Here is a 115343-nt window from a genome sequence, read left to right as displayed (position 1 = left end):
AGCTGCGGTTGCGCAGCAGCCACCGGGCCGAGCGCTCGGCGAGCTTGCGGGTCTCCAGCAGCAGGGTGAGCTGGCTGTCCACCGAGATGCGGTGGTCCAGCTCCTCCACCACGCTCCAGAACTCCTGGAGGCGCAGCACCTCCTGGGAGACCAGGTAGGCGCGGGCGATGTCCGCGGCGCTGGAGCCCAGCTCCTCGTTGAGGCGGAAGGCGAAGGTCAGCCCGGAGCGGTTGACCATCTGGTTGACGACCTGGTTGACGATGATCTCCCGGCGCAGCGGGTGGGTGGCCACCGCCCGCGCGAACCGCTCCGTGCGCAGCGGCGTCGGGAAGTAGTCGTCCAGGGTGTCGGCCAGGTACGGGTCGTCGGCCAGGTCGGACAGGCCGATCTGGTCCTTGAGGCTGATCTTGGTGTAGGACAGCAGCGTCGCGAACTCCGGGCCGGTCAGGCCCTGGCCCGCCGCGCGCCGCTCCGCGATCGCCTTGTCGGAGGGCAGGTCCTCGAGCTTGCGCTTGAGGACCTTGGTGCGCTCCAGGTGGCGCATGTAGCGGCCGTGGACGTGCAGCATCTGGTGGGCCTGCTTGCGGCCGGCGGCCAGCACCGTGTTCTGCGCGTAGTTGTTGTCCAGGACCAGGTCGGCGACCTCGTCGGTCATGTCGATGAACAGGCTGTCGCGCTCCTCGGCGTCCAGCGAGCCGTCGCGCACCTCCCGGTCGAGCATGATCTTGATGTTCACCTCGTGGTCGGAGGTGTCCACGCCGGCCGAGTTGTCGATGAAGTCGGTGTTGACCCGGCCGCCCTCGCGGGCGAACTCGATGCGGGCGGGCTGGGTCAGGCCCAGGTTCCCGCCCTCGCCGACGACCTTGACCCGCAGCTCGGTGGCGTCCACGCGGAGCTGGTCGTTGGCCTTGTCCCCCACCTCGGCGTGGGTCTGGGTGGAGGCCTTGACGTAGGTGCCGATGCCGCCGTTCCACAGCAGGTCCACCGGGGAGGTGAGGATCCGGCGGATCAGCTCGTCGGGGGTCAGCGCGATGACGTCGTCCTCGATGCCCAGGGCCGCGCGGACCTGCGGGGTGACCGGCACCGACTTGGCCGAGCGCGGGTGCACGCCGCCGCCCTCGCTGATCAGCGCCGGGTCGTAGTCCTCCCAGCTGCTGCGGGGCAGCCGGAAGAGCCGGTCGCGCTCCACCCAGGAGGTGTGCGGGTCGGGGTCGGGGTCCAGGAAGACGTGCCGGTGGTCGAACGCGGCGACCAGACGGATCCGCCGCGACAGCAGCATGCCGTTGCCGAACACGTCGCCGGACATGTCGCCGATGCCGACCACCGTGAAGGGGTCGCTCTGGACGTCGACGCCCATCTCCCGGAAGTGGTACTTGACCGACTCCCAGGCGCCGCGGGCGGTGATGCCCATGGCCTTGTGGTCGTAGCCGACCGAGCCGCCGGAGGCGAAGGCGTCGCCCAGCCAGAAGCCGCGCTCCTTGGAGATGGAGTTGGCGATGTCGGAGAACGTCGCGGTGCCCTTGTCGGCCGCCACCACCAGGTAGGAGTCGTCGCCGTCGTGCAGGACGGTGCGCTCGGGGTGGACGATGGCGCCGTCGACCAGGTTGTCGGTGACGTCGAGCAGGCCGCTGATGAAGTCCTTGTAGCAGGCGACGACCTCGGCCATGACCTGCTCGCGGGTGCCGCCCTCGGGGAGGCGCTTGCAGACGAACCCGCCCTTGGCGCCGCTGGGGACGATGACCGAGTTCTTCACCATCTGCGCCTTGACCAGGCCCAGGACCTCGGTGCGGAAGTCCTCCAGCCGGTCCGACCAGCGCAGGCCGCCGCGGGCGACCTTGCCGAAGCGCAGGTGGACGCCCTCGACGCGCGGCGAGTAGACGTACATCTCGAACCTGGGCCGGGGCTGGGGCAGGTCCGGGATGCTCTGCGGGTCGAGCTTGAGGACCAGGTACGGGTGGCCCTGGTAGTGGTTGGTGCGCAGGGTGGCGTTGATGACGGCCAGGAAGGAGCGCAGGACCCGGTCGTGGTCCAGGCTGGCCACCGACTCCAGCTCGCCCTCGATCTTGCGGACCAGGGCGGCGGCGCGCTCGGCGCGGCCCTCGTCGGGCTGGTCGGGGTCGAAGCGCGCCTGGAACAGGTCCACCAGCAGACCGGTGATCCCGACGTTGGCACCCAGGATGTCGGCCAGGAAGTCGGGGGTGAAGGTGGACCCGGCCTGGCGCAGGTACTTGGCGTAGGCGCGCAGCACGGTGAGCTGGCGCCAGTCCAGACCGGCGCGCACCACCAGGTTGTTGAAGCGGTCGGACTCGCCCAGGCCCTGCCAGGAGGCGTCGAAGGCGCCCTCGAACAGCTCCTTGAGCCGGGCGTCGGGCAGGTCCGCGGCGGTGATGGGGCCCAGGCCGAAGTCGTAGATCCAGACCCGGCCCACGCCCTGGACGGTGATGTCGTAGGGCCACTCGTCGACGACCTCGACGCCCAGGTGCTCCAGGACCGGCATGACCCGGGACAGGGAGATGGGCTCGCCGACGCGGTAGAGGCGGAAGCGCCAGTCGTCGTCGCCGGGGCGCCGGTACAGGCTGGCGGAGAACGCGCCGTGGCGCTCGTCGGGCGCGGTGCGGGCCAGCAGCGCCTCCAGGGCGCCGATGTCGCTCGCGGCGACCTCGGGCTGGTTGTCGACCTTGTACGCCTCGGTGAGGCCGGAGCCGTACCGCTCCTTGTACTCGGTGGCCAGGTCCGGGCCGAAGGCGTCGGTGAGGGCGTCGTCGAAGTCGGTGTCCCAGGAGCGGGCGGCCCGGCGGACCTTCTCCTCCAGGGCGAGCTGGTCGATGTCGGCGAGGGTCTCGCCGTGGCGGGCGCGCGCCACCAGGTAGAGGCGGGCCAGCGGGGCCGCGCCGATCATGACGTTGTGGTCCATGGTCGCGCCGTGGAAGGCGTCGGCGAGGACCTGCTGGATGGCCAGGCGCACGCGGGTGCTGTACTCGTCGCGCGGCATGTACACGAAGCAGGACATGTACCGGCCGCCGTAGGGGTCGCGGCGCATGAACAGCTTGGTGCCGCGCCGGTCGCGCAGGCGCATCACGCCGCGGACGATGCTGTACAGCTCGCCCACCGGGATCTGGAGGAGCTCCTCCCGGGGGAAGGTGTCCAGCAGTTCGATGAGGTCGCGGCCGTCGTAGCTGTCGGCCTCGAAGCCGGCCAGGGAGAGGACCTCGGCCTGTTTGCGGCGCAGGATGGGGATCTGGGCGATGCCCGTGTTGGTGGCCTGGGAGGTGAACAGCCCCAGGAAGCGGCGCTCGCCCACGATGTTGCCCTGGGCGTCGAACTTCTTGACGCCGATGTAGTCCAGGTACTTGGGGCGGTGGACGGTGGAGCGGGAGTTGGCCTTGGTGAGCACCAGGATGTAGGGCTCGCGGGCCTTGCCGCGGATCTCCGGGGGCAGGGCGGCGAAGCTGGTGGAGGCCGGGGAGTCCATGCGCATGATGCCCAGGCCGGTGCCGGGCTCGGGGCGCAGGGCGTCGTCGCCGTTCTCGTCGGTGACCAGCGAGTACTCGCGGTAGCCCATGAAGGTGAAGTGGCGCCCGGCGACCCAGCGCAGGAAGTCGACGCTCTCGCCGACCTCGCGGGCGTCCACGCCCCCGGCGACGAGGCGGTCCGGGTAGGCGGCCAGCTCGTCGGCGATCCGGATGGCCCGGTCGCTCATCTTGGCGGCGTCCTCGTCCACGTAGCGGACGTCGTTGAGGACGGCCTCGAGCCGGTCGGTGATCTCCTTGATCCGCTCGGGGTCGGCCTGCCGGTCGATCTCGATGTGCATCCACGACTCGTCGACGGGCAGCAGGCCGTCGCCGCCGATCTCCGGGTCGAGCTGGCGGAGGTTCCCCTCCAGGTCGCGGCCCACGGTCATCTGGGGGTGGATGATCAGGCGGACGCCGGCGTTGAGCTCGCGCAGGGCCATCGTCACGGAGGAGACGAGGAAGGGCGCGTTGTCGGTCACGGTCTCGACGATGCTGGTCCGCAGGTCCCAGCCGTCGCGCTCCACCGTCGGGGAGTACACGCGGACCTTGGCGCGGCCGGGGCGGCGCTGCGCGGCGAAGGAGCGGTGCGCCTCGGCCATGCCGCAGATCTGCTCGGGGGTGCGGCCGGCGATCTCCTCCGGGTCGATGTGCCGGTAGTAGAGGGGAAGGAAGCGGCGGACGGCCTCGGCCTCGTCGGCGCCGAGCCGCGGCCCGGGGGACCACTTGGCCGCCACTTCGGCGAGCAGCTGCTGGAGGGTGCCGTCGGATTGCCCGGACATGTGTCTATCTCACTCCTTTGTGAGCAACGTCGCACGAGCGCTGTGGGATCACCGGGTCATGTGCCCTGTGAACCGCTGAGCTGATGTGTGATTCTTCGTGAACCCCGGAGGCCGCAAGGGGCTCCGGAGTCCGTGTGGTGCCGTGGGTGTTGCGCCTGGCGCGGGTGGCGTGTGCGGCGCGGGTGGTGTGACCTGTGCGCACAGGTTGGAAGAAAGAGGCGTCAGACCCCATTGTCACCGCCTCGTCCAAGAACACAGGCTACTGGTTTTCGGGCCGGGGGGCAGGAGCAACACCGTTAACCAACGGTTACATACTGTAAGAAGCGGATTGCGACGGTCGGTGGCGATGTACACGGGAGTTCACCTCGTCCCGGTCGGGGACGCACGTGTCGTTATCGAGCCGTTGTCGAATCGGTCAGCTGGTGGACGGCGGCCATCACGGCGCGGGGGTCGGTGAGGTCGGGCAGGATCGCCTGCGCACCCGCCTCGCGCAACCGCCCCTCCGTGGTCGGTCCGTTGAGGACCCCGACCGGGACCGCGCCGCCGATCAGCGCGGCCCGCACGTCCGGGACGTTGTCGGTGATCAGGACGGTCCTGGAGTCCGGGATCATCCCGTCCTCCGCCGCGTGCAGCCGGATGGACTGGATGAGCGTCGACTTGGGGTAGTTGACCGAACCGTAGCCGCCGATGGCCAGGTTCAGGTAGGCGTCCAGGCCGAAGGCCACCAGCTTGGCGGTGGCCACCGTCCGGGGGCTGCCGCTGACCACGGTCTGCACGGTCTCGGGCAGCGAGGCCACGGCCGCCAGCGAGGCCGCGGCCCCGGGCATCACCCTGCCCTTGGCGGCCAGTTCCCCGACACGGAGGTCGAAGGCCTCCTCCAGGGCGGCGAGGAACCGGGAGAGGGTGTCGGCGTCGGGCTCGATGTCGACGTAGTTGCGGGCGCAGAACTCGAAGAACATCTCCGAGTCGGTGCGGCCCGCGGTCGAGGTCAGGTAGACCAGGGGCTCACCGGTGACCTTCTCGAAGGCCTCGGCGTAGGCGGCCCGCATGACCCGGCCGACGTCGAGGAGCGTGAGGTCGATGTTCCATAGCACCAGGCGGCTGATGGCGAACTCCTCGGGTGATGCACGACAGTCGGACCCCCCTATTGTGCCGCACGGGCGTTTCCGGTGGAGAGCCCCGTCCGGGACCGGCCACCCCCTGGCCGCGGCCGGTCGCGGCCCGGGCGCACGGTGCTCCGCTCCCGACCTCGGCTGATTCGGAGGGACTGCGATATTCCCGCACGTTCTCTCCGGGTTCCTCCCGGAACACGCAGCGGTCGGCCCGCGCTGCAACGGTGTGACGAGAGGAGGTCGACCGTGACCATCGCATGGGGCGTCGAGGCCCTGGACCTGACGGCCTACCTGGACCGCGTGGGGGTGCCGGAGCAGCGGCCGGACGGGGAGTACCTGGAGCGGCTGTACGGAGCGCACATCAGGGCCTTCCCCTTCGAGACCGTCGACGCGCTCCTGGGCCGGGCTCCGGCGGTCGACGTGCGGGGCGTGCAGGAGAAGTTCCTGGGCGGGGGGCGGGGAGGGTACTGCTTCGAGCACGGGGTGCTGTTCGCGGCCGCGCTGGAGCGGCTGGGCTTCGAGGTGCACCGGCGGCTGGGCACGGTCGGCCCGGCGGGCGAGAACGCCCGGACGCACCTGCTGGTGGAGGTGGTGCTGGACGGTCGGCGGATACTGACCGACCCGGGGTTCGGGTCGGGCATGCGGCGGCCGATCGAGCTGCGGGACGGGGCTCGGAGCGACGGGGGCGGGATGGCCTTCGGGATCGCCCGGGTCCCCCGCGGGAGGTCGTGGGGGTGGGAGCTGCGCAAGCTGCGCAACGGGGAGTGGGATGCGCTTCATGTGACGCATGAGTCGGAGGTGTACCCGGTGGACCTGGTGGCGGGGAACCACTTCGTGGCGACGCACCCGGACTCGGTGTTCCGGAAGATGCTGGTGGTGACGGGGTTCCTGCCGGACGGGGTCCACGTGAGCCTCACCCAGTCGTCGGTCACCCTCCGCGCCCCGGGCGCCCCCACCCGGCACGAGAAGCCGGCCCCGGCGGACCTCGACCCGTGGCTGGACCGCCTCGGCGTGCACCTGACCGGCGACGACCGCGCCCTGCTGCACGGGCGCCTCGCGGAGCTCTCGGTCTCCGCGTGATCCCGCCCGGCCGGGCCCGCGGGTCCGACCCCGGCCCCTCCCGGGCGGGGCCGGTCCGGCCGCCGGGTGACCCGTGCCCCCGCGGCCCCTCCCGCGCTGCGCGGGCCCGGCCACACGCGACCGCGTACATCCGCCGGGGCACCGTCCCCGCCGCGGGGGCGGGTCCGGGCGATACCCCGGGTTGTGGGCGGGGTGCCGGAAGAAGGGGGCGATCCCGGGTGGTCGGGTCGGGCGGCCCCCCGGCCGCGGCCGGGGGGCCGCCGGCGGCAGGGCGTGTGCGCCGACGGCTCCGGGTCATCGGCCCCGCGCGGTGCACACCGGACGGCGCGGGGCACGGACCGGGGTCCAGCCGTCGTCACCCGCCAGGTAGGCCTCGGCGGTGTGCCCGGCGGCCTCGGTGTCGCCCATCTGCGGCCGGTCCTCGGTGACCAGGGCGCCCGGGCCCCTGTTCGCGTACTCGCGCAGCGCGAACCGGCGCCAGTCGCCACCCGAGGACATCGGGATCCAGCCCTGCTCCTTGAAGTGGCGGCCCATCCAGGAGTCGCGGATCAGTGCCCGGGGCCGGGCGTCCGGGTCGGAGCCGGGTACCCACGGGCGGCCCAGGTGGACCGACGCGGCCGGGGCGTCGCTCGTGAAGCAGCTCTCGGTGAACAGGAAGCCGAACTCCTGCTCCGGCGGCGTGCTCGGCGCGGTCACGTACCCGTTGTCGGTCTCGCTGCCCCGTTCCAGGGACCGGATCTCGCACCCGTGGAAGACGGCCGTGGCCCGGCCGAAGACGAAGTCGACGTCGCCCTCGACGTAGCAGTTCCGGTAGTACTGCCGCGAGACCGTCGCGGTGTCGGGAGAGTTCGCGTACAGCGTGTCCTGGTGGCCCAGGAAGCGCACGTTGTCGAACACCAGCCGGTCGCCGGTGGTGCGCACGGCGACCGCCTGCGTGGAGGTGATGTCCGGGTGCTCCTCGCGCAGGAAGGAGTTCTCGAAGGTCAGGTCGTAGGCGTGCACGTCGTCTCCGGAGATGACGGCACTGGCGCTGCCCGACGTCCCCCATGTGCCGCCGTCCGGTCCGGGCATGCCCGCAGCGCGGCCGTGGGTGATGACGACGTCCTTCGGGTCCCCGGTCGCGCCGACCAGGGTGAGGTTCGGTTTGGAGGAGGGGATGACGACGGGTTCGTCGTAGACGCCCGGGCCGATCCTCAGCGTCACGCGCTCGGTGGAGCGGGAGGGAGCGGCGTCGACCGCGTCCTGCACGCTGCGGTGGTCGCCGGAACCGTCGGCCTCGACGGTGATCACGGTGCCCTTGTCGCTCACGGGGGCCACCTCGGCGGCCGGTGCGGGGGAGGCCGGGAACACGGACAGGGCGCCCGCGAGCGCGAGTGGCAGGGCGGCGCTTCGCAGCGCCGTGGTCGAGGGGGTGCGCAGGGGTGTTCCTTCCAGCGGGGCGGGGGGAGAACGGGGGTGCGGCCCCCGTCGGGGCTAGACGGGGCGCTGGTCGGGCCAGGTCACCTCGGAGTCGGGGACCGCGTCGCCGAGCCTGCGCACCTGGTGCGGCGCGAGCACACGCCGGCGCTTGAGGTCGGCGGCGACCAGGCGGGCCGCCTCGATCGCGCCGTGCGCCTGGAAGTGGGTGTTGTCCTGGAGGCCGTCGGGGTGGTCGGGATGTTCGCCCGGCTCCAGCCACAGGAAGTGGCCCTTGGTGCCCTCGGGTCCCAGCCGGCCCCACAGCTCCAGGCTGAGCGCGGTGAGGTCGACCAGGGGCACGCCCTCGCGCTCGGCGAGGGCCCGCATGGCCGCCGGGTAGTCGCCGTGGGACTCGCGGGGCACGCCGTCGGCGGTGAAGCGGCGCCGCTCGACCGAGGTGACCAGCACCGGGCGGGCGCCGCGGCCCCGGGCGCCGTTGATGTAGACGGTGAGCTGCTCCTGGTAGGTGCTCCAAGGCTCGGTGTGGCGGGCGGGGTCGTCGGACTTGGAGTCGTTGTGCCCGAAGGAGACCAGCAGGTGGTCGCCGGGGCGGATGTCGGCCAGGACGCCGTCCAGCAGGCCCAGGTCGGCGAAGCTCTTGGAGCTGGCCCCCGACAGCGCGCGGTTGTCCACGGTGGCTCCGCCGCCGAGGAAGAGGCCCAGGGCCTGCCCCCAGCCGGCCCGGGGCGCCTCGCGGGCGGCGTAGGTGGAGGCGGTGGAGTCGCCCGTGACGAAGAGGCGCGGAGCCCGGGCGGGGCGGGAGGACTCCGCCAGGGCGGGGGCTCCGGCGAGGAGGGGGGCGCCCAGGAGCGCGGCGGAGACGGTGAGGAAGCTGCGACGGTGCATGGGGCCTCTCTGCGGGAAAGCGCTTTCCCGATCCGTGGACGATGGTTGCAAACGTTTGCATGACTCTCCCGAAACGGGGCCGCGGCGTCAACCCCCCGTCGGCGGCCCCGTACGGGATCCGGGCGGACCCCGGGACGGGCCCGGGTCAGGCGAGGAGGTGGCGGAGTTCCTGGAGGGCGTACCACATGAGCTCGTGGTCGTCGGCGGCGCCGGAGTCCGGGGAGGCGGCCGCGGTGGCGATGTCCGGGGCGGCGGCCTCGTCGTCGATGTGGACGGAGGCCAGGCGCTTGTACGGGATGGACTCGCCGGTGACACGGACGCGGATCACGTCCGGGCTCTCGCGTCCCTCCTCCTCGACGAGGTGGTCGGCGAGGTCCGCGGCGAGGACGACGCGGCGGCGGGGGGCGTCCGGGTCCCGGGCCAGGAGCCGCAGCGACTCCTCGGCGGCCGCGTACATGGCCTCGTACTCCGCCTCCTCGTCGTCCGTGTCCGCCGCGAACGCCACCGGCACCCGCACCCTCCCCTCGTCGAGGACGGTCGCGAGGGCGGGGAGGGTGCTGGGCAGGAAGACGTACATCGCGGCTCTCCGGAAGGTGGGACGGTCACCTTGAAGTGTGCCGCACCCGTCAGGCGGCTTCGCTGTCCGCCATGAGGAACCCGCGCAGTTCCCGCGTGGTCGCGGCCACGTCGGTGTGCAGGATCCCGGTCATCCCCAGTTCCTCGGCCGTGCGGACGTTGTGCTCCAGGTCGTCGATGAACACGCACTCCTCCGGCCGCAGCCCCATCAGCCGGCAGGTGTGCAGGTAGATGCGCGGCTCCGGTTTGCGCATCCCCACCTCGCCGGAGATCACCACCTCGTCGAAGGTGGTGACGAAGTGCTCGCGCGGGTAGCCGTTGCCCCAGGAGTTCGACAGGAGCGCCGTGCTCGCCCCCGAGCGGCGGGCCTCACGGAGCGCCTCGTACATGTCGTGGACCGGGGCGAAGGAGGCGAACATGCGCTCGATGAGCCCGTCGGCGATCACCGGGCCGCCGTGGGTGGAGCGCAGCAGGGCCGCCAGGTCGCGCTCGAACCGCCGTGTGTCGATCTCCCCGCGCTCCAGTGCGTGCACCGGGTTGTCGTCGGCCAGGGTGCCGTCGAAGTAGGGGGTCATGACCTCGTAGTAGTGCTCGACGTCGATCCGGTCGGCGGTCAGCCAGGCCCGGATGCCCTCCGGGAGCGGGGGCGTGAGCACGCCTCCCCAGTCGGAGATGACCCCTCGGCGGATGCCGTCCATCCGATCCCCTCCATCCGTGTCGTGCCCCACCCGGGGATCGGGCGGGCAACGGTTCTTCCCGTTCCCCGCCCGTTTCAACCCTTCGGCCCTAGTAGGTGAGCCCGGTTCCGAAGTCGGCGTCCGTGTCCGGCACGGACACCGGGAGGGTCCCGGTGGGCTGCACCCGGCCGGTGATGACCCGGGCCGCGGCCGCCAGGGAGACGTCGACGGAGGAGTACACGGCGACGAACCCGTCCACGTCCAAAGATGCGGCCAGGGTGTAGGGACCTCCCTGGGACACCGCGACGGTGGGCGCCGTGGAGCGGCCGACCGGGGCGGTGCCGGTGCCGACGACCACGGCGTCGGCGTCGCCGGTGACGACCTCGAGCCCGGCTTCGGTGAGCGCCGCGGCGAGGCGGTCGGCGTTGGTGCCCTCGACGCGCACCCGGCTCCCCGGGGCGAGCGGGAGGACTCCGCCGGTGTTGCGCAGCACGGTGGCGGAGGCGTCCGCCACCCGCTGGGCGGCCTCGGCGTGCTCCGGGTCGGCCAGGACCTCCTCGGCGGCGGCCGGGTCGACCGGGCCCGCCTCCAGGACGCCGCGCTTCTCCTTGAGGGAGAGGATCCGCAGGACCGACTCGTCGATGCGCTCCTCGGTGAGGCGCCCCTCCTCGACGGCCTGCTCGACCGCGGCCACCGCGGCGGCCGGGTCCGGCGGCATCAGGAGCTGGTCGACGCCCGCTTCGAGGGCCAGGACGGCGTTCTCGCCGTCGGAATGGCGCTGGCGGACGCCCTCCATGTTGAGGGCGTCGGTGGTGACCACCCCGTCGTAGCCCAGCTCGTCGCGCAGGATGCCGTCGATGATCGCCGACGAGAGGGTGGCGGGCTCGTCCGGGTCCAGCTGCGGCATGAGCACGTGGGCGGTCATGACCGCGTCCACACCGGCGTCGACCGCGGCGCGGAAGGGGGGCAGGTGCTCCGCCTCCCACCGGTCGCGCGGCAGGTCGATGACGGGGAGCCCCGTGTGGCTGTCCACATCGGTGTCGCCGTGGCCCGGGAAGTGTTTGACGACCGGGACGACGCCCCCCTCGGCGTACGCGTCGGCCTCGGCGACCGCCATCTCGGCGACCAGGTCGGGCTCGGAGCCGAACGAGCGGATACCGATGACCGGGTTGTCCGGGTCGGTGTTGACGTCGGCGTCGGGCGCGTAGTTGAGGTTGATCCCCAGGGCGGCCAGCTCGGTGGCGGTGGTCCCCGCGCGCAGGGCGGCGAGCCCGGTGTCCCGGGTGGCGCCGACCGCCATGGCGTCGGGGAACCGGGTGCCGACCGGCAGCCGCACCACCAGACCCTGCTCCTGGTCGATGCCGACGAACAGGGGCGTGTCGGACAGCTCCTGGACCCCGTTGGAGAACTCGGCGATCTGGGTGGCGTCGCTGAGGTTGGCGTCGAAGTAGATGATCCCGCCGGGGCGGTACTCCTCGATCTGGGCGGCGTTGTCGGCGGCCGTGGTCCCCTGGGCGGTGAGCACCAGGAGCTGGCCGATCTTGGTCCGCAGGTCCATCTCCGCGAGCAGGCGCGGGGCCAGGACCGGCTCGAAGGGCGGCTCGGACGGCGACGGCTCCTCGTGCGGCGAGGTGTCCACCTCCTCCCGGGGTGCCGTGGTGCAGGCCGTGGCGGCCAGGGCGGTCAGGGCGATCCCCGCGCAGGCCAGGGCACGGGTGACGGGGCTTCTCATGGTGGGACTTCATCTCCGGCGAATGAGCTGGTCCGCCGGAGGTTACCTCTTTTTCGGGCCGGTGCGTGCGCACCGGCCCGTCAGGCCCAGGTGAAGAGCACCCCGCCCCCGGCCACACAGCCCTCGACGATGTCGCCCAGGTCCGCCGGGGCCGCCTCCAGGGCGACGACCGGGACGACGGCGGGCAGCCCCCGGGCGGCCACCGATCCCGGCGACCAGCGCACGACGGGGTCGCCCGCCGCGACCTCGGTGCCCTCCTCCGCGAGGAGCGAGAACCCCTCGCCCCTGAGCTTGACCGTGTCGATGCCCAGGTGGACGAGCACGCCCCGGCGGCCGTCCGGGGCCAGGACGACGAAGGCGTGCGGGTGCAGCTTGACGAGGGTGCCGTCGATGGGGGCGACGGCGTCCTGGTCGCCCTCCTGCCCGCCCTCCTGCCCGGGTTCGGGGTGGACGGCGACGCCGGGCCCCACCATCCCCTGGGAGAAGACCGGATCGGGCACGCTCTCCAGGGGGAGGGCGGTTCCGCGGACGGGGGACAGGACGCTCAGGGGTCCGTTGACGTCTGGCATGGAGGCTCTCTTCCCTGTTGGGGGGACTTCATCCGGGCCGACGAAAAACGGGCCTGCGTCCCATCCGTTATCCGTCGATGATGTCCCGGATGTCGTCGGTGAGGGCGTCGGCCTCGGGGCCGACGACCACCTGGACGACGTTGCCGGAGATCAGGACGCCGTGCGCCCCGGTGCTCTTGAGGGCCTGCTCGTCCACCAGCGACGCGTCGGAGACCTCGGTGCGCAGCCGGGTGATGCACGCCTCGATGTCCTCGATGTTGTCCGCGCCTCCCAGGCCGGCCACGATCGCCGCTGCCTTGTCCGCCATGTGTCGTCCTCCGTGCTGTGCGGTGGGGACCGAGACCGTCCCCGTGGGGGGAGCTTAGGCCTCCGGCTCCCGGCGCGCCAGGCACCGGGCGCCGGGGCGCGGCTCAGGCCGTCTGGGTGACCTTGTTGAGGCCGCGGGGAACGTCCGGGTTGTAGCCCAGGCGGCGGGCCAGGCGCTCGGTGAGGAGCTGGGCCGGGACGATGAGGTTCATCGGGGAGACCCACTCGGGCACGTCGGGGACGGGGACGGACAGGTCGCTGGCCGCGGCCAGGGCGCTGCCGCCGCCGAAGCCGAACACCGGGGCGCCGGCCGAGCGGACCCGCTCGGCCAGGGCGACGGTGCCCGGGAGGGTGGGGCCCTCGGGAGCCGCCACCAGCAGGGCCGGGGTGCGCGGGTCGACGACCGCGATCGGGCCGTGCAGCAGGTCTGCGTAGGACAGGCCCATGGCGTGCAGGTAGCAGGCCTCCTTCAGCTTGAGGGCGGCCTCCAGCGCGGTGGAGAAGGCCATGCCGCGCCCGGAGATCACCGCCCCCTGTACGGCGACCATGCGCTCGACGATCTCCTCCAGGGAGTCGGTGGGCGCGGCGAGGGTCTCCTCGATGGCGTCGGGCACCCGGTCCAGGTCCCCCGGGTCCAGGTCGGCGCCCAGGCCCAGGGCCAGTACGGCGAGGGCGGCGAGCTGGGTGTTGTAGGTCTTGGTCGCGGGCACCGCGACCTCGTTCCCGGCCTGCGTGACCAGGGCGACGTCGGCCTCGGCGGCCAGCGGGGAGTCGGCGCCGTTGGTGACTCCGACGGTGCGGGCGCCGCAGTCGGCGGCCCAGCGCATGGTCTCGACGATCTCCTCGGTCTTGCCGGACTGGGAGATGGCCACGGCCAGGACGTCGGACAGGTCGAGCCTGGCCCCGTAGGCGGTGGCGATGGAGGGGGAGCCCAGGGTGGCCAGCCGCCCGGCGTGCGCCTGCAGCAGGTAACCGCCGTACACCGCGGCGTTGTCGGAGGAGCCGCGGGCGATGAAGAGCACGTGCTTGGTGGAGCGCCCCAGGGAGGCGATCTCGGAGCGGAGCGGCAGCAGCCCGGCGAAGGTGCGGCGCAGCGCCTCGGGCTGCTCGGCGATCTCGGAGCGCATCACGCTCGTCGTGGTGGTCATAGGAGGGCCTTCCCCTGCTCGTGCCGGGTGCCCGGCACTCCCGTGAAGTGGTGCGGACCGCCTGCCGTTGGGTGGATTGACACGCGGACAGAGCTATGGTCTAGTCCGGACTATACCAGTGGCTCCGGGATTGTCCCGATGCTCGGGGTACAGGAGTATGTACCCCGTGCTCACGGGGCCGCTGCGCCGCACGAGAACGCCCCGGGAGCACACCGCACAGCACCGCCCCGCCGACCGAGAAGGCCGCCCGCCCATGCCGATCGATCCCAGCAACCCACTGCCGAAGTACGTCCAACTCCGCGACCTGCTCCTGGACTGGATCACCGAGGCCGGACTGGGCGTGGACGACATGATCCCCTCCGAGCGGGAGCTGAGCGCCTCCTACGGTCTTTCCCGTATGACCGTCCGCCAGACCATCGACCTGATGGTGTCGGAGGGACGGCTCTACCGGGTCCCCGGCAAGGGGACCTTCATCGCCCGCCCCAAGATCGAGATGTCCCTGGTCCTCGCCTCCTTCAGCGAGGACATGCGCGCCCGCGGGTACGAGCCCGGGGCGCGCGAGCTCATCCGCCAGGTCATCCCGGCGAGCGGGCACACCGCGCGCATGCTCGACATCGAGCCGGGCACCCTGGTGCACCACATCGAGCGCATGCGCACCGCCGACGACGAACCCATGGCCGTGGAACGCTCCAACATCCCCGCCGCCATGGTCCCCGGACTCGAGGACTTCGACCTCGCCGAACGCTCGCTGTACGAGGTCCTGGAAAACGAGTACGACATCCTGTTGGATTCCGGGGAACAGACCATCGAGGCCGGGATCTGCGACTCGGCCGACTCCCGCCTCCTGGGCCTGCCCGCTGGAAGCCCGGTGCTGGTGATGCAGCGCCGCAGCTTCTCCAAGGGACAGTGCGTGGAACTGGCGCTGTCCACCTACCGCGCCGACCGCTACCAGCTGCACTCGCGGCTGGACCCGCGCCGGCACGGCGACTGACACTCCCCCGCGCCCACCGGGCGCGCGTCCGAGGGAAGGACCCCCCTTGAGTTCGGACAACACACCGGCCACGACAGCCACGGCCGGCAAGCCCAAACGCTCCTCCTCCGCCCTGGCCGTCATGCAGCGCCTGGGGCGCAGCATGATGATGCCCATCGCGGTCCTGCCCGCGGCCGCCATCCTCCTCCGCCTGGGCCAGAACGACCTGCTCGGCGCCGACGGCCTGGCCGGGGTGAACGGCCTGGGGTGGATGCAGGGCGTCGCGGACGTGGTGGGCACCGCGGGCGACTCCCTGTTCCAGGCGATGCCCCTGCTGTTCGCGGTCGGTGTCGCCATCGGCTTCGCCAAGCGCTCCGACGGGTCGACCGCCCTGGCCGCCCTGGTGGGCTACCTCGTGTTCGACCGGGTGTCGAAGCTGCTCTTCCACGACCTGGGCGGAGAGGTCGGCGAACGGGTCACCCTCGACGTGGGCGGCGATCTCATCGTCAACTGGGGCGCGAAGAACCCGAGCGACGTTCTCGGCGGTATCGTCATCGGCCTCATCTCGGCGGTGCTGTGGCAGCGATACCACCGGATCAAGCTCCCGACCTGGCTGGGCTTCTTCGGCGGACGCCGCTTCGTGCCCATCCTCATGGCGGGTGTGGGCCTGCTGGTGGCCGTGGCGTTCGGTCTCGTCTGGCCGGTGATCGGCAGCCTGATCAACTCCCTGGGCGAGTGGATCATCGGGCTGGGCGCGGTCGGGGCCGGTATCTACGGCATGATCAACCGCCTGCTGCTGCCGCTGGGCCTGCACCACATCGTCAACTCGGTGGTGTGGTTCGTGTTCGGCTCGTACACCGACCCGGAGACGGGCGACGTGTACCTGGGCGAGATCAACCGCTACCTGGCCGGGGACCCGACGGCGGGCGGCTTCCTGTCCGGGTTCTTCCCCGTGCTCATGTTCGGCCTGCCCGGCGCGGCGCTGGCGATCTGGCGCTGCGCCCACCCCTCGCAGCGCGCCAACATCGGCGGCCTCATGGTCGCCGCGGCGCTGACCGCCTTCGTCACCGGCATCACCGAGCCGATCGAGTTCGCGTTCATCTTCATCGCGCCGGCCCTGTTCGCGGTGCACATCGTGCTGACGGGTATCTCGATGGCGGTGCTCAACGCCCTGGACACCCAGTTGGGCTTCGGGTTCTCGGCGGGCCTGATCGACCTGCTGCTCAACGCCACGAAGTCCAACACCGAGGGGTTGGGGCTGATCCTCACGCTGGGCGTCGTCTACTTCTTCCTCTACTACTTCGTGTTCACGTTCCTCATCCGGCGCATGAACCTGCCCACCCCGGGGCGCGAACCGGCGGAGGGGGCGCAGGAGGCGGCCCCCGCCGGGGCCGATCCCGGCGGACCGGACCCGAAGGACCCCGGCGGCAGGGACTGACCGCCCGGCCGCTTCCCCGCGGGCCCGCTCCCGGTCGACCGGGGGCGGGCCCGCGCCCGTTCGGGCCGGAGCCCGGGCCGGCGGTACCGCACTCCCCCGCCGGCGCGTCCCCGGCGGGATTCGGGCTCCCGGCCGCGGCTCCTGCGGGCCGCGGCGGAGCGGCCTCCGGAGGGCGGCACGGGACCGCACGGAGGAGACGGGGCACCCCCTGACCGACCGGCCCGGCGGGCGGGGAACACGTGCGGGCGCGCCCCCCGGAGGGAGCGCGCCCGCGGACGTGTCTCAGTGGCGGCTACCGGCCGGCCGGGTCACCGTGGCACTTCTTGAACTTCTTGCCGGAACCGCAGGGGCACGGCGCGTTGCGGGAGACGCCCGCGTACGCGTCGTTCTCCTCGCTGTGGCGCTCGACGGAGCCGTCCTCGCTCGGCGCGGAGTACTGCAGGCGGCCGGGCTGGCCCTCGCCGAAGCCCGGGACCACCACGTCCTCCGCGGCCTCGGCCTCCTCCGCGGGCGCCTCGGCCTGCACGGCCTCCTCGTCCTCGTCCACGGCCGTGGCCACGGCCGTGGCGCCCGAGGAACCGCCCACGGACGCGGCCGTGGTGGCGGCGGCGGCCGCGGTGAGCTTGGGCTCCTCCTTCTTGCGGACCTGCACCTCGAGGTTGAAGAGGTAGCCGACCGACTCCTCCTTGATGGCCTCCAGCATCTGCTGGAACATGTCGTAGCCCTCGCGCTGGAACTCGATCAGCGGGTTGCGCTGGGCCATCGCGCGCAGGCCGATGCCCTCCTGGAGGTAGTCCATCTCGTAGAGGTGCTCGCGCCACTTGCGGTCCATGACCTGGAGGATGATGCGGCGCTCGACCTCGCGCATCGCCTCCTCGCCCAGCTCGGACTCGCGGGTGTCGTAGGCGGCGAGGGCGTCCTCCACCACGCGGTCGGCGATGAGCTGACCGGTGAGGGTGTGCAGTTCGCCGTTCTCCTCGATGAACTCGTCGACCGTGAAGCTGATCGGGTAGACCTGCTTGAACGCACGCCACAGCTTGTCGAGGTCCCAGTCGGCCGGGTCGCCCTCGGAGGTCTCCTCCGCGACGTAGCCGCGCAGCACCTCCTCCAGCATGACCAGCACCTGGTCGCGCAGGTCCTGGCCCTCGAGGACCTTGCGGCGCTCGGCGTAGACGACCTTGCGCTGGCGGTTGAGGACCTCGTCGTACTTGAGGACGTTCTTGCGGATCTCGAAGTTCTGGGTCTCGACCTGGCCCTGCGCGGAGGCGATCGCCTTGCTGACCATGCCGGACTCGATGGGCTGGTCGTCCGGGATGTTCAGCTGGTTCATGAACACCTCCAGACGGCTGCTGTTGAACAGGCGCAGCAGGTCGTCCTGGAGGGACAGGTAGAAGCGGGACATGCCCGGGTCGCCCTGGCGGCCGGAGCGGCCGCGCAGCTGGTTGTCGATGCGCCGGGACTCGTGCCGCTCGGTGCCGAGCACGTACAGGCCGCCGAGCTCGACGACCTTCTCGTGCTCCTCCTCGTACTCGGCCTTCGCCTTCTCCAGCGCCTCCGGCCAGGCCGCCTCGTACTCCTCGGGCGTCTCCAGCGGGCTCAGGCCGCGGGCCTGGAGCTCCTCGTCGGCGAGGAAGTCCGGGTTGCCGCCCAGCATGATGTCGGTACCGCGGCCGGCCATGTTGGTGGCGACGGTGACCGCGCCGAGCTTGCCCGCGCGGGCGATGATCGCGGCCTCACGGGCGTGGTTCTTGGCGTTGAGGACCTCGTGCGGGACGCCCTCGCGCTTGAGCATCCGCGACAGCAGCTCGGACTTCTCGACGCTGGTGGTACCGACCAGGACCGGCCGGCCCTCCTGGTGGCGGTCGGCGATGTCCTCCGCGACCGCCTGGAACTTGGCGTCCTCGTTCTTGTAGACGAGGTCCTTGACGTCCTCACGGATCATCGGCCTGTTGGTGGGGATGGGCACCACGCCGACGCCGTAGGTCTGGTGGAACTCCGCCGCCTCGGTCTCCGCGGTACCCGTCATGCCCGCGAGCTTGTCGTAGAGGCGGAAGTAGTTCTGGAGCGTGATCTTGGCGAGCGTCTGGTTCTCGTCCTTGATCTTGACGCGCTCCTTGGCCTCGATGGCCTGGTGCATGCCCTCGTTGTAGCGGCGGCCGGCCAGCACGCGCCCGGTGAACTCGTCGACGATGAGGACCTCACCGTCCTTGACGATGTACTCCTTGTCGCGGCGGTACAGCTCCTTGGCCTTGAGGGAGTTGTTGAGGAAGCTGATGAGCGGGGTGTTGACGGCCTCGTAGAGGTTGTCGATGCCCAGCCAGTCCTCGACCTTGGCCACACCGGACTCGGTGATGCCGACCGTGCGCTTCTTCTCGTCGACCTCGTAGTCGGTGTCCCGCTTGAGGCGGGGCGCGATCTTGGCGAACTCGCCGTACCAGCGGGAGTTCTGCTCGGAGGGGCCGCTGATGATGAGCGGGGTGCGCGCCTCGTCGATGAGGATGGAGTCGACCTCGTCGACGAGGGCGAAGAAGTGGCCGCGCTGGACGGTGTCCCTGAGGGACAGCGCCATGTTGTCGCGGAGGTAGTCGAAGCCGAACTCGTTGTTCGTGCCGTAGGTGATGTCGGCCTGGTAGGCCTTGCGGCGCTCGGCCGGGGTCATGTTGGGGCTGACCACGCCGACCTCGAGGCCGAGGAAGTGGTAGATGCGGCCCATGTTCTGGGCGTCGCGCTTGGCCAGGTAGTCGTTGGTGGTGACGACGTGGACGCCCTTGCCCGCGAGCGCGTTGAGGTAGACCGCGAGGGTACCGGTCAGGGTCTTGCCCTCACCGGTCTTCATCTCGGCGATGTTGCCGAGGTGGAGCGCGGCACCGCCCATGAGCTGGACGTCGAAGTGGCGCTGGCCCAGGGTCCGCTTGGCCGCCTCGCGGACGGTCGCGAACGCCTCCGGGAGGAGGTCGTCGAGGGACTCGCCCTCCTCGTGGCGGTCCTTGTACTCCTTGGTGAGGTCCCGGAGCTCCTCGTCGGTGAGGTCGACGTACTCGTCCTCGAGCGAGTTGATCTGGTCCTTCAGCTTGTTGAGCCGGCGCAGGATCTTTCCCTCACCCGCGCGCAGGAGCTTGCTGAGTATCCCTGGCACTTCCTATGCGCTCCTCGCAGATCGCGGTTGGCTCCACGGCGTGCGTGGAGATCAGATCTAGGCCCGCTGACCGCTGTCCCGTGGCCGCGGAGGGCGGCGGGGGTCCCTGGGCCCTCGGGCCTACATCCTAGAGGACGTGCACCCTGTACCCGGTCCCTCGGCGGCGGCCGTGGACGGGAGGCCTGTTCCCCCTGGTGAACGATCGAAACCACGGAGAATGTTCCCCACCGCACCTGCGGGGCCCCGGGGCCGGGGCGGGCGGAGCCGGGGATTCTCACCGTTTTCCAACCGTCGCGGCCCGGACCGGGCCGGCGGCCCGCCCGGTCCGGGCCGTTGCGCGTGGCTTCGGGTGTTCCGCGTTCATCCACCGGATACGGGTAGACCCTGCTTAGAGGCCCGGCCGCGTGCCGGAGCGGCCGGGCGACGTCATGCGCGTTCAGGGGGGATCGCCATGCGGACCGGAGGAAGGACCGAGAGGGCACGGACCGGGGAGGGCGGGACCCCCTCCCCCCGCACACCTGTGGAAGTGCTCGACGACCTGATCGAGGGGCGGCGACATCCGCCGTCGCGGGAGTCGAGCCTGGAATGGGAACGGCACGAACCCGACGACGAGCGGCGTTTCGGCCGCATCCGGGGGTTCCAGCGGCAGGGCGGCAGCCTGGCGCCGACCGGGCGGCACCGGGGCCGGGCCACGTCCTGGGTGGTCGTGGGCCTCGCCGTGGCCGGAGCCGTCGTCGGCGGGTTCGCCGTCGCCCAGGGGATGGCGGTGTGGCTGCTGGTGGCCGCCGGTGTGCTGCTGGCGGCGGCGCTGGTCATGGCCCTGGTCACCGACATCTTCGGGGACGTCGTGCTGGACGCCCCGTCGGTGGAGCCCGAGGAGCGGCACGACACCCCGCTGCACCGGATCCGCGAGGAGCAGCGGACGAGTCGGCGGGACCGGCGGCGCCTCCGGAGGGAGCGCCGCGCCACCGCCGTCTGACGCACCGGGGTGCGGCGGGTCGGACGACCCGCCGCACCCCGGACCCCCGGGGGGACGGGGGCCGGGTCAGTCGACGAGTCGGATGACCCCGTAGTTGAAGCCCCTGCGGCGGTAGACGACGCTCGGCGCGTCCTTGACCTCGTCGTGGAACAGGAAGAAGTCGTGGCCGACGAGTTCCATCTCCATCAGCGCCTGGTCGATGCTCATGGGCTTGGCCTGGTGGGACTTCTCCCGGACGATGAGGGGGGCCTCCCCCTGGGTGTCGAGCTCCACGAACTCGTCGGAGAACCAGGCCTGCTCGGCGCCGGAACCGGCGCCCTCCTCGGTGCTGCGCCGGGCGGGGGGAGCCTGCGGGGCCGGCGCCTCCGACGGCAGGTCGCCGGGGAGGTGGGCGGTGGCCGAGGAGACGGAGACGGGGGCCCGGGTGCCCCGGTGCACCTTGCGGCGGTCGGCGGCCTTGCGCAGGCGCGCCTCGATCTTGTCGAGGGCCAGGTCAAGGGCGCCATGCCGGTCGACGGCGGCCGCCTCGCTGCGAACGACGGGGCCGTTGCCGTTGGAGCGGATGGTGAGTTCGACGCGTTCCTTCACGTCGGCGAGCTTGGGATTGCGCTCCGTGGACACCTCCACATCGACGGTCATGCCCTTCTTCTCCCACTTGGAGAGCCTGTCGAGCTTGTTCTCGACGTGCTGTCGGAACTTGTCGCTCACACCGGTGCGTCGACCCTTGACGATGATGTCCATAGGACCCCCTTCATCGCGTGGCCGTCGAGAAGGTGACGGCCAGGCTGGCTTCTGCACCTTCCGTCGTTCGGGGGACGGAAGGGTCTCGCGCTGTCAGCCCCCTTCTGCGGGTGATCCGGCTCTACGCGGATCACAGCTCGGTTGAAAGTGCGTATACCCACCGGGGACACGGTCATCACGCGTCCCATGCACATGATCGGCGGGAGCTCTGAACTGGGAAAAAGGACTTTCGTCGCGCTTTGGGAGATTGATACCCCAAAGGGGGGTCCCCGGGGGCTCGCCCTTGGCGAACCCCCCGATGGGATGCCACCCGTCCGGCCGACCTGGTCTTCGTCCCCACATCCGCCTGCTGAGAGTGTCGCCGCTCTTGTCCGCGACTACTGCTCTTCTCCCTGTCGTGAGGGACATCGGGACCCTCCGCGGGGCAGGGCTTACCTCTAAGGCGCACCGTGATCGGTCGACGAAAAGTCGCCTTACGTGGGCCGTTTCGCCTGCGCCTGGCATCGGCTTGCCGGAGGAGCGCCCCGGTCTTCCCGGGGACACCGAAACTCCGACGCAACCACGGACCCGGACGGGTGCCATACGGTGACCGTAACCTGTCCTGGCGAGGATGTCAGGTGGGGACCCCGTTCCCAAGCCCCGGAAAATCACCGCGAACCCCTGCACACAAGGACTTTTCATGGTTTCGAGGGTGTTCGTAAAACCTTCTCCCGACCTCGGTTCCGGAGGGTGCGGCCTCCGGTCGGCAGGCGTTCGGCGAGCACGACCGCACCCGCCACGCGCAGCCCGGCGGCCCGCAGCGCCCGCGTCGCCTCGGCCAGCGTGGCCCCCGTGGTGACGACGTCGTCGACCACCACGACCCGGCGGCCCGCGGCCCACGCGGGGACCGCGTCCGCGCGGAACGAACCCGCCCGGTTGGCCAGCCGCTCCCGGCGCCCCAGGCCCGCCTGGCGGCGCACCCGGCCCCGGTGGCGCAGCAGCGGCAGCGGCGGCCCGGCCGACCGGTCCCGGCAGGCGGCGGCCGCGACCCGGGCCACCGGCGCACGCGGGTCGTGCGGCGGCCCGCGCCCGGGGACCGGCACCAGCAGGGTGTCGGCGCCGACCAGTCCGCTCGCCGCGCAGACCGCGGCCAGGCGCTCGCCCCACACCCCGGCCAGCGCGTCGTCGCCCTCCTTGTAGGCGAGCAGCACCCGGCGGTGCAGCCCGGCGTAGGGCCCGGCCGCCCAGACCGGCGGGCACCCGGGGCGCGGCGCGCACCGGTGCGGCCGCCGCACCAGCGCGTCGCGGCACGTCCGGCAGAGCGGCCCGGCACCCCCGGCCGGGCCGGAGCATCCGGGGCAGGCCCGCGGGAGCAGCAGGTCCAGCAGCGCGTCCCGGATCCGCACGAGTGCCCTGACAAGGGCCTTCCCGACATCCATACTTCGAGGATCGGCGACCGGGGGCGGCCCCGCCACCCCCTCCCCGAACCTGTGGAAAACCCGGGCTGCGGGTGTCAGGTGCCGAGGATCTCGGTGTTCCGGTCGGCGGTGGGCGACCAGCGGTCGCCCTCCTTGGTCATCACGTACATGGGGCTGCCCTGGTTGCCGATCTGCGCGCCGTCGGGGTCGCGGTAGGTCGCGCGGGCCTTGACCGCGGCGACGTCGGGCCGCAGGAACAGCACGTGCTCGACCTCGTAGAAGACCGCCCCCTCCTGCGCGGAGCCCGGCAGGACCCTACGCGTGAACGCGGCGATCTCGTCCCGGCCGAACAGCCGTTCGCCGTGCCCCGTGGTCCAGATCGCGTCCTCGCGGAACAGGCCGATGAACTCCTCGGGCAGCCTCTCGCGCTGGGAGTGTTCGAGCGCCGCGACCACCGCGCGCAGGCGCTCGGTCTCGGTCTCGCGGGTCATATCGTCCGGCTGTGTCGTGTCCATGACCCGGGCATCGAGCCCCGACCATGGTCGAGGTCGACCCTCGGGGGTCGACCGGCCGCCGGAGTCCGCCCCGGAGGTCGGCCCCCGGCGGCCACCGGATCAGCCCGGGAAGGTCGGCGAGCTGCCCTCCACCACGTTCTGCCAGTTCAGCCGGTCGTTGGAGATCCAGATGTTGCCGTCGTCGGTCCCCGCGACCAGGGGCTGCCCCGGGGCGCCGGAGATGGTGACCAGGCCGGTGACCGAGTTGCCCGCGCTGGAGGGCGGGGTGCCGCCGTCCAGCGCGACGAGGAACACCTGGTCGGTGCCCGCCTCGCGGCGGCCCAGGACCGCCAGCTGGTCGGCCGAGCGCCAGGAGATCTCGGTGACCTCCTCCAGCTCCCCGGCCAGGGGCACGAAGTCCTCCACCGAGACCCGACCGTCCTCGTCGGTGACCACCCGCCCCACCTTGAGGGAGCGCCGTCCGTCCACCTCGGTGACCGCGGCGGCGCGGGTGCCGTCGCGGGACACCCGGAAGCTCACCAGGGACTCGTCGCGCAGGTCGCCGACGTCCACCCGGACCACCTCCTCGGCGTCGCGCAGCACCCACACGTCGGAGGAGCCGGGCTCCGGCGGCGCCGGGTCCGGAAGGGTCTCGGGGTCGGCCGGGGCCGGGGACGGCCCGTCCTGCGGCTCCTCGTCCGGGTCGCCGACCTCCTCCACCACCCACAGGTTCCCGTCGATGTCCCAGGACAGCTCGGTGAAGACGCCGTCGTCGAGGACCTCCACGACCTCGGAGCCCGGAGAGGCGTAGGAGGTCACGACCGTCTCACCGTCCAGCGTGATGCCCGCGACGGTGCTCTCGTCGATGGAGACCGCGAACCGCTCCAGGAGCACGTCGCCCGCGCCGAGCGGCCCCGGGACCCGCTCGGCGTCCCCGAAGGTGTCGGTGTCCCACTCCGAGGCGGACCAGAGCTGCCCCTCGTGGACGTAGTAGGCGCGCACCCCCGAGCGCAGGGCGCCCGGGCCGACCCCGTGCCAGAAGGAGCTGGCGGGCCGGGGCCGGACGGCGCTGTCCCCGTCCGCGGCCGCGAACGCCACCTCCTCGCCGTTCACGACCAGCGTGAACTCCTGCACGTCCGGGATCTGGCGCAGCGTCCAGGCGATCTGGGCGCCGAGCCGGAACTCGTCGATGTCGCCGACACCGTTCAGCTCGACCACGACGCTCTCGGCGTCCGCCGTCACCCGGGCACGGACGTCCTCGGGGAACTCCGAGCGCACGGCGGGGCCCAGCCAGGAGGTCGGGCCCTCGCCCAGCCGCGACAGCAGCCGCTCGGCGAGCCGGTCGGTGCTCACCGGGAGGTAGATCGGGTCGGGGACCAGGGAGGTCCCCTCCGGGTTGAAGTAGTACAGGTTGAACGGCCGGTGGGTGCGCTCCACGTCGAGCTGGCTGAGGATGAGGTCGTCCGGCAGGCTCTGGATCCGCCACTCGCCCTCGGGGTCCCCCTCCTCGCGGGCGAGGGTGAACGTCTCGTCCATCAGCGTCCCCGGGGTGCCGGGGCGGTACTTGCCGTCCTCGTCGATGGTGGCGACCAGGGGGCTGCGCATCCGCACGGTGGCGGTGAGCCCGTCGTCGGACACCTCGGTCTCCAGGTCCACCGTGTCCAGGTCGGTGAAGACCTTGACGGAGCCGTCCGGGGACCACTCCCGGCCGGTGTCGGGCAGCATGTAGATGCGGGCCGGGCCGTGGTCCTCCTCGAAGCTGCCCATGTCCTTGAGGAAGCTGCCGACCAGCCCGTCCGGGTTCATCCCCGGCTGCGGGCCCGCGGGCAGCAGCCGCACGTAGCCGCCGTAGGGGTCGGCGCCGCCGTCGCCGCCCTCGCCCGGGACCACCGGGCCGGTCATCGGCACGCTGGCGCACGAGGTGAGGAACAGGCAGGACAGCGCGGAGGCGCCGAACACCAGGAGGTTTCTGCTCACGGGTTGTCCTCTCCCCCCTCGCGGGGGTAGGCGCGGCCCAGCGAGAACTCCGGGGGCACCAGCGGCAGCGGGGAGCCCCGCAGCTCGGCGCCCGCGTGCCGGGGCAGGGACAGGCGGAACTGGGACCCCTGGCCGGGCATGCCCCACGCCTGGAGCCAGCCGCCGTGCAGGGTGGCGTCCTCCTTGGCGATGGACAGGCCCAGGCCGGTACCCCCCGTGGTGCGCACCCGCGCCGGGTCGGCCCGCCAGAAGCGGTCGAAGCACAGGTGCTCCTCGCCCTCCTTGAGGCCGACACCGTAGTCGCGGACGGCGACGGCGACGGCGTCGCGGTCGCCCGCGGCGGTGACCACCACGTCGCGGCCCTCGCTGTGCTCGATGGCGTTGACCACCAGGTTGCGCAGGATGCGGTTGATCCGCCGGGGGTCGTACTCGGCCACGCACGGGTCCGCGGGCAGCCGCATGACGACCTTGATGCCGCGCTTCTCGGCGATCTGCTCGGCGTCCCCGACCGCCTTCATGACGGCGTCGCGGATGTCGGAGGGCTCGGTGCCCAGGGTGGCGGCGCCCGCGTCGTGCCGGCTGATCTCGAGCAGGTCGGCGAGGAGCTCCTCGAACCTCTCCACCTGGCTCTGGAGCAGCTCGACGGAGCGGCGCATGGCGGGTTCGAGCTCGTCGCGGTCGTCGAAGAGCAGGTCGCCCGCCATCTTGATGGTGGTGAGCGGGGTGCGCAGCTCGTGGGAGACGTCGGAGACGAACTGGCGCTGGAGCTTGGACAGCTCCTCCAGCTCCTGGATCTTCTCCTGGAGGGTCCCGGCCATGTCGTTGAAGGACACGGCGAGGCGGGCCAGGTCGTCCTCGCCCTGGACGGCCATGCGCTCGGACAGGTCGCCCGCGGCCAGCCGCTCGGCGGACTGGGCGGCGGAGCGGACCGGGGAGACGACCTGGCGGGTGACGACGTAGGCGATGAGGCCGAGGAGGACGACCAGCAGCGCGGCGACCAGGACGACGGTGCGCTGGACGAGGTCGAGGATCTCCTGCTCGTGCTGGAGCGGGAAGACGTAGTACAGCTCGTAGGCGTGGGTGAGCTCGGCCCCCACGACCAGGGCGGGCTCCTCGGTGCCCTCGGCCTCGTTCCTGATGCGCGCGTAGGTGTGGTACTGCTGGTCGCCCATCGAGTCGCGGACCTGGTCGATGAGCCGGCCGGGGACGCTCGTGTCGAGCTGCTTGTCCGGGGACTCCTCGCCCACCCAGCCGAGCTCGTCGTCCACGGACGGGAGGATGACGACCCCGTACAGGCCGGTGTCGCCGCTGCGCCCGGCGAGTTCGCTGGCGACGTTGTACATGAGCCGGTCGCGGTCGCCGGTCTCGTTCTCCTGGATCTCGGCGAGGGCGTAGTTGAGCCCGGCCCGGTGGTCGTTGACCGCGGTCGCGATCTTGGCGTCCAGCAGGCCGCTGCGCACCTGGGAGATGAGCACGTAGCCCAGGCCGGTCATCACGACCAGGGACAGCACCAGGGTCGTGGAGATGACGCGCAGGTGCAGGGATCGGCGCCAGTTGGTGTGGACGCCGCGGACCAGCGCGCGGGCGGCCCGCTGGGCGAACAGGTAGGCGCGCGTGAGCCCGGATTCGGGGTCGCGCCGACGCCCTCCGGACTCGGGGGGCCCGGAGGGCGGGGCGGGCCGCTCCTCCTCGGAGTCGGCCCCCCGATGCTCCTCGGATGCGGCTGCGGTCATGTGCGCTTCGCGTGGATCAGGCGGTACCGGCCTTGTAGCCGACGCCGCGGACGGTCACGACGACCTCGGGGTGCTCCGGGTCCTTCTCGATCTTGGCGCGCAGGCGCTGCACGTGGACGTTGACCAGGCGGGTGTCGGCCGCGTGGCGGTAGCCCCAGACCTGCTCGAGCAGGACCTCGCGGGTGAACACCTGGCGCGGCTTGCGGGCCAGGGCGACCAGCAGGTCGAACTCCAGCGGGGTGAGGCTGATCTGCTCGCCGTCGCGGCGCACGGCGTGCCCGGCGACGTCGATGGTGATGTCGCCGATCTGGAGCACCTCGGGCGCGGGCTCCTCGGTGCGGCGCAGGCGCACGCGGATGCGGGCGACGAGCTCCTTGGGCTTGAACGGCTTGACGATGTAGTCGTCGGCGCCCGACTCCAGGCCCAGGACGACGTCGATGGTGTCGCTCTTGGCGGTGAGCATGACGATCGGCACGCCGGACTCGGCGCGGATCTGGCGGCACACGTCGATGCCGTCGGCACCGGGGAGCATCAGGTCGAGGAGGACCAGGTCGGGCTTGGTCTCGCGGAAGGCCTCGAGCGCCTTGTCGCCGTCGTGGACGAACGAGGGCTCGAAGCCCTCGCCGCGCAGGACGATGCCGAGCATCTCGGCGAGGGCGAGGTCGTCATCGACAACCAGTACACGTCCCTTCATCGGTGTGTCCGGCGCCGGGCGTCGGGCCCGCCCTGTGGGGCGGCTTCGCGGCGCCTACTCCTCTCTCCTCAGAAGAACTCGAACGTCGTCGGTGCGATCGGGTGCGCCGTCACTGTCCGACGCGGGAACCACGGGTCGTCCCCCACCTTGCCATCTTCTCGGGCGGTGGGAAGTGCGGTCGATGTCTTTGGGGCCTTCCGGGGCCGTTTTCGGCCACTTCGAGCGTCCGCGCTGGCCGGGGAGGGTGATGGCGCCCTTGATAATGCCCGACCGGTTGGTAACAGAAAGCATACAAAAGGAATGAAGTACATCGGTTGCACGCGAAGGGGCCGGGACCGCGCCCGACTTCGGGGGAACCGGCCGGTAGGTTGTTCTCGGACATGTGGACACGCGACCCGGTCCGCTCGCGCAGCGTAACCGAACCTCACGGAGGGCGGGGCAGATGACCCAGGAGGACGACCACCGGAACCCGCCGGGGGGCACCCCGGAGGAACCCGTCGACGGTGGATCGCCCGCGGCCGGGGCCCAGGAGGGCCCGGGGGCGGCGGAGTCCTGGGCCCCTCCGGAACAGGGGGCCTCCGCCCCGGAGGCGGGGGGCGCGCACGCGCAGCCGGCTCCGCGGCACCCCTCCTTCGCACCGCCCGGGACCGGGGCGCCCGAGGGGTTCGCGGCGCCGGGCTCCGCCGGGCCGGGGACGGGCGGGCAGGACGCCGGGTTCGCCGCACCGGGTTCGGGCGGGCCCGCCGACCAGGCGCCCCCGGCGCCCGGATACGGGCAGCAGGCCGGACACGGGGGGCCGTACGGGTACGGGCAGCAGTACGGCGGGCGGCCCGGCCACGGGCCGACCGGGCCGCAGGCCCCGGGTCACGGACATCCGCAGGCGCCCGCCCAGGGGTTCGCCGCCCCCGGGTACGGACAGCAGCCCGGATACGGACCCCCGCCGGGGCAGGCGCAGTGGGCCGGACCGCAGGGGCCGCAGACCGGGCAGTGGCAGGCGGCCCCCGGGGGGTACCCGCAGGGGGCGGGGTACGGCCACCCGGGGTACGGACAGGTGCCGCAGGCGCCCAAGCCCGGTGTCGTGGCGCTGCGCCCGATGACCCTCGGGGACATCCTCAACGGCGCGTTCACGCTCATCCGCCGCAACCCCAGGACGATGGTCGGCCTGGCGCTGATGATCATGGCCGTCACCGGGGTGATCTCCTCCATCGGCTTCGGCGGCTACGCGTCCACCTACGGGGTGTTCCTCGACCAGCTGATGAACGACCCCATGGCCCTCGACCCGAACGACCCGCTCCCGATCGGCCCGTGGGCCATCGCCGCCATGTACGCGGGCGGCCTGTTGTCCTCCCTCGGGATCGCCATCGTCACCGGGCTCCTCACCGCGACCGTCGGCATGGCGGTACTGGGTCGCAAGCTCTCCCCCTCCGAGGCCTGGGCCTCGGCCAAGGGCCGGATCCGGCCGGTGATCGGCCTGGCCCTGCTGCGACTGCTCATCGACATGGCCATCACCACCGTCGTCGTGGTCATCGGCGTGGCCGCGGTCCTGGTCGGCATGCTCATCATGACCGGGGGCAGCGAGGGGGCGGGCGCCGCCGTCATCATCCTGGGCCTGCTCGCGGCCATCGCGGTCTGGATCGTGCTCCGGGTCTGGATCTTCGTGCGGATCAAGTTCGCGATGCCCGCCGTGGTGCTGGAGCGCATCGGCGTCGGCTCCGCACTGGGCCGCTCCTGGCGGCTGACCCAGGGCAGCTGGTGGCGGATCTTCCTGGTCCTGTTCCTGACCCTTCTCATCAGCTACTTCGTCACCAACATCCTGATCACGCCGTTCACCCTCGGCGGGATGGTGCCCGCGGCACTCGCCCCGGGCGCGCTGTGGGCGGCCGTCCTCGCCGGGGCGCTCATGTTCATCGGCCAGGCGCTGACCTACGCGATCGTCACCCCGTTCGAGGTCGGCGTGACCACCCTCCTCTACGTGGACCTGCGGATGCGGCGCGAGGGCCTGGACCTGAAGCTGCACACCGCAGCCGCGTCCGGCGGCGAGGTCGGCCCGGAGGTCTACCTGCCGGAGCGGCACGCGTGAGGGCGCCGTCCACCGCCGCCCTCGAGGTGACCGGGGCCGAGGGGCGGCGCCGCGCCGTCGAGGAGCTGGGCGACCCGGTGTACGGCGCGCAGGAGCCGTCCCTGCTGGACCGCATCTGGGAGTGGTTCTCCAACCTCCAGGTCCCCGTTCCCGGGGGCGGCGGCGGGTGGGCCACCGTGGTCGTGCTCGTCGTGCTCGCCCTGCTGGTGCTCTGGCTGGTCCTGTGGCTGCGCCCCTCGCGGACCCGCCGTGCCGAGGGCGCCGTCCACGGGGCCGCGCCCCGTTCCGCGGAGGACCACCGCGCGGCCGCGCGGGCCCACGAGGAGGCCGGGGATTACGCGGCCGCCGTCACCGAGCGGATGCGCGCGATCAGCGTCGACCTGGAGGACCGCACGATCATCTCCCCCCGCGCCGGGCGCACCGCCACCGAGCTGGCCGCCGAGGCGGGACGGACGCTGCCCGGCGAGGCCGGGGGGCTGCGCGAGGGCGCCCGCCTGTTCAACGACGTCGTCTACGGCGACCGCGCCGCGACCGCCGACACCGCCCGGGCGCTGCGCGAACTCGACGAGCGGCTGCGCGCGGCCCGACCGGCCCTGGACCCCGAGGAGGCGCGCGGATGACAGTCCACTCCCCCGACGCCCCCGCGGCCGACCCTGCCGCCGCCCCTGCGGCCGGCCCCGCGGCCGGTGAGCCCGCGGAGTCCGCCACCCGCCGCTTCTGGCGTGCGGCACGCTTCCCGGCGGTCCTGGCGGCCGCGCTCATCGTCGTGTCGGTGCTGATGTCGCTGGGGAGCGAGCAGTTCCCCACCGGCCACCTGGAACCCGGCAGCGTCTCCCCGGACGGGACCCGCGCCCTGGTCAACATCCTGGACGAGGACCGCGACGTCGAGGTGGTCCGCACCTCGGGGGACGCCGCCGAGGCGGTCGCAGCCGCGGACGACGCGGTCCTGGTCGTGTTCATGGACCACCGGCTGCTGCCCGAGGAGCTGGACCGGCTGGCCGCCCTGGACGTGGACACCGTGCTGGTGCGCCCCTCGGTGCGGTCGCTGTCGGCGTTCGCCCCGGGCGTGGAGATGACCGGCCGGGAGCTGCCCCGCGACTTCCTGGAACGGCCGCTGGAACCGCACTGCGAACTGCCCGCCGCCGTGGCCGCGGGCCCGTCCTTCGTGCACGGCGAGCTGTACACCGCCGACCCCGGGGTCGAGGCCGTCGGCTGCTACCCGGACGGGTCGGGTGACGCCCTGGTGCAGGTGACCGGGGACGGCACGGCCACCACCGTGCTGGGCAACGGGGACCCGTGGACCAACCGCCTGCTGGACGAGGGCGGGAACGCCGCCCTGGCGCTCAACCTGCTGGACGCCGGAACCGTGGTGTGGCTGCGCCCCGACCCGCCCCAGGAGGAGGGCGGGGCCTCCCTGACGGAACTGCTGCCGGCCGGGGTGCGCTGGTCCCTGCTGCCGCTGGCGGCGGGCATGGTGCTGCTCGTGGTCTGGCAGGGGCGGCGCATGGGCGCGCTGGTGCCCGAGTCGCTGCCGGTGGTGGTGCGCGCCTCGGAGACCACCGAGGGCCGGGCCGCCCTGTACCGCTCCCGCACGGCGCGCGACCGGGTGGTCGGCGCGCTGCGCAGCGGCTTCCTGGAGCGGCACACCGCCCGGCTGGGGCTGGGCCCCGACGCCCCGCGCGACGCGGTGGTCGCCGCGGTCGCCGAGCGCACCGGGGACGATCCGCGGTTCGTGTCCGACCTGCTGTACCCGTCGGAGGCGGACCCGTACACGGCCGACGACGAGGGCCTGCTGCGGCTGGCCGACGAACTGGACGAACGGTCCCGGAGACTGCGGTGACCGGCCGATCGGAGAATGTTGAGAGCGAGAGAGGTGGACGGCACGTGAGCGCCTTCACACACGAGGCACCGCCCTCGGCCGAAGAGGCGCGGCAGGCCCTGGTCGCCCTGCGCCGCGAGGTGGCCAAGGCGGTCGTGGGCCAGGACGAGACGGTGACCGCCCTGGTCGTGGCGCTGCTGTGCCGCGGCCACGTGCTGCTGGAGGGTGTGCCCGGTGTCGCCAAGACGCTGCTGGTGCGCACCGTCTCGGCGGCGCTGTCGCTGGACCACAAGCGGGTGCAGTTCACCCCCGACCTGATGCCCGGCGACGTGACGGGGTCGCTGGTGTACGACCAGCACACCGCCGAGTTCGAGTTCCTCAAGGGGCCGGTGTTCACCAACCTGCTGCTGGCCGACGAGATCAACCGGACCCCGCCCAAGACCCAGGCGTCGCTGCTCGAGGCCATGGAGGAGCGGCAGGTGACGGTGGAGGGCCGCCCGGTGGCGCTGCCCGACCCGTTCCTGGTGGCCGCCACCCAGAACCCGGTGGAGTACGAGGGCACCTACCCGCTGCCGGAGGCGCAGCTGGACCGGTTCCTGCTCAAGGTGACGGTGCCGCTGCCGCCGCGGGCGGCCGAGGTGGAGATGCTGGGCCGCCACGCCGCCGGGTTCGACCCCGGGGACCTGGCGGCGGCCGGGGTGGCCCCGGTGGCGGGCACCGCGGAGCTGCATGCCGCGCGCCGGGCCGTGGAGACCGTGCGGGTCGCCCCGGAGGTGCTCGGCTACATCGTGGACCTGTGCCGGGCCACCCGGCAGTCGCCCTCGCTCCAGCTGGGCGCGTCGCCGCGCGGCGCGACCGCGCTGATGCGCACCGCCCGGGCGTGGGCGTGGCTGTCGGGCCGCGACTACGTCACCCCCGACGACGTGAAGGCCCTGGCCAAGGGCACGCTGCGGCACCGGGTCTCGCTGCGGCCGGAGGCCGAGCTGGAGGGCGCCACCACCGACGGGATCCTGGACGGCGTGCTGGCCTCCGTCCCGGTGCCGCGCTGATGGTGGTCACCGGCCGGGCGGTCCTGCTGGCGGGGCTGGCGGTGGTGGCCGTGGCGTTCTCGGGCTCCCTGGGCCTCTGGGCGGCCGTGGCCTCCGTCGCCGTCCTGGCGGCTGCGGTCTTCGCGGACGTGCTGCTGGCGGCGAGCCCCAGGGGGCTGCGGCTGTCGCGGGCGGGGGACACCTCGCTGCGGCTGGGGGACACCGCGGCCGTCGAGGTCGTCGTCGCCAACCCGACGCGGCGCCGCCTGCGCGGGAGCGTGCGCGACGCCTGGCCGCCGAGCGCGCACGCCGAGCCGCGGACGCGGCCGCTGCGGGTGGACGCGGGTGAGCGGCGCCGGGTGGTCACGACGCTCACCCCGACCCGGCGGGGCGACGCCCGCGCCGCCGGGGTGACCGTGCGCAGCCTGGGACCCCTGGGGCTGGCGGGGCGTCAGCGCACCCTGCCCGCACCGTGGTCGGTACGGGTGCTGCCGCCGTTCCACAGCCGCCGCCACCTGCCCGGGAAGCTGTCGCGGCTGCGGGAGCTGGACGGCCGGCACACGGCGATGGTGCGCGGCCAGGGCAGTGAGTTCGACTCGCTGCGCGACTACGTGCCGGGCGACGACGTGCGGTCCATCGACTGGCGGGCCAGCGCCCGCAGCGACGGGGTCGTGGTGCGGACCTGGCGCCCCGAGCGGGACCGGCGCATCCTCATCGTGCTGGACACCGGGCGCACCTCCGCGGGCCGGGTCGGCGACACCCCCCGGCTGGACCACTCCATGGACGCGGCGCTGCTGCTGGCGGCGCTGGCTGGCAGGGCGGGCGACCGGGTCGACTTCCTGGCCTACGACCGCCGGGTGCGGGCGCAGGTCAGGGCTTCGGGCAGGGGCAGCCAGGTGCACCGGATCGTGGAGGCGATGGCCCCGCTGGAGGCGGAGCTGCTGGAGTCCGACCCGGCGGGCATGGCGAGCGCGATCCTGACCGCCCAGGGCCGGACGCGCTCGCTGGTGGTGCTGCTGACCGACCTCAACGCCGCGGCGCTGGAGGAGGGGCTGCTGCCCCGGGTGTCGGCGCTGACCTCGCGGCACCTGCTGCTGGTCGCGGCGGTGCAGGACCCGGCGGTGACGGCGATGGCGGCGGGGCGCGGCGACTCGGAGGCCCTGTACCGGGCGGGCGCCGCCGAGCGCGCCCTGGGCGAGCGGCGCCGGGTGACGGCCGAGCTGCGCCGGACCGGGGTGGAGGTCGTCGACGCCGAGCCCGAGCACATCGCCCCGGCACTGGCCGACGCCTACATCAACCTCAAGGCGCAGGGCCGCCTGTAGCGGCGGAACGCGGGGGCGGGGTGGCCGGAACCGGCCACCCCGCCCTTTCCCGTGCTCACCCCGCCCGGACGTGCGCGGGCCGCCGTGGACGGCGGGGCGCTCGGGCAGTATGTGGGCATGGACTCTCCCCCCGAACCCCATGCCAACACGGTGAACGGCGATGTGTACGGGCGGCTGCTCCAGGCGCGCGACATCCACAGTGTCACCATCAACGCCGGCGAGCGGCCCGCTCCCCCGCCCGGGGCGGACGTGGTCCTCGACCCGCCGCGCCCCGCGACCGCCGTACGCGGGCGGGAGGGACTGGTCGGGACCCTGCTGGCGGAGATGCGCGCCGGCGCGTCCGTACCGCACGTGCTGACCGGCCCCGGCGGGTTCGGCAAGACCACGGTGGCGGCGGAACTGGCCGGGCGGGCGCGGGCCGAGGGCCGGACGGTGTTCTGGGTGCGGCCCGGCAGTGTCGCGGCGAGCATGATCGAGGTCGCCGTGGAGCTGGGCGGGTCGCGTCGGGAGGCCGAGGAGGTGCGGGCCACGCGGCACCTGGCGATGCGGTGGGTGTGGCGGCACCTGGACGGTGCGCCGCGGCCGTGGCTGCTGGTCATCGACAACGCCGACCGGCCCGAGGAGCTGGACCCCGAGCACCGGCCCGGCGACCAGCTGGGGTGGATGCGGGCGAGCCCGGGCGGTTTCGTGGTGGTGACGACGCGGGTGGACGACCCCGCGCAGTGGGCGCCCGCCCGGATGCACCGGGTGGAGCCGCTGGAGGCGGGGGCCGCGGCGTCGGCGCTGGCCGACCACGCGGCGCTGGAGGAACCGGCGGGAGCGGGAGAGCTGGCGGAGCGGCTGGGCCGGGTGCCGCTGGCGCTGTCACTGGCCGGGCGCATCCTGGCCACCCACCGGCTGCTGTTCCCCGACGCCCGCACCCTGCTGGCGCGGCTGGAGGAGGGCGTGGACAGGCTGGACGAGCTGGCGGCGCCGCTCGTCACCGGCCCCGACGCCGACCGGCGGCTGCTGTCCGGGGTGTGGGACCTGTCGCTGCGCCTGGTGGCGGAGCGGGAGCCGTACGCCGAGCCGCTGTCGCGGGTGCTGGCGGTCCTGGGTCCGGACGCGGTCCCGGTGCCGCTGCGGCGGTTGCCGGTGGAGGTTCTGGCGCGGGGTCCGCTGGAGGGGTTGGACGAGGTCGCTCTGGCCCGGGCGGTCAACGCCCTGGTCGTGCACGGCCTGGTCGCCCTGGGCGGGCACGGAGGGGAGACCGCCCTGCGGATGCACCCGCTGGTGTCGGAGACCATCCGGGCCGGGATCGACGACACGGCCGTCACCGGCGTCGCGGAAGCCCTCCTCCTCCGCCGAGCCGACCACGATCCCCTGATGGAGGCGGGTGCCCACCATGCGCTGGAGCAGGTCTGGGAGCGTCTCCCGGGTGAAACGGACCAGGCCGCTTTCCGCGCGCGTACCCGGAGGTCGCGTGCCCTGATGCTCCTCGGTTTCAGAGAAGAGGCCGTGAACCGCCTCAGAGCCCTGGCCGCTGCGGGCACCGAACGACTGGGGACCTCCCATCCGGAGACCCTGAGCACCAGGCATGCCTTGGGAGACGCCCTGCGGTCCCTGGACCGGTTCGCGGAAGCGGAGGAGGTCTTCCGGACGGTCCACCGGGAGCGGGAATCCGTGCTCGGCCCCGATCATCCTGACACCCTGAGCAGCTTGCACCAGGTCGCCCTCGTCGTCGCGCTGGGGGGCGACCTGGAGGCGGCCGGACGGCTCTTCCACGACGTATGGGAGGCCGCCGGAGACGAAGAAGAACCGACCGCGGTCCAGGCACGGGAGAACCTCGCTTATCTCCGGATGCTGCGGGGAGACCACGAGGCGGCGGCGAAAGGCTTCCGATGGGCTCGCGGCACATGGGAACGGCTTCTGGGCGCAAGGCATCCGAGAACCATCAACGCCGACTACCTGTTGGCCCGCAACGCGGCCGAGCGGGGGGACCACGCCCAGGCCGTCCCGCTGTTCGAAAAGGTCGCGCGCATACGATCGGAGATCCTGGGTGAGAACCATCTCCTGACCGTCGATGCCCGAGATGCGGCGGAGCGATCGCGCGCAGCCGACGGACGGTGACCCGGAAGAACTTTCAGCGGTCCCGGACGACCGACCGTAGCCATCCGGACCACTCCCGGGAGCCGGCCGCGATGACCGTGGAGTCCCGGTAGCGGGTGTCCCTCATCAGAACGGCCATCGGGTCGACGAACGCGACCTCGACACGATTCCCGCCCCCCATCGAACCGGAACTGCTCGCGAACCTGGGAACGGCGTCCATGAGCGCCACTTCGACGCAGTCGTTCCCCATGCTGCTATGGGAGCTCTTACTCCAGGCCCCGGAATTCACGAGGGCGATCTCGACACAGGCATTCGCCATGCTGCTGTAGGAGCTCTTGGACCAGTGGGGGGCGTCGCTCATGCCGCCGACCCTGCCACACGCGGGCCCCGCCCGGTAGGGCTCTCAGGCCACCGGCACCGCCGCGGGCGCGCCCCGCATGTCGCCCGTCTCGCCCGCCAGGTGCGCCCGGCGGCCGACCACGAACACGTACAGCAGGAACAGCACCTCCGCCAGCACCCCGATCCCCAGCGCCACCGGCACCGGGATGTGCCCGGCGACCGTGTTCCCGGTGACCAGGCCCTCGATCAGGCCGGAGACGAACAGCACCACCGCCAGGCCCAGCGCCGCCGCCACCGCCGAGCGCCCCTCCTCGCCGAAGGCGCGCAGCCGGGTCCGGTTCCCCGGGGCGATGAGCGACCAGCCCAGCCGCAGCCCGATGCCGCCCGCCACGAACACGGCGGTCAGCTCCAGCAGGCCGTGCGGCAGGATCAGGCCGAAGAACACGTCGGCCCGGCCGTGGCCGATCATCAGGCCTGCCATCATGCCCACGTTCACCGCGTTCATCAGCATCACGGCCAGGGTCGGCACCCCGAACGCGGCGCCGAACACGATCGCCTGGGCCGCCACCCACGCGTTGTTGGCCCACACCTGGGCGGCGAAGGAACCCCGCGGGTTCTCGACGTAGTAGTTCGCGAACTCGTACTCGACGATCTGGGCGACGGACTCGGGTGTGCCGATCGCGTGCATCACGGCGGGGTCGGCCACGATCCACCAGGCCACGGCGGCGGCGACCGCGACGGTGCCGGCGGTCATGCCCAGCCACCACCAGCGCAGCCGGTACAGGATCGCGGGGAAGACCCGGGTGAAGAACCCGAGGATGTCGCGCCAGGCCGGGTCGTGGGCGCCGGTCACCGCGGAGCGCGCGCGGGCGACCAGGGCGGACAGCCGACCCACCAGGGCGGGGTCCTGGCCCGAGGAGCGCACCACCGACAGGTGGGTGGAGACCCGCTGGTAGAGGTCGACGAGTTCGTCGATCTCGGCACCGTCGAGGGAGCGGCGCCGGCGGACCAGGCGGTCCAGCCGCTCCCATTCCGGGGCGTTCGCCGCGGCGAAAACGTCGATATCCACGCAAGGGACCCTACCGCCTCGCCGCCCGGGGGCGCGGCCGGTGGGAACCGGGTGTCCGCCTGCGGGTAGTGTCGGGGGCGAAGGTTCCGTTCGTCCCCGAGGGAGCAGCACCGGTGTCCTATCCCGGCGGTGGTGAGGTGCGCGGCGACGCGTACGGTACGACGCCCCTGGTCACGGGGGACGCGGTGGTGCTGGACCTGCGCCCCGCCGGATTCGCGACCCGCACGGTGGCCCTGGTCATCGACATCATCGTGCAGGGCGTCCTGCTGGTCCTGCTGGGCCTGCTGGGGGCGTGGATGGGCACCACCATGGACCCCGCGGCGACCGCCGCGGTGGTGCTGGGCGGGACGATCCTGGTCATCGTGGGCTACCCGGCGGCGTTCGAGACCGTCTCGCGCGGCCGGTCGCTGGGCAAGATGGCGCTGGGACTGCGCGTGGTCGGCACCGACGGGACTCCGGAGCGGTTCCGGCAGGCGCTGGCGCGGGCGCTGGCGGCGTTCGTCGAGATCTGGATGACCTCGGGCGTGGTCGCGCTGATCACCTCGATGCTGAGCAGGGACGGGCGCCGGGTGGGCGACTTCCTGGCGGGCACCATGGTCGTGGAGGAGCGCACGGGGCGCCCCCGCCAGGAGTACGTCCCGATGCCGCCGTACCTGGCCGGGTGGGCGGCCGCGGCCGACCTGTCCCGGCTGTCCCCGGAGACGGCCGCCGCGGCCCGCCAGTACGTGCTGCGCTACTACGAGCTCGCCGAGCACACACGCCACGAGATGGGCATCCGCCTGGCCGACGCGGTGATGGCGCAGATCAGCCCGCCCCCGCCGCCGGGGACCAGCCCGCCGGACTTCCTCGCGGCCGTGCTCGCCGAGCGGCGCCGGCGCCAGGAGACCGCCCTCCAGCAGCAGCGGTCCCACCACCGCCCCTCCTCCTGAGGCCCCGGCCCCGGGGTCAGGGGTGCCAGGAGCGGAGGTAGGACTCCTGGTCGGGGGTGAGGGTGTCGATGGCGACGCCCAGCGCGGCGAGTTCGAGGCCCGCCACCTCGGTGTCGATCTCGGCCGGCACGTCCACCACACCCGGGCGGAGCCCGCCGTGGGCGCGGGCCAGCCAGGAGGTGGTGAGGGCCTGGGCGGCGAACGACAGGTCCATGACGGCCGCCGGGTGCCCCTCCGCGGCACCCAGGTTGACCAGGCGCCCCTCGGACAGCAGCAGGACCCGGCGGCCGTCGGCGAACACGTACTCGTCCGCGTGCTCGCGCACGCCCCGGTCCACGGTGACGGCGAGCCGGTCCAGGGCGGCCAGGTCGATCTCCAGGTCGAAGTGGCCGGAGTTGGCCAGGATCGCCCCGTCGCGCATCAGGGCGAGGTGCTCCTCGCGGATCACGTCGCGGTTGCCGGTGGCGGTGATGAACACGTCCCCCAGCGGGGCGGCCTGCGCCATGGTGGCGACCGTGTACCCCTGCATGACGGCGTCCAGGGCCTTGACCGGGTCGACCTCGGTGACGATGACGCGGGAGCCCATGCCGCGGGCCCGCTCGGCCAGGCCACGGCCGCAGTAGCCGAACCCGGCGACGACGACGGTGCGGCCCGCGAGCATGGTGTTGGTGGCCCGCAGGATGCCGTCGACGGTGGACTGGCCGGTGCCGTACCGGTTGTCGAACATGCGCTTGGTGGCGGTGTCGTTGACCGCGACCATGGGCAGCCGCAGCTCGCCCTCGGCGCTCATGCGGCGCAGCCGGATCACGCCCGTGGTGGTCTGCTCGCAGCCGCCCAGGACGCCTTCCAGCAGGTCGGAGCGGGCCGCGTGCAGGGTGTGGACGAGGTCGCAGCCGTCGTCCAGCAGCAGGTGGGGGCGGGTCTCCAGCACCGTGACCAGGTTGCGGTCGTAGGCGGTCGGGTCCATCCCGGCCCAGGCGTGCACGGCCACCCCGTACTCGGAGACCAGTGCGGCCGCGGTGTCGTCCTGGGTGGAGAGCGGGTTGGAGGCGGCCAGGGCCACCTCGGCGCCGCCCGCGCGCAGGACGCGCAGCAGGTTGGCGGTCTCTGCGGTCACGTGCAGGCAGGCGGCGACCCGCAGTCCGGCCAGGGGCCGCTCGGCGGCGAAGCGCTCGTGGACGCTGCGCAGCACCGGCATGGACCGCTCGGCCCAGGCGACCCGGCGCACCCCGGCCGGGGCCAGGGCCAGGTCGGCGACCTCGTGTGGAATCCCGGTCATGGGGACCTGTTCTGTGGATACGGCTCCGGGGCCGGCGCGAGGCGCCGGCCCCGGAGGACTGACATGCCCTGGGGCTCGTGCTCCGACCGCCCTCCTGCTCTGCGGAGGCCGGAGGGGACGGCCCTAGTAGCGGTAGTGGTCCGACTTGTAGGGGCCCTCGACGTCCACGCCGATGTAGGCGGCCTGCTCCTTGCTGAGCGTGGTCAGCTTGACGCCGAGCGCGTCCAGGTGGAGGCGGGCGACCTTCTCGTCCAGGATCTTGGGCAGCGTGTACACGCCGATCGGGTACTCGTCGGGCTTGGTGTACAGCTCGATCTGCGCGATGACCTGGTTGGTGAAGCTGTTGGACATCACGAAACTGGGGTGGCCGGTGGCGTTGCCCAGGTTGAGCAGCCGGCCCTCGGACAGCACCAGGATGGAGTGGCCGTCGGGGAAGGTCCACTCGTGGACCTGCGGCTTGATCTCCTTCTTGGCGATCCCGGGGACCTTCGCCAGGCCCGCCATGTCGATCTCGTTGTCGAAGTGGCCGACGTTGCCGACGATGGCCTGGTGCTTCATCGCCGACATGTGCTCGGTCATGATGACGTTGAAGTTGCCGGTGGTGGTGATGAAGATGTCACCGGTCCCCACCACGTCCTCCAGGGTGGTGACCTGGTAGCCGTCCATGGCGGCCTGGAGGGCGTTGATCGGGTCGATCTCGGTGACGATGACCCGTGCGCCCTGGCCGCGCAGAGCCTCCGCGGCGCCCTTGCCCACATCGCCGTAGCCGCAGACCACGGCGACCTTGCCGCCGATGAGGACGTCGGTGGCGCGCATGATGCCGTCCGGCAGCGAGTGGCGGATGCCGTACTTGTTGTCGAACTTGCTCTTGGTGACCGAGTCGTTGACGTTGATCGCCGGGAACGCCAGGACGCCCTCGCGCTGCATCTCGTACAGGCGCAGGACACCGGTGGTGGTCTCCTCGGTGACGCCCTTGATGCGGCCGGCGATGGTCGTCCACTTGGCCGGGTCCCGCTTCAGGCTCTCCTGGAGCAGCTTCAGGACGACCGCGAACTCCTCGCTGTCGGCGGTGGAGGGGTCGGGGACGGCCCCGGCCTTCTCGTACTGGGCGCCCTTGTGGACGAGCATGGTGGCGTCGCCGCCGTCGTCCAGGATCATGTTGGGGCCCTCACCGCCGGGCCAGGTGAGCGCCTGCTCGGTGCACCACCAGTACTCCTCCAGGGTCTCGCCCTTCCAGGCGAAGACGGGGACGCCCCTGGGGTCGTCCACGGTGCCGTCGGGACCGACGACGACCGCGGCGGCGGCGTGGTCCTGGGTGGAGAAGATGTTGCAGCTGACCCAGCGCACCTCGGCGCCCAGGGCCACCAGGGTCTCGATGAGGACCGCGGTCTGGACGGTCATGTGCAGCGAGCCCATGATGCGGGCGCCCTGGAGCGGCTTGCTGTCACCGTACTCGGCGCGGGTCGCCATGAGTCCGGGCATCTCGTGCTCGGCGAGCCGGATCTCGTCGCGGCCGAACTCGGCCAGGGACAGGTCGGCGACCTTGAAGTCGAAAGCCATGCGTTCCTCACTCGTGATGGTCGTGGCGCACCCGATTCTAGGCCCGCGCGCCCACCCTGGGCACGAATCTGACAACGCGGTGTCAGATGAAGCCCGCGCGGGCGCGGGGCTCGGTTAGGGTCGTCCGCATGGCCCTGGACGACACCCCCGCCGCGTACGCCGGTCCCCTGCCCATCTCGGCGGCGGCCGAGCGGGTGGGCACGACCCCCCGCATGCTCCGGTACCGGGAGGGGCTGGGGCTGCTGCCCCGCACCCAGGAGCAGCCCACGGGGCGGGGCCACCGGCACCGCCGGTTCACCGAGGAGGACCTGCGGACCATCACGACCGGCCTGGAGCTGGAACGCGAGTTCGACATCCCCCCGGCGGCCCTGGCGTTCGCCCTGCGCGTGCTGTCCGAGCCCGAGGTGCTGGCGCGGGTGCGCGCCCACGGGGAGCGGCTGGGCCGCCTGGCCCCGGCGCCGGCCCGGGCCCTGGATTTCGAGAAGCAGAAGGCGATGCGCCTGCTGGGCCGCCGGCCCTGACCGCGCGGTCCGGGACCGGTCCGCACCGCCGGGCGGATCCCCCGCCGCGCAAGGTGCCACAGGTCAGGTTTCACCGGAGCGCCCACGGGCTACGGAGACAGCGTGGATACCCTACGCCTCAGCGCGGACCCGGCCCGGCTCCCCGACCGCGTGCGCGACGAGCTGACCGACGCCGACCGCCTGCGCAGGATCTGGTCCGCGCACCGGCAGGCCCAGCCCCGGGAGGCGCGCGAGGCCGCGCGCGGTTCCCTGATGCGCTCCCGGATCGGGGAGGCCGGGGTGGGCGGGGCCCTCGCCGACCTCCTGGCGGAGACGCTGGCGGACGGGATGGGCGGCCGCCCGCTCACCCCGGGGTACACGGCCGAACTGGCCCGCCTCGTCCACTCCCTGCCCGACGCGGGTCCCTTCCGCGCCCCGGAGCAGCCGCTGGGGCCGGACCACGCGCACCTCGTGGCCGGACCGGCGGCGGCCCCGGGCCACCCCCTGATCCGGGCGGCGCACACCTACTCCGAGGCCCTGGCGGTCCTCACCGAGCTGGACGGGGGGCGGGAGTCGCCGCGGCTGCTGCCCTGGCTGGCCGCCGCCCTGGTGCTGCGCCGGGCGGACTTCCCGCCGCTGCCCCCGCTCCACCCGCCCGCGCACACCGGCCTGCACCCCGACGAGCGCCTGGCCGCCACCGTCTCGGTGCTGGCCCGGGCGGTCACGGCGGCGCTGCGCGACGAGCTGAGCTGGACGCCGCCGGGGGCGCCGCTCCCGGACCGGGAACCGGTGTCGCCGCTGGCGGCGGTGACCCGCCGCCGGGTGATGGACCACCTGCGCTCGCACAAGGAGTCGGTGGGCCTCATCCTGCGCGGTCTGGACCCGGGGGCGCGCACCGTGCTGCGTTCGGGCGGCTCCGACACCGGCGGCGAGGACGCCGCCTCCGAGGCGGGGCGGGCCGTGCTCACCCCGGGCGCCGCCCACTGGTGGACGGTGCTGGAGCTGCTGGTGGAGGATGCGACGGTGTCGCTCATGGTGGTGGTCCAGGAGATCGGCCACCCCCGGACGGGAGTGCTGGCGGTGACCGTGGAGGGGCGGCTGACCACCGCCGACGGGGTGCGCGACCTGCCGCGGGTCTCGGGGGCCGAGGGCGTGACGGTGATGCCCACCGACTGCGTGGACGACCGCTGGCCGCGGATCCGCGACCTGGTGGACGAGGGCGTCTCCCTGGCCCTGGGCGAGCTCACCCGGGTCTGAGCCCGGGGACCGCGGGCTCCTGACCGCGCCGGAGCCTTCGGCGCCGCCGCGGTCAGGAGACGACGATGAGGACCAGCAGCAGGACGAGGATGAGGATCGTCATGAGGACCGCCGGGATCACCCAGCTCTGCTGGAGGATCGAGTCCTCGGCGGGCGGCTGCTGCGCCGGGCCCCCGTAGGTCTGGTTGGGGTTGCCGGTGAGCAGCGGGTTGCCGAACTGCGGCTGCCCCTGCGGGTAGGGGCCGGGCCGCGGGTTGGAGGTGCCGGGGTGGCCGGGCATGCCCATGCCGGGCCGGGGGTTGGACGTGCCGGGGTGCCCGTGCATCCCCATGCCCGCCTGCGGGTAGCCGGGGTGGCCCGGCATCGCCATACCGTGCTGGGGGTTGGACGTGCCCGGGTGCCCGGGGTGGGGGCCGGACGCCCCGGGGTGGCCGGGGCCGAACCCGCTCTGGGGGCCGGTCGGCGGGCGCACCGGCATCCGCCCCTGCGGAATGAGGCCGGTCTGGGCGATCTGCTCGCCCTGCTTGACGACGTCCTCGGTGGAGGGGGCCTCCTCGGCGTCCTCGTGCCCGAGCAGGCGCATGAGGAGCTTCTGCGCGGTGGGCCGCTTGGCCGGGTCCTTGCTCAGGCAGGCCTCGACGATGGGCCGCAGCGACTCGTCGACGCCGTCGATGTCCGGCGGGGCGCTGATGACCCGGTGCACGACCGCGGGGACGGTGTCGGAGCCGAACGGCGCCCGGCCGCTGGAGGCGAACGCGATGACGCAGCCCCAGGCGAAGATGTCGCACTTGTCGGTGATGCCGCGCCCCTCGATCTGCTCGGGCGCCATGTAGGAGGGCGTGCCGACGATCGAGTTGGTCATGGTGGCGGTGCCGTCGTCGACCCGGGCGATGCCGAAGTCGATGACGCGGGGCCCGTCCGGCCCCAGCAGCACGTTGCCGGGCTTGAAGTCGCGGTGGACGATCCCGGCCTTGTGGATGGCGACGAGGGCGGTGGCGGTGGAGACGGCCAGCCGCTGGAGCGCCGAGCCGCGCAGCGGGGCGCCCTTGGCGACCGTTTCCTGGAGGTCGCGGCCGGGCACGAACTCGCTGACCACGAAGGGCGGGTCGCTGTCGAGCCGGGCGTCGATGATCGCGGCGGTGCAGAAGGACGCGACCTTCTGCGCGGCGCGGACCTCCTTCTCGAACCGCTTGCGCAGGTCGCTGTCGCGGGACCACTGGTCGTTGAGGACCTTGACCGCGACCTCCTCGCCCTGGGGGTCCTCGGCCAGGTACACGATGCCCTGGCCCCCCTTGCCCAGGCGTCCGGTCACGCTGTAGTCGCCGAACGCGGAGGGGTCGCTCGGCTGTAGCGGTTCGGGACCGGGCATCGGTGTCCTCCAGGGAGGTCGTGTTGAGCGGGGTGGGCACGAACAGGGTACGGGTTGCGGGGGGTATGGGACGGTGCGCCCGTCACCCCCCGGAGACGAAGTCTCTCACTTCGCCGCACCCGCTATGACTACCGGAACTCCCATAACGTTCCATATGGATCCGACAGGAAAGGCCGGTCCGTCCCCGTTCCCCTCCCCGTCCTCAGCCGATCTTGCGGGCCTCGTCGACCAGCAGGACCGGGATGCCGTCCCGGATCGGGTAGGCCAGGCCGCTCTCGTCGCAGACCAGCTCGTCGGTCTCGGGGTCGTGGCGCAGCGGTGCCTGGCTCTGCGGGCAGGCCAGGATCTCCAGCAGCCAGCCGTCGATCTTCGTGCTCATGGTCCTCGTTCCTCGTCGTACGGGGCGGGGCGGCGGAACGCCCCACCCCTCCATCATGCCCCCTCTCAGGAGCGGACGATGGCCAGTACCTCGTCGCGCAGGGCGTTGACCGCCGCCGCGTCGGGGGCCTCGACGTTGAGCCGCAGCAGCGGCTCGGTGTTGGAGGCCCGCAGGTTGAACCAGGAGCCGCCGGGCAGCGCGACGGTCAGCCCGTCCAGCTCGTCGACCTCGGCGCCCTCGCGCCCGGCGAACGCCTCGCGCACCGCGGCCATCCGCTCGGCGGCGTCGGCGACCTCGGAGTTGATCTCCCCGGAGGCGGCGTAGCGCGAGTACTCGGCGGTGATCTCCGACAGGGGGCGCTCGTCGGTGCCCAGCACGCGCAGGACGTGCATGGCCGCGAGCATGCCGGTGTCGGCCTTCCAGAAGTCGCGGAAGTAGTAGTGGGCGGAGTGCTCCCCGCCGAACACCGCGCCGGTCTCGGCCATGGTGGCCTTGATGTAGGAGTGGCCCACCCGCGTGCGCACCGGCACGCCCCCGTGCTCGCGGACGATCTCGGGGACGGCGTGGGAGGTGATGAGGTTGTGGATGACCGTCGCGCCGGGGTCCCTGGCCAGCTCCTGCACGGCCACCAGGGCGGTGATCGCCGAGGGCGGCACCGCCTCGCCGTTCTCGTCCACGACGAAGCAGCGGTCGGCGTCGCCGTCGAAGGCCAGGCCGAGGTCGGCTCCGGTCTCGCGGACCTTCTTCTGCAGGTCGACGATGTTGGCGGGGTCCAGGGGGTTGGCCGGGTGGTTGGGGAAGGTCCCGTCGAGCTCGAAGTAGAGCGGGACGACCTCCAGCGGCAGCCCCTGCTCCAGGACTGCGGGGACGGTGTGGCCGCCCATGCCGTTGCCCGCGTCCACGACGACCTTGAGCGGGCGGATCCCGGAAAGGTCCACCAGGGTGCGCAGGTGGTCGGCGTACCCGGCCAGCAGGTCCTTCTCGGTGACCGTTCCGGCCGGGCCGTCGTGCGCGGGCACGCCCTCCTCCGCCAGGCGCCGGATCTCCGCCAGGCCGGTCTCGGCGCTGATGGGGGCGGCCCCGGCCCGGCACATCTTGATGCCGTTGTACTGGGCGGGGTTGTGGCTGGCGGTGAACATGGCGCCGGGCAGGTCGAGTGCGCCGGAGCCGTAGTACAGCAGGTCGGTGGAGCCCAGGCCGGCGAAGACCACGTCCACCCCCTGGGAGGTGACGCCGTCGGCGAAGGCTCGGGCGAGATCGGGGGAGGAGGGGCGCATGTCGTGGGCCACCACGACCGCCGGTCCGCCGACGACCCGGGCGAAGGCCGCCCCGATCGCCCGGGAGATCTCCGCGTTCAGGGTGTCGGGGATCACACCGCGTACGTCATATGCCTTGAAGATGCCTGCGAGGTCTGCCACGTCTTCTCCGGCCGGATCGGTCCTGCTCAGGATGGTCATGCCGCGCGGGCGCGGCCCGCGGGCGGTACCAACCTAGCAAGGGGCCCCGCGGACCCCCGGGAAGAGGGCTCGCAGGAGGGCCTCAGGGGCGGGGGTCGGGGCGGGACGGGTCGGAGCGGACGACCCTCAGGTGTCCGCGGCGCATGCCGTCGGCACCTTCGGCGTCGTCGGCCGGGCGGGCGGGCGGGCGCGCCGCCTCACGTACGGCGTCCGCGAGGGCCTCCAGGTCGTCGCTTCCGGGACCTCCGCCCGCCGTCTCGACGGGGAGCCTGACGACCTCCCAGCCGCGCGGCGCCGTCAGTCGGTCGGCGTGCATGGCGCAGAGGTCGTAGCAGTGCGGTTCCACGTAGGCGGCGAGCGGGCCGAGGACGGCCGTCGAGTCGGCGTAGACGTACGTGAGCGTGAAGACGGCGGGCTGCCGGCAGGCGGTTCGGGAGCAGCGTCGAACAGGGCTCACAGCGTTCGACTGTATGCCTTTACTGAGGGACACGCCAGCATCGTTCCACGACCTCGTCCGTTTCGTGGTGTCCAACGCGATACCCGCGCCGGAGCGGGGGTCCCGCCGGGGCGTTCGGGGACGCCGGTCGATCACCGTGCCCGCGGGGCTACGCGACGCGCCCGCGATGGCTTAGTCTCGAAGTGTGCGACGAGTGCGCCCTTCCCATGGCCAACCTGACCGAGTGCGACGCCGGGACCGCCGCGGCCGAGGCATCCGCGGTCCTCTCGTGCCCTCCGACCTGCCGGTGTCCCGCAGCCGCGCGCAGGCGTTCGACGACCTCGTGCTGGACGCGGTCGAACGCCTGGAGCGGTTGTGGGCGCGCGAGCTGGCGAACGTCGACTTCCTCGTGGAGGACGTCCCCCCGGTTCCGCCCCGGGGCCCCATGACCGAGGCGATCCCCTTCTCCCGCCTGGAGACGGACTCCTCGGGCCGGGCCCGCATCGTGGTGTACCGGCGTCCGCTGGAGATCCGGACCAAGGACCCGGAGGAGATGGCACTCCTCGTCCACGAGACCGTGGTCGAGGAGGTCGCCAACCTGCTCGGGGTGGAACCGGAGTCGGTCGACCCCGAGAGCTGACCGGTCCGCCGCCGGGCACGGGAGCCCCGGCCCGTGTCCGCCACAGGCCCGGCGGCAGGCGGCCCGTGCCGACCGCCACCGGGCCCTCACCCCTGGGCTGCGCCGCTCAGGGGACCACGCCCACCATCGTGTCGCGTACGACCGGGAGGGCGACCTCGACCGGTGCCGGGCGTACCGGCAGCACGCTGCGGGCGTCGCCGTCGGTGAGGATCCGAGCGACGTACAGCGGCCCGGAGCCCTCCAGCAGGTCCAGGCGGACCGCGTAACCGCCCCCGGGGTCGGTGCCGTCCGGTGCCGTCCACCCCTCGCCGTCCCCGCCGAACACGGCGGTGGTGCCCGCAGCGACCTCGGCGCGGACCGCGTCCCCCTGGGTGCCGTCGGCCCCGATGGGCGTGGCCATCAGCCGGGCGTCGCCCCCGGGGGCGGTGAGCACGAGCCGGGTCTCGGTGCCCTGCGGGGAGTCGGGCAGCACGGCCCCGGCGTTCAGGGGGGAGGACAGCGGCGGCACGGCCGAGGTGTAGGCGGTCTCCAGGATCTCGTCGGGGTCCTCCCCGGTGAACTCGGCGGCGACGCCGGCGACCACGGGCACGTCGGACTCCACGACCACCGTGCCGGCCCGGCCGCCCAGGACCGTGTCCAGGCTGATCCGGGCGGAGGCCGCCGGGGGGACCTGGAGTTCCAGCGGGTCGTCCCGGGTGCCCCGGGGCGCGGAGGCGTCGTCCTCACCGTCCCCTTCGGGCCCCTCCCCGCCCTCGCCCTCGGGTCCGATGACGTGGACGCTCACCCGCGCGGGCTCGTCGCCTGGGGTCGCGACGACCAGGTGGCGGCGGCCTCCGCCGGGCGGGACCCCGGGAACGACCTGTTCGCGGGCGGGGGCGGCGGTGGGCGGGACCCAGTCGGTGTGGCCCTCGACGTGTTCGGCGAGCAGGGAGGCGGCGACCCGGCCGGTGCTGGTGCGCACCTGCACGCCGACACCGCCGATGCTCTGCGCGAGTTCGGTGATGTCCAGGACGGTGGACCCGCCGGGCGGCAGGGAGATCCCGCGGCTGTCGACGGAGTAGGACGGCCCGCCGCCGGCGTGGATGTCCAGGCTGACGGTGGCCCGGGACGTCTCGGGGTTGGTGAGGTGGACGGTGATCGCCTCCAGGCGGACACCCTCGGAGTCGCCGCCGCCGGGCAGCGCGAACCAGGTGCTCACCGAGGGCTCGGCGCAGCGCACCTCGGTGAGGGCGCCGGAGGCCGCGGTGGTCTGCGCCGCTTCCAGGCCGGAGGCGAGGGAGCCGCGGGCGTGGACGGCGGTGGGCTCGACGGCGGCGGAGGTGTCGACGCCCCACACGTTCCCGGGTTCGGTGAGTTCCTCGCCCAGGAGCAGCTCCGGGTCGGGGCCGCCGGCCCCGGTGGCACCTCCCTGCGCGTCCGGGTCGCCCGGCTCCTCCGGCTCCGGGGCGTCCGCGGCCTCCTCAGGCTCTCCGTCCTCCCCGCCCTCCCCGGTCTCCTCCTCGACGACCGGGACCGGGACGGCCCACAGGCCGCCGGTGTCGTCGCGGCTGACCCTGGGGGCGAACGCGGCGACGGAGCTGTCGGCGTCCTCGTCGTGCGGCGCCGGGCAGACCCGCAGCGCGTGGGAGGGGCGGGCGGTCCCGGGCTGGGTGACGCCCAGCTCGGCGGTCACCGGACCGGTCGCCACGGCGATGCCGAACAGCGCGGCCAGGGCCAGCGCGACCAGCCCGAACAGCGCGAACCGGTTCTCCACGATCAGTCGCACGGCCTACTCCTCCCTCTCGTCGTCCGGGACGGCGGTGTCGGCGCCGCCGGGACCCGCCCGGCGGCGCCCCTTGCGGCGGGTGCCGCGACGGCGGCCGCGCACGGTCGTGATCGACCCGGTGTCGGTGACGGTGAACTCCCCGGTGGCGGGGGCCTCCGCCTCTCCGGCCGGCGGCTCCTCCGCGGCGTCCCCGGACGCGGAGCGCGCCCGGGAACCGCGGCGTCCGCGGCGCGGGACTCGCGGCTTCCCGGGGCGGCGGGGCCGGGGGGCCGGGGTCGACTCGATGAGGCGGACGTCCTCCTCGGTGCGCACGCCCGGGGCGGCCAGGACGGCGACGACGAGCAGCAGCACGCCCTGGGTGACCGTCCAGGCGGTGTGCACGTGGTCGGTGTGCCACACCCGGACCTCGCCGCCCTGGGCCGGCAGCGCCCAGGCCTGGTTCCCCCCCGGGACGTCGACGGGGGTCAGCTCGGTACCGTCGACGTCGGCCCGCCAGCCGTTCCCGGCCGTCTCGGCCAGGGCCAGGCGGCGGCCGGTCCCGCCCTCCTCCACCTGCGCGGTGAAGTCGTGGCCGGGGCCGTCCACCCGAAGCGGCTCCGTCTCCAGCCCGTCCTCGGAGACCACGCGCAGCCGCCCGGTCGGCTCGGCCAGCCGCCACAGGCCGTAGCGGCCCGACAGCGACTCCCGTACCAGCCCGGGGGTGCCGTCCAGCATGTCCACGATGGTGACGTCGGCGACCGTGCCGGCCTCCGGCCTGGGGTAGAGCACGTACTGGATCCCGTGGTCGGCCAGGACGCGCAGCCGGTCGCCGCCCTGGCCGATGGCCAGTTCGGCGACGGCCCGGTCCACGGCGGCCAAGGTCTCGCCGTCGGGGCGGATGCGCTCCTCGCCCAGGCGGGGTTCGCGGCCGCGGACGACGGTGTAGTCCACCCCGCCCTCCGCGCCGGGGGTGACGACGAGGGTGCGCGGCTCGGTGCCGTCGTCGCTCAGGCCGACTCCGCCGCCGACCAGGGTGCCGGGCAGGACCGGGGCGGCGTGCGCGGTGAGGGGGCCGTCCACGCCCCGCCACATCCACAGGCCCGCCCCGGCCAGGGGCGTGGTGACGGCGAGCAGGGCGACGCCGGCGGCGAAGACCCGGCGCAGTCCGCCCAGGGAGACCATGGTGCGGAAGGCGCGGGCGGCGGTGGCCGCCGACAGCAGCACCGCGGTGGCGGCGAAGGTCAGCGCCACCCCCGGCCAGACCGCGGCGGGCGGGCCGCCGAAGTTCGGCTCGATCACCAGGCGGGAGGTGAGGACCGCGACGAGCAGCCCGAACACGGCCAGGGACCAGCCCGCGGCGACCAGGATGCGGTTGCGCAGGAGCAGCAGCGCGCACAGGGCGGCGGTCAGCAGCCCGGCGGTCACCCAGACCGGGGGCGCTCCCGGCCCGCCCGGGGAGAGCATGAGCAGCTGTTCGGGGGTGGCGCCCGGCTCCGACAGTTCGGGGCGGTGCAGCCCGGCCTCCAGCAGCCACTGGGAGGGGTGCAGCAGCAGGTCGAGGGTCCACGGCATGAGCATGACCAGGGGGACGCCCAGGGCGATGCCGATACCGGCGTAGAGGCGGCGGCCCAGGTGGCCGAAGGCGGCCGCCACCAGCAGGCCGGTGACCAGTGCCAACGGCCACACCAGGGGGACGAACGCCGTGGCGGCGGCCAGTGTCAGGCCCAGTCCCCAGGCGGCCCGCCGGGAGTGCTTGGCGGGCATCACCACCACGCGGATGAGCAGCAGGCCCAGCACGGGCATGAGCACGTGGACCACGGCGGTGCCCAGCCGCCCCTGGGCGACCGCCCCGGTGGCCACCGGCAGCAGCGCGTAGGAGGCGGCCATCCACACCCGGGCGGGCCGGTATCCGAGCACCTCGCGGGCGAGCAGGTAGGCGGTGAGCCCGGCCAGGGGCACGGCGCCGAGCAGGAGCAGGGAGACCGCGATCCAGGGCTTGCCGAAGGTGACCGTGGACAGCAGGGCCAGGATCCCGACGTAGGGCGGGACCGCGCCGGCTGAGCCCAGGCCGGTGTCGGGGGCCCCGGAGAGGTAGAGGTCCCACAGGTCGGCGGCGCCGCCCGCGACGGGCGGCAGGGCGCCCCCGGCCAGCAGGGAACCGAAGAGCAGGGAGCGTTCGGCGACGATCGCGACGACCGTCAGACCGATGACGAGCAGCGGCCCCGGGCGCAGCACCACCCGGCGCAGGAAGCCCCCGGTGTCGGTGAGGGGCTCCTCGTCCTCGGGTGCGGGCGCGGTGGTGACGGCCTGGTGGCGGCCCGCGGTGTCGATGACCGGCTCGCCGGAGAGCACACCGGTGAGGAAGTCCGCGAACTGGCGCGCGGCCACGCCGCGCGCCAGGTGGGGCCGGATGGCGCTGTAGGTGCGGCGGCGGTCGCGACGGCGCCGGAAGCGGGCCCGCAGGAGCTTGTCCGGGCGCAGGTAGACCAGGGTGATCGCGGCCGCCTCGTCGAGGGCGTTGGCGGGCTGCTTCATGAACAGGTACATGATCACGCGCAGCAGCGATCCGACGGAGTTGCGCAGCAGGGCCGCGAGCATGCCCCCGAAGGGGAGGTTGGCCAGCAGTACGAACACGGCGTGCCTGCGGTCCACCCGGCGCGGGTGGTTGCGGGTGGCGCCGATGGGCCGCCGGCGGCGGGCGGAGGCCTCGGCGTGGTGGGCAACGGCGTCGGTGACGATGAGGACGTGCAGCCCGGCGCCGCCCACCCGCCAGCAGAAGTCGATGTCGTCGCGGAACAGCGGCAGGGCCCGGTCGAAGCCGCCCAGGCGCTCCCACACGTCGCGGCGGACGAGCATGCCCGCGCTGGACACGGCCAGGACCCGGCGGGTCCCGTCGTGCTGGCCGTGGTCGAACTCGCGCGGTTCCAGCCCGGTCTCCCGGCGGCCGGCGCCGTCGATGGTCACACCGATCTCGATCAGCAGGCGGCGGTCGAACCAGTCCCGGAGCTTGGGCCCCAGGACGGCGGCGCGCGGGTCGCGGTCGGCGGCGGCGAGGAGGTGCGCCAGGGCGTCCCGCTCCGGGGCGAGGTCGTCGTGGATGAGCCAGATCCACTCGGTGGCGTCCTCGTCGAAGCCGCTCACCGGGGAGGTGGAGCGCGGCAGTTCGAGGGCGGCGCGCACGGCGTCGCCGTAACCGGTGTCGGCGGGCATCCCGATGACCGCGTCCGGGGGCAGGTACTCGTGGAGGATGTCCGCGCCGCCGTCCGTGCTCGCGGTGTCGGCGGCCACGGCGCGCTGCACCGGGCGGCTCTGGGCGCGCAGCGCGGCCATGGTCTCCGGCAGCCACCGCGCCCCGTCGTGGGACACGATGACCGCGGTCACGACGTGTCGGGTCGAGTCGAGGTCGAGCACGGCTGTGGTGGCTCTCTCCGAGGGAAGGGGCGGGGCCTCCCGGGCACCGGGGCCGGGCGGGGCTGCGGGCGTGCGGTCACGCCGGGTCCCGACCGCGGGTCGGGGACGGGCACGGGTGCGTGCGGGACATCACCCTACGCCACCCCGCACCATTGCGTACCTATTCACCCCGGACCGTGCGACCGGCGCCTTATCCCCCTATTGGCCATTGAATGGTTGTACGCACCGGACCTCACTTCGGCCCCGACCGGTGTGGGACATGAGAAAAGCGCGCCCGGGCTCGCAGCCCGGACGCGCCCCACGCGCACGCCTCCTACAGAAGCTCCGCCAGGAAATCGAAATCCCCTCCGGCGGCTTTCTTCAGCCTTCGGCGCTCGCGTTCGGAGAGTCCCCCCCAGATACCGAAGCGCTCGTCATGTTCGAGCGCGTATTCCAGGCACTCCGCACGCACCTCGCACGACTGACAGACCTTCTTGGCCTCCCGGGTCGAGCCGCCCTTCTCGGGGAAGAACGCCTCCGGGTCGGTCTGCGCGCACAGTGCGCGTTCCTGCCAGCCCAGATCCTCATCCGAGCCGTGCGCCAGCGGGATGACCTCGCTCATGCGCACCTCCTGTTGCCCCCCATAGATGACCCGACCCTTTTCGTCCCCCGGGCCGGGTGGAATCCCACCTTGAAATTACACGCGGACGCAGTGCTACTCGTCAAGCGCCCTGCGTGGTAATCCACTGAATATCATGTAACGAAGCGTCTTCGCCGCTCGGTTCATGTCCGTTCTGCGGATTACCACGCAATTCACGACGTTCCAAGGAGGCGGGGGGCACGGGGCCCTCGCGGGGGGCTCAGCGCTGACCCTCTCCCCCGTACCAGCCCTGCTGACCCCCGGTTCCACCCTGTCCCTGCTGGTCAGAGCCGTATCCGGGAGTCGAGCCGTACTGGTCTCCGTAGGTGGAGCCGCCCTGGTCGGTCGTCTCCGTACCGTTGTTCTCACCGGAGTTAAAGAATGGTTCAACTCCGCTCTCGGACTGTGCGGGCTGGGCCTGCCCCTGCCCCTGGTACCAGCCGTAGTTGATGGCGTCCTGCGCGGCCTGCTCACCGGAGGCGGCACCCGCCTGGTCGCCCTGCGGCGCGTACTGGGACGGGTCGTAGGACTGGCCGTAGCCCTGCTGGGCCTGGGCGCCGGTGCCGTACTGCTGCGCCTGCCCGTACTGGTTCGGGTCGTAGGCCTGCTGCTGCGCCTGGGCGGGGTCGGTGCCGTACGCGGCCTGCGGCTGCGCCTGGCCCGAGGCGTCGTAGCCCTGCTGCGCCTGCCCGTACTGGTTCGGGTCGTACGCCTGCTGGGCACCCGTGGTGTACTGCTGCGTCTGGCCGTACTGGCCCGGGTCGTACGCCTGCTGCTGCGCCTGCGCGGCGTCGTAGCCCTGCGCCTGGCCCGAGGCGTCGTAGCCCTGCTGCGCCTGCCCGTACTGGTTCGGGTCGTACGCCTGCTGGGCACCCGTGGTGTAGGCGGCCTGCTGGCCCGGAACGGCCTGAGCGGGGTCGGCCGCGGGCTGGCCGCCGGTCACGGACGGGTCCTGGTAGCCCGGCTGGGCGTAGGCCTGCGGCTGCGCACCGGCCTGCGGGTAGCCCCCGTAGACCTGCTGCTGCGGAGTCGCGCGCGGCACCAGGGTCGGGTCGTTGAACACCTTGAGCAGTACGAAGGCGAAGATGCCCAGTACCGCGGCCAGGGAGAGGACCTCGACGAGGTGGGCGAAGCCGACGCTGACCCGGTTCAGCTCACTGCCCAGCATGAAGCCCGCGATCAGGGAGACCAGGGCGAAGACCAGGCCGACGCCGGACAGGATCATCGCGGTCAGCACGACGCCGGAGGCCGAGGAGCGGGCGCGCTCGGAGGTGACGACCAGGAGGACCGCCACCGCGAGCGGGACCACCACCTGCAGGCCGTAGAAGCCGGAGCCCGCATCGACCATGCCGGAGGGGAAGCCGCGGCCCCGGAAACCCGATTCGGAGATGATCCAGATCAGGCCGGAGAGCACCGAGGCGCCCGCCGCACCGATCAGGACCCACGCCACCGGTAGGCGCAGGCGTTCCAGTGTTTCGTTGTTCAAGGGAGATTCCCCTCTGCTGCTTCGTCGCCGCCCTCGTCGGAGGAAGAGTGGCACTGTCGTCGGGCTGTCGGATGGAATCGGCCGATCCCGGCTGCGGAACACGGGGACGCCGGAGGACCGGACCGAAAAAGTGGGACGGCGGCCACGGTACCGAGGTTCGGCCGAACGACGAACCGGCGGTACCGGTACGGTCACGCCCGGATCGCACCCACGGTGGGGCAGACGACCCGTACATGCCCCCAGCCTGCCAGACTTGGACGCATGCGGATAGTCGTACCGGCCGGTGGCATCGGCGGAGCGCGCTTCCTGCGGGGCCTGAAGGCCGCGCTGGGGATCGACTCGCCGGTCCCGGAGGAACAGAGCACGAACACCATCACCGTCATCGGCAACACAGGTGACGACATCACCCTGTTCGGACTGAGGATATGTCCGGATCTGGACACCGTGATGTACACCCTGGGCGGAGGCATCGACGAGGAGCGCGGCTGGGGCCGGGCCGACGAGACCTTCACGGTCAAGGAGGAGCTGGCCGCCTACGGCATGCGCCCCACCTGGTTCGGCCTGGGGGACCGGGACACCGCCACCCACATCGTGCGCGGCCAGATGCTCGCCGCGGGCTACCCCCTGTCGGCGGTCACCGAGGCGCTGTGCGACCGGTGGCGGCCGGGGGTGCGGCTGCTGCCGATGACCGACGACCAGGTCGAGACGCACGTGGTCATCGAGGAGGACGGGCGCAGGCGCGCGATCCACTTCCAGGAGTGGTGGATCAGGTACCGGGCGGCGGTGCCCGCACAGAGCATCGTCAGCGTGGGTGCCGAGGACGCCGAGCCCGCCCCCGGGGTCCTGGAGGCGATCGCCGAGGCCGACCTGGTGGTACTGCCGCCGTCGAACCCCGTGGTGAGCATCGGGTCCGTGCTCGGCGTCCCCGGGATCCGGGAGGCCCTGGCCGCCAAGACCGTGGTGGGGGTCTCCCCCATCATCGGCGGCGCCCCCGTGCGCGGCATGGCCGACGCCTGCCTGGAGGCGATCGGGGTGGAGACGAGCGCCGGGGCGGTGGCCGCCCACCTGGGCGCCGACCTGCTCGACGGGTGGCTGGTGGACGAGGCCGACGCGGGCACCGGGGTCGAGGGGATCGAGGTGCGCTCGCGCCCCCTGTACATGAGCGACCCGCAGGCCACCGAGGCGATCGCACGGGCGGCCCTGGACCTGGGCCGCGAGCTGGCCGACCGCAACGGCGGCGGCGCGTGAGCGCGGGCGCGGGGACCGGGGTGCGGGTGCGGGGCCTGGCCGGCCTGCCCGAGGTGGGCGAGGGCGCCGACCTGGTCGCGCTGATCGCCGACGCGGTGGCGGCCTCCGGTGAGCCGCTGGTCGACGGCGACGTGCTGGTGGTCACCTCCAAGATCGTCGCCAAGGCCGAGGGGCGGCTGCGCCGGATGGACCGGAGGGCCGCCGTCGACGCCGAGACGGTGCGGGTGGTGGCCCGGGCGGGCCGGACCCGGATCGTGCAGACCCGGCACGGGCTGGTGATGGCCGCCGCCGGAGTGGACGCCTCCAACGTCGAGCCCGGGACGGTGCTGCTGCTGCCCGAGGACCCCGACGCCTCCGCCCGGGCCCTGCGCGCCGGGCTGCGGGAGCGGCTGGGCGTGCGGGTGGGTGTGATCGTCTCCGACACCTTCGGCCGGCCCTGGCGGGTCGGACAGACCGACGTGGCCATCGGCGCGGCCGGGGTGGACCCGGTGCAGGACCTCCGGGGCACCACCGACACGTACGGCAACCTCATGGAGGCGACCGTCAACGCTGTCGCCGACGAGATCGCCGCGGCCGGGGAACTGGTCAAGGGGAAGACGAGCGGGGTGCCGGTGGCGGTGGTGAGCGGCCTGTCGGTCGTCACCGACGGGGACGGGCCGGGGGCCGCGGCGCTGGTGCGCCCCGCCGACGCCGACCTGTTCCGGTACGGCTCGCGCGACGTGGTGCCCGCCCGGCGCACGGTGCGCGCGTTCACCGGGGATCCCGTGGACCCCGCGGCCGTGCGCCGCGCGGTGGCGGCGGCGGTGACCGCCCCCGCCCCGCACCACACCACGCCGTGGCGGTTCGTGCTGGTGGAGTCGGCGCGGGTGCGCGAGCTGCTGCTGGACGCGATGCTCCGGGCGTGGGTGGCCGACCTGCGCGGCGACGGGTTCGACGAGGCGGCGATCGCCCGGCGCACCCGGCGCGGCGACGTGCTGCGGCGGGCGCCCTACCTGGTGGTGCCGTTCCTGGTGGCCGACGGGGCGCACGACTACCCCGACGAGCGCCGGGCAGACGCCGAGCGGACCATGTTCCACGTGGCGATGGGCGCCGGGGTGCAGAGCCTGCTGGTGGGTCTGGCCATGGAGGGGCTGGGCTCGGCCTGGGTCTCCTCCACGATGTTCTGCCCCGACGTGGTGCGCGAGGTACTGGAGGTGCCCGCGGACTGGCATCCGATGGGTGCGGTGGCGGTGGGGCACGCGGCCGAGCCGCCGCGGGAGCGGCCGCCGCGCGATCCGGAGGACTTCGTCGAGGTCCGCTGAGGCGCACCCGCGGACCCCGCGCCGCGGCCGCCCCCTTTGGGGCGCGGCCGCGGCGCCTCGCCGTGTCCGGCCGGTGCGGCGCGTCCCGGGGCCCGGCCCGGGCACGGCGGCGCCCTGTACCGCGTACCGGCGGCGGGCGCGTACCGGCGCCGTCCGCGGTGCGGGACCATCGCCCCGGGCGTCCGGGACCGCCGGCGGTGTCCGTGTGCGAGGACTCCGCGTACGGGCGTCCGGGCGGCACGGGCCGCGGCACCGCACGCAGCGTTCTCCCCCGTACCGGACGGGCCGTGCGCCCGCCCCGGCGGCCGGGAGGGCCGTCGTCGGGCGCGCCCGCCGCGCCGGGCCCGTCACCCCGGGGCGGGAATCCCCGGCATCCGCCTGGAGACCGCCCCGGGGTCCCCGAACAGGGATATCGACCCGGGCGCGAACGGAAGCGGGTCGTTGCACGGGGGGTGAATTCCGGGCGTCGGTCCGGCGTGGGTTCCGGTACCCGGTGCCGAAGAAAACTGAAAGCTTTCCTTCCCATTCCATTGACGCACGGGTAAGGCAACTCTAAGGTTTCTTAACAATTCGACCCCCCGACCTTCGTCACCCCGCTCGACGGAAGGAACCCCCCGACCATGAACCGTCACAGAAGCCGTACCCCCCGGGCGAAGGCCCTGCTGGCCGGGGCTTTCGCGGTGCTGGCCACCGCGTTCGCCATCGGCGCGGCCCAGCTCCCCGGGACACCGAACGAGGCACAGACCGTGGCCGCCGAGGAATCCACCGCGCAGCAGGGCGGCCAGTGGCTGACCGGCTACTGGCACAACTTCGACAACGGCTCCACCGTGATGCCCCTGTCGGAGATCCCCTCCGAATACAACCTGGTCGCCGTCGCGTTCGCCGACAACCACCCCAGCCTCGACGGCGGGATCACCTTCAACCTCGCCAGCGGTGAACTGGGCGGCTACACCGACGCGCAGTTCCGCGCCGACATCGCGGCCGTCCAGGCCCAGGGCCGCAAGGTGATCATCTCCGTCGGCGGCGAGCGCGGGAACGTGATCGTCTCCAACCCCACCCAGGCGCGGAACTTCGCCGACACCACGTACGAGCTGATGCGGGACTACGGGTTCGACGGCGTCGACATCGACCTCGAACACGGCATCAACGCCCGGTACATGACCGACGCGCTGCGCGACCTGCACGGCCAGGCCGGCGACGACCTCATCATCGCGATGGCGCCGCAGACGATCGACTTCCAGGCCCCGTCCATGGGGTACTACCAGCTGGCGTCGAACATCTCCGACATCCTCACCATCGTCAACATGCAGTACTACAACTCCGGCACGATGATGGGCTGCGACCAGAAGGTCTACTCCCAGGGCACGCCCGACTTCGTCGCCGCGCTGGCCTGCATCCAGCTGGAGATGGGGCTGGACCCGAGCCAGGTCGGCCTGGGCCTGCCGGCCGTCCCCTCCGCGGCGGGCGGCGGGTACATGGCCCCGAGCCAGATCGTCCGCGCCCTCGACTGCCTGGAGGCCGGTACCAACTGCGGGAGCTTCTCCCCCTCCACCCCGTACGGCCCCATCGGCGGCGTGATGACCTGGTCCATCAACTGGGACGCCACCAACGGCTACGCGTTCGCGAACACCATCTCCGACCGCCTCGACAGCGGCCCCGGCGGCAGCGGCCCCACCGACCCGCCGACCGACCCGCCCACCGGGGGGCCAACCGACCCGCCCGGCGACTGCACCGCCCCCGCCTGGAACCGGAACGACGTCTACACCGGCGGCAACGTGGTCTCCCACGGCGGCTCCGAGTGGCGCGCCCAGTGGTGGACGCAGGGCGAGGAGCCCGGCACCACCGGGGAATGGGGCGTCTGGCGCCTCGTCGGCGCCTGCTGACCCTCCCCTGACCGGGCCGTCCGGCAGCCGCCGGACGGCCCGCCCACCCCTTCTTCTCCCCGCGCTCCCCCGGCACCGCGCCGGCGGGGTCCTCTGCCGTGCCCGCACCCGGGTCCGGCGCATCCCCCGAGATCCCGAGGAAGGTCACCCCCATGCCCGACCCCCGTCCCCGCGGCGGCCCCGCCCGCCGGCTCGGCTCCGCCCTGGCGGCACTGGCCCTGGCGGCCGGGACGCTGTTCACCCCGGCGGCCGCGCACGCCGTACCCGCCGCGCCGGCCGCGCCCGCCGCACCGGTCTCCGCCTCCTCCGACTCGGAGTGCCGGCCCGACGGGCTGTACCCCACCCCCGGCGTGGACGTCCCCTACTGCGACGTCTACGACGCCGACGGCCGCGAGAAGCTCCCCAACGACCTCGACCGGCGGGTCATCGGGTACTTCACCAGCTGGCGCAACGGCTCCAACGGGCAGCCCGAGTACCTGGCCGACGACATCCCCTGGGACCGGATCTCCCACATCAACTACGCCTTCGCGCACGTGGGCCCGGACGACCGCGTGTCCGTGGGCCCGGACACCCCCGACAACCCCGCCACCGGAATGACCTGGGAGGGCCTGGAGAACGACCCCGAGTACGACTACCAGGGGCACTTCAACCAGCTCAACCGGTTCAAGAAGGAGCACCCCGGGGTGAAGACCCTGGTCGCGGTCGGCGGCTGGGCCGAGACCGGCGGGTACTTCGGCGACGGCGGCGAGCGGGTGGCCAGCGGCGGGTTCTACTCGATGACGACGACCTCCACGGGGGTGAACCACGCGGGCATCGAGACGTTCGCGGACTCGGCCGTGGAGTTCGTGCGCGAGTACGGGTTCGACGGGCTCGACATCGACTACGAGTACGCCACCTCCAACCGCGGCGCGGGCAGCCCTGACGACTTCTGGATCTCCGACGCCCGGCGCGGTCTGCTGTGGGAGGGCTACGAGGAGCTGATGCGCGTCCTGCGCGAGAAGCTCGACGAGGCCTCCGCCGAGGACGGAACCTACTACCAGCTGACCGCCGCGGTGCCCGCCTCCGGGTGGCTGCTGCGCGGCCAGGAGGTGCACCAGGTCGTGCAGTACCTCGACTTCGTCAACATGATGACCTACGACCTGCACGGCACCTGGAACCACTTCGTCGGCCACAACGGCGCGCTGTACGACAGCGGCCTGGACCCCGAGCTGAGCGCGGTGTACGGGGCATACAACGGTATCGGCTACCTCAACGCCGACTGGGCCCACCACTACTTCCGGGGCGCGATGCAGGCTGGCCGGATCAACCTGGGGGTGCCGTTCTACACGCGCGGCTGGACGGACGTGCAGGGCGGCACGAACGGGCTGTGGGGGCGGTCGGCGCTGCCGAACCAGACGCAGTGCCCGCCCGGCACCGGTGTCAACACCCCCTGCGGCAACGGGGCCGGCGGCATCGACAACCTGTGGCACGACAGCGACCCGGTGACCGGCGGGGAGATCCCGGCGGGCGCCAACCCGATCTGGCACGTCCTCAACCTGGAGGACGGCGTGGTCGGCGACTACGTGGACGACTACGGGGTGGACGGCTCGCTGGTCGGCACCTACGAGCGGCACTGGGACGACGTCACCAAGAACGAGTGGTGGTGGAACCCGCAGACCCGCACGTTCCTCACCGGTGACGCCGAGCGGACCATCCGGGCCAAGGCCGACTACGTGGCCGACACGGGCCTGGGCGGCATCATGATCTGGGAGATGGCGGGCGACTACTCCTATGACTCCGGCGCCGGCCAGTACGAGATGGGCGACACGCTCATCACGTCGCTGCACGAGACCCTGAGCGAGGCCGGACCGTACGGCGCGGTCAAGGCCGAGACCGAGGCCCCGGCCGAGGTCCTGGACGTGGACGTGGAGTTCCACGACTTCGCGCTGGGCGACAACAACTACCCCATCAACCCCAAGGTCACCATCACCAACAACTCGGCGGCGGCGATCCCCGGCGGGGCCGAGATCACCTTCGACTACGGCACCTCCGCCCCGGGCAACATGGGCGACCAGTCGGGGCTGGGGCTCACCCACCTCCAGATCGGGCACAGCCGGGCGAACAACGTCGGCGGCCTGGACGGGGACTTCCACCGGGCGCGGATCACCGTTCCGGGCTGGCAGTCCATCCCGGCCGGCGGGGGGACGTTCACGTTCAACCTGAACTGGCGGCTGCCCATCGCCCAGCCCTCCAACTGGCGGGTCGAGGTCGGCGGCACCGAGTACGCCATCACCTACGACCACCCGCGTGCGGGCACCGTGGTGGACGGCCCCGGCGACGACGGCGGCGAGGGGCCGGGCGGCGGCGAGCCCGGCGACTGCACCGCCCCGCCGTGGTCCTCCGGCGCCGTCTACACCGGCGGCGACCGGGTGAGCCACAACGGCCGCGAGTACGAGGCCCGCTGGTGGACCCAGAACAACGAGCCGGGCACCGGCGGCGAGTGGGGCGTCTGGCTCGACCGGGGCGCCTGCTGACCCCGGGCCGCGCGCGGGGGCCCGGCCCCCCACCCGCTCCGCGCGGCCCCTGAAGGAGGGGCGGGAGCGCCGATCCCCCGGCTCTCCCGCCCCTTCGCCGTTCCCGGCCCCGGGCTCTCAGACGAGGGGGAGGGAGCGGCGCAGGATGCTCGGGGCGACGCCGTCGCTGGCCTCGGCCACGGCGCGGCGTTCGGCGGGGACCTCGCCGTAGAGGGTGGTGCGCTGGCGCAGCGGGCGGCCGGTGGGTTCGACCAGGGCGCGGATGTCGGTGATGGTCTTGTACGACCCCTGGTCCGAGCCCGCCATCCGGCTGATGGTCTCCTCCATCAGGGTGCCGCCCACGTCGTTCACCCCGCCGCGCAGCAGCAGGCGGCAGGTGTCCTCCGCGAGCTTCACCCAGGAGCACTGGATGTTGTCGATCGCCCCGTGCAGCAGCAGCCGGGCCAGTGCGTGCACCGCCCGGTTCTCGCGGACCGTGGGCCCCGTGCGGGCCAGGCCCGCCAGGTAGATGGGCGCGTTGGTGTGCACGAAGGGCAGCGGCACGAACTCGGTGAACCCCGGCCGCCCGTTGCGCTCCAGCGAGCGCTCCTGGAGCGAGCGCAGCAGCTTGATGTGCGCCACCCAGTGGCGGGGCGAGTCCACGTGCCCGTACATCATCGTCGACGTGGTGGGGATGCCCAGGTCGTGCGCGGTGGTGATGACCTCGATCCACTCGCTCGCCGGGAGTTTGCCCTTGGTGAGGACCCAGCGGATCTCGTCGTCCAGGATCTCCGCGGCGGTGCCCGGGATCGACCCGAGCCCCGCGTCCCGGGCCCGGGTCAGCCACTCGCGGACCGGCAGGTTCGTGCGGGCCGCCCCGTTGACCACCTCCATCGGGCTGAACGCGTGGACGTGCATGCCCGGGACGCGCTCGCGGACGGCGGCGGCGATGTCGAAGTAGGCGGTGCCCGGCAGGTCCGGGTGGATGCCGCCCTGCATGCACACCTCGGTGGCGCCCGCGTTCCACGCCTCCTCCGCGCGGTCGGCGACCTGGTCCAGGGAGAGGGTGTAGGCGTCGGCGTCGGTGCGGCGCTGGGCGAACGCGCAGAACCGGCAGCCGGTGTAGCAGACGTTGGTGAAGTTGATGTTCCGGGTGACCACGAACGTGACGTCGTCGCCGACCGCGTCGCGGCGCACCCCGTCCGCCAGCTCCGCCAGGGCCTCCAGCTCGGGCCCGTCGGCGTGCAGCAGGGCGAGCGCCTGCGCGTCGGTGAGCCCCGCCGGGTCCCTCTCCGCGGCGCGCAGGGCGTCGGCGACCCCCGGGTCGAACCGGCGGGGCACCGCGCCGTCGCGGTCGACCTCGCCGAGGGCCTCCCAGTCGCCGTACACCGAGTCGAAGTCGCCGCGCCGGTCGCCGGTGCGCCCCTCGGTGTCGACGGCGGTGTGCAGGTCGGTGCGCCCGGTGTCGGCCAGCACCGCCTCGGGCTCCTGCCAGGGGCGGCCCACCAGGGGCGCGTCCTCGACGGCCAGCCCGGTGTCCGGGTCGGCGAGGGCCTCCACGTGCGCCCGCAGCCGCGGGTCGAGCCAGGGCTCCCCCGCACGGATGTACTCCGGGTAGACGGTGAGCCGCTCCCTGAGCTCGAACCCCCCGGCGGCGCTGCGGGCGGCCAGGTCGTCGGTCTGCGGCCAGGGCCGCTCCGGGTTGACGTGGTCGGCGGTGAGCGGGGAGACCCCGCCCCAGTCGTCGATGCCCGCGCGGAGCATGAGCGCGTACTCGTCGCGGCCGCCGTCCTCCGCGCCGATGAGGTTGGGCGGGGCCTGGATGTGCGCCTTGGACCCCATGACCAGTCGGGTGACCGCGATGGCCGCGGCCATCGCGTCGATCTCGGCGTCGGCGCGGTGCATCATCGCGGTGTCCGGCTTGGCGCGGAAGTTCTGGATGATCACCTCCTGGATGCCGCCGTGGCGGCGGGCGACGGCGCGCATCGCGAAGATGGACTCGGCCCGGTCGGCGACCGTCTCCCCGATGCCGAGCAGCAGCCCGGTGGTGAACGGGACGCTGGAGCGGCCCGCGTCCTCCAGGGCGCGCAGGCGGACGGCGGGGTCCTTGTCGGGGCTGCCGTAGTGGGGCTGCCCCTTCTCCTCGAACAACCGCCGGGAGGTGGTCTCCAGCATCATGCCCATGGAGGGCGCGACGGGCTTGAGGCGCTGGAAGTCGGCCCAGGTCAGCACACCCGGGTTGAGGTGGGGCAGGAGCCCGGTCTCCTCCAGGATCATGATGGCGGTGGCGCGCACGTAGGACAGGGTGTCGTCGTAGCCGTGGGCGTCGAGCCACTCCGCGGCCTGCCTCCACCGGTCCTCGGGGCGGTCCCCCAGGGTGATGAGGGCCTCCTTGCAGCCCATCGCGGCGCCCCGGCGGGCGATGTCGAGGACCTCGTCCGGGGACATGAACGGGGATTCCAGGCGGCCGGGCACCGTCGCGAAGGTGCAGTAGTGGCAGCGGTCCCGGCACAGCCGGGTGAGGGGGACGAACACCTTGCGGCTGTAGGTCACCACACCGGGCCGGCCGGCCGCCTCCAGGCCGGCGTCGCGCACCCTGGAGGCGTATCCCAGGAGCGTGTCCAGGTCCTCGCCACGGGCGTGCAGAAGGACCTCCGCCTCGGCGGCGTCCAGGGTCTTCCCGTCCCGGGCGCGGGCCAGGGCGCGTCGCATGGCGGACGGGGTGGGGGCGGGTTCGTTCGCACCGGTCATAAGCCGCACCCTACGCCCCGCCGGTTCCGCCCCCGTGAACCGGATGGGCCGAGGGGCGGACCGCGGCCGGCGGGAGGAGGCGCGGTCCGCCGGACACGGCCCGGGGCGTAGGGTCGGCGCAAGGACGGATGAGGAGGGACCGGGTGCTCGCTCGGCTGCGCCGCGACCCCTGGGTGCGGTTCGTGTTGGTGGTGCTGCTGTGCGCGTGCGCCGCGTGGGCTCTGCGCGGGCACTGGGAGCAGGCGCGCGAGGCCGCGCTGTCCCTTCCGCTGTGGACACTGCCGCTGGCGGTGCTGGCCGGGATGGCCGGCCTGACCGCGCAGATGATGGCCTGGCGCGCCCTGCTGTCCGGACTGGGCTCGCCGCTTCCGGTGCCGGTGGCGGCGCGGGTGATGTTCGTGGGCCAGCTCGGCAAGTACCTGCCGGGTTCGGTGTGGGCTTTCGTGGCCCAGGTGGAGCTGGCCCGCGACCGGGAGGTGCCCCGGGTGCGGGGCACGGCGGCGACCCTGCTGGCGGTGGGGGTGACGGTGGCCGCGGGCCTGGCGGTGGCCGCGGTGGCGCTGCCGCTGTCCTCGGCGGGGGCGGCCCGCACCTGGTGGTGGGCCCTGGCGTCGGCGCCGCTGCTGCTGGCCGGGCTGCACCCGCGCGTGGTGAGGTGGGGGATGCGCCTGGCGGCGCGCCCGTTCGCCCGGTTCCGGGAGGTGGCCGAGGCCGGGCCGCCGGACATCGGCGGCCGGGCGATGGCGGCGGCGCTGGGGTGGACCCTGGCTGCGTGGGTGCCGCTGGGCCTGCACCTGTGGGTGCTGGTGTGGGCGGTGGGCGGCGACCCGCGGGGGTCCCTGGCCCCGGCGCTGGGGGCGTACGCGCTGGCGTGGACGCTGGGTCTGCTGGTGGTGTTCGCCCCGGCCGGGCTGGGGGTGCGCGAGGCCGTGCTGGTGGTGGCCCTGGCCCCGGTGGTGGACGCCGGTGCGGCCCTGGTCGCGGCGGTGCTGTCGCGGCTGGTCATGACGGTCGCCGACGTGGCGTGGGCGGGGCTGTCGATCCCGCTGTCCCGGTTCGGGGGCGGGCCGGTGGGGGCGGACGGGCCGCGTCCCGGAGCGGCGTGAACCCCTTTCCCGGGATCGGGCTAACACAGGTAGAAGCACCTTCCTGACGCCCCCACGATTGGACCCCCATGTCCCCTACCGCCTCCAGGGCGCTTCCGCCCGAAGAAGCGGAGAGCGACGCGTCGGTCGTCCGCCGGTCCCTGCACGATCCCACCGGCTTCGGTGAGATCTTCCGCCGGCACGCACCCGCACTGCAGCGCTACGCAGCCCGAAGGCTGGGCCCGGCCGACGCCGACGACGTGGTCGCCGAGACCTTCCACATCGCCTTCCGCAAACGGCACCGCTACGACCCGGCCTACCCCGACGCGCGGCCCTGGCTGTGGCGGATCGCCGCCAACCTCATCCGCAGGTACCACCGCACCGAGACCCGCCACTACCGGGCCCTGGCGCGGACCGGCGTCGACCCGGTCCTGGAGGGGCACGCCGACCGGGTGGGCGAGCGCGTGGACGCCGCCTCGGTCTCGGCGTCCCTGGCGGCCTCCCTGGCGCGGCTGTCCAAGGGCGACCGCGACGTCCTGCTGCTCATCGCCTGGGGCGAGCTGACCTACGAGGAGGTCGCCTCGGTGCTGGGCATCCCCGTGGGCACCGTGCGCTCCCGGCTGCACCGCGCGCGCAGGCGTCTGCGCGCCGACCTGCCCGCGTCCGCCGTCTTCCACGAGGAGGTGACCCGGTGAACGAGCTCGACCACCTGAGGAACCTGAGGTCCGAGATCCCCGAGCGCTCCCCGGAGGAGCTGGCGCTGCTGACCGGCTGGCGGCCGGGCGAGAGGAATGTCCGGCAGGTGCGCCGACCACGCCTGCTGCCGCTGGCGCTGAGCGGGGTCGCGGTCGTCGCGGCGGCCGCCGTGTTCCTGGCACTGGTGGTGTTCCCGGGATCGCTCACGGTCGGCGTGGGCCCGGCCACCGAGCCCTCCGGGGAGGCCACGGAGGCGGAGGCCCCCGCCATGGAGGCGATGGCCCCGATCATCGAGGCGGTCCGGAACCAGCCCGTCGAGGGCGACGTCTGGTACCAGAGCATCACCCCCGGGCTGGCCGTGCCCGTGGGCCCCGAGGGCGACAGGTACGGGGTGTACGACATCCGTCCAGGCGAGCAGTGGAGCTGGATGGGCGAGCTTCCCCTCGAGAGGGGTGGTTCCCCGGACGAGGAGGAGAGCCTGAGCGCCCAACGTCACGGTTTCGGCGACTGGGCCCTCGTGGACGACAGGCACCAGGCCGCCTGGGAGCGCGACGGCTCCCCCGAGTACTGGTCCTCCGAGGAGACCGGCGACCAGCCGATCCCTTTCGCCTCCGCCACGAACGTCGAGGGGGAACTCCTCGGTCCCGGCGGCGCCGGGTGGAGTCTGGGAGGCGGCCAGCAGGAACACCGCGACCTCCAGGAGCTGCCCGCCTCCCCGGAGGAGCTGCGGGAGATGATGCTCGCGTACCGGGACCCGGAGGCGCCTGCGAGCGAGGAGGACCGGCTCTTCCTGGACATCTATCACAACCTGGCCATCCCCACTCCCCCCGAGGTGTCGGCCGGCATGTACACCGTCCTGGCCGGGCTCCCCGGCCTGCGACCGCTCGGAGAGGTGACGGACCGGTCCGACCGGGAGGCCGTGGGCGTGGCCTACGCCCCCGGCGAGCCCACGGACTTCGGCACGGTCGAGTACCGGCTCCTCTTCGATCCGGAGACCGGTCGGCTGCTCTCCCGGGAAGAGGTGGTGATCGAGCCCGCCGAGTCGGTGGCCGACTGGTGCGAGCCCGGAGACGTGGTGGACTACATCCTCTACGAGACCGCCTGGATCGCCGAACCCCCGCTGTAGTGATCCCGCGCCCCGCCGCGGTCCTTCGGAGGGGCCTCCGGAAGGATCGGGGCGGGGTGCCCACGTCCCGGTCCCGGGATGCGCACGGGGACCGCGCACATCCCGGCAGGTGAACCGCACGCCCGGGGCGGCCGTCCCGACAGGGGGGTTCCGCCCCCCGAGAATCCGCCCCCTGAAACAGGAGCCCCCATGCATCCCGTCCGTTCCCTGCTCCCGGCCGCCGCGGCCGTGATCCTCACCCTGACCGCCTGTACCCAGGGCGCCGCGGCGCCCGCCGCCGAGACGCCCGCGGAGGCCGCGGAGGCGGTCGGCCCCGCCATGGAGGTGATGGCCCCGGTCATCGAGGCGGCCGGGATCCAGTTCGTCAAGGGCGACGTCTGGTACCTGCGCACCATCTCGGGAGAGGCCTGGGGGGTGGGTCCGGAGGACGACAGGTACGGGGTGTACAACGCCTACCACGCCGAGGACTGGAGCTGGGTGGGCGAGTACGACACCGGAACGGGCCGGAGCGGGGGCGAGGAGTGGGGGCTGAGCGCCCGGCGGACCAACGCGACGACGTGGAAGCCGGTGAACGAGGACGCCTGGGCCGCGTGGGAGCGTGACGGCTCCCCCGTTCGGTGGGAGTACGGACCCGAGGGGGCGCGCAACGACATCCCCACGCAGGAGGAGGGCTTCGGGGAGATGTCCGGTCCCCATCCCGGGGGCTGGGACTTCGGGCTCGGCACCGTGGACCACCAGGGTCTCCAGGAGGCCTCCCCCGACCCCGGTGATCTGGAGGAGATGCTGTTCCCCGCCTCGGAGCCCATGCCGGACGAACCGGCGGAGCAGGATCCTTCCGGTATCCGGCACCCGTCGACGACGGGAAGCGGACACGAGAGCGAGGAGGCACGGCGGTTCTCCTACGTCAGCCGGTCGCTGCACCTCCCCTTCCCCCCCGAGGTCAGAGCTGGCATGTACACCCTCCTGGCCGGGCTTCCCGGCGTCCGGCCGCTCGATGCGGTGCGGGACGTGTCCGGCCGGGAGGCCGTGGGTGTGGCCTACACCTTCGACCCGACCGACATCGGCACCGTCGAGCACCGGGTCCTCTTCGACCCGAACACCGGCCGGCTTCTCTCCCAGGAGCAGGTGGTGGTCGAGCCCTCCGCGTCGGAGGCCGACTGGTGTCGGCCCGGCGACGTGGTGAAGTACACGCTCTACGAGATCTCCGAGTGGATCGACGGCCCGCCGCTGTAGGCCCCCGCCGGCCGGGATCCGCGGTGGACGGCGCGGGTCCCGGAGGTCAGGCGGAGAGGAGGCGGGTGATGTAGTCGGCCCAGAAGGGGGCGGGGTCGACCGGGCGCACCCCGGCGCGCAGGCGCTCGGGGGTACCCGGGGTGTAGAACTCCCCGAGTGCCCGGGCCAGGTCGGCGACGTCGCCCGGGGCGCACAGCAGCCCGTCCACACCCTCCCGGACGTGGTCCGCCAGGGCCCCGGCGCGGGTGGCGACCACCGGCAGGCCGTGCCGGTGGGCCAGCCACACGTTCTGGCTCGCGGTGGCGGTCCGGTAGGGCAGCACCACCGCGTCGGCGGCCGCGTAGAGGCCCGGCAGCTCCTCGGCGGGCACGTAGCCGTCGCGCAGCCGTACCCGGGCGCCGAGCCCCAGCTCGTCGGCGAGCGCGGCGAGTTCGCCGGTGCCTCCCCAGAACTCCCCGGCGACGGTGAGCGCGACGTCGTCGGGCGCCCCCGCGGCCAGCGCGCGCAGCAGGACGTCCACCCCCTTGTAGGGGCGGACGATGCCCAGGAACAGCAGGTGGCGCCGCTCCCCCGGCGCCGGGGGGACGGCCGGGCCGGTGTCGGGCAGGTGCGGGGGCAGCACGGCCGTGACCGGGGAGTCGGCCCCGGGGCCGCGCAGTCCCCGGGCCAGGCGGGACTGGTCGGCGGAGTGGGCCAGCACCCCGTCCACCCGCCGCAGCAGGCTCCGGACCAGCGACACGTCCACGGCCCGCCGCTCGTGCGGCAGCACGTTGTGGCACAGCGCCACCACCCGGGTGCGGTCGCCGCGCACCGACCGGATCCCGGCCAGGATGCCCAGGTAGGCGGGCACCTGCACGGGAGAGAACAGGGTGAGGACCACCAGGTCGGCCCCCCGGGCCAGCCGCCGCCCGGCCCGCCACCACCCGTCGGGCCGGTACCAGGCCAGCTCGCGGCGGGTGTCCGGGTAGGGCTCCCCCTCGGGTTCGTCGACGGTCTGCGTCCCCGGGTAGAGCGCGGCCGGGTACTGGGCCCGCCACGACTCGACCGCGGTGGGGTGCCCGGCCGCCCGCAGCCGGTGCGCCAGCTCGGTGGTGTGCCGGGCTCCGCCGCCCTTGTAGGGGTGGACCGGGCCGACCAGGGCGACCCGGGCGGCGCTCACGCCCCGTCCCGGGAGCGCACGATGAGGTCCGCCAGCAGGGCGATCGCCGCGATGATCAGCCCCGTCATGAGGATCATGACGGTGTTGTTGGGCATGTACAGCGGGTTGCGCACCTGGTCGAACACGAACTTGGCGGCGCCCAGCCCCAGCAGGGTGAGCGCGGGCGGCATCAGCACCTTGAGCGGGTTGAAGTACATGACCATGCGCAGCACCTGGAGGATGTACCGGTACGCGTCGGTGACGAAGTGGAACTTCGACTTCCCGGCGCGCTTGGCGTACTCGATGGGCACGTACCGCACCGGGTGCTGGTTGGACAGGAACGCCAGGGTGATGGTGGTGACGCAGGAGAACCCGGGCGGCAGCAGCCGCAGGTAGGGGCGGGCGACGTCGCGGCGGAACACCCGCAGTCCGGAGTTGAGGTCGGGGATGCGCGTGTTGGTGAGCTTCTCGGCGATCTTGCGGATGATCCACTTGGCCGGCACCCGCAGCGCCTTGTGGCTGCCCATCTCCTGGTCGCGGGCGCCCACCACCTGGTCGATCCCGGGGTCCTCGTCGAGCATGGCGACCAGCTCGGGGATGCGCTCGTTGGGGTAGCTCATGTCCGCGTCGGTCCACACCACGTACTCGCCGCGGGCGCGCTGGCTGCCGATGCGGCGGACCGTGCCGGAGCCGCCGTTGTGCCCGAACGCGATGATCCGCATGCTCGGGAACAGGGGCGCGACCTCGCGCAGCCGCTCCAGGGTGGCGTCCGTGGAGGCGTCGTCGACGGCGAGCAGCTCGTACCCGTACTCGGAGGCGTCCATGGCCGAGCAGATCCGCTTGACCTCGTCGACGACGTGGTCCTCTTCGTTGTAGCAGGGCAGGACGATGGTGACCCGCACCGGCGGGTCGCCGGCTCCGGGCTCGGACGGGGATCGGGCGTCGTCGTGTGTCTGGTTCATGCGTTCTTCTCAACGGTTGCGGGGGCCTGCGGCGGGCACGGCGGGGCGGGGTTCAGGGACGGGGGACGACCGTGATCCACACGCTCCCGACGAAGCTCCAGTGGCCGGTGGGCGGTTCCATGAGAGTACTCGGATCCATCTGGGCCACCACGTGGAAGGGCCGCTCCGGCTCCACCTCGGGGACGAGGCCGGTCAGTTGCCCCCAGTCCTCGGAGGCGAGCACGGGTGTGCGGCCGCGCTCCAGGATGCCGCCGATGACGCGGTGGACGTTCTCGGGGGTGGCGTCGTCGAGCGCGGCGGTGGGCACCCCGCAGACGTTGCGCAGCAGCGGCATGTAGTTGCCCGCCATGCCGGAGTCGACCACGACCACCGAGGCGTCGTCCGGTAACGCGGCGCACAGTTCCTCGGTGGCCGCCACCGTCCCCACGTCCTGCCGGTACCCCATGATCCCGGCGAAGGAGGTGATGGCGGTGGGGCCGACCATCGCGACGGCCGCCCCCGCGGCGACCACCACCGGCAGCAGGCGGGCGGCCGAGCCGTGCCTCTCCGCCTGGACGGCGATGGCGCAGTAGCGGGTCAGCCAGGCCAGGAACCAGACCGCGAACAGCACGAACGCGGGGATGACCAGGACGATGAGGCGGCGGCTGGCCCAGGGGTGGTCGGGGGTGATGGCGGGGCGCAGCAGGGTGGTGGCCACCGACCACACCAGCAGCATGGCGGGCAGCAGCCACTGGGGGTCGCGCCACGCGGTGAGGCGGCGCAGGACCAGGGCCACGCCCAGGGAGGCGAACAGGACGGTGCCCAGGCCCACGTACCAGCCCACCCAGTACAGGCTCATGTCGTAGTAGGTGCGGCTGCCCTCGACCGGCAGCCCCTCCTGGGACTGGACGTAGGCGACCCAGCCGTCGGTGAAGTCGCTGCCGTGGCCGTAGTCGGGCCACAGCAGCGGCCGGACGGCGAAGCCGACCATCGTGAGCAGGGCCAGGGCGGCGACGGCCCCGGGCAGCCACCGCACCCGGTCGGTGCGCGGCAGGCCGTACCGCCACAGGGCGGCGGTGCCGACCGCCGCCGCGAGGATCACCCCGCCGCTGATCATCAGCAGCGGGTCGAGGGAGTCGGACAGGTACTCCAGGTAGGGCAGGGAGAGCCCGTATCCGGCGTACAGGCCCAGGCCGGTGCCGAGCGCCAGTCCACCGAGCAGGGGCAGGGCCTGGCCGCGGCGGGCGAGCAGGAGCAGGGCGATGAACCCGATGACGGGCAGCAGGTCGCGGATGGCGTCGATGCGTACGACCAGGGCCAGGCCGAGCACCAGCCCCGCGACGGCGGCCAGGGTGTGGGCCCGCGCCCACCGGTCGGTGACGCGGGTGCGCCTGACGAGGGAGTCGTAGGCCAGGACCAGGCCGCCGATGAGGAGGATCTGGGTGAGCGGCTCGCTGTAGGTGAACCGGCTGACCCACTGCTGGGGCAGGCACAGGGCCAGGACCAGGGCGCCGAGCGGGGCCCAGCGGGCGCCGACCAGGCGGGCGGTGAGCCCGGCGAAGGCGAGGACGCCCAGGGCGCCCAGGACGGGGGTGGTGACGAGCATGCCGTCGAGGCCGCCCAGCCAGTACCCGATGGCGGTGACCAGGGGTGCGCCCGCCATGAACTGCGGCCAGATGACGTTCCCGCGCTCGTAGTGCGCCAGGCTCTGGTAGCTCAGCGAGGGGTCGTCCCCGGCGATGAGTTCGCGCTGCTGGGGGATCGGCAGGTGGCCGTTCTCGGCGATCCACACCGTGTACATGGCGTACGAGGCGGGGTCGCGGCGGATCACCAGGGCCTCGGCGTGGTAGGCGATCTGCACGATCGCGAAGGCGGCGGTGACCACCAGGACCAGGACGACGGGCCACCAGGGCACGTCCTCCTCCGGGTCCGGGATGAGCCGCGGCACCAGTGCACCGGCCGCGATCACGGCGGGGACCCCCAGGACCAGGGCGATCCAGGGGGTGAACAGGCCGAGTGCCAGAAGGGGGAAGGCAACCAGGAGCCAGGCCGAGACGGCGATCGCGGGGAGCGCGGTGACACGGGCGAGAAATCGTCCGGGAAGCAAGCGCATGAGGCCACTGTGTCATTTCCCGCCACTTGCGTGCACACCGGTCGGCGGTTCGTTACGGACCCGCCGCATCCCGGTGCCGGCCCCTCCTGACCCGTGGGCACCGCGGGGCCCGGCGGGTTCTAGAGTGAGGGCCATGTCCGAAACTCCCGCGCAGCTGTGGCGCGACCTGGTCGCCGCCGACCCGTCCCGCCCGTTCACGACCTCCTACGACTCCTCCGGCGGCCGGGTGGAGCTGTCCCGGGCCACCTTCGACAACTGGGTGTCCAAGACCGCGAACATGCTCGTGGACGGGTTCGGGACGCAGCCGGGCGACCGTGTGGTGCTGGCCCTGCCGGTGCACTGGCAGACCTTCGTGTGGCTGACCGCCTGCTGGTCGGTGGGCGCGGTCGCCGAGATCGCCGACGGTGCCGAACTGCCCGCGGACGCCCAGGTGGCGGTGGCCGACGCGGACCGCCTGGAGGCGGCCCTGGACAGCGGCGCGGAGGAGGTCGTGGGCACCTCGCTGCACCCGCTGGGGCTGCCGCTGCGGGAGGTCCCGCCGATGGTGCTGGACTACTCGGTGGAGGTGCGCGGGTACGGCGACCGCTTCTCACCGTTCCCGGTGGACCCGTCGGCACCGGCGCTGCGCACGGACGCGGAGCGTTCGGGCGGGGAGCTGGCCGCGGACGCGCGGCGGTGGGCTGAGCACCGGGGGCTGACCGGTGCCGACCGGGTGGCGCTGGTCCTGGAGTCCGACGCGCCGGCGACCCTCCTGGGCCGGGGTGCCGGGCCGCTGCTGGGGCCGGTGGCGGCGGGCGCACCGGTCATCCTGACGCCGCCGAACGCCGCATCCGGTCCGGAGGGCCTGTGGAAGCGGCTGGAGGCGGAGCGGGCCACGGTGTACGCGACCGCCGGCGACGCGGCCCTGTCCGGTGGCGCGGCACTGCGCCGGATCTCCCTGGACGGCTGAGCACCGCGACCGGTTCCGCGGACCGCACGCCGGCGGCCCCTCCGGCACCGGCGTGCGGACCGCGCGCTCCGGGTGGACGGCGCACTCCGGGTAGAAAGGGGGGATGGACGTCCCCCACCTCTCCTTTCTCCTTCCCGCCCTCCTCGCGCTCGCCGTCCTGGCGGGCCTGGCCGCGTGGCTCCGCCCGGTCTCCGGAGCCCCGCTGCGCGACCCCCTCCGGCGCGGGGGCGAACCCGTGCACGGGACCGTCCTGGCCTCGGGGCGCCCGCGCCGGGGCTCCCCGGGCCGGGGCGCGGCGGGGCCGCCCGTCACGGTGCGGGCGGAGTCCCCGGACGGCCGCCGTACCTGGGAGGCCGTCGACGACTCCGGTCTGGGCGGGTACGACCCCGAACCCGGCACCCCGGTGGAGGGCGTGTACGCGCCCGGCGACCCCTCCCGGCTGCGGATACGGCGCGTCGCCCGGTCCGGGGGCGACGGGTTCTTCGAGGTCCGCGGCGGCTCCCGCGTCGGCCCGCTCCGGATCGCCGGGGGTGTTCTGACCGCACTCGTCGTGGCGGCCACCGCGGCCATCGCCGTGTTCGCCGCGGACGGTCCGGTCTCCCCGATCGGCCCGGTGTTCGTGGTGGTACCGGGGTTCATGGTGATCGTGGGCCTGCGCATGACGCTCGGCCTCCTGGCCGGTCCGGCGCCCCTGCTGCCGCGGCTCTACCTCGGCCGACCGCCGGAGGCCGAGGGCACCGTCACCGACACGTGGACGGAACAGCGCCGGTCCGGCTCCTCCAGGCCCTCCCGCACCGTGTACGTCCGCACGGTGCGGTTCACGACCGCCGACGGGCGGCGGGTGCACACCCGCGACCCCCTGGAGCGCTCCTCCCCCGGCCCGGAGGTCGGGGAGCGGGTACGGGTGCGCTACGCGGAGTCCGACCCGACGCTCTTCGTGAGCGGCGCCCCGACACCGCTCGACGTGCTGTTCGGCCCGGGGGTCCCGCTCGTCCTGGGCCCGGCGCTGCTGGTTCTCGGCCTGTCGGTGCTGGCCGACTTCCTGTGACCCGGGGGCCGGGCGGCCCCTCCGAGAACGTCCGGGGCGGGGCGCCGCACCCCGCGCGGCGCCCCGCCCCGTTCCGTCCCCGGCCCGACCCGGGGTGCCTACACGGCCAGGCCGTAGTCCCCCGTGGGCCCGCCCCGGCCGCGGGCCCGTCGGCGCCGCCGCGGGGGCTCGGCCCCGCGCTCCTCGCGGATCCGCCGCAGCTCGCGCTCGCGGGCGGCCTCCCGCTCCCGTTCGAACCGGTAGCGCTCGGCGGCCTCGGCGGCGGGGTCGTGGTACGTCATGGCGTCCTCCCGGAAGTCGTCCCGGGAACCGTCGTCCCGGATGACCTCAGACTCCCGCTGAGGACCCTGCCCGCGCATCGGCATGTCACCGTATATCCCGGGCCACGGACGCCTCATATCCCGGGCGGTCGGGGTAAGGCGGTCCGGGGCCGGCCCCGGACCGCCCCGCCTCACGCCTCGCGGTAGTAGGCGTCCACCGCCGTGCCGCGACGGGCCCCGTAGTCGTAGGTGTACACCTCGCGGCCCTCGATGAAGACGCGCTCGGCGCGGCTGCGCAGGTCCAGCGGGTCGCCCGACCACACCACGACGTCGCCGTCCAGCCCCGGCCGCAGGGAGCCGACGCGGTCGTCCAGGCCCATGATCTCGGCCGGGTTGACGGTCAGGGCGCGGATCGCCGACTCCGGGTCCATGCCCTCCTTGACGCACAGGGCGGCCTGGAGGACCAGGAACTCGATCGGCACGACCGGGTGGTCGGTGGTGAGGGCCACCTTCACCCCGGCGCGGTCCAGGATGCCCGGGTTGGCCAGGGTCTTGTTGTTGACCTCGACCTTGGAGCGGCTGGTCATCAGCGGACCGGTGATGACGGGGATGTTCCGGGCGGCCAGCTCGTCGGCCAGCAGGTGGCCCTCGGTGCAGTGGTTGACGATGAGCCGGTAGCCGAACTCGTCCGAGAGCCGGATGGCGGTGTGGATGTCGTCGGCCCGGTGGGTGTGCTGGCACCAGGGCAGCTCGCCGTCCAGGACCCGGACCAGCACCTCCAGGGTGTTGTCCCGGTCGAAGGGCTTGCCCTCGGTCCCGGCGTGCTCCTTCTTGGCCTTGTAGTCCTGCGCCTTGGTGAAGGCGTCGCGGATGACCGCGGCGACGCCCTGGCGGGTGGAGGGCAGCTTGTCCTTGTTGCCGTAGACCCGCTTGGGGTTCTCGCCGAGCGCGCTCTTGACGCTGGCGGGGTGCTTGACGAGCCGGTCCTCCATGCTGCGGCCCCAGGACTTGACCGCCACCGTCTGCCCGCCGATGGGGTTGCCCGAGCCGGGCTTGACGACCGAGGTGGTGACGCCTCCGGACAGGGCGTCGACGAAGCCGCGGTCGGCGGGGTTGATGGCGTCCAGGGCGCGCATCCGCGCCCCGTTGGGGTCGGTCATCTCGTTGGTGTCGTCACCGGCCCAGCCGATGCCCTCCTCGTCGATGCCGATGTGGCCGTGGGCCTCGACGAAGCCGGGGAGCACCCACTTGCCGGAGGCGTCGACGACGGTGGCGCCCTCGGGGACGGCCACCTCGGAGTCGGGGCCGACGGCGGTGATCCTGCCGTCGCTGATGAGCACGGTGCCGCCGTCGACGGGGTCCCCGTCGACGGGCACGACGTATCCGGATGTGATCGCGATATCCATGGCGGGCAACCTAGCCCATCATGGGACACCGGCCCAAGGCCTTTGCGGGAAGCGCTTCCCCCGGCTCCCCGCCGCGGGTCGGACCCGCGCTCAGCCCTCGGGCCGGCGGGCGCCGAGGAGCTCCGAGTCCGGGGTGAGCTCCACGGTGACCTCCTCGATGGCGTCGCGGATCATGGAGCACCGCAGGACCTGCTCGGCGTCGGTGATCAGCTCCCCGCCCTGGGCGGCGAACGCGTACACGATGGGCGCCCGGTCGCCGTACTCCATGAGCCGGAAGGGCCCGCCCAGCTCGGGGTGGCGGGGCGAGTTCTCCGGGATCATCCCCAGCCGGACGATCCCGGCCGACACCAGGTCGGCGAGGAAGTCGCGCTGGGCGTTGAGGACGCGGGCCCCGCCCTGGGGCCGCCGCAGCACGGTCTCGTTGAGGACCACGCGCAGTCCCGGCCCCTCGGGGCCGGTCATGGCGGCCCGCAGGGACATCTCCTCCTCGACCATGATCTCGACCTCGCTGTCGGACAGGTCGAAGTAGCTCGGGCGCAGCACCGCCCAGGAGTACTCCCGGGTGCGCAGGAACGGCGGGATGACCACCGGCTGCGTCTCCCACACCTGGGGGGCGTGCACGGTGAGTTCGCGGAGGTCCCCGAACTCGTTGGGGAACGCCTCCGCCTGGAGCGCGACCGCCCAGGCGTCCACCAGCTGGTGCTCCGTGCCCAGTGCGTTGTCCACCCGCTCCACCAGGGAGCGCGCGGGACGGCAGCGGGCGCTCTCCACCTCGCCGAGCTTGTCGACGCTCACCCCGACGGTGGCGGCGAGTTCGGCGCGTGAGAGCCCCTTGGCCGAGCGGGCGCGCAGGATACGCGCGCCGAAGGGGAGCCATACCGCCGAGGGCAACACCGTGTTCACGCCCATCATCCTCCTCCGTCGCCCGTGGGGCCGGACCTGGATCGACGCCGGGCGGCCCCGTATTTTCGACCCTCTCCCGGAGCGGGGTGCCCGGTCAAGCGACCGATCGAGTGCGGCGATCCGTGATAAGTCAGTACAAGGTCTGACAATGCCACCCGGCCTCCGGGTGTTCCCCCGAACCGACAGGAAGATCCCGTGACCTACCTCTACCTGCTGTTCTTCGTCGTGGCGCTGGCCGTGTGGGTGTACGCGCTGTTCGACGTCATCGGTTCGGACGCCGACGCGGTACGCCTGCTGCCCAAGCCCGCCTGGGCGGTGGTCGTGCTGCTGCTGCCCAAGCTGGGCGCCCTGCTGTGGTTCGCCCTGGGCCGCCCGCACCGGGCCGCCGTCCCCGGGCCCGTGCGCCCGTCCTCCCCCTTCCCCGAATACGACCATCCCAACCGGGCCCGGGGAGCGACGCCGGAGGACGACGAGGAGTTCCTGCGGCGCTGCCGCGAGCGCGCCGAGGAGCAGCGGCGCCGCGCCCGCGAGCAGGCCGAACGCCGGGAGGAGGGGCCGGAGGAGACGCGGGACTGACGGCTCCCGGGTGGCGGCCCGGGCCCGCGGGGTCGATACCCTGAGTGGCGCCCGCCGTCCCTTCCGCGAAGAGTGATCACATGCGCCTGACCGCCCTGCCCGCCGCCCTGCTCGCCGGAGCCCTCATCACCGTGACCGCCGCCTGCGGCAACGACGAGCCGGCCGACCCCCAGGCCGACCCCCAGGCCGATCCCCAGGCCGGGTCCGAGGTCCCGGACGTGGACGTCAGCGACGTGGAGGGCGCGACCCTGCACACCGGCCACGGCGACATCACCGTGGACCTGCTGCCCGAGGTCGCGCCGGTCACCGTCGCCAACTTCGTCGGCCTGGCCGAGGGCGCGGGGGTGGCCAACCCGGTGACCGGCGAGGCGGAGTTCTACGACGGCACGGTCTTCCACCGGGTCATCCCCGACTTCATGATCCAGGGCGGCGACCCCGAGGGCGCGGGCACCGGCGGGCCGGGGTACCGGTTCCAGGACGAGGTCGGCACCGGGGAGACCTTCGACGAGCCGGGCGTGCTGGCCATGGCCAACTCCGGGCCGGGTACCAACGGCTCGCAGTTCTTCATCACCGTGGCGCCGACCCCGCACCTGCAGGACAAGCACACGATCTTCGGGCACGTCGCCGACGAGGCCTCGCTGGAGGTGGCCGTGGAGATCTCCCAGATCCCGACCGACGGCCGGGACCGGCCCGTCGAGGACGTGGTGATCGAGTCCGTCACCATCCACCGGGCCGACTAGGGTCTGTTTTTTGAGTGCCGTCCTGTTCCGCGGGGGTGTGTGAGGCGCCGGCGGGGTTCGGCAGGCCCGGAGGGAATGTCCGAGGAACGAGGACGTTCCCGTAGGGCCGAGGGCTCCCGCCTTCCGGGGGCGCCGAACGTGGACCGAAGCGGAGCGGAGGTTCGAAAAAACACGGCCTAGCCCGCCGCCACCCCCGGAGGGCGGGCCCCCTGCCGTCCGTCATCGCCCGGCGCGGGCGGCTCGGCGCTTGGCCAGGGCCGTCCGCGAACGCTCCACCGCCGGGCCGATGGCCTCGACCAGGGCGTCCACGTCGGCCCCGGTGGAGGTCCGGCCCAGGGACAGGCGCAGACTGCTGGAGGCGGTGTCGGGGTCGGCCCCCATCGCCAGCAGCACGTGGCTCGGCTGTGCGACCCCCGCCGAACAGGCGGAGCCGGTGGAGCAGGAGATGCCCTTGGCGTCCAGCAGCATGAGCAGGGCGTCGCCCTCGCAGCCCGGGAACGACAGGTGCGCGATGCCCGGCAGCCGCCGGTCCCGGTCGCCGTTGACCACCGCGTCGGGGACCACCCCGCGGACCCGCTCCTCCAGGGAGTCGCGCAGCGCGGCCAGGTGGGCGGTGTGCTTCTCGCGTTCGGCGACCGCGAGGTCCACCGCCACGGCCAGCCCGCGCACCAGCGGCGTGGCCAGGGTGCCCGAGCGGATGTCGCGCTCCTGGCCGCCCCCGTGCAGCACCGGGACCGGGGTCAGCCCTCGCGCCAGCAGCAGCGCCCCGGTGCCCACCGGGCCGCCGAGTTTGTGCCCGCTGACCGTCAGCGCGCTCACCCCGGAGGCCGCGAAGTCCACCGGCTCCACGCCCACGGCCTGCACCGCGTCGGTGTGGAAGGGGATCCCGTACTCGGCGGCGACGGCCGCCAGGGCTGCCACCGGCTGCACGGTGCCGACCTCGTTGTTGGCCCACATCACCGACACCACGGCCACGGAGCCCGGGTCGCGCTCGATCGCCTCGCGCAGGGTCCGCGGGTCCACCCGTCCCCGGTGGTCCACCGGCAGCGACTCGTGGACCGCGCCCTGGTGCTCGGCCGCCCAGTGGGCGGGGTCCAGGGCGGCGTGGTGCTCGACCGCGCTGGTGATGATCCGGCGGCGGCGGGGGTCCTGGGAGCGGCGCGACCAGTACAGGCCCTTGACGGCGATGTTGTTCGACTCGGTGCCGCCCGCGGTGAAGACCACCTCGTGCGGGGTGGCCCCCAGTGCGTCGGCGACGCGCTCGCGCGCCTCCTCGACGGTGCGGCGGGCGGCACGGCCGTGGCCGTGCAGGGAGGAGGGGTTGCCGAGGGAACCGAGCCCGGCCGCGACCTCGTCGATCACCTCGGGGCGGACCTCGGTCGTGGCTGCGTGATCCAGATACACCATGGCGTGACCAAGGATAAGCGTCCCGGGAGGGCGCCCGATAACCTTGGGGCATGCCTGAGCCCACCGCACCGCATTGGCCCGCCCCCGTCGCGGAGAGTCCCGTCCGCGCCCGACTCGCCCTGCCCGGCTCCAAGTCGGTCACCAACCGCGCGCTGATCCTGGCCGCCCTGTCGCAGACTCCGTGCCTGGTGCGCCGTCCCCTGGTCAGCCGGGACAGCGAGCTGATGGTGGACGCACTGCGCGCCCTGGGCACGGTGGTCGAGGAGCGCGGCGAGGACCTGTACGTCACTCCGGGCCCGCTGCGCGGCCCCGCCTCCGTGGACGTGGGCAACGCGGGGACGGTGATGCGTTTCGTTCCGCCGGTGGCCGCGCTGGCCGCCGGGGACGTGGACTTCGACGGTGACCCGCGGGCGCGGGAGCGGCCGGTGGGCGAACTGCTGGCGGCACTGCGCGCCCTGGGCGCCGACATCGACGACTCCGACGGCGCCCTGCCGATGACCGTGCGCGGGACCGGCCGGGTGCGCGGCGGCGACGTCGTCCTGGACGCCTCGGGCTCCTCCCAGTTCGTGTCGGCCCTGCTGCTGGCCGGCGCCCGGTTCGAGCAGGGTGTGCGGGTGCGCCACGAGGGCGCCCCGGTGCCCTCCCGGCCGCACCTGGACATGACCGTGGAGATGCTGCGCGCCGCCGGGGTGTCGGTGGAGGTCGGCGAGGACGTCTGGACGGTGGAGCCGGGCCCGGTCAAGGTCACCGAGATCACCGTGGAGCCCGACCTGTCCAACGCCGCCCCCTTCCTGGCGGCCGCCCTGGTCACCGGCGGAGAGGTCACCGTCGAGGGCTGGCCCGAGCGCACCACCCAGCCGGGCGACCACCTGCGGTCGCTGTTCACCCGGATGGGCGGGGAGGTGTCCCGGGACGACGGGGCGCTGACCCTGCGCGGCACCGGGAGGATCCTGGGGCTGGAGGCCGACCTGCGGGAGGTGGGCGAGCTGACCCCCACCATCGCCGCGGTGGCCGCCCTGGCCTCGACCCCGTCCCGCCTCACCGGCGTCGCGCACCTGCGCCGCCACGAGACCGACCGCATCGCCGCGCTGGCCGCCGAGATCAACCGCCTGGGCGGCGCCGTCCGGGAGCTGCCCGACGGCCTGGTCATCGAGCCCCGGCCGCTGCACGGCGGCGTCTTCCACTCCTACGACGACCACCGGATGGCCACCTCCGGTGCCGTCATCGGGCTCGCGGTGCCCGGGGTGGAGGTGGAGAACATCGCCACCACGCGCAAGACCCTGCCGGACTTCCCCGGCCTGTGGGCGGAGGCCCTGGCATGAGCCGCACCCGGGGCGGGGGCCGACACCTCGACGAGGACGACATCCGGGTGCGCGCCCGGGGCGGTTCGCGGCCCCGAACCCGCACCCGCCCCAAGCACGAGAACGCGGTGGAGGGCCTGGTCACCGCGGTGGACCGGGGCCGCTACCGGTGCCTGGTGGAGGGCAGCCGGATCGTGGCGATGAAGGCCCGCGAACTGGGCCGCGGCTCGATCGTGGTGGGCGACCGGGTGGACGTGGTCGGCGACCTGTCGGGGCGGCCCGACACCCTGGCGCGCATCGTGCGCGTCAGGGAGCGGACCTCGGTGCTGCGGCGCACCGCCGACGACACCGACCCGGTGGAACGCGTCATCGTGGCCAACGCCGACCAGCTCGCGATCGTGTGCTCCCTGGCCGACCCGGCCCCGCAGCCGCGGTTCGTGGACCGCTGCCTGGTGGCCGCCTACGACGCGGGGCTGTCCCCGCTGCTGTGCCTGACCAAGGCCGACCTGGCCGACCCCGACGAACTGCTCCGGATGTACGCGCCGCTGGGCGTGCCCTTCGAGGTGCTCAGCCCGGAGGGCGGCCTCACCGGGTTGGAGGAGCGGCTGGCGGAGCGCACCACCGTGCTGGTGGGGTCCTCCGGCGTGGGCAAGTCCACCCTGTTCAACCGGCTCATCCCGGGCACCGACCGGGCGGTGGGCCACGTCAACGCGGTCACCGGCCGGGGGCGGCACACGTCGACCTCCGCGGTGGCGCTGCCGTTCGAGGGCGGCTGGCTCATCGACACCCCGGGGGTGCGCAGCTTCGGCCTGGCGCACATCGCCCCGGAGGACATCGTCGGGGGCTTCCCGGACCTGGCCGACCTCGCCCCGGACTGCCCCGCGGGCTGCACCCACCAGGAGGACGCCGAGGACTGCGCCATCGGCGCAGCCCTGGCGCGCGGCGAGGCGGACCCGGCCCGGGTGGCGTCCCTGCGCCGCCTGCTGGCCGGCCGCGAGGGCGACCCCGACGAGGAGCGCGAACCCTAGGCCGTGCTTTCGGACCTCCGCTCCGGCCCGCCCGCCGACCGCGACCGCCCCGACGGACGTCCTGGCGGCCGCGGCCCCACCCGGTCCGGTGTCCTCGGAGGGCGGGGACCTTCGGCCCTGCGGAGCAGGACCGGCGTCCGGGGAACGGGCCCTGGAGCACGTCCCCCCGAACCCGCGGTCCGGTCCGCTCCGGACGGAGCGGACCGGCGTCCGGGAACGGATCCTAGGCGGTGGGGAGCCGGTCGATGATGTGCCGTTCCCCCCACATGGCCAGCGGTTCCAGGGCCTGGTTGAGGGAGACGCCGAGCGGGGTCAGCGAGTACTCGACCCGGGGCGGGACCTCGTCGAAGTCCTCGCGGTGAACGAGCCCGTCCTCCTCCATCTCGCGCAGGTGCGAGGCGAGGACCTTCTCCGAGACCCCGTCCAGGGTGCGGCGCAGTTCTCCGAACCGGTGCGGACGCTCACCCAGTGCCCACAGGATGACGATCTTCCACTTCCCGTCGATGACGTCCATCGCCGCGGCGGTCCCGCAGTGATAGGACGCCGGGCGGCGAAGAGACCTCATGTTCCCCCCTGCCTGCATGCTCACCTTCAGGTGAGCACCCACCTCGAAGTGCGTACTTGTCGGCCTTCCGGCCTTCCGCGAGCCTATTCCACATGACAGAGAACACCGCGGGCGAGGCCCGTATCGTCCTTCTCGGGCTGGGCTCGATGGGCACCGCGTTCGCCCGCGCCTGGCTCGCCGCCGGGCACCCCGTCACCGTCTGGAACCGCACCGCGGCCCGCGCCGAGCCCCTGGCCGCCGGTGGCGCCGACGTCGCCGCCACCGCCGCCGGGGCCGTCGCCTCCGGCCGGCTCGTCGTCACCTGCCTGCTCGACGACGCCTCCGTCGGCTCCGCGCTGGAGGGGGCGGACCTGACCGGCAAGGACCTGGTGGACATCACCACCGGCACCCCCGACGAGGCTCGCGGCCGCGGGAGGTGGGCCACCGAACGAGGAGCCCGGTTCGTCAGCGGCGGGATCATGGCGTTCCCGCCGATGGTGGGCGTCCCGGAGTCGGGCGCGTTCACGTTCTACAGCGGTTCGGAGGAGGCGTTCGCCGAGCACGGGAAGGCGCTGGCGGTGCCCACCGCCGCCCGGTTCTCCGGCGAGGACCCGGGGCTGGCCGCCCTGCTGGACGTGGCCCTGCTCAGCGCCATGAACGGCATGTTCGCCGGGCTCACCCACGCCTTCGCGCTGACCCGGGGGTCCGGCGTCCCGGTCGCGGAGGTCGCCGGGCTCCTGGAGGGCTGGGTGGGGGCGATGCTGTCCGACGCCTCCGGCGGGTTCGCCGAGCGCCTGGAGAGCGGTGACCTCACGACCGGGGTGGTCTCCAACCTGGCCATGCAGTCCCGGGGCCTCGAAACCCTGCTGCGCACCGCACGGGAACAGGGGTTGAGCACCGGGATGCTGCAGCCCTACGCCTCCCTCATGGAGCGCCACGTCGCCGAGGGGGGCGGGGACCACGACGGCGCGGCGCTGGTCGACCGCCTTCTGAAGGACCCGGCCTGAGGCCGGTCACAGGTCGACGGTGCCGCCGCAGCGCCAGTAGTGGGCGCGGTCGTGTTCCAGGAAGCCCTCGTCCACCAGGCCGCGGCGCAGTGCCGGGACGTCGGCGCTGAACCCGCCGATGATGTCGTTGACCTGGGCCTCGGTGTAGCGGACACCGGGCTCGAACGCGCGGGCCACCCGGTCGAGCACGGCCAGCCTCTCCGGCCGGCGCACCGGGATGGCCGTGATCCGCTCCGGGGCGGCGCCCTCGCCGTTCAACACTCCTCCCGGTCGCCGACCAGCAGCATCCCGTGGGTCACCGTCTCGATCCGGTGGGCCGCCTCGGCGGGGTCGATGGGCTGGAGGGCGTACGACACGGTCAGCCGCACACCGACGTCGGCGACGGCCTCGGCCAGACCCGCGTCGAGGTCGGCCCGGTGCTCGCGCAGGGAGGCGGCGATGCGCTCGCCGAGCACCTCCAGCAGCGGCTCGGAGCGGGTGGTCAGCACCGGCAGCAGCTCGCGGTCCCCGGTGACCACCGCGTGCAGCAGCGGGTTGCCGCGTGCGGTGTCCAGGATGAGGCGCGCGGTCCGGCTCACGGTGTGGGCCGGATCGCCGTGCTCGGCGGCCAGGACCCGCATCACCTCGTCCAGCAGCGCGTTGACCTCGCGGACCACGACGGCCTGGAGCAGCCCCTCCTTGCTGCCGAACACGTTGTACAGCGTCTGGCGGGACACCCGGGCGGCGGCGGCGATGTCGGCCATCCGCCGGTCGCCCCACCCGCCGGAGACGACCTCGGCGTAGGCGGCGTCCATCAGCCGCTCGCGGACCGGCCCGCCCTGTCTGGTATCCATCCCCCCATGGTGGCATCCGGACGGGAGGACTCCCACCCCCCGCTTCGGCGGTCGGCGGCCGCCCACGGCTAACGCTCCGGTCACGCGCGCGGGGCCCTTTGGCCATGTCGGTACCCGGGACGGTAGCGTTACCGCCCATGGCGTCCTTTGACGATGATCTGCGGCTGGCCCACGTGCTCGCCGACGCTGCCGACGACATCGCGCTGAAGCGTTTCCGCGCGTTGGACCTGGTGGTCGACACCAAACCCGACCTGACCCCGGTGACCGAGGCCGACCGGCTGGTCGAGGAGACGCTCCGCGGCGTCCTGTCGCGCGCCCGCCCCCGGGACGCCGTGGTGGGCGAGGAGTACGGGAAGAGCGGCAACAGCAACCGCGTGTGGGTGATCGACCCCATCGACGGCACCAAGAACTACGTGCGCGGCGTCCCCGTGTGGGCGACGCTCATCGCCCTGCTGGAGGGCGACCGGCCGGTGGTCGGCGTGGTGTCGGCCCCGGCGCTGTTCCGGCGCTGGTGGGCCTCCCTCGGCGGGGGCGCCTGGCAGGGCCGGAGCCTGTCCAAGGCCTCGCGCTGCCACGTGTCCAAGGTGTCGGAGCTGTCCGACGCCTCGCTGAGCTTCTCGTCCCTGACCGGCTGGGAGGAGCAGGGGCGGCTGGAGTCGTTCCTGAGCCTGACGCGTTCGGTGTGGCGGACCCGTGCCTACGGGGACTTCTGGTCGCACGTGATGGTGGCCGAGGGCGTGGTGGACATCGCGGCCGAGCCGGAGCTGTCGCTGTGGGACGCCGCGCCGCTGCCGATCATCCTGGAGGAGGCGGGCGGCCGGGCCACCAGCCTGCGCGGTGACGGGTTCGCCGACGGCGGGCCGCTGGTGTGCACCAACGGCATCCTGCACGACCGGGCGCTGACCTGGTTGAACGGGGGACCGACGCCGCTGCGCCCGGTCTGACCGGGCCGGGGCCCTCCGTGTCGCGGCCCCGACCGCACAGCGATATGCATCGAGATGAACACGGAGAGTAGTAGCGTGGCGTCCGTGCCGACCCTCACTCCTACGTTCTCCCGGACCGCCGCCCGCCTGGGCGCCGCCGCGCTGCTGCTCTCCGCCACCGCCTGCGGCGGCGGCCACGGGCACACGCCCGACGAGCTCGACGCGATGATCGCCGACTCCGCGCGCACCGGCGGCCCCGGTGCCGGGCCCACCGCCCCGCCCGACACGGTCTTCGACCCCGCCCTCCTGATGTGCGCGCCCGCGGTGGACACCGCCGGGGCCCCCGGCGGGGGCGCCTGGCGCACCGAGGCTCCGCGCGCCGCCGCCGGGCGGGGGCCCGTCGAACTGGGCCTGCTGCCGCCCGAGGGCGCCGACCCCACGGCGGTGACCCTCACGGTCCGCGCGCCCGACGACACCGTCGATGTCCTGGAAACGGACACCACCCCCGGGGAGTGGACCCATGTCCGTTATCCCGGGGACGAGGGTTCCGAGCTCGCTCCGGGCGTGTACACCGCCCTCTGGTCCGAGGCCACCACCGGAACCCCTCTGACCTGCGACGGGTTCGAAGTCTGACCCCGCTCGGGGCCGGTGCTCCCGGGCCTGTCCGGAACCGGCCGCGAAAAAAACAAAAATCCCCCGATGATCATGAACCGAAACCTGTCCGATCCGCGATGATCTGGGGTGAGGTCCCGCCCCCGCGGGCCTGCACGGCGCCGCCCGCGACGCGGCGCCACCCCACACACATTCACTGGGAAGGGACCGTATGCTGCGTTCCCTCGTGGCCGGGATACTGCTCGCCTTCGCCGGTTCCCGCGCCAACATCGCCAGGACGATCCTGTCCTGCGCCGGTATCGTCGTCGGCGTCGGCTCGCTGATCGCCGTGGTCACCGCGGGCGACTTCGGGCAGCGCTTCGCCACCGCCTACAGCGAGGCCAACGCGGGGCGCGCGGCGACCCTCAGCGTCAGCGTCTGGGGCGGCGAGATCACCGACACGGCCGCCTTCGAGGAGGACCTGGTCCGGGCCGGCGGGCAGGACGTCTCCCTCTACCACTCGCTCGGCGGCCTCACCCTCCGCTCCGGCGACCAGGTCGTCTCCGACGTGGAGTTCCGGGCCGTGGACGCCGAACTGAGCGACATCCGCCGGATCAACATGGCCCAGGGCCGCTGGTTCACGGAGGCCGACTCCGACTCCCTGGCCCCGGTCATGGTGGTCAACGAGAGCCTGGCCGCCGACCTCGGGGACATCACCTCCGTCCAGATCGGCAGCGACCACTGGATGGACGTGCGCGTCATCGGTGTCTCGCGGGGCTCGGCCCTGGACTTCGGCTGGTACAGCGCCTACCTGCTGCGCGCGCCCGCCACCGAGGAGCTGGTGTTCGGGGAGGCCGTGGAGGTCTCCGATGACGGCGTCGCCGCACCCGTGCCCCTGAAGGACTTCGAGTACCTGGTCCGGATCGACCCCGACGACCCCGCGGCGGCCGACCCCTGGGGGACCGAGTTCAGCGACCGGCTGATGCTCGCCTCCGAGCGCTGGGGTGCGGACCTCCCCCAGGACTCCCTCATGGCCTACCGGTCGGACTACGCCGAGGAGGTCAACCAGATGATCTTCTACCTGTCGATCGGCCTCATCGGCATCGCCGCCATCACCCTCACCACCGGCCTGCTCGGGGTGCTCAACGTGGGCCTGGTCACCGTGCGCGAGCGCCGCCGCGAGCTGGCCACCTACCGGGCCCTGGGCGCCACCCGGCTCACCCTGTTCGTGGCCGTGGTGATGGAGTCGGTCGTGGTGTCGCTGGTCGCCGGCGTCATCGCCCTGGTCGGCTGCTGGGCACTGGTCGCCGCGGGCGGCGCGATCGCCGCCTCGTTCATCGACCTGCCGCCCGACATCGCCCTCACCATCCCCCCGACGGCCGTCCTGGTCGGCCTGGGCAGCGCCGCCGGTGTCGGCCTGCTCGCCGGGGTCATCCCCGCCCTGCGCGCGCTGCGCTCGTCCGTCGTCGCCGGACTCCGGGAATAGGAGACACACGTGAAGAAGTGGATCATCATCGGTGCGGCGGCCCTGCTGCTCGTGGTCGCGGTCGGCGGCGGCGGGTACTTCCTGCTGAACCGGTTGGGCGGCCCTCCCGGCGAGGAGGACTTCACCGACGGGGCCCTCGACGTGGGGGGCGTCCCCTACCCCGTGGAACTGGGCACCATCGACTCGGTCATGGTGCTGGACGCCACCGTCCAGGCCGAGCCCGGCCGGAGCGTCAAGGCCCAGCAGGGAGGCCAGGTCGTCCACCTGTGGGTGACCGACGGGGCCGAGGTGGAGCAGGGCGCCCCCATCCTCAACGTGAAGATCACCGAGGAGCCCGCGCCGGGCGCCGGCGGCGAGGGCGGGGAGCCCGCGGCCCCGGTGACCCGCGAGGTCAGCCTGTACGCGCCGGTCGACGGCAAGGTCAGCGGTCTGGCCGACGTGCAGGTGGGCGACATCGTGGAGCCCGGGGCCGTGGTGGCGAGCGTCGCCCCGGACGTGTACCGGGCGGTCGCCACCATCCCCGCCAACGACCTGTACCGGTTCTACGAGGAGCCCAAGGACATCCTCCTGGAGATCAAGAACGGCCCTCCGCCCACGCCCTGCGACTTCCTCACCCTGGGCGCGGCCCAGAGCGGCGGCGGCGAGGAGCAGCCCTCGACCGACGAGTTCGGCTTCCCGATGGAGGACGGCGGAGGCGGTGGCGGTGCCGGCGGCGAGCTGGCCTGCCGCGTCCCCTCCGACGTCCAGGTGTTCGAGGGTGTGCAGGGCAAGCTGTCGATCAGCACCGGCAGGGCCGAGAACGTCGTGGTCGTGCCCGTGACGTCGGTGCGCGGCACCACCGGCGAGGGCGAGGTCATCGTCGTGGCCGAGGACGGCACCGAGGAGGTCCGCACGGTGGAGCTGGGCATCTCCGACGGCTCGTTCATCGAGGTCGTCTCGGGTGTGGAGGTCGGCGAGCAGGTCATGGACCCGATCCCGCTCGACCCGCGCTTCGACGTCCCCGGGGCCCAGGACGGGGAGATGCCCGAGGACGAGTTCTACGTCGAGGAGGGGATGTAGGTGGCCACGGCTCCGTCCCCGCTGGCCCCGCAGCCGCCCCCGCCGCAGGCCCCGCTGCTGCGGGTCGAGGGGCTGACCCGGCACTTCACGGTGTCGGGGGCCCGGATCGACGTGCTGCACGACTGCACGTTCGACGTGTACCGGGGAGAGGTCGTCGCGATCATCGGCCAGTCCGGCTCGGGCAAGTCGACCCTGCTGAGCCTGCTCGGCCTGCTGGACAGGCCCAGCGGCGGCGAGTACACGTTCGACGGGGTGCGGACCAGCCGGCTGGGCGAGGGTCCGCGCTCGCGGCTGCGCGGTGAGGGCATCGGGTTCGTCTTCCAGCAGTTCCACCTGTTGGAGCGGCGGTCCGCGATGGCCAACGTGGGCGTACCGCTGGTGCTGGCGGGGATGCCCGCGCTGCGCCGCCGGAGCCGCGCCCGCGAGCTGCTGGAGGCTGTGGGGCTGGGCCACCGGCTCCACTCCAGGCCGCACCAGCTCTCCGGCGGTGAGCAGCAGCGTGTGGCCCTGGCGCGGGCGCTCAGCCGCGACCCCGCCCTGATCCTCGCCGACGAGCCCACCGGCGCCCTGGACGCCGGCAGCAGCCGGATGATCATGGACCAGCTGCTGGAGCAGGCGCGGATCCGCGACTCGGCGGTGGTCGTGGTGACCCACGACCCCAAGGTCGCCGAGCGCGCCGACCGGGTGGTCGAGCTCGTGGAGGGCCGCACCCGCTGACCGGACCCCGGGTGCCGTCGATGCGATCCCCTCGCCCGACGGCGCCCGGCCCCCGGGACGCCGGAAGGACCCGGAAACGGGAACTGTGGGGAAAAGACTCGGGCCCGGAAATCCGATGGATTTCCGGGCCCGATTTCAGTAGCGGGGACAGGATTTGAACCTGCGACCTCTGGGTTATGAGCCCAGCGAGCTACCGAACTGCTCCACCCCGCGCCGTTGATCTCTACTTTAGAGGGTTTCCCCCCGGGCCGCAAATCGTTTTCCCCGGGGGAGAACGGTGAGATCGGCCCTGTTCACCCGGGTACCGGCCCCGGGTCGGCGATGTCCGTGAAGAGCATCGCCCTCCCGGGGATTCCGCGAGGAATGGGCCGGGAAAAGATCCGGACCCGGGAAATTCATCCCGGGTCCGGGCCTTGGTAGCGGGGACAGGATTTGAACCTGCGACCTCTGGGTTATGAGCCCAGCGAGCTACCGAACTGCTCCACCCCGCGTCGTTGTGTCTTCAGAGTAGCGTGCCGGGGACGGGAACGCGAATCGGCGCCCGCGGAGCCGGTGGCGCCGCCGCCCCGGACCCGCACCGGCCCGGGGCCCGATAGGTGCCGGACGGGGCCGCAGGGGGCACCTGGGCTCCCCGCCCCGCCCGGGGGAGCCCCCGGGCGGGGCGACGGGAGCGGGGCGGGACCCGTGCGGGTCCCGCCCCGGGGCTCACTCGGGCCAGGGGTTGGCGCGGATGGCCTCCACGAAGTCGGTGCGCCGGAACGACGGGTCGAAGTGCGCCAGGACGTCGGCGTTGACGTTGCCGAACGTCGAGTCCGGCCGGTGCGCGTTGCCCGCGTCGAACGCGGCGAGGATGCGGTTCTTGAAGTCCGGTCGCGGGTGGGCGGCGACCACCGCGGCGACCGCCTCCGCCGGGAGGCGGTCGTACCCGATGCCGAGCACGTCGGCCTCCACCCCGGCGGTGACCAGCGCGATCTCGGGATCCAGGAACTCCGGGATGTTCGGGGTGGTGTGCAGGGCCACCCCCAGCCAGACCGTGCGGGCCTCGGCCGGGGACAGCCCCTGGCCCAGCAGGAAGTCCCGGGCGGCGTCGGCCCCGTCGACCTCGAAGCGCTTCTGCGACGTGCGGTACCTCTCGGTCAGGCCGAGGTCGTGGAACATCGCCCCCGTGTAGAGCAGTTCCGGATCCGCCTCGATCCCCCGCAGGCGCCCCTGGAGCACGCCGAAGAGGTAGACCCGTCGTGAGTGGTGGTACAGCAGATCGTCCTCGGTGTCGCGGATGAACTCGGTGACGGCGGTGGCCAGTCCGGAATCCGGAACGGCGACCCCGGCGATGGTCTCGGCCATGGTCTTCCCTCCTGCGGCGGTGTCGTGGTGCCCATGCTCGTCCGGTCCCCGCGGCCCCGCCCTTGTCCTGATTGCCAGGAAACCCATGATTTGGGACATTGAAAGCGGAGGTGTGCGATGGCGGAGCGGCGGGTGGTGTTCCTGGTCTTCGACGGGGTGACCATGCTGGACGTGTCCGGGCCCGCGGAGGTCCTGGCCGCGGCGACCCGGCGGGGCGCCGCCTACACACCGCTCTACGCCTCCCCCGACGGCGCGCCTGTGACGACGTCCATCGGCGCGCCGCTGCCGGTGCACACCGCCGCGGGGGACGTCCCGGAGCCGGTCGACACGGTGGTCGTGGCCGGCGGTGACGACCTCGTCGACCGGCCGATGCCGCCGGGACTCGTGGCCGCGGCCGCGCTGCTGCACGGCCGGGCCCGGCGCACGGTCGCCGTCTGCACCGGCGCGTTCGTCCTGGCCGACGCCGGGATCCTGCGGGGACGGCGGGCCACCACCCACTGGCGCCACGCGGACCTGCTGGCGCGCGCCCATCCGGACGTGCGGGTGCTGCCCGACGCGATCTTCGTCTCCGACGGCGGCGTGCACACCTCGGCCGGGGTGTCGGCGGGGATCGACCTGGCGCTGTCGCTGGTGGAGCACGACCACGGGCCCGACCTGGCCCGGGAGGTCGCCCGTCACCTCGTGGTGTTCATGCAGCGGCCGGGCGGGCAGTCGCAGTTCTCCGCCCCGCTGCGCACCCCGCCGGTGCGCGCACCGCATCTGCGGGCCGTGGTGGAGGCCGTGGGCGCCGACCCGGCGGGCGACCACTCGGTGGCCGCCCTGGCCGCCCGGGCGGGGGTGAGCCGACGCCAGCTGGGCCGCCTGTTCGCCGCCGAGCTCGGGACCACCCCGGCCAGGTTCGTGGAGCGGATGCGGATCGACGCCGCCAAGGCCCTGTTGGACGGGGGGCGCGGAGTGACCGAGACCGCCCGGCTGGCGGGTTTCGGCAGCGACGAGACGCTGCGCCGCGTCTTCACCGAACGCCTCGGGGTCTCCCCCGGCCGCTACCGCTCCAGGTTCGGGGGCTCCCTCGCCCCGCGCCCGGACCAGGGCCCGTCCTCCGGATGACCGGTCCGCCCCGCGGGGCCGGTGGGGCGCCCGCGGAGTCGCGGAGGCCCGGAGGAGGCGTCTTCGGGGAGGGGTCCTCGGCCGCGGGCCGTCCGTTGGCGGCGGTGGCGGGCGACCGGCGGACGGCGGGCGGCGGACGGCGGGCGGGTCGAAGCGGAACAGCGCGGAGGTTCGAAGAGCACGGCCCGGCCGCCCACGCGGCCCCCGGGTCCGGTGAGTGCCGGACGGGGCCGCACGGGGCGCCTGGACGCCTCCCGCGCGGTCCACGGGACGGCCCCGGACCGCGCCCCCGGGCCCGGCGACGGGAACGGGAACGGGGCGGGACCCGTGCGGGTCCCGCCCCGTGGCGGAGCCTGTCGGCGGGCGGGGCGCTGCCGCCCCGCCCGCCGGTGGGCTAGTTGCCGCCCTGTCCTCCGGCGAGCTCCTCCTCGATGGCCTCCAGGGCCTCGCGGAGGCGGTCGTTCGCCTCCTCCTGGTTCTCCTGTGCCTCCTCCCAGGCCTCGACCGCCTCGTTGAGGGCGTCGGTCAGGTCCTGGTCGCCGCCGCCGGAACCGGCCTCGGAGTCGGGTGCCTCCTCCTCCGGGGGCTCCTCCTCGCCCTCCTGGGCGGGCGGCGGGGCCTCCGCCCCGTCGAACAGGTTGCTCAGCGCGTCGGGGAGGTTGCTACCGATGGCGACCTCCTCGCCGAAGCCGACCATGACCTGCTGCAGCAGCGGGAAGGACGCGGCACCGCCGCCGCCCGCCTGCACGTACAGCGGCTCGACGTAGAGCAGGCCGCCCGCGAACGGCAGGGTGAGCAGGTTGCCCCGGGTCACCTCGGCGTTGGACTGCTCCAGCGGGAGCAGCACCTCGCGGACGTTGGCGTCGGCGTCGAACGCGTTCTGGACCTGGCCCGGACCGAAGATGACGGTGCTGCGCGGCAGTTCCAGCAGCCTCAGCCGGCCGTAGTCGTCCGAGCGCGGGTCGCTGTTGACCGCCATGAACGCCGCCAGGTTCTCGCGGCCCCGGGGGACGTAGGTGGTGGTCAGCGAGAAGCTGGCCTCCTCGTCGCCCGGGAACTGGATGGTCTGGCGGTAGGGCGACTCGGGCCGGTCGGTGGCCCCGGTCGGGTCGTTGGGCACCGCCCAGAAGTCCTGGCCGCCGTAGTAGGCCGCCGGGTCGGTCACGTGGTACTCGCGCATGATCTCGCGCTGCACCTTGAACAGGTCGTCCGGGTAGCGCAGGTGGTCGATGAGCTCGTCGCTCATCTCGTCCTTGCCCTGGATGCTGCCGGGGAAGGCGCTCATCCACGTCTGGAGGACCGGGTCCTCCTCGTCCCAGGCGTACAGCGTCACCGTGCCGTCGTAGGCGTCCACGGTGGCCTTGACCGAGTTGCGGATGTAGTTCACCTGGTTGCCGGGCAGCGTGCTGACCTGTGTGAGCGACCCGTCGGTGAAGGTGTCGGTGACCGCCCGGGTGAAGTCGATCCGGTTGGCGTACGGGTAGCCGTCGGACGTGGTGTAGGCGTCCACGATCCACACGACCTTGCCGTCGACGACCGCCGGGTAGGGGCGGCTGTCCACGGTGAGGAACGGCGCGACCTTCTCGACCCGGTCCAGCGGGTCCCGCTCGTACAGGATGCGCGAGTCGTTGGTGATCGCGCTGTTGAGCAGGATGTTGGGTTCCTGGTACTTGATCGCGTACAGGATCCGCTCGAAGAACGAGTCCAGCTGCACGCCGCCGCTGCCGTCGTAGCGGTTGTACGCCTGCGAGCCGGCGGAGGACCCGGTGCCCTCCTCGGTGGCCCCGCCCTCGGCGGGCGCCTCCTCCTCGGTGGTCTCGGTGTCGGCTTCGGCGTCCGCGTCGGCCGGCGCCTGGGCGTCGTCCGGGCTCGGGCTCACCTCGGGCTCGACCGCGTCCTCCAGGGTGGGGACGTCGGCGGTGTCCTCCTCGCTGTCGAGGGGGTAGTCGTACTCCTCCTCGGCCTGGACGATGACGTAGTCGGCGCCCTCGCGGCCGTAGTAGACACGCGGCTGGTACTCGCCCACCACGTCGCTGAGCTCGCCCCGCGGCGGGATGTTGTACTCGGTGAAGACCGGGCGGCCCTCGGCGTCGATCTGGGTGCCCGCGGCGGCGACGAAGCCGTAGCCGTGGGTGTAGATCAGGTGCCGGTTGAGCCAGTTGTCCTGGTCCGAGGGGGGACCGTCCAGCTCGCGGACGGCGACGATCGTGTCGATCAGGTTGCCGTCGCTGTCCGGGTAGCGGTCGACCTCCAGCACCTCGGGGAACTGGTAGAAGCCGCGGACCTGCTGCATCTGCTGGAAGGTCTGCGAGACCACGGCGGGGTCGGCCAGGCGGACCGTGGTGCCCTGCGCCTCCTGGACCAGGTCCTGGGCGCTCAGCTCGGTGGTGGCGTCGTAGGGCTCGACCTCGGCGTCCTCGATGTCGTACGCCGCGCGCGTGTAGTCGATGTTGCGCTGGATGTACTCGCTCTCCAGGCGCTGCTCGTTGGGGTTGACCTGGAAGCGCTGGACGATCTCGGGGTAGGCGACGCCGACGATCACCGCGGACAGCACCAGCAGGCCGAGGCTGGCCACCGGGACCATCGTGTTCTTGAAGTAGATGTTCGCGAAGAACAGCACGGCGCAGATGACCGAGATGACGGTGAGGATCGTCAGGGCGGTCTTGACCGCGTTCACGTCGGTGTAGGAGGCACCGAAGGTGTAGCCGCGCTCGGAGAACACCAGCCCGTACCGGTCCAGCCAGTACGACCCGGCGCGCAGCAGCACGAACAGGCCGAGCAGCACCGACAGGTGCACCCGGGCCGCGGGGGTGGCGCGCTGACCGGTGTCGTTCTGCAGGCGGACACCGCCGTAGAGGTAGTGGACGATGACCGCGGCGATGAACGCCAGGATGACGGCTGCGTAGAGGTAGCCGAGCAGGATCCGCAGGAACGGGTAGACGAACGCGAAGAACGCGACGTCCATACCGAACTCGGGGTCGGCCACCCCGAAGTCGACGCCGTTGACGAACTGCAGGTAGGAGCGCCAGTCACCGCTGGCGGCGGCTCCGGACAGCAGTGCCAGGGCGCCCACCGCGATCCAGAAGAAGAGCTTGCGGTGCGGGTCGATGGACTGCCGGTAGCGGTCCAGTCCCTGCTGCTCGAGGCTCATCGGCCGGATGCCGGGACGTGCCCGGTAGGCGAAGAAGATGCTGACGCCGACGATGACGGCCATCACCAGGGCGGCCACGGCGAACAGCAGCACCCGTGTCCAGAGTTCGGTCAGGAAGACCGAGGTGAAGCCGACGGACTGGAACCACATGTAGTCGGTCCAGAAGTTCGCGGCGAACATCAACCCCGCGATGATGACGACCACGGTCGCCGCGACTGGCGCGAGCAACCTTGATCGACGAGGCATGCGCGCAGGTGGTGCGCCGGGCGATCGGAAGCTCACGCCTCCCCCTCGTTATGGCTTGTTAGGTGCGTTCGGTGCGCGTGCAGCGCCTTGTTAACGGAGAACTTCACTTCGACCCTTCGGAGTTCCCGAGACCTGTCCCATGGGGGTGACAAGGTCGCATCGTTGGTGTATCGGCCCGGCAACCCGGCGGTTCCCCGTGGTCCCTTTGTGACCCTACTGTCCGCGAACGGGAGCGGCGAGGTTCCCACATCGTCCACTATGGAAACGTGTCGAACATTCGCGAAGCCGTCATGGACCTCGAACGCCACGCCGCCGAGCAGGGGTGGGACCGACCGCTGGGGCTGTACGCCCTGGTGCCGACGGTCGAACTGCTGGCCGCCGAACCCGCCCTCGCCGAGATGCTGGGCGTCACCGGAGACCCCGACCCGCTGGAGCTGACCCCGGTCGAGCAGGACCCCCTCCCCGCCGACCTGCCGCTGGAGGAGGCGCTGGGCCGCATCATGTGGCCGGACGGGGTGGCCGGCTGCGCGCTGGTCATGGAGCGGCTGGTGGTGAAGGGCTCCGACGAGACCCTCTCCCCCGGTGAGGACGCCGACTCCCGGGGCCGGGAGACGGAGGAGATCCGCATGGTCGCCGGCGTGCTGCGGGACGGCTCGCGGCACTGCGCGCTGCGCATGCGCAGCCACGACACCGAGGAGGCGGTCCTCAACGGCGCCGACCTCGTCCCGGCGCTGACCTCGGCGCTGGCCCTGACCCTGGACCTGGAGGGCTGAGCCGTCCCCGGCGGGCGCCGCCCGCCGGTCCCCCGCCCCGCCCGCCCCGGGCGGGGCGGGCGCCGCCCCTGGGGTCCGCGCCGGTGCACGGCGGGCGGGGGCACCGCGCCGCGGCGTTCGCGGCGCCGGGTGTTCACGGCACGGGGTGTTCACGGCACGGGGCGGCGGCACCGGATCCGGTGCGGCACCGCCCCGGCGGGCGGGGCGGCCGGAAGGCGCGGGCGCTACTCGCAGCGGGGCAGCTCCCCCTCGCCGGTGCGGATGGTCTCCAGGGCCTCCACCGCGTCGGTGAGGGTCTCGACGCGGACGACCTCCAGCTCGCCGTAGGCGGCGGACTGGGCGACCTGGGAGCAGCTGTCGGCGGCGACGAGGAAGTAGTCGGCCCCGTCCCGCTGGGCGCTCACCATCTTCTGCGGGATGCCGCTCACCCCGCCGACCGCGCCCGCGGAGTCGATGGTGCCCGACCCGGCGACGGCCGCGCCGCCGGTGAGGCCCTCCTCGCTGAGCCGGTCCATGATGCCCAGGGCGAACATCATGCCGGCGCTGGGCCCGCCGATGTCGCCCACGGTGATGTCGACCTCGACGGGGAAGTCCATCTCGTCGGCGATGAGGACGCCGACCGCGGCCCGGCCCTGCTCGCCCTCCTCGGTGACCAGCTCCACCTCGACCTCCTCGCCGTCGCGGTCCAGGGTCAGGACGACCGGGTCCCCGGGCTCGCGCGAGCCCACCCGCTCCACCACCGCTGCGCTGCCGACGGCGGTGCCGGGCTCGCCCTCGGAGCGGGTGTCGACCTTCTCGCCGTCGACGGCGGTGATGACGTCGCCGGGCTCGACCAGGCCCTCGGCCGGCATGTCCTCGACGACGTCGGCGACCACCGGGACCGCGTCGTAGCCCATGCCGAGCTGGTTGAGGGCGGCGGCGGTGGCGGTGGTCTGGGAGTCGTTCATCTGGGTGGCCTGCCGCTCGCTGACCTCCTCGGGGCTGCGCCCGGCGGGGAAGAGCAGCTCCTCGGGCATGACCGCCTCGGTCGGCGAGAGCCAGGCGCGCACCACCGTGAAGAAGTCGAGCCGGTGCTGGGGGCCGCCCGCGTACTGCACGGTGACCATCGACAGCGAGCCCTCGTGCTCGTAGCTCCGGGCGCCGTCGATCTCGATGACCGGCCCGTCCTCGGTACGGCCCACCGTGTCCAGGGTGACGCCCGGGCCGGCCACCAGGTAGGGCATCGGCAGGAAGCGGCTGCCGACCCCGAGCCCGACGAGCAGGACGAGGGCGACAACAAGGGTCATGACACGACGAACCATGCTGCACACCTTATTGCCGCCGGGGTACGGGACGGATCAGGGAGCCCCCACCCACTCCTCGTCGCCGTCGGCGAACGCCTGGTGCTTCCAGATCGGCACCTGGGCCTTGAGGTCGTCGATCAGCCTGCGGCAGGCGGCGAAGGCCTCCTCGCGGTGCTCGGCAGAGGCCGCCACGACCACGGCGAGGTCGCCGATCTCCAGGTCCCCGACCCGGTGGACGGCGGCGAGTCTGACGACGGGGCGGCCCGGAACCGAGGTGTCGGACAGCACCTTCTCCATGACCGACCTCAGCACGGCCTCGACGGTGGGGTGCGAGGAGTAGCCCAGCCGGGCCACGTCGCGCCCGTGGTCGTGGTCGCGGACGGTGCCGATGAAGACGGCGGTGCCGCCCGCGCGGGGGTCCTGGACGGCCGCGAGGACCTCGTCCACCGAAAGGGGGGTGTCGCGCACCGAGGCGAGAGTGATCTGTTCCACTCCTAGAAGGTACCAATCACCTCCTCCGACACGCCGCGGGTGGTCCGGCCCGGACGCCGGCCCCCGTGGGAACGGGTGCGGCGGCCACGGGGCACGGCGGCCGCGGCCCGGTCAGACCCCCTTGCGCTTGCGCAGATGGCGGATGGTGACGGCGGTGCCGATGGCGGCCGCGGCGGCGCCCGCGGCCCCGGCCGCCGTGACGGCGACCTCCTTGCGGCCGATGCTGCGGCCCACCAGGGCGGGCCCGCCCCGGGACTCCAGCAGGCTGGTCAGCGCGGCCTCGTTGTCGTGGAGGGGCTTCCAACCGGCCTCGCGCAGCGCCGCGCAGTCCACCACGCACGGGTAGACGAGGAACTTCAGCTCCCCCTCCGCGGCCGGGGTGATCCTGGCCTGGTGCAGGCGGCGGACCGTGCCGAAGGCGAGGTTGGCGGGCACCTCGAAGTGCTTCATCCCGGAGATCTCCTCCACCCGGCCCTGGCTGAGGGAGCCCTCGCTGGCGACCGCGACCACGCCGTCGGTGCCCTCCACCCCGTGCAGGGCGCAGAACGCCAGCGCCCCCGCCAGGTCCTCGACGTGGCAGAACTGCCAGTGCTGCTCGTGACCCTTGACGGTGAGCAGGCGCGGAGCCGAGAAGTGGCGGCTGAGCAGTGTGTCCAGCCCGGGGCCGACCAGGGGCGCGGGACGCACCACGGTGACGGCGAGCCCGGGGTGGGCCCTGCGGGCGCGCTCCGCCAGCGCCTCGATCTCGGCGAAGTCGCCCATGAGGCCGTCGCCGTTGTCCGAGATCCGGGCGGCGTTCTCCGGCAGGGGGACCGGGTTGTCCGGGGCCGCCCCGTAGACCATGGTGCTGGTGACCAGGAGCACGCGCGGGACGCCGGAGGCGGCCGCGGCGGTCAGGACCGTCTGCGCGGCCCGGATGTTGTGGGCGCGCCGGTCCGCGGGCCGCGTGTCCAGGGAGCGGTCGTCGGCGGTGTGCACCAGCACGTCCACCCCGTGCAGGCGGGAGACCAGCCCCGGGTCGCAGACGTCGGCGATACGCCAGGTGACGCCGCGCAGGTCGGCGAACTCGGCGTCGATGGCGATGACCTCGCGCGGGGCCGCGGAACCTTCCGGCGCCGCCAGGCGTTGCACGAGGAGCCGGCCGACCCCGGAGGCCGCGCCGGTGACCGCGACCACCGCCCCGGCCCCTCCGGACCGGCTGTGCTCTGGGCGAACCTGGCTGCTTTCGGTATTCACTCCGGGCGACTCCCAGCTAACGTGACAGTGGAGACCAAACCTAATCCTGCCTGAGGTCTGATTGTGAGCGACCTGCCTTTCGGTTTCAGCATGCCGAACGATCCCGATGACGAGTCCGGACGCCGCCCCGGCGACTCCGGCTCGGGTGGTGCCGGCAGCGGCCGCCCGGGCGGAGGGGACTCCGGAATGCCGGACGGGTTCCCGTTCGGCGATCCACAGCAGATGGCCGACATGCTGCGCCAGTTCGCAGACATGATGTCGTCCCAGCCCGCCCCCGGCGGCCCCGCCTCCGGGCAGGGCCCGGGCTCGGGCATCAACTGGAGTATGGCCAAGGACATAGCGCGGCAGGTCGTCGCGCAGAAGGGCGACCCCAGTGTGCCGCCCGGAGACTACGCGAAGATCCAGGAGGCCCTGCGCCTGGGCGACCTGTGGCTGGACCAGTCCACCTCGCTGCCCTCGGGCGTGCAGACCGCGCAGGCGTGGAGCCGCTCGGAGTGGGTCGAGAGGACCATGGACTCCTGGGCGCAGCTGTGCGACCCGCTGACCAGCAAGACCGTCACCTCCATGGGGCAGAGCCTGCCCGAGGAGATGCAGTCGGTGGCCGGCCCCCTGCTCGGCATGATCCAGCAGATGGGCGGCATGATGGTCGGCCAGCAGGCGGGCCAGGCCGTGGGCGGGCTCTCCCAGGAGGTCGTGGGCACCGCCGACATCGGGCTTCCGCTGGCCGGTGAGGGCAACGCCGCACTGCTGCCGCTGGGCGTCGCCAAGTTCAGCGAGGGGCTGGAGATCCCCGACGACGAGGTGCGGCTGTACCTGGCCGCGCGCGAGGCGGCGGTGCACCGGCTCTACTCGCACGTGCCGTGGCTGCGCTCGCACGTGTTCCGGCTGGTCTCCGAGTACGCCGACGGGATGTCCTTCGACATCAGCGGCCTGGAGGACCGGCTCGGCGAGGTCGACCTGAGCGACCCCGAGGCGCTCCAGGAGGCGCTGGGCGGCCAGGGCCTGTTCCAGCCCGAGGACACGCCGCAGCAGAAGGCGGCGCTGAACCGGCTGGAGACCACGCTGGCGCTCATCGAGGGCTGGGTGGCGGCCGTGGTGTCGGGCGCGGTGACCGGGCGGCTGCCGCAGGCGGACGCCCTGGCCGAGGCGACCCGGCGGCGCCGGGCCACCGGCGGCCCGGCCGAGCACACCTTCGCGGCCCTGGTCGGGCTGGAGCTGCGCCCGCGGCGGCTGCGGGAGGCGCAGGCGCTGTGGAAGGCGCTGGAGGAGGCCCGCGGGATCGACGGGCGCGACGCCGTGTGGCAGCACCCGGACCTGATGCCGGGCAGCGAGGACCTGGACGACCCGGCCGCGTTCGTCAGCGGCGGCGCGTTCACCGACGCGGACTTCGACATCTCCACCCTCACCGGCGACGCCCCGGGCGCCCCGGGCGGGGAGGAGCCGGAGCGGAAGAGGGACGACGAGCCGGGAGAGGACTCGTAAGTGTCGCTGCACGCCGACGCCCGGGCGGTGCTGTCCGCCTGGGCCGCCCCCGACGCGCGCCAGGAGGAGCTGCGCCGCTCGTACGTGGCTCACCTCGACGCGCACGAGGACGGGATGTGGCGCGGCTGCCTGCCCGGGCACATCACGGCGAGCTCGGCGATCATCTCCGCCGAGGGCGACCGCGTGGTGCTGACCCTGCACCGCATCCACCGGATGTGGCTGCAGACCGGTGGGCACTGCGAGGAGCGGGACGCCACCCTGGCCGACGCCGCGCTGCGCGAGGCGACCGAGGAGTCCGGCATCCCGGGACTGGAGCTGCTGCCCGGGCCGATCCGGCTGGACCGCCACCCGGTGCCGTGCGGCGGGGGGAGCTTCCACCTGGACGTGGGGTACGCGGTGCTGGCCCCGCCCGGAGCCCGGCCGGTGATCGACCCGAACGAGTCCGCCGACCTGGGCTGGTTCCCGGTGGACGCCCTGCCCGAGCCCACCGACGACGTGACCCGCATCCTGGTGCGGGCGGCGGCCGCCGCCGTGGCCGACCGGCGGGGCGCCGCCCGTTGACCGAGCCCGGCCGACGCCCGGTGGCGGCGGTCGTCCCGGTACCGGTCGGCGTCGCGGTCACGGGCCCGGGACGTGGTCCCGGTGCGGGTACCGGCCCGTCGGCCCCGGCCTCCGGATCCGTTCAGGCCTCCAGGGCCACGTCGGCCGGGGCCTCGTCCTCGGGGGCGTCGATGTCGGGATCGCAGACCTCGGACCGCGATCCGGCGCTGAACCCCTCCAGGTAGCCGCGGGCGCGCTCGGCCTTGGGGTAGCGGTGCACCAGTTCCCAGAACTCGCGGCCGTGGTGCGGGATGAACAGGTGCGCGAGCTCGTGGATGAGGACGTAGTCGACGACCCACGAGGGCATTCCGGCCACGCGCCGGGAGATGCGGATCGCGCGGGTGTCGGGGGTGCACGAGCCCCAGCGGGAGTTCTGGTTGTCGACCCAGCGGACGCTGTCCGGCAGCCGGGTCCCGTCCAGGTAGCGGCGGGCCAGTTCCACCGCGCGCTCGTGGAGTTCCCCGTCACCGGGCCGGCGGCGCTCCTCTCGCGCCTCAAGCCGTTGCAGCATGCGTCCCACCCAGCGCTTTTCCTCTGCGCGGGAGAATGTCGCGGGCACGAGGACGACGGTCGTGTCCCCGTCCCTGTAGGCCGACACGGTGCGCCGGCGGCGAGGACTGCGCCGCACCTCGATTTTGGTGTTCGAGGGCACGAAGTTTACGGTAGCCGAGGAAAGCGCTCTCGAACAGGAGTGTGTTGTCCTGTTATGTCTTCGAACTCACACACCCGCCCTGTTCGCCTCCGACGCGCGGAAAACCCGCCCCCGTCGCACATTCCGGCCTGACCTGGGGCGTTCCGCACCCTTCTCCGAGGCCTTCCGGGGACGGTTTCACGGATTATGTTCACCATCCGTATATGAAAAAGAGACCGGACGGTGATTCCCCCTGGAGGGCCACCGTCCGGTCCCGCACCGGGTTCCGCATGTCTGCGCCGCTGTCGGCCGAGCCCGGCGCGGTGGTCACCGCAGGTCACCACCGCGCCCGGTCACCGGGTCAACACAGGCGTGACCACGCGATTTCCATGAGCGCCTCTTCCGCACGGCGCTGCTCCCGCTGACGGGCGCGCATCTGCCGCGCGGTCAGGCGGACACCCTGGCGCTCTCGGGAGTCGGCGTTCTTCTCGTTGGTCATGTCCAGGAGTTCCAGGATCATCATGTCTTCTTCGGTCCTTCGGGATTCGTCTCGGGTGCTGCGGTGGAATTCGTGGTGACCGGTCAGGCCGCGACCGGGGCGGGGTTCTTGCGGGGGCGGCCGCGCGGGCGCTTGCGCGCCACGACCTGGCCGGCGACGAGCAGCTGGCCTCCCCAGACGCCCCAGGGCTCCTTGCGGTCCAGGGCGTCGGCCAGGCACTGCTCCCGCACCGGGCAGGCGCCGCAGACGGCCTTGGCCGCCTCGACGTCGGCGGGGGCTTCGGCGAAGAACAGGTCGGGCTGCATACGGCAGGGGATTTCGGTCTCGCCCAGCCAGGGCGTTTCCAGGACCGACGCGAGCATCGGTGCCCTCCAAGATCTTTGTTCGTCTCGTACAACGCGGTCGGTGTTCTCGGTTCACCGGATGCGGTTCCGGTGCGGGACCTGACTTGCGATGCCGACGCCTGCTCTGCCTCCCCGGGGGAGATCGAGCGGACGAGGATACAAAGAAAGCCGCGGCCCCTGATCGGGGACCGCGGCCACGGATGGAGACCTTCGGCCTGCTAGGCCGGAATCCTCCGTGGACACTTCCCCGGTGCGCCATACCGGCGCGGGGTTCCTTCGGTGCGAGCCGTCATGAGTTCGCCGCGGTCACGGGCGATCTCGGTGCCGGTGGACACACCACTGCCATTGGCCTCGGGCTCGGCGGCGAGGATCACGGTCGTCACGGGACGGACGCCGAAGCCTCCGAAGCCGAGACCGGTCCCCTCGACACCGGTGCCGTGCAGGGCACCGCCGACCAGGGCCAGGCCGGTGCCGTGCAGGGCACCGCCGGCGATGGCGTGATCACCGCGCAGGGCGGAGCCGCCGAACAGACCGCACTGGGACAGGGCGGTGCCCGGGACAGCGTTCAGCCACTGCTGACGGGACGACACGGACGAAGCGAAGCTCGTGGTCATCATTTGATCGGGCACCTCCTTCACAGTCGGGCGGCGGGATCCCTCCCGCGCCATAGAGCGGTCCTGGCGACGATGTACAGACTAAGGGTCGCCCGCGAAAACTAGCAACCTATTTTTGACCTGGGAAAACGTCCTCATCCGGCCAGGGATTCGCAGGAATCACGCGGGCCCCCGCGTTGTTACCGCGGCCCCCTGGCCGGTAGCGGTCACACGGAGTCGGGCCGCAGCGCGTCCGACCAGCCCTCGGCGTCCACCACCCGGATCAGCCCCTCCTGCACCACCGAGCACACCAGCTGCCCGTCGCGGGTGTAGACCAGGCCGCGCGCCAGGCCGCGGGCCCCCTGGGCGCTGGGGGTCTCCTGCGCGTAGAGCAGCCACTCGTCGGCGCGGAACGGCCGGTGGAACCACATGGCGTGGTCCAGGCTGGCCATGGAGATCCCGGCGAAGGACCGGCCGTGGCGCAGCAGCACGGTGTCCAGCAGGGTGAGGTCGGAGGCGTAGGTCATGAGGCACACCTGGGTGAGCCGGTCGTCGGGCAGTTTGCCGTCGACCTTGAGCCACACCGGGTTGACGGCGGTGCGCAGCCGGGGGTCGCGCTCGGCCTCGTAGGACAGCGGTCCCACCGGGCGCAGCTCGATGGGGTGCCAGCGGACGAACCCCGGGACCCGGCCGAACTCGGCGCGCAGCCGCTCGCGGGTGCTGGGCAGTTCCTCGGGCGGGGGTACGTCGGGCATCGGGATCTGGTGGTCCAGCCCCGGCTCCTCCTTGTGGAAGGAGGCCGACAGGGTGAATATCGGCTTGCCGTGCTGGACGGCGACCACCCGGCGGGTGGTGAACGACCGGCCGTCGCGGACCCGGTCCACCTCGTAGACGATCGGCACCGCCGGATCGCCGGGGCGGATGAAGTAGGCGTGCAGGGAGTGGACGTACCGGTCCGCGGGCGCGGTCCGGCCCGCCGCCACCAGCGCCTGGCCGGCGACCAGCCCGCCGAAGACCCGCTGGGGGCCCTCCTGGGGGCTGCTGCCCCGGAAGATGTTGACCTCGATCCGCTCCAGGTCCAGCACCGCCAGCAGGTCGGCCAGCGACTGCTCCCGCCGGGACTCGTCGGCTCCGTCGCTCATCCGGACACGTCCTCCTCTTCGTCGTCGGGCTCGCCCCGACCTTCGATGACCTGGGCGGGGTCGGCGCCGGCGACCAGCGCGAGCACCGCGTCCCCGTAGCGGTCGAGCTTCGCCGGACCGACACCCGACACAGCCGTCAGCTGCGGCACCCCGGCGGGCTCCTGCTCGGCGATGGCCTGCAGGGTCGCGTCGGTGAAGATCACGTAGGCGGGCACCTTCTGCTCCTGGGAGACCGCGCGCCGCCACTCGCGCAGGCGCTCCAGCAGCGCCTCATCGTAGCTGGAGGGGCAGTCCAGGCAGCGGCCGAGCTTGCGTTCGGCCGCATCGGTGAGCGTGGCCGCGCACACCCGGCAGCGGACGGTGCCGCCGCGGCGGCGCTCGGCCCGGCGGACGGAGGTGCTGGGGGACGCCGGGCGCAGGCCGTCCAGGAACCGGGAGGGCTTGCGGGTCCTGCGGCCGCCCGGGGAGCGGGACAGCGACCACGACATCGACAGGTGCTCGCGGGCGCGGGTGACGCCGACGTAGAAGAGGCGGCGCTCCTCCTCGACCTGCTCGTCGGTCTCGGCGTAGATGATCGGCACCATGCCCTCGGTGAGGCCGACCAGGAACACCGCGTCCCACTCCAGGCCCTTGGCGGCGTGCAGGGAGGCGATGGTGACGCCCTCGAACCCGGGCGCGTGCTCGGTGGCCATCCGCACCTCGAGCTCCTCGACCAGGTCGTTCATGGTGACCGGGTGTCCCCCGGGGCGCGGCTTGGCGGCCATGTCCTCGGCCAGCTGGGCCAGCGCGGTCAGCGACTCCCAGCGCTCGCGGGCCTGGCGGCCCTCGGGGGCGGTGTCGGTCAGGCCGATCTGCCCCAGGAGCTGGCGGACGGTGGAGATCAGCGGGGCGGGCTCCTCCCCCGCCGCCTCGTGGCGGGCGCCGCGCAGCAGGTGCACGGCCTGCTTGATCTCGGGGCGCTCGAAGAAGCGGGCGGTGCCGCGCACGCTGAACGGGATGCCCTGGTCGGTGAGGGCCTGCTCGTAGGCGGCGGACTGGGCGTTGGTGCGCACCAGGACGGCGATCTCCCCGGCGGCGACGCCCTCCTCCATCAGCACGCCGATCTTGCGGGCGACCCCGGTGGCCTCGGCGGGCTCGTCGTCGTACTCCTGGTACACGGGGTCGGGGCCGTCGGGGCGCTGGGCCTGGAGGGTGAGGTGCCCGGCGGAGGTCGGGCCCTTGGCCTGGGAGATGACGTGGTTGGCGACCCGCACCACCTGGGGGGTGGACCGGTAGTCGCGGACCAGTTCGACGACGGTGGCGTGGGGGTAGCGGGCGGCGAACCCGGTGAGGTAGGCGGGGGTGGCCCCGGCGAAGGAGTAGATGGTCTGGCTGGGGTCGCCCACCACGCACAGGTCGTCGCGGTCGCCCAGCCAGGCGTCGAGCAGGAGCTTCTGGAGCGGGTTGACGTCCTGGAACTCGTCGACGACGAAGTAGCGGTACTGCTCGCGGACCCGCTGGGCGATCGCCGGGTACTCGGTGATCATGCCGGCGGTGAGTTCGAGCATGGACTCGAAGTCGAGGAGGTTGTGCTCGCGGCGCAGTTCCTCGTAGGCCTCGAAGACCCGGGCGACCTCGCCCGCGGGCAGCGGCGCCTGCCGGGACGCCTTGGCGACGGCGCGCTCGTAGTCGGTGGGGCGGACCTGGGTGACCTTGGCCCACTCGATCTCGGAGGCGAGGTCGCGCAGGCCGGTGCGGTCCGGCTGTACGCCCACGGAGTGGGCGGCACGGGCCACCGCCTGGATCTTGCTGTCGATGAGGGTGGGCTTCTCGCCGCCGATCACCTGCGGCCAGAAGAAGGAGAGCTGGCGCAGGGCGGCGGCGTGGAAGGTGCGGGCCTGCACCCGGGGGGCGCCCAGGGCGCGCAGCCGGCCGCGCATCTCCCCGGCCGCGCGGGTGGTGAAGGTGACCGCGAGGATCTGCTGCTCCGAGACGACCCCGCTGGCGACCGCGTGGGCGATGCGGTGGGTGATGGCGCGGGTCTTCCCCGTTCCGGCACCGGCCAGGATGCACACCGGTCCGCGCAGTGCGCGCGCCGCCTGGGTCTGCTCGGGGTCCAGTCCCTCCAGGACGCGGTCGGGGTCCATGGTGCTCCTGAACATGGTCGAGACGGTTGTGCGGTTCTGTGGGCCAGTCTCTCAAGTATCGGTCGCCCCGGGGACGGAACGGCACCTGTCCACAGGTCGTTCCGGTGGGTCGGACGGGGGGCGGGGCGGCCGGTTGCGGCCACACACATTTCAGAACCACCCGGCCCTGTGAGGCGTCCCACGTTGTGTCGCACGGTCGGGGGAAGCGGACCGGGCCCCGCGGTGTTGGGATGGGGGACCGGGCGAGAACGCCGACCGTAGGACGGAAAGAAACGTGAGCGAGATGACGAGCACGGCCACCGGCCAGTTCACGATGTACACCACCCCCTGGTGCGGGTACTGCAAGCGGCTCAAGAGCCAGCTCGCACGCGAGGGCATCACCGGGCACGAGGTGAACATCGAGGAGCACCCGGACGCCGCGGAACTCGTGATGAAGGTCAACAACGGGAACCAAACCGTCCCGACGGTGGTCTTCAGTGACGGAGCGGCGATGACCAACCCGTCGCTCGCTCAGGTGAAGAAGAAGCTGGCCGAGCTGTCGTAGCCCGGAGAACGCCGGCCTGCGGGTCCTTCCCGCAGGCCGGCGGCCCCGTGACCCCGAGGGGCCCCTCCCCGGTGCGACCGCTCTCGGCCATGGACGGCTCTGACGGATGACGACGGGGAGTGTTGAGTTGGGGGACGACGTGAGTTCTCATGACATAGCGGTCGCCGACGCGGTCGATGTCGGTGTGGTGCGCCGCACTCCGACGGGGTGGCGCGTGGGGAACGGGCACGAGCTGCCCGACCTGGTGAGCGCGATGGTCCTCGCCGACCTGCTCACCGCGGAGGCGGGCGGGGACGGCCGGCGGTCTCAGGCGCCGGGTCGGGCGCCGGAGGGCGCTTCGGAGGTGGAGCGGCTGCGCCACACCGTGGCCCAGTTGGAGCACGCGCTGCACTCGCGCGTGGTGGTGGAGCAGGCGATCGGCGTCCTGGCGGAGCGGCACACCATGCCGCCGCGCGAGGCGTTCGAGCGGCTGCGCTCCTCGGCGCGTTCGCGCGGCCGCAAGGTCGCCGACCTGGCCCGGGACGTGGTGGAGAGCAGTACCAGCCCGCTCACGGTCCTGCCGGACGAGCTGGGCGTCTCCCCCGGTTCCAACTAGCCCCGCCCCACCGGGCCTTCGTTCCGCTCCGGGGCGGAAGCGGGTCCGGGGAGCGCGGCGACCGCGCGTGGACGTCCCGCCGCTCTCGAAGAGCGGCCGCGGTTCCTCTCACCGGGGATGTCCGCTCCGGCCCTCGGACACCGCGCGGGTGCCCCCGCGGCCGGGGAGGAGGGCCGCCGACCCTGTCGGGAGGGTCGGCGGGGCCTCCGGTGGACCTCCCCCGGTCACCACCGGCCGGGGAGGGACTCCCCCTGCCAGTGCTCGATGAGGGTCCGGGCGATCGAGATGGGTCCGGGGAGCACGATCTCCCCGGTGGCCGCCGCCTCGGCGAGTCGCGGCCTGGTGAACCAGCGCAGGGTGCCGATCTCGTCGTCGGTGCGCTCGGTCTCGCCGACCGCGCGCGCGGTGTAGCCCACCATGAGGCTGCGCGGGAACGGCCACGGCTGCGACGACAGGTAGCGGGGGTCCTCGACCACGATCCCCGCCTCTTCGGCGACCTCGCGGACCACCGCCTGCTCCAGGGACTCCCCCGCGTCGACGAACCCGGCCAGGACGGAGAAGCGGTTCGCGTCCCAGTGGGGGTTGTTGCCGAGCAGGACCTGCTCGTCCTCTCCGTGCCCGCGGTGGACGAGCATGATGACGGCCGGGTCGGTGCGCGGGAACTGCTCGCGCCCCTCGCGCTCGCACAGGCGCAGGTGGCCTGCGGCGGAGATGACCGTGGGTGAGCCGCAGGCCGGGCAGAACCCGTGGGTCGCGTGCCAGTTGGCCAGGGCGACGGCGCGGGTGAGCAGCCCCGTGTCGTGGTCGCCGAGCAGCGGGCCGACCTCGCGCAGCGAGGCGGGCCGGGCGCCGTCGCGCGCGACGAGTTCGCTCGGGGAGCGCACCGCGAAGTAGGCGCGGCCGTCGGCCACCCCCAGCAGGTAGCGCTCGCCCTCGGGGGCCTCCTGCGGCGACGCGAAGACCAGTGCGGGCTCTCCCCCGGTGGTGACCAGGGCCCGGGACTGCTTGGCCAGGAGGGCCTTCCACCCGTAGCTCGTGGGGTCGCCGCCCTCCAGGGCGAGGACCCGGGTGCCGGGGTCCTCCCACGCCTTCTCCAGCCAGGCCTGGTCGGTGCGCCGGTGCGCGGCGGGGTCGACGGAGGCGCGGGACAGGGAGGGGGTGGTGTCGACGTGCATGGGTCCTTCCGGGGAGAGTGCGGGGGCGGCCCGCCTGCTGACAGGGACAACGCCGCCGGGGCCCGTGGCATGCCCCGGCGCCCGGCTCAGGCGCTGCCGCCCAGTTCCTCCCACAGGTAGGCGACGCTCTCGGCGCCCTTGAGCAGGAGCGGCACCTCGACCTTCTCGTTGGGCGCGTGGATGTTGTCCTCGTCCAGGCCCACGGCGACGAACACCAGCGGGGCCCCGAGGATGTCGGCGATGTCGGCCTCGGGTCCGCTGCCGCCCTCGCGGGTGAAGAGCACCGGCTTGCCGAAGGCGCGCTCCATGGCGTTGCGGGCGGCCTTGAGCGCGGTGGAGGAGAGGTCGGAGGCGCAGGCGCGCACGCCGGGGCCGCCGAACTCCAGCTCGGCGCGCAGGCCGGCGGGGACGCGGGCCTCGACGAACTCGCGGACGCGGGCCTGGATCTCCAGGGGCTCCTGGCCGGGGACCAGGCGGAAGCTGACCTTGGCGTGGGCGGAGCGGGGGACGATGGTCTTGCCGCCCGCGCCGGTGTGGCCGCCCCACATGCCGTTGATCTCGGCGGTGGGCCGCAGCCAGATGCGCTCCAGGGTGCTGTAGCCCCGCTCGCCCCAGGTGGCGGTGGAGGCGGCGGTGGCCAGCCACGCCTCCTCGTCGAAGGGCAGGCGGGCGATGAGCTCGCGCTCCTCGGCCCCGGCCTCGACGACTCCGTCGTAGAACCCGGGGACGGCGATCCGGCCGTCCCCGTCGTGCAGGGCGGCGAGCAGCTCGCTCATCGCCTTGAGCGGGTTGGGGACGGCGCCGCCGAAGGAGCCGCTGTGCAGGTCGCGGCCGGGGCCGTACAGGGAGATCTCGACGTCGGTGAGACCGCGCATGCCCACGCACATGGAGGGGGTGTCGGCCGACCACATGGTGGTGTCGGAGATGACCACGACGTCGCAGTCGAGGCGGTCGCGGTTGGCCTTCATGAGCTCGGCGAAGTGGACGGAGCCGGACTCCTCCTCGCCCTCGACCAGGAGCTTGACCGTGACCGGCGGGGCGTCGGCGCCGGAGGCGGCCAGGGCGGCGCGCAGGCCCAGGGTGTGGAAGAGGACCTGGCCCTTGTCGTCGGAGGCGCCGCGGCCGTGGAGGGAGGTGCCGCGCTCGGTGGGGGTGAAGGGCGGGGTCTCCCACTCCTCGACGGGGTCGACGGGCTGCACGTCGTGGTGGCCGTACACGAGGACGGTGGGGGCGGCGGGGTCGGCGGCGGGCCACTCCGCGAACACGGCGGGCAGGCCCGGGGTCTCCCAGACCTCGACGGTGGGGAACCCGGTGGCGGCGAGGTGGTCGGCCAGCCAGCGGGCGGAGCGTCGCACGTCGTCGTGGTACCCGGGGTCGGCGGAGACCGAGGGGATCGCCAGCCACTCCTTGAGGGAGGAGAGGAACTCGTCCCGGTGAGCCTCGATATAGGTGCGTACGTCCATCTTCGTGTCCTCGTTTCGACGTCCTTGTCGCCTCCGACCTTAGACGTGAAACGAAGTACCGGGACCCGCCGGGTCCGGCGTCGGAGCGCGGAAACAGCACGCGGGAGGAACCTTTTCGGCACCATGGGACTCACAGGACGGGGAGGGAACCACCCGCCCCCACCGATGGGAGGAACCACGTGAGCATCACCCCCTCCGAGGCGGTCACCGCCCGGTTCAACGAGCTGTTCGACGTGCTCGACACCGACGGGGACAAGCACGCGACCTGGGCGGACTACCAGAGGCTGGTGGACCGGTACATCACCGGGTACACGCTGGACCCGACCGAGCCCAAGGCGCACGCGATCGAGACGGCCTACCGTTCGCTGTGGGACCGGCTGGTGCGGCACTCGGGCGCCCAGGACCGGCTGGAGCGGCAGGAGTTCGTCGCGGCCATGCACGCGGCGTCGGAGGACCGCAGCCGGTCCAACGCCGCCGAGGCGGTGGCCGAGGCCGTGTTCGACCTGCTGGACGAGGACGGGAACGGGCGGATCAGCCTGGAGGAGTTCCTCGTCTACGCGGCCGCGCTGGGCGCGGCCGAGGACGACGCCCGCACCCGGTTCGCGCACGTGGACACGGACGGGGACGCGCACATCAGCCGGGAGGAGTTCGTGCTTTCGGCGCGGCAGTTCCTCTTCGGCGAGGACACCCACTCCCCGGGCGGCTTCGTCTTCGGCGTGGTCTGAACCGCTCCCGACGCCGCCGCCCGGGACGGGGCGGCGGCGTCCCCGGCTCTCAGAGCCGCGGGGCGAGGCGGGACCAGGGCTCCGGCGGGCCCCCCGCGAAGAAGAGCATCAGGGCGAGCACCCGGCTCAGGGGCGGCGCCGTCCAGTGGCGCTCCCCGGGCACGGGCTCCGGCCGCAGCAGGCGGCCCAGCGCCCAGGTGAGGTGGTGCCACAGCACCCGGGCCTCCATACCAGGGACACCGTAGCCCTCCAGCACGGCCGGCAACCAGGCCGGTGGCAGCTTCGCGAAGTCGGTGGCCGGGTCGGCGACGGCGGCGTCGCCCCAGTCCACGAGCCCGGCGAGGGCGCCGTCCGGGGTCACGACGAGGTTCTGCGGGGCGATGTCCCCGTGGACCAGGGCCGGCACGGCTCCGGCGGGTACCCGCACGGCCAGATCGGCGCACCAGGAACGCAGCAGGTCGGCCGTGTCGGCGTCGATGTACCCGGCGGCGTGCACCCGTCCGGCCAGCGCGGCCGGATCCGCCTCCCCGGTGTCGCGGGGCAGCTCCGGCAGGGTGCCGACGGGGACCGCGTGCAGGACGGCGAGCTGGCGGCCCAGGTCGAGCAGCACCCCCCGGTCCGGCTCCCTGCCGACCAGGTCCTCACCCGGGAGGCGTTCCACCAGCATCGCGGGCGGGTCGCCCTCCACGAACTCGACCAGGGCCGGAGCGCGCACCCCCGCGGCACGCACAACGGGGACGAGCGCCGCCTCCTTGCGCAGGTCGGCCTCGAAGCCCGGCCCCCGGGGCACACGCAGCACGAGCGCGTCACCCAGCGCAACGACATGGTTGGCCACCCCGCCGGCAAGCGGGACCACCTCCGCCACCGGAATCCCGTAGCGCCCGGCGACAACAGCCGCGATCGTCTCCATACCGCCCGATCCTCCCACCCCAGAGGGCGAAAGCTCCGGAAAACCCCCGCCCCGAAAACCTCCCACCCCAACCTCCAGGAGCGAAAGCCCCAAAGATCCCCCGCCCTGACCCCAGGGGGTGAAAGCGAGGAAGAACCTCGCCCCGCGCCCCAGGGGGGTGGACGGACTTGGAGGCTTCCGAAAGGGCCACCATCTGGAAAGGGCGGTCTGTGGGGGCACCCGACAGAAGCGTTGGCCTCCGGAAGGCGGGCCGCCTGGGAAGGTACAGACTGCGGAGCGTGGGCCCGTCCCGCCGCAGTCGGCGTGCGGCAGACCACCGGACCTGGGCGTTGGGCGCACGTGCGGGGTGGTGGGGGCTTGCGGGGCGGGTGCGCGCGAGGCCTGCCCCGCCCGGCCGCACAGGTCCACGGAGGAAGGGTCCGCCCGCGAACCCGCCGGTCGCACCCGACCCCGCTTGTAACACCGACCACAGGAGGAGCAACCCCAGCCATGTGTGCCCTCCAACACCACAGGGAGGTGAACCCGAGCGTGCGCTCCCACCCCGCCCCCAGGGCGTGAAAGCCGCAGAGCCCCCGCCCCGACCCCGGAGGGGAAAGGGAAAAGGAACCGCCCCCTCCTCACCCCCTGCTCCCCCTCCCCGCGAACGGCGAGGGGTCCCGCATGGTGATCCGCTCCGCATTCCGGTCCGCCGAGCACATGGAGCAGATGCTCCAGGTGGGCATGGATCAGGGCATGGAGGGCGCGATGAGGCGGTCGACCACGGCGTGCACCCCGGTGCGGACGCGGTCGGCGGACATGCCGCGGGTCCGGCGCTGGTGCACGTACAGGGCGGCCTCCAGCGGACCGAGCAGCGCGTCGGCCAGGTAGGCGGCGTCGGCCCCGGGCCGCAGCTCGGCCACCAGGGCCACCAGGTGGGCGTGGTGGGCGGCGTAGGCGCCGCTCTCGTACCGGGCCTGGGGCGAGGCGGTCTCGGCGACGGCAAGGAGTTCGGCCTGGTCCTGGAGCCGGTCGACGAACGCGTCGACGAACGCGTGCAGGCGCTCCAGCGGCGGCGCCCCGGGGCCAAGCGGCGGCGGGCCCTGGAGGAACCCCCGCTGGAACTCGTACTCCTGGGCGTCGACCATGGCGTGGGTGAGTCCGGCCAGGTCGCCGAAGCGGCGGTAGACGGTGCCCACCCCGGTTCCGGCCCGGGCGGCGACGGCCTCCAGGGTGAGGCCGCCGGTGCCCTGTTCGGCGAGGATCTCGCGGGCGGCCGCCAGCAGGAGCCTGCGGTTGCGCGCGGCGTCGGCGCGTTCGGGGCGGGCCTGCCCGGCCATGGGCAGCGGCGGGCGGCGAGGGGCGCGACCGCTCACGTGACCGTCCTCCCTGGGGCTGCGGATGCGCGGCGAGTATAGCGGCCTCCACCTGCGCCGCTTGAAAACGGAATTAATTCCACTTAGTGTCGTGCGTGTCGGACCCGCCCCTCCACGAACCGGGAGCCCTCCATGGCCCTGCACGACCTCCGCCCCCTCCACGGGCGCACCGCCCTCGTCACCGGCGGCAGCCGGGGCATCGGCGCCGCGATCGTCCGCCGCCTCGCCGCGGACGGGGCCGACGTCGCCCTCACCCACACCCGCTCCGAGGAGCGGGCCCGCACCGTCGTCCGGGACGCCCGGGCCCTGGGAGTGCGGGCGATCGCCGTCCGCGCGGACTCGGCCGACCCCGAGGCGCTGTGCTCGGCCGTCGACCTCGTCCACGAACGGCTCGGCGGGCCGCACATCCTGGTCAACAACGCCGGGGTGGCGCCGTTCGGGCCGTTCGAGGGGTTCACCGTCGCCGACTTCGACCGGGCGATCGCCGTCCACGCCCGCGCCGCGTTCGTCGCGGCCCAGGCCGCCGTCCCGCACATGGGGCCCGGCGGCCGGATCATCGGGATCGGCACCAACCTGAGCGAACGCGCGGCCCTGCCCGAGGCCGTGCTGTACGCCACCGGCAAGTCCGCCCTGCTGGGGTTCACCCGCTCCCTGGCCCGCGAGCTCGGCCCGCGGGGGATCACGGTGAACCTCGTCCACCCGGGGTCGACCGACACCGACATGAACCCGGCCGACGGGCCCGGTGCCGACGCCGAACGTGCGCTCACCGCCCTGGGGCGCTACTGCTCCCCGGAGGACGTCGCCGCGTCGGTGGCCCACCTGGCCGGACCCGGCGGGCGCGGCATCACCGGAACGTCCATCCTGGTGGACGCGGGAGCGAACGCGTGAACGGGCCGCTGGCCTGGGCCCTGCTCGCCACGGCCGCCGCCCTGGAGGTCGTATGGGCGCTCGCCATGAAGGAGTCCCAGGGGTTCACCCGCCTGTGGCCCAGCGTCCTGACCGTCGCCGCGGCCGCCGTGAGCTTCGGCCTGCTGTCGCTGGCCCTGCGCGAGCTGCCCGTCGGCACCGCCTACGCCGCCTGGGTCGGCCTGGGCGCGACCGGCGTGGTCCTGGCCGGCATCACCCTGTTCGGCGAGAGCGCGAGCCCCTTGCGGATCGGCTGCGTGCTGCTCATCCTGGGCGGGGTCGTCGGCCTGCACCTCCTGGAGTCCCGCCCCTGACCGCGCCGCCGATCCCCGCACGCCCGCCCGCCTCCCGGTCAGGGTTCGGGAACGGACGCGATGAGAGCAGCCAGCCCCTCCGCGTCCAGCAGATCCGTCGGACGGACCGTCTCATCCGCCCGCACGTAGTGGAACGCCGCCCGGACCTCCTCCAACTCCACCCCCTGCAGATCCGCCCAGGCCAACCGGTACGCCGCCAGCTGCACCCCGACCGCACGGCGCTCCGCCGCGTTCTGCGGGGGCCGCCCGGTCTTCCAGTCCACGACGTCGTAGCCCTTGCCCGGCTCGTGGAACACCGCGTCCATCCGCCCCCGGATGAGCCGGTCGCCGATCACCGTCTCGAACGGCACCTCCACCTCCACCGGGATCCGCTTGCCCCACTCGCTCTTCTCGAAGAGCTCCTGCAGCTCCGCCAGGTCGTCGTCCTCCCCCGCGGTCTCGTCGGCCGCGCCCGGCAGCTCGTCCAGGAGCGTCGCCGTACCCGGCCCGAAGCGGCGCTCCAGCCAGGTGTGGAACGCCGTCCCCCGGCGGGTGTGCGGGGCCGGGGGCCGCGGCAGCGGCCGCCGGATCTGGCGTGCCAGCCCCGACGGGTCGCGGGCCAGCCACACCATCGAGGACACCGACAGGTGGGCGGGCAGCTCCACCGCGACGGTGCCGCCCTCGGCCCGCTCGGCCTCCCGGGCCCGGTGCGCGAGGAGCAGCCCCGTGTCGCGCTCCCACCCCTGGAGGCGGCGGCGCAACTTCTCGTGGCGCTTCGGGTCCGGCGGCACCGCCCTCCCCTCCCGCAGCGCCGCGCGGGCCCGTTCCACCAGGGCCGCGCCCGCCTCGATCTCCGCCCGGCGGGTGACCGCACCCTCCACCTGGGCGAGGGTGCTCGGGGTGGCCTCGCTGTCGCTCTGCGGGTCCCCCTGCAGGGGCGGCCACACCGCCTCGCCCTCCTCGTCGTCGTGCGGGTTGGTCTCGTCGAGCTCGGGCGGGTCGGCCCAGTCGATCACCCGCCCCGCCCCCTGCTCGCAGGCCTCGCGGATCTCCTCCAGGAAGACCGAGGGCCCGCGCGGCGTGGTGCCGGTGCGCCCCCACCAGTGACCCGTGCAGACGAGGCGGAAGGACGCCCGGGTGACCGCCACGTACGCGAGGCGGCGCTCCTCCATGAGGTGGCGGGCCGTCTCCGCCTCCCTGAACGCGGCGATGCCCTGCTTGTCGACCCCGGTGAGCTCGGGCAGGCTGGCGCGGTCGCCGCGCAGGGGGTACGGCAGCAGGTGGTCGGCCGCCACCCAGGCCTTGGCGTTGCGGGGCGCCGCCGGGAACACCGGGTTGCGCCCGCCGCTGATGCCCGGCACGAACACCACCGGCCACTGGA

General features: G+C 73.3%; 99 protein-coding genes and 2 tRNA genes (2 of these 101 running past the window's edge). 43 read left to right on the top strand and 58 right to left on the bottom strand.

Features of this window, described 5'->3' with window-relative positions:
• Together ACSUPR_RS21665 and ACSUPR_RS21660 are read right to left on the bottom strand one after the other, a co-directional pair.
• A protein-coding gene (locus ACSUPR_RS21665; protein WP_436886541.1) for an NAD-glutamate dehydrogenase crosses the window boundary here: on the bottom strand, positions 1–4291 show its 5' portion. The gene continues 578 nt to the left of window position 1, outside the view; 4291 of the gene's 4869 nt are visible here — the first part of the coding sequence; its start codon is at positions 4289–4291; its stop codon lies off the left edge, out of view.
• Between the two features lie 392 nt (positions 4292–4683).
• Complete coding sequence (locus ACSUPR_RS21660; protein WP_436886540.1) at positions 4684–5385, bottom strand: HAD family hydrolase; 702 nt, start codon at positions 5383–5385, stop codon at positions 4684–4686.
• Between the two features lie 264 nt (positions 5386–5649).
• Here ACSUPR_RS21660 and ACSUPR_RS21655 point away from each other — a divergent pair, with 264 nt between their 5' ends.
• Positions 5650–6483, top strand: coding sequence for an arylamine N-acetyltransferase family protein (locus ACSUPR_RS21655; RefSeq protein WP_436886539.1), 834 nt, complete (start codon positions 5650–5652; stop codon positions 6481–6483).
• Positions 6484–6777: 294 nt separating this feature from the next.
• On the opposite strand, the gene ACSUPR_RS21650 is transcribed toward ACSUPR_RS21655, so the two are convergent.
• The 8 genes from ACSUPR_RS21650 to ACSUPR_RS21615 form a co-directional block, all read right to left on the bottom strand.
• Positions 6778–7791 carry a pectinesterase family protein gene (locus tag ACSUPR_RS21650; RefSeq protein WP_436886538.1) on the bottom strand — a complete coding sequence of 338 codons (1014 nt, stop codon included), beginning with the start codon at positions 7789–7791 and terminating at the stop codon, positions 6778–6780.
• A gap of 165 nt (positions 7792–7956) precedes the next feature.
• Positions 7957–8787 (bottom strand): rhamnogalacturonan acetylesterase, encoded by an 831-nt coding sequence (locus ACSUPR_RS21645; RefSeq protein WP_436886537.1) that lies wholly within the window; start codon positions 8785–8787, stop codon positions 7957–7959.
• Between the two features lie 145 nt (positions 8788–8932).
• Entirely contained in the window at positions 8933–9364 is a 432-nt protein-coding gene (locus tag ACSUPR_RS21640; RefSeq protein ID WP_436886536.1) for a DUF6912 family protein, read from the bottom strand.
• A 49-nt stretch (positions 9365–9413) separates the two neighbouring features.
• Entirely contained in the window at positions 9414–10061 is a 648-nt protein-coding gene (locus ACSUPR_RS21635; RefSeq protein WP_436886535.1) for an HAD family hydrolase, read from the bottom strand.
• Between the two features lie 88 nt (positions 10062–10149).
• Positions 10150–11772, bottom strand: a complete 1623-nt coding sequence (locus ACSUPR_RS21630) for a glycoside hydrolase family 3 protein (protein ID WP_436886534.1) — start codon at positions 11770–11772, stop codon at positions 10150–10152.
• Between the two features lie 80 nt (positions 11773–11852).
• A complete protein-coding gene (locus tag ACSUPR_RS21625) occupies positions 11853–12341 on the bottom strand; it encodes a PTS sugar transporter subunit IIA (RefSeq protein ID WP_436886533.1) in 489 nt (162 codons plus the stop codon).
• Between the two features lie 67 nt (positions 12342–12408).
• The gene (locus ACSUPR_RS21620) at positions 12409–12648 is read right to left on the bottom strand and encodes a glucose PTS transporter subunit EIIB (RefSeq protein ID WP_436886532.1); all 240 of its coding nucleotides are present in this window, start codon (positions 12646–12648) and stop codon (positions 12409–12411) included.
• 103 nt (positions 12649–12751) lie between these two features.
• Entirely contained in the window at positions 12752–13795 is a 1044-nt protein-coding gene (locus ACSUPR_RS21615) for an SIS domain-containing protein (protein ID WP_436886531.1), read from the bottom strand.
• Between the two features lie 253 nt (positions 13796–14048).
• Here ACSUPR_RS21615 and ACSUPR_RS21610 point away from each other — a divergent pair, with 253 nt between their 5' ends.
• Positions 14049–14786, top strand: a complete 738-nt coding sequence (locus ACSUPR_RS21610) for a GntR family transcriptional regulator (protein ID WP_436886530.1) — start codon at positions 14049–14051, stop codon at positions 14784–14786.
• 46 nt (positions 14787–14832) lie between these two features.
• On the top strand, positions 14833–16203 hold the full coding sequence (locus ACSUPR_RS21605; RefSeq protein WP_436886529.1) for a PTS transporter subunit EIIC: 1371 nt from the start codon (positions 14833–14835) through the stop codon (positions 16201–16203).
• A gap of 292 nt (positions 16204–16495) precedes the next feature.
• Here the strand turns inward: ACSUPR_RS21605 and secA are convergent, their stop codons facing one another.
• Positions 16496–19339 (bottom strand): preprotein translocase subunit SecA, encoded by a 2844-nt coding sequence (secA, locus tag ACSUPR_RS21600; RefSeq protein WP_436886528.1) that lies wholly within the window; start codon positions 19337–19339, stop codon positions 16496–16498.
• 526 nt (positions 19340–19865) lie between these two features.
• Here secA and ACSUPR_RS21595 point away from each other — a divergent pair.
• Positions 19866–20318: a hypothetical protein gene (locus ACSUPR_RS21595; RefSeq protein ID WP_436886527.1), complete on the top strand. Its 453-nt coding sequence runs from the start codon at positions 19866–19868 to the stop codon at positions 20316–20318.
• Positions 20319–20384: 66 nt separating this feature from the next.
• Here ACSUPR_RS21595 and hpf read toward each other — a convergent pair whose 3' ends face one another.
• The 6 genes from hpf to mtrA all read right to left on the bottom strand — a co-directional run bounded on the left by hpf (position 20385) and on the right by mtrA (position 27354).
• Positions 20385–21059: a ribosome hibernation-promoting factor, HPF/YfiA family gene (hpf, locus tag ACSUPR_RS21590; protein ID WP_436886526.1), complete on the bottom strand. Its 675-nt coding sequence runs from the start codon at positions 21057–21059 to the stop codon at positions 20385–20387.
• Positions 21060–21736: 677 nt separating this feature from the next.
• Positions 21737–22477 carry a ComF family protein gene (locus tag ACSUPR_RS21585; RefSeq protein ID WP_436886524.1) on the bottom strand — a complete coding sequence of 247 codons (741 nt, stop codon included), beginning with the start codon at positions 22475–22477 and terminating at the stop codon, positions 21737–21739.
• A gap of 74 nt (positions 22478–22551) precedes the next feature.
• Complete coding sequence (locus ACSUPR_RS21580; protein ID WP_436886523.1) at positions 22552–22971, bottom strand: SgcJ/EcaC family oxidoreductase; 420 nt, start codon at positions 22969–22971, stop codon at positions 22552–22554.
• Between the two features lie 99 nt (positions 22972–23070).
• On the bottom strand, positions 23071–24927 hold the full coding sequence (locus ACSUPR_RS21575; protein WP_436886521.1) for an LpqB family beta-propeller domain-containing protein: 1857 nt from the start codon (positions 24925–24927) through the stop codon (positions 23071–23073).
• Positions 24924–26660 carry an MtrAB system histidine kinase MtrB gene (gene mtrB, locus ACSUPR_RS21570; protein ID WP_436886519.1) on the bottom strand — a complete coding sequence of 579 codons (1737 nt, stop codon included), beginning with the start codon at positions 26658–26660 and terminating at the stop codon, positions 24924–24926. Before mtrB ends, ACSUPR_RS21575 begins: the two co-directional genes overlap by 4 nt.
• Positions 26661–26676: 16 nt before the next feature.
• On the bottom strand, positions 26677–27354 hold the full coding sequence (gene mtrA, locus ACSUPR_RS21565; protein ID WP_073376517.1) for an MtrAB system response regulator MtrA: 678 nt from the start codon (positions 27352–27354) through the stop codon (positions 26677–26679).
• A gap of 442 nt (positions 27355–27796) precedes the next feature.
• On the opposite strand from mtrA, the gene ACSUPR_RS21560 reads away from it, so the two are divergent.
• The 6 genes from ACSUPR_RS21560 (at position 27797) to ACSUPR_RS21535 (ending at position 35712) form a co-directional block, all read left to right on the top strand.
• Positions 27797–29434 (top strand): glycerophosphoryl diester phosphodiesterase membrane domain-containing protein, encoded by a 1638-nt coding sequence (locus tag ACSUPR_RS21560; protein WP_436886518.1) that lies wholly within the window; start codon positions 27797–27799, stop codon positions 29432–29434.
• The gene (locus ACSUPR_RS21555; RefSeq protein WP_436886517.1) at positions 29431–30054 is read left to right on the top strand and encodes a DUF4129 domain-containing protein; all 624 of its coding nucleotides are present in this window, start codon (positions 29431–29433) and stop codon (positions 30052–30054) included. Before ACSUPR_RS21560 ends, ACSUPR_RS21555 begins: the two co-directional genes overlap by 4 nt.
• On the top strand, positions 30051–31274 hold the full coding sequence (locus tag ACSUPR_RS21550; protein ID WP_436886516.1) for a DUF4350 domain-containing protein: 1224 nt from the start codon (positions 30051–30053) through the stop codon (positions 31272–31274). Before ACSUPR_RS21555 ends, ACSUPR_RS21550 begins: the two co-directional genes overlap by 4 nt.
• Positions 31275–31318: 44 nt before the next feature.
• Positions 31319–32302, top strand: coding sequence for an AAA family ATPase (locus ACSUPR_RS21545; protein WP_436886515.1), 984 nt, complete (start codon positions 31319–31321; stop codon positions 32300–32302).
• Positions 32302–33603, top strand: a complete 1302-nt coding sequence (locus tag ACSUPR_RS21540) for a DUF58 domain-containing protein (RefSeq protein WP_436886514.1) — start codon at positions 32302–32304, stop codon at positions 33601–33603. The genes ACSUPR_RS21545 and ACSUPR_RS21540 overlap by 1 nt, the downstream gene beginning before the upstream one ends.
• 117 nt (positions 33604–33720) lie before the next feature.
• Complete coding sequence (locus ACSUPR_RS21535) at positions 33721–35712, top strand: tetratricopeptide repeat protein (protein WP_436886513.1); 1992 nt, start codon at positions 33721–33723, stop codon at positions 35710–35712.
• A 13-nt stretch (positions 35713–35725) separates the two neighbouring features.
• Here ACSUPR_RS21535 and ACSUPR_RS21530 read toward each other — a convergent pair whose 3' ends face one another.
• Entirely contained in the window at positions 35726–36052 is a 327-nt protein-coding gene (locus ACSUPR_RS21530) for a DUF397 domain-containing protein (RefSeq protein ID WP_436886512.1), read from the bottom strand.
• A gap of 42 nt (positions 36053–36094) precedes the next feature.
• Positions 36095–37099, bottom strand: coding sequence for a stage II sporulation protein M (locus tag ACSUPR_RS21525; protein ID WP_436886511.1), 1005 nt, complete (start codon positions 37097–37099; stop codon positions 36095–36097).
• A 113-nt stretch (positions 37100–37212) separates the two neighbouring features.
• Between ACSUPR_RS21525 and ACSUPR_RS21520 the strand changes: the two genes are divergently transcribed.
• On the top strand, positions 37213–38028 hold the full coding sequence (locus tag ACSUPR_RS21520) for an RDD family protein (RefSeq protein ID WP_436886510.1): 816 nt from the start codon (positions 37213–37215) through the stop codon (positions 38026–38028).
• 16 nt (positions 38029–38044) lie between these two features.
• Here the strand turns inward: ACSUPR_RS21520 and ACSUPR_RS21515 are convergent, their stop codons facing one another.
• Together ACSUPR_RS21515 and ahcY are read right to left on the bottom strand one after the other, a co-directional pair.
• Positions 38045–39307, bottom strand: a complete 1263-nt coding sequence (locus tag ACSUPR_RS21515; RefSeq protein ID WP_436886509.1) for an adenosylhomocysteinase — start codon at positions 39305–39307, stop codon at positions 38045–38047.
• Positions 39308–39430: 123 nt separating this feature from the next.
• The gene (gene ahcY / locus ACSUPR_RS21510; protein WP_436886508.1) at positions 39431–40867 is read right to left on the bottom strand and encodes an adenosylhomocysteinase; all 1437 of its coding nucleotides are present in this window, start codon (positions 40865–40867) and stop codon (positions 39431–39433) included.
• A 128-nt stretch (positions 40868–40995) separates the two neighbouring features.
• On the opposite strand from ahcY, the gene ACSUPR_RS21505 reads away from it, so the two are divergent.
• Complete coding sequence (locus ACSUPR_RS21505; protein ID WP_436886507.1) at positions 40996–41388, top strand: MerR family transcriptional regulator; 393 nt, start codon at positions 40996–40998, stop codon at positions 41386–41388.
• A 102-nt stretch (positions 41389–41490) separates the two neighbouring features.
• Positions 41491–42624 (top strand): hypothetical protein, encoded by a 1134-nt coding sequence (locus tag ACSUPR_RS21500; RefSeq protein ID WP_436886506.1) that lies wholly within the window; start codon positions 41491–41493, stop codon positions 42622–42624.
• A 52-nt stretch (positions 42625–42676) separates the two neighbouring features.
• Here ACSUPR_RS21500 and ACSUPR_RS21495 read toward each other — a convergent pair whose 3' ends face one another.
• The 4 genes from ACSUPR_RS21495 to ACSUPR_RS21480 form a co-directional block, all read right to left on the bottom strand.
• Positions 42677–43993, bottom strand: a complete 1317-nt coding sequence (locus ACSUPR_RS21495) for a protein kinase domain-containing protein (RefSeq protein ID WP_436886505.1) — start codon at positions 43991–43993, stop codon at positions 42677–42679.
• Positions 43994–44195: 202 nt separating this feature from the next.
• Positions 44196–44372, bottom strand: coding sequence for a Trm112 family protein (locus tag ACSUPR_RS21490; RefSeq protein WP_013154764.1), 177 nt, complete (start codon positions 44370–44372; stop codon positions 44196–44198).
• Positions 44373–44437: 65 nt separating this feature from the next.
• Complete coding sequence (locus ACSUPR_RS21485) at positions 44438–45790, bottom strand: phosphomannomutase/phosphoglucomutase (RefSeq protein ID WP_436886504.1); 1353 nt, start codon at positions 45788–45790, stop codon at positions 44438–44440.
• 121 nt (positions 45791–45911) lie between these two features.
• Positions 45912–46286, bottom strand: a complete 375-nt coding sequence (locus ACSUPR_RS21480; protein WP_436886503.1) for a DUF3499 domain-containing protein — start codon at positions 46284–46286, stop codon at positions 45912–45914.
• 223 nt (positions 46287–46509) lie between these two features.
• Between ACSUPR_RS21480 and ACSUPR_RS21475 the strand changes: the two genes are divergently transcribed.
• Positions 46510–46905: a metallopeptidase family protein gene (locus tag ACSUPR_RS21475; RefSeq protein ID WP_436886502.1), complete on the top strand. Its 396-nt coding sequence runs from the start codon at positions 46510–46512 to the stop codon at positions 46903–46905.
• Positions 46906–47011: 106 nt separating this feature from the next.
• Here the strand turns inward: ACSUPR_RS21475 and ACSUPR_RS21470 are convergent, their stop codons facing one another.
• From ACSUPR_RS21470 to ACSUPR_RS21455, 4 genes are all read right to left on the bottom strand, one after another.
• Positions 47012–48670, bottom strand: coding sequence for a DUF5719 family protein (locus ACSUPR_RS21470; RefSeq protein ID WP_436886500.1), 1659 nt, complete (start codon positions 48668–48670; stop codon positions 47012–47014).
• A 3-nt stretch (positions 48671–48673) separates the two neighbouring features.
• Positions 48674–52060, bottom strand: coding sequence for a glycosyltransferase (locus tag ACSUPR_RS21465; RefSeq protein WP_436886499.1), 3387 nt, complete (start codon positions 52058–52060; stop codon positions 48674–48676).
• Positions 52061–52373: 313 nt separating this feature from the next.
• Complete coding sequence (locus ACSUPR_RS21460; protein ID WP_436886498.1) at positions 52374–52661, bottom strand: WhiB family transcriptional regulator; 288 nt, start codon at positions 52659–52661, stop codon at positions 52374–52376.
• 238 nt (positions 52662–52899) lie between these two features.
• Entirely contained in the window at positions 52900–54165 is a 1266-nt protein-coding gene (locus ACSUPR_RS21455; RefSeq protein WP_436886496.1) for a hypothetical protein, read from the bottom strand.
• A 261-nt stretch (positions 54166–54426) separates the two neighbouring features.
• Between ACSUPR_RS21455 and cofD the strand changes: the two genes are divergently transcribed.
• The 4 genes from cofD (at position 54427) to ACSUPR_RS21435 (ending at position 61110) form a co-directional block, all read left to right on the top strand.
• Positions 54427–55413 (top strand): 2-phospho-L-lactate transferase, encoded by a 987-nt coding sequence (gene cofD, locus ACSUPR_RS21450; RefSeq protein ID WP_436886495.1) that lies wholly within the window; start codon positions 54427–54429, stop codon positions 55411–55413.
• Positions 55410–56714: a coenzyme F420-0:L-glutamate ligase gene (locus tag ACSUPR_RS21445; protein ID WP_436886494.1), complete on the top strand. Its 1305-nt coding sequence runs from the start codon at positions 55410–55412 to the stop codon at positions 56712–56714. Before cofD ends, ACSUPR_RS21445 begins: the two co-directional genes overlap by 4 nt.
• A 620-nt stretch (positions 56715–57334) precedes the next feature.
• On the top strand, positions 57335–58597 hold the full coding sequence (locus ACSUPR_RS21440; RefSeq protein WP_436886493.1) for a glycosyl hydrolase family 18 protein: 1263 nt from the start codon (positions 57335–57337) through the stop codon (positions 58595–58597).
• Positions 58598–58749: 152 nt separating this feature from the next.
• Entirely contained in the window at positions 58750–61110 is a 2361-nt protein-coding gene (locus ACSUPR_RS21435) for a chitinase C-terminal domain-containing protein (RefSeq protein ID WP_436886492.1), read from the top strand.
• A gap of 117 nt (positions 61111–61227) precedes the next feature.
• Here ACSUPR_RS21435 and ACSUPR_RS21430 read toward each other — a convergent pair whose 3' ends face one another.
• Positions 61228–63801: a bifunctional FO biosynthesis protein CofGH gene (locus tag ACSUPR_RS21430; RefSeq protein WP_436892091.1), complete on the bottom strand. Its 2574-nt coding sequence runs from the start codon at positions 63799–63801 to the stop codon at positions 61228–61230.
• Positions 63802–63983: 182 nt separating this feature from the next.
• Here ACSUPR_RS21430 and ACSUPR_RS21425 point away from each other — a divergent pair, with 182 nt between their 5' ends.
• The 4 genes from ACSUPR_RS21425 to ACSUPR_RS21410 all read left to right on the top strand — a co-directional run bounded on the left by ACSUPR_RS21425 (position 63984) and on the right by ACSUPR_RS21410 (position 67980).
• Positions 63984–64946 (top strand): lysylphosphatidylglycerol synthase domain-containing protein, encoded by a 963-nt coding sequence (locus ACSUPR_RS21425; protein ID WP_436886491.1) that lies wholly within the window; start codon positions 63984–63986, stop codon positions 64944–64946.
• A 68-nt stretch (positions 64947–65014) separates the two neighbouring features.
• On the top strand, positions 65015–65620 hold the full coding sequence (locus ACSUPR_RS21420; RefSeq protein ID WP_436886490.1) for an RNA polymerase sigma factor: 606 nt from the start codon (positions 65015–65017) through the stop codon (positions 65618–65620).
• Positions 65617–66747: a CU044_5270 family protein gene (locus tag ACSUPR_RS21415; RefSeq protein WP_436886489.1), complete on the top strand. Its 1131-nt coding sequence runs from the start codon at positions 65617–65619 to the stop codon at positions 66745–66747. The genes ACSUPR_RS21420 and ACSUPR_RS21415 overlap by 4 nt, the downstream gene beginning before the upstream one ends.
• Before the next feature lie 189 nt (positions 66748–66936).
• Positions 66937–67980 (top strand): CU044_5270 family protein, encoded by a 1044-nt coding sequence (locus tag ACSUPR_RS21410; RefSeq protein ID WP_436886488.1) that lies wholly within the window; start codon positions 66937–66939, stop codon positions 67978–67980.
• Positions 67981–68026: 46 nt separating this feature from the next.
• Here the strand turns inward: ACSUPR_RS21410 and ACSUPR_RS21405 are convergent, their stop codons facing one another.
• Genes ACSUPR_RS21405 through ACSUPR_RS21395 form a run of 3 tightly spaced genes read right to left on the bottom strand, consistent with a single transcriptional unit; the run spans position 68027 to position 72172 of the window.
• On the bottom strand, positions 68027–69139 hold the full coding sequence (locus ACSUPR_RS21405) for a glycosyltransferase family 4 protein (protein ID WP_436886487.1): 1113 nt from the start codon (positions 69137–69139) through the stop codon (positions 68027–68029).
• Positions 69136–70080, bottom strand: a complete 945-nt coding sequence (locus ACSUPR_RS21400) for a glycosyltransferase family 2 protein (protein WP_436886486.1) — start codon at positions 70078–70080, stop codon at positions 69136–69138. Before ACSUPR_RS21400 ends, ACSUPR_RS21405 begins: the two co-directional genes overlap by 4 nt.
• Positions 70081–70132: 52 nt before the next feature.
• Positions 70133–72172, bottom strand: coding sequence for a hypothetical protein (locus ACSUPR_RS21395; RefSeq protein WP_436886485.1), 2040 nt, complete (start codon positions 72170–72172; stop codon positions 70133–70135).
• A gap of 133 nt (positions 72173–72305) precedes the next feature.
• On the opposite strand from ACSUPR_RS21395, the gene ACSUPR_RS21390 reads away from it, so the two are divergent.
• Positions 72306–73121, top strand: a complete 816-nt coding sequence (locus ACSUPR_RS21390) for a TIGR03089 family protein (protein WP_436886484.1) — start codon at positions 72306–72308, stop codon at positions 73119–73121.
• Between the two features lie 103 nt (positions 73122–73224).
• Positions 73225–74169 (top strand): DUF3592 domain-containing protein, encoded by a 945-nt coding sequence (locus ACSUPR_RS21385; protein ID WP_436886482.1) that lies wholly within the window; start codon positions 73225–73227, stop codon positions 74167–74169.
• A 98-nt stretch (positions 74170–74267) separates the two neighbouring features.
• Here the strand turns inward: ACSUPR_RS21385 and ACSUPR_RS21380 are convergent, their stop codons facing one another.
• From ACSUPR_RS21380 to ACSUPR_RS21370, 3 genes are all read right to left on the bottom strand, one after another.
• Entirely contained in the window at positions 74268–74450 is a 183-nt protein-coding gene (locus ACSUPR_RS21380; RefSeq protein ID WP_436886481.1) for a hypothetical protein, read from the bottom strand.
• A gap of 170 nt (positions 74451–74620) precedes the next feature.
• A complete protein-coding gene (locus ACSUPR_RS21375) occupies positions 74621–75835 on the bottom strand; it encodes an amidohydrolase (RefSeq protein ID WP_436886480.1) in 1215 nt (404 codons plus the stop codon).
• A 90-nt stretch (positions 75836–75925) separates the two neighbouring features.
• Positions 75926–76744 carry a Scr1 family TA system antitoxin-like transcriptional regulator gene (locus ACSUPR_RS21370; RefSeq protein WP_436886479.1) on the bottom strand — a complete coding sequence of 273 codons (819 nt, stop codon included), beginning with the start codon at positions 76742–76744 and terminating at the stop codon, positions 75926–75928.
• A 189-nt stretch (positions 76745–76933) separates the two neighbouring features.
• Here ACSUPR_RS21370 and ACSUPR_RS21365 point away from each other — a divergent pair, with 189 nt between their 5' ends.
• Together ACSUPR_RS21365 and ACSUPR_RS21360 are read left to right on the top strand one after the other, a co-directional pair.
• Entirely contained in the window at positions 76934–77314 is a 381-nt protein-coding gene (locus ACSUPR_RS21365) for a PLDc N-terminal domain-containing protein (protein ID WP_436886478.1), read from the top strand.
• Positions 77315–77394: 80 nt separating this feature from the next.
• Complete coding sequence (locus tag ACSUPR_RS21360) at positions 77395–78054, top strand: peptidylprolyl isomerase (protein WP_436886477.1); 660 nt, start codon at positions 77395–77397, stop codon at positions 78052–78054.
• Between the two features lie 219 nt (positions 78055–78273).
• On the opposite strand, the gene ACSUPR_RS21355 is transcribed toward ACSUPR_RS21360, so the two are convergent.
• The gene (locus ACSUPR_RS21355; protein WP_436886476.1) at positions 78274–79461 is read right to left on the bottom strand and encodes a cysteine desulfurase family protein; all 1188 of its coding nucleotides are present in this window, start codon (positions 79459–79461) and stop codon (positions 78274–78276) included.
• Positions 79462–79511: 50 nt separating this feature from the next.
• Between ACSUPR_RS21355 and aroA the strand changes: the two genes are divergently transcribed.
• Positions 79512–80783 (top strand): 3-phosphoshikimate 1-carboxyvinyltransferase, encoded by a 1272-nt coding sequence (gene aroA, locus ACSUPR_RS21350; protein ID WP_436886475.1) that lies wholly within the window; start codon positions 79512–79514, stop codon positions 80781–80783.
• The gene (gene rsgA, locus ACSUPR_RS21345; RefSeq protein WP_436886474.1) at positions 80780–81790 is read left to right on the top strand and encodes a ribosome small subunit-dependent GTPase A; all 1011 of its coding nucleotides are present in this window, start codon (positions 80780–80782) and stop codon (positions 81788–81790) included. The genes aroA and rsgA overlap by 4 nt, the downstream gene beginning before the upstream one ends.
• A 223-nt stretch (positions 81791–82013) precedes the next feature.
• Here the strand turns inward: rsgA and ACSUPR_RS21340 are convergent, their stop codons facing one another.
• Entirely contained in the window at positions 82014–82355 is a 342-nt protein-coding gene (locus ACSUPR_RS21340; RefSeq protein ID WP_436886473.1) for a winged helix-turn-helix transcriptional regulator, read from the bottom strand.
• A gap of 92 nt (positions 82356–82447) precedes the next feature.
• Here ACSUPR_RS21340 and ACSUPR_RS21335 point away from each other — a divergent pair, with 92 nt between their 5' ends.
• Entirely contained in the window at positions 82448–83341 is an 894-nt protein-coding gene (locus tag ACSUPR_RS21335) for an NAD(P)-dependent oxidoreductase (protein ID WP_436886472.1), read from the top strand.
• Positions 83342–83347: 6 nt separating this feature from the next.
• On the opposite strand, the gene ACSUPR_RS21330 is transcribed toward ACSUPR_RS21335, so the two are convergent.
• Positions 83348–83599 (bottom strand): DUF2087 domain-containing protein, encoded by a 252-nt coding sequence (locus ACSUPR_RS21330; RefSeq protein ID WP_436886471.1) that lies wholly within the window; start codon positions 83597–83599, stop codon positions 83348–83350.
• A complete protein-coding gene (locus ACSUPR_RS21325; protein WP_436886470.1) occupies positions 83596–84174 on the bottom strand; it encodes a TetR family transcriptional regulator in 579 nt (192 codons plus the stop codon). Before ACSUPR_RS21325 ends, ACSUPR_RS21330 begins: the two co-directional genes overlap by 4 nt.
• Positions 84175–84311: 137 nt before the next feature.
• Here ACSUPR_RS21325 and hisN point away from each other — a divergent pair, with 137 nt between their 5' ends.
• The 5 genes from hisN to ACSUPR_RS21300 all read left to right on the top strand — a co-directional run bounded on the left by hisN (position 84312) and on the right by ACSUPR_RS21300 (position 88950).
• The gene (gene hisN, locus ACSUPR_RS21320; RefSeq protein ID WP_436886469.1) at positions 84312–85118 is read left to right on the top strand and encodes a histidinol-phosphatase; all 807 of its coding nucleotides are present in this window, start codon (positions 84312–84314) and stop codon (positions 85116–85118) included.
• An 84-nt stretch (positions 85119–85202) separates the two neighbouring features.
• Positions 85203–85730: a hypothetical protein gene (locus tag ACSUPR_RS21315; RefSeq protein WP_436886468.1), complete on the top strand. Its 528-nt coding sequence runs from the start codon at positions 85203–85205 to the stop codon at positions 85728–85730.
• A 190-nt stretch (positions 85731–85920) separates the two neighbouring features.
• Positions 85921–87174, top strand: coding sequence for an ABC transporter permease (locus tag ACSUPR_RS21310; protein WP_436886467.1), 1254 nt, complete (start codon positions 85921–85923; stop codon positions 87172–87174).
• Between the two features lie 9 nt (positions 87175–87183).
• The gene (locus ACSUPR_RS21305; protein ID WP_436886466.1) at positions 87184–88233 is read left to right on the top strand and encodes an HlyD family efflux transporter periplasmic adaptor subunit; all 1050 of its coding nucleotides are present in this window, start codon (positions 87184–87186) and stop codon (positions 88231–88233) included.
• Positions 88234–88950, top strand: a complete 717-nt coding sequence (locus ACSUPR_RS21300; RefSeq protein ID WP_436886465.1) for an ABC transporter ATP-binding protein — start codon at positions 88234–88236, stop codon at positions 88948–88950.
• A 139-nt stretch (positions 88951–89089) separates the two neighbouring features.
• On the opposite strand, the gene ACSUPR_RS21295 is transcribed toward ACSUPR_RS21300, so the two are convergent.
• The 3 genes from ACSUPR_RS21295 to ACSUPR_RS21285 all read right to left on the bottom strand — a co-directional run bounded on the left by ACSUPR_RS21295 (position 89090) and on the right by ACSUPR_RS21285 (position 90294).
• A tRNA-Met gene (locus ACSUPR_RS21295) sits at positions 89090–89163 on the bottom strand.
• Positions 89164–89364: 201 nt separating this feature from the next.
• Positions 89365–89441: transfer RNA gene (locus tag ACSUPR_RS21290), tRNA-Met, on the bottom strand.
• A 214-nt stretch (positions 89442–89655) separates the two neighbouring features.
• Complete coding sequence (locus tag ACSUPR_RS21285; protein ID WP_436886464.1) at positions 89656–90294, bottom strand: HD domain-containing protein; 639 nt, start codon at positions 90292–90294, stop codon at positions 89656–89658.
• A gap of 117 nt (positions 90295–90411) precedes the next feature.
• Here ACSUPR_RS21285 and ACSUPR_RS21280 point away from each other — a divergent pair, with 117 nt between their 5' ends.
• Complete coding sequence (locus ACSUPR_RS21280) at positions 90412–91401, top strand: GlxA family transcriptional regulator (RefSeq protein WP_436886463.1); 990 nt, start codon at positions 90412–90414, stop codon at positions 91399–91401.
• A 394-nt stretch (positions 91402–91795) separates the two neighbouring features.
• Here the strand turns inward: ACSUPR_RS21280 and ACSUPR_RS21275 are convergent, their stop codons facing one another.
• Positions 91796–94756 (bottom strand): UPF0182 family membrane protein, encoded by a 2961-nt coding sequence (locus ACSUPR_RS21275; protein WP_436892090.1) that lies wholly within the window; start codon positions 94754–94756, stop codon positions 91796–91798.
• Positions 94757–95064: 308 nt separating this feature from the next.
• Between ACSUPR_RS21275 and ACSUPR_RS21270 the strand changes: the two genes are divergently transcribed.
• Positions 95065–95571 carry a PPA1309 family protein gene (locus ACSUPR_RS21270; RefSeq protein ID WP_436886462.1) on the top strand — a complete coding sequence of 169 codons (507 nt, stop codon included), beginning with the start codon at positions 95065–95067 and terminating at the stop codon, positions 95569–95571.
• A gap of 224 nt (positions 95572–95795) precedes the next feature.
• On the opposite strand, the gene ACSUPR_RS21265 is transcribed toward ACSUPR_RS21270, so the two are convergent.
• From ACSUPR_RS21265 to ACSUPR_RS21255, 3 genes are all read right to left on the bottom strand, one after another.
• The gene (locus ACSUPR_RS21265; protein ID WP_436886461.1) at positions 95796–96857 is read right to left on the bottom strand and encodes a YlbL family protein; all 1062 of its coding nucleotides are present in this window, start codon (positions 96855–96857) and stop codon (positions 95796–95798) included.
• Between the two features lie 51 nt (positions 96858–96908).
• Entirely contained in the window at positions 96909–97346 is a 438-nt protein-coding gene (locus ACSUPR_RS21260; protein ID WP_436886460.1) for a molybdenum cofactor biosynthesis protein MoaE, read from the bottom strand.
• Between the two features lie 111 nt (positions 97347–97457).
• Positions 97458–98522 (bottom strand): NAD-dependent epimerase/dehydratase family protein, encoded by a 1065-nt coding sequence (locus ACSUPR_RS21255; RefSeq protein ID WP_436886459.1) that lies wholly within the window; start codon positions 98520–98522, stop codon positions 97458–97460.
• Positions 98523–98645: 123 nt separating this feature from the next.
• Between ACSUPR_RS21255 and ACSUPR_RS21250 the strand changes: the two genes are divergently transcribed.
• Together ACSUPR_RS21250 and ACSUPR_RS21245 are read left to right on the top strand one after the other, a co-directional pair.
• Positions 98646–100064 carry a zinc-dependent metalloprotease gene (locus ACSUPR_RS21250; RefSeq protein WP_436886458.1) on the top strand — a complete coding sequence of 473 codons (1419 nt, stop codon included), beginning with the start codon at positions 98646–98648 and terminating at the stop codon, positions 100062–100064.
• Positions 100065–100625, top strand: coding sequence for an NUDIX hydrolase (locus tag ACSUPR_RS21245; protein WP_436886457.1), 561 nt, complete (start codon positions 100065–100067; stop codon positions 100623–100625).
• A gap of 121 nt (positions 100626–100746) precedes the next feature.
• Here the strand turns inward: ACSUPR_RS21245 and ACSUPR_RS21240 are convergent, their stop codons facing one another.
• From ACSUPR_RS21240 to ACSUPR_RS21215, 6 genes are all read right to left on the bottom strand, one after another.
• Positions 100747–101316 (bottom strand): M48 metallopeptidase family protein, encoded by a 570-nt coding sequence (locus ACSUPR_RS21240; RefSeq protein ID WP_436886456.1) that lies wholly within the window; start codon positions 101314–101316, stop codon positions 100747–100749.
• 340 nt (positions 101317–101656) lie between these two features.
• The gene (locus ACSUPR_RS21235; RefSeq protein WP_436892226.1) at positions 101657–101818 is read right to left on the bottom strand and encodes a hypothetical protein; all 162 of its coding nucleotides are present in this window, start codon (positions 101816–101818) and stop codon (positions 101657–101659) included.
• Positions 101819–101877: 59 nt separating this feature from the next.
• Positions 101878–102156, bottom strand: a complete 279-nt coding sequence (locus tag ACSUPR_RS21230; protein WP_436886455.1) for a WhiB family transcriptional regulator — start codon at positions 102154–102156, stop codon at positions 101878–101880.
• A gap of 200 nt (positions 102157–102356) precedes the next feature.
• Positions 102357–102776, bottom strand: coding sequence for a hypothetical protein (locus tag ACSUPR_RS21225; RefSeq protein WP_436886454.1), 420 nt, complete (start codon positions 102774–102776; stop codon positions 102357–102359).
• Positions 102777–102958: 182 nt separating this feature from the next.
• The gene (tesB, locus tag ACSUPR_RS21220) at positions 102959–103873 is read right to left on the bottom strand and encodes an acyl-CoA thioesterase II (protein WP_436886453.1); all 915 of its coding nucleotides are present in this window, start codon (positions 103871–103873) and stop codon (positions 102959–102961) included.
• Positions 103870–105999 (bottom strand): ATP-dependent DNA helicase UvrD2, encoded by a 2130-nt coding sequence (locus ACSUPR_RS21215; protein ID WP_436892089.1) that lies wholly within the window; start codon positions 105997–105999, stop codon positions 103870–103872. The genes tesB and ACSUPR_RS21215 overlap by 4 nt, the downstream gene beginning before the upstream one ends.
• 283 nt (positions 106000–106282) lie before the next feature.
• On the opposite strand from ACSUPR_RS21215, the gene ACSUPR_RS21210 reads away from it, so the two are divergent.
• Together ACSUPR_RS21210 and ACSUPR_RS21205 are read left to right on the top strand one after the other, a co-directional pair.
• On the top strand, positions 106283–106543 hold the full coding sequence (locus ACSUPR_RS21210) for a mycoredoxin (protein WP_436892088.1): 261 nt from the start codon (positions 106283–106285) through the stop codon (positions 106541–106543).
• 106 nt (positions 106544–106649) lie between these two features.
• The gene (locus ACSUPR_RS21205) at positions 106650–107138 is read left to right on the top strand and encodes an ANTAR domain-containing response regulator (protein ID WP_436886452.1); all 489 of its coding nucleotides are present in this window, start codon (positions 106650–106652) and stop codon (positions 107136–107138) included.
• Positions 107139–107362: 224 nt separating this feature from the next.
• Here the strand turns inward: ACSUPR_RS21205 and nudC are convergent, their stop codons facing one another.
• Both nudC and ACSUPR_RS21195 read right to left on the bottom strand, forming a co-directional pair.
• Entirely contained in the window at positions 107363–108313 is a 951-nt protein-coding gene (gene nudC / locus ACSUPR_RS21200; RefSeq protein WP_436886451.1) for an NAD(+) diphosphatase, read from the bottom strand.
• 86 nt (positions 108314–108399) lie between these two features.
• A complete protein-coding gene (locus tag ACSUPR_RS21195; protein WP_436886450.1) occupies positions 108400–109776 on the bottom strand; it encodes a dipeptidase in 1377 nt (458 codons plus the stop codon).
• 179 nt (positions 109777–109955) lie between these two features.
• On the opposite strand from ACSUPR_RS21195, the gene ACSUPR_RS21190 reads away from it, so the two are divergent.
• Complete coding sequence (locus ACSUPR_RS21190; protein ID WP_436886449.1) at positions 109956–110501, top strand: EF-hand domain-containing protein; 546 nt, start codon at positions 109956–109958, stop codon at positions 110499–110501.
• A gap of 49 nt (positions 110502–110550) precedes the next feature.
• Here the strand turns inward: ACSUPR_RS21190 and ACSUPR_RS21185 are convergent, their stop codons facing one another.
• Together ACSUPR_RS21185 and ACSUPR_RS21180 are read right to left on the bottom strand one after the other, a co-directional pair.
• Positions 110551–111411, bottom strand: a complete 861-nt coding sequence (locus ACSUPR_RS21185) for a phosphotransferase family protein (protein WP_436886448.1) — start codon at positions 111409–111411, stop codon at positions 110551–110553.
• Positions 111412–112136: 725 nt separating this feature from the next.
• Complete coding sequence (locus ACSUPR_RS21180; protein WP_436886447.1) at positions 112137–112763, bottom strand: TetR/AcrR family transcriptional regulator; 627 nt, start codon at positions 112761–112763, stop codon at positions 112137–112139.
• A 132-nt stretch (positions 112764–112895) separates the two neighbouring features.
• Here ACSUPR_RS21180 and ACSUPR_RS21175 point away from each other — a divergent pair, with 132 nt between their 5' ends.
• Both ACSUPR_RS21175 and ACSUPR_RS21170 read left to right on the top strand, forming a co-directional pair.
• Positions 112896–113651, top strand: coding sequence for an SDR family NAD(P)-dependent oxidoreductase (locus ACSUPR_RS21175; protein WP_436886446.1), 756 nt, complete (start codon positions 112896–112898; stop codon positions 113649–113651).
• A complete protein-coding gene (locus ACSUPR_RS21170) occupies positions 113648–113983 on the top strand; it encodes a DMT family transporter (protein ID WP_436886445.1) in 336 nt (111 codons plus the stop codon). The genes ACSUPR_RS21175 and ACSUPR_RS21170 overlap by 4 nt, the downstream gene beginning before the upstream one ends.
• Before the next feature lie 38 nt (positions 113984–114021).
• Here ACSUPR_RS21170 and ACSUPR_RS21165 read toward each other — a convergent pair whose 3' ends face one another.
• Positions 114022–115343 carry the end of an ATP-dependent helicase gene (locus ACSUPR_RS21165; RefSeq protein ID WP_436886444.1) on the bottom strand. It continues 2170 nt past the right edge of the window, so the window shows 1322 of its 3492 coding nt (coding positions 2171–3492); its start codon lies off the right edge, out of view; it ends in the stop codon at positions 114022–114024.

This window comes from Nocardiopsis dassonvillei (genome assembly GCF_964273065.1).
GTDB classification, from domain to species: Bacteria; Actinomycetota; Actinomycetes; order Streptosporangiales; family Streptosporangiaceae; genus Nocardiopsis; species Nocardiopsis dassonvillei_B.
The sequence above is the reverse complement of the archived record's forward strand: the minus strand, read 5'-3'. Positions and strand labels throughout refer to the sequence as shown.

Coding starts and splice junctions, on each gene's coding strand:
- ACSUPR_RS21645 (WP_436886537.1), bottom strand. CDS start 8,787: ATGCACCGTCGCAGCTTCCTCACCGTCTCCGCCGCGCTCCTGGGCGCC.
- ACSUPR_RS21640 (WP_436886536.1), bottom strand. CDS start 9,364: ATGTACGTCTTCCTGCCCAGCACCCTCCCCGCCCTCGCGACCGTCCTC.
- ACSUPR_RS21635 (WP_436886535.1), bottom strand. CDS start 10,061: ATGGACGGCATCCGCCGAGGGGTCATCTCCGACTGGGGAGGCGTGCTC.
- ACSUPR_RS21630 (WP_436886534.1), bottom strand. CDS start 11,772: ATGAGAAGCCCCGTCACCCGTGCCCTGGCCTGCGCGGGGATCGCCCTG.
- ACSUPR_RS21625 (WP_436886533.1), bottom strand. CDS start 12,341: ATGCCAGACGTCAACGGACCCCTGAGCGTCCTGTCCCCCGTCCGCGGA.
- ACSUPR_RS21620 (WP_436886532.1), bottom strand. CDS start 12,648: ATGGCGGACAAGGCAGCGGCGATCGTGGCCGGCCTGGGAGGCGCGGAC.
- ACSUPR_RS21615 (WP_436886531.1), bottom strand. CDS start 13,795: ATGACCACCACGACGAGCGTGATGCGCTCCGAGATCGCCGAGCAGCCC.
- ACSUPR_RS21610 (WP_436886530.1), top strand. CDS start 14,049: ATGCCGATCGATCCCAGCAACCCACTGCCGAAGTACGTCCAACTCCGC.
- hpf (WP_436886526.1), bottom strand. CDS start 21,059: ATGGACATCATCGTCAAGGGTCGACGCACCGGTGTGAGCGACAAGTTC.
- ACSUPR_RS21585 (WP_436886524.1), bottom strand. CDS start 22,477: ATGGATGTCGGGAAGGCCCTTGTCAGGGCACTCGTGCGGATCCGGGAC.
- ACSUPR_RS21580 (WP_436886523.1), bottom strand. CDS start 22,971: ATGGACACGACACAGCCGGACGATATGACCCGCGAGACCGAGACCGAG.
- mtrB (WP_436886519.1), bottom strand. CDS start 26,660: ATGACCGCAGCCGCATCCGAGGAGCATCGGGGGGCCGACTCCGAGGAG.
- mtrA (WP_073376517.1), bottom strand. CDS start 27,354: ATGAAGGGACGTGTACTGGTTGTCGATGACGACCTCGCCCTCGCCGAG.
- ACSUPR_RS21560 (WP_436886518.1), top strand. CDS start 27,797: ATGACCCAGGAGGACGACCACCGGAACCCGCCGGGGGGCACCCCGGAG.
- ACSUPR_RS21550 (WP_436886516.1), top strand. CDS start 30,051: ATGACAGTCCACTCCCCCGACGCCCCCGCGGCCGACCCTGCCGCCGCC.
- ACSUPR_RS21540 (WP_436886514.1), top strand. CDS start 32,302: ATGGTGGTCACCGGCCGGGCGGTCCTGCTGGCGGGGCTGGCGGTGGTG.
- ACSUPR_RS21535 (WP_436886513.1), top strand. CDS start 33,721: ATGGACTCTCCCCCCGAACCCCATGCCAACACGGTGAACGGCGATGTG.
- ACSUPR_RS21530 (WP_436886512.1), bottom strand. CDS start 36,052: ATGAGCGACGCCCCCCACTGGTCCAAGAGCTCCTACAGCAGCATGGCG.
- ACSUPR_RS21515 (WP_436886509.1), bottom strand. CDS start 39,307: ATGACCGGGATTCCACACGAGGTCGCCGACCTGGCCCTGGCCCCGGCC.
- ahcY (WP_436886508.1), bottom strand. CDS start 40,867: ATGGCTTTCGACTTCAAGGTCGCCGACCTGTCCCTGGCCGAGTTCGGC.
- ACSUPR_RS21505 (WP_436886507.1), top strand. CDS start 40,996: ATGGCCCTGGACGACACCCCCGCCGCGTACGCCGGTCCCCTGCCCATC.
- ACSUPR_RS21495 (WP_436886505.1), bottom strand. CDS start 43,993: ATGCCCGGTCCCGAACCGCTACAGCCGAGCGACCCCTCCGCGTTCGGC.
- ACSUPR_RS21490 (WP_013154764.1), bottom strand. CDS start 44,372: ATGAGCACGAAGATCGACGGCTGGCTGCTGGAGATCCTGGCCTGCCCG.
- ACSUPR_RS21460 (WP_436886498.1), bottom strand. CDS start 52,661: ATGAGCGAGGTCATCCCGCTGGCGCACGGCTCGGATGAGGATCTGGGC.
- cofD (WP_436886495.1), top strand. CDS start 54,427: ATGCGGATAGTCGTACCGGCCGGTGGCATCGGCGGAGCGCGCTTCCTG.
- ACSUPR_RS21440 (WP_436886493.1), top strand. CDS start 57,335: ATGAACCGTCACAGAAGCCGTACCCCCCGGGCGAAGGCCCTGCTGGCC.
- ACSUPR_RS21435 (WP_436886492.1), top strand. CDS start 58,750: ATGCCCGACCCCCGTCCCCGCGGCGGCCCCGCCCGCCGGCTCGGCTCC.
- ACSUPR_RS21430 (WP_436892091.1), bottom strand. CDS start 63,801: ATGCGACGCGCCCTGGCCCGCGCCCGGGACGGGAAGACCCTGGACGCC.
- ACSUPR_RS21420 (WP_436886490.1), top strand. CDS start 65,015: ATGTCCCCTACCGCCTCCAGGGCGCTTCCGCCCGAAGAAGCGGAGAGC.
- ACSUPR_RS21410 (WP_436886488.1), top strand. CDS start 66,937: ATGCATCCCGTCCGTTCCCTGCTCCCGGCCGCCGCGGCCGTGATCCTC.
- ACSUPR_RS21400 (WP_436886486.1), bottom strand. CDS start 70,080: ATGAACCAGACACACGACGACGCCCGATCCCCGTCCGAGCCCGGAGCC.
- ACSUPR_RS21395 (WP_436886485.1), bottom strand. CDS start 72,172: ATGCGCTTGCTTCCCGGACGATTTCTCGCCCGTGTCACCGCGCTCCCC.
- ACSUPR_RS21390 (WP_436886484.1), top strand. CDS start 72,306: ATGTCCGAAACTCCCGCGCAGCTGTGGCGCGACCTGGTCGCCGCCGAC.
- ACSUPR_RS21385 (WP_436886482.1), top strand. CDS start 73,225: ATGGACGTCCCCCACCTCTCCTTTCTCCTTCCCGCCCTCCTCGCGCTC.
- ACSUPR_RS21380 (WP_436886481.1), bottom strand. CDS start 74,450: ATGACGTACCACGACCCCGCCGCCGAGGCCGCCGAGCGCTACCGGTTC.
- ACSUPR_RS21375 (WP_436886480.1), bottom strand. CDS start 75,835: ATGGATATCGCGATCACATCCGGATACGTCGTGCCCGTCGACGGGGAC.
- ACSUPR_RS21370 (WP_436886479.1), bottom strand. CDS start 76,744: ATGGGCGTGAACACGGTGTTGCCCTCGGCGGTATGGCTCCCCTTCGGC.
- ACSUPR_RS21360 (WP_436886477.1), top strand. CDS start 77,395: ATGCGCCTGACCGCCCTGCCCGCCGCCCTGCTCGCCGGAGCCCTCATC.
- ACSUPR_RS21355 (WP_436886476.1), bottom strand. CDS start 79,461: ATGGTGTATCTGGATCACGCAGCCACGACCGAGGTCCGCCCCGAGGTG.
- aroA (WP_436886475.1), top strand. CDS start 79,512: ATGCCTGAGCCCACCGCACCGCATTGGCCCGCCCCCGTCGCGGAGAGT.
- rsgA (WP_436886474.1), top strand. CDS start 80,780: ATGAGCCGCACCCGGGGCGGGGGCCGACACCTCGACGAGGACGACATC.
- ACSUPR_RS21340 (WP_436886473.1), bottom strand. CDS start 82,355: ATGAGGTCTCTTCGCCGCCCGGCGTCCTATCACTGCGGGACCGCCGCG.
- ACSUPR_RS21335 (WP_436886472.1), top strand. CDS start 82,448: ATGACAGAGAACACCGCGGGCGAGGCCCGTATCGTCCTTCTCGGGCTG.
- ACSUPR_RS21325 (WP_436886470.1), bottom strand. CDS start 84,174: ATGGATACCAGACAGGGCGGGCCGGTCCGCGAGCGGCTGATGGACGCC.
- hisN (WP_436886469.1), top strand. CDS start 84,312: ATGGCGTCCTTTGACGATGATCTGCGGCTGGCCCACGTGCTCGCCGAC.
- ACSUPR_RS21310 (WP_436886467.1), top strand. CDS start 85,921: ATGCTGCGTTCCCTCGTGGCCGGGATACTGCTCGCCTTCGCCGGTTCC.
- ACSUPR_RS21285 (WP_436886464.1), bottom strand. CDS start 90,294: ATGGCCGAGACCATCGCCGGGGTCGCCGTTCCGGATTCCGGACTGGCC.
- ACSUPR_RS21280 (WP_436886463.1), top strand. CDS start 90,412: ATGGCGGAGCGGCGGGTGGTGTTCCTGGTCTTCGACGGGGTGACCATG.
- ACSUPR_RS21265 (WP_436886461.1), bottom strand. CDS start 96,857: ATGACCCTTGTTGTCGCCCTCGTCCTGCTCGTCGGGCTCGGGGTCGGC.
- ACSUPR_RS21235 (WP_436892226.1), bottom strand. CDS start 101,818: ATGATGATCCTGGAACTCCTGGACATGACCAACGAGAAGAACGCCGAC.
- ACSUPR_RS21230 (WP_436886455.1), bottom strand. CDS start 102,156: ATGCTCGCGTCGGTCCTGGAAACGCCCTGGCTGGGCGAGACCGAAATC.
- tesB (WP_436886453.1), bottom strand. CDS start 103,873: ATGAGCGACGGAGCCGACGAGTCCCGGCGGGAGCAGTCGCTGGCCGAC.
- ACSUPR_RS21215 (WP_436892089.1), bottom strand. CDS start 105,999: ATGGACCCCGACCGCGTCCTGGAGGGACTGGACCCCGAGCAGACCCAG.
- ACSUPR_RS21210 (WP_436892088.1), top strand. CDS start 106,283: ATGACGAGCACGGCCACCGGCCAGTTCACGATGTACACCACCCCCTGG.
- ACSUPR_RS21205 (WP_436886452.1), top strand. CDS start 106,650: ATGACGACGGGGAGTGTTGAGTTGGGGGACGACGTGAGTTCTCATGAC.
- nudC (WP_436886451.1), bottom strand. CDS start 108,313: ATGCACGTCGACACCACCCCCTCCCTGTCCCGCGCCTCCGTCGACCCC.
- ACSUPR_RS21195 (WP_436886450.1), bottom strand. CDS start 109,776: ATGGACGTACGCACCTATATCGAGGCTCACCGGGACGAGTTCCTCTCC.
- ACSUPR_RS21185 (WP_436886448.1), bottom strand. CDS start 111,411: ATGGAGACGATCGCGGCTGTTGTCGCCGGGCGCTACGGGATTCCGGTG.
- ACSUPR_RS21175 (WP_436886446.1), top strand. CDS start 112,896: ATGGCCCTGCACGACCTCCGCCCCCTCCACGGGCGCACCGCCCTCGTC.